This window comes from Acidobacteriota bacterium (genome assembly GCA_016196065.1).
Classification (GTDB): domain Bacteria; phylum Acidobacteriota; class Terriglobia; order Terriglobales; family Acidobacteriaceae; genus Acidiflorens.
Genome location: JACPYL010000027.1, coordinates 346,030 through 461,372, shown reverse-complemented (window position 1 = coordinate 461,372; position 115,343 = coordinate 346,030). Strand labels below are relative to the sequence as shown.

General features: G+C 57.6%; 102 protein-coding genes, 1 tRNA gene and 1 pseudogene (1 of these 104 running past the window's edge). 41 read left to right on the top strand and 63 right to left on the bottom strand.

The annotated features are described in order from the left end of the window. Window positions 1-322, top strand: the final stretch of a protein-coding gene (rfbA, locus tag HY010_23210) for a glucose-1-phosphate thymidylyltransferase RfbA (protein MBI3478647.1). 578 nt of this gene lie to the left of the window's left edge; only the last 322 of its 900 coding nucleotides appear in the window; its start codon lies off the left edge, out of view; it ends in the stop codon at window positions 320-322. A 19-nt stretch (window positions 323-341) separates the two neighbouring features. Then, complete coding sequence (gene rfbC, locus HY010_23205; GenBank protein ID MBI3478646.1) at window positions 342-884, top strand: dTDP-4-dehydrorhamnose 3,5-epimerase; 543 nt, start codon at window positions 342-344, stop codon at window positions 882-884. A 13-nt stretch (window positions 885-897) separates the two neighbouring features. Here rfbC and HY010_23200 read toward each other — a convergent pair whose 3' ends face one another. Together HY010_23200 and polA are read right to left on the bottom strand one after the other, a co-directional pair. Beyond that, on the bottom strand, window positions 898-1,761 hold the full coding sequence (locus HY010_23200; protein MBI3478645.1) for a TonB family protein: 864 nt from the start codon (window positions 1,759-1,761) through the stop codon (window positions 898-900). A 146-nt stretch (window positions 1,762-1,907) separates the two neighbouring features. Further along, window positions 1,908-4,598, bottom strand: coding sequence for a DNA polymerase I (polA, locus tag HY010_23195; protein ID MBI3478644.1), 2,691 nt, complete (start codon window positions 4,596-4,598; stop codon window positions 1,908-1,910). A 286-nt stretch (window positions 4,599-4,884) separates the two neighbouring features. On the opposite strand from polA, the gene HY010_23190 reads away from it, so the two are divergent. Both HY010_23190 and HY010_23185 read left to right on the top strand, forming a co-directional pair. Then, window positions 4,885-5,889 carry a histone deacetylase gene (locus HY010_23190; GenBank protein ID MBI3478643.1) on the top strand — a complete coding sequence of 335 codons (1,005 nt, stop codon included), beginning with the start codon at window positions 4,885-4,887 and terminating at the stop codon, window positions 5,887-5,889. 22 nt (window positions 5,890-5,911) lie between these two features. After that, window positions 5,912-6,544 (top strand): flavin reductase family protein, encoded by a 633-nt coding sequence (locus HY010_23185; protein MBI3478642.1) that lies wholly within the window; start codon window positions 5,912-5,914, stop codon window positions 6,542-6,544. Window positions 6,545-6,583: 39 nt separating this feature from the next. On the opposite strand, the gene HY010_23180 is transcribed toward HY010_23185, so the two are convergent. After that, window positions 6,584-7,291, bottom strand: a complete 708-nt coding sequence (locus HY010_23180; GenBank protein ID MBI3478641.1) for a CPBP family intramembrane metalloprotease — start codon at window positions 7,289-7,291, stop codon at window positions 6,584-6,586. A gap of 111 nt (window positions 7,292-7,402) precedes the next feature. Here HY010_23180 and ffh point away from each other — a divergent pair, with 111 nt between their 5' ends. Beyond that, window positions 7,403-8,761, top strand: coding sequence for a signal recognition particle protein (ffh, locus tag HY010_23175; protein ID MBI3478640.1), 1,359 nt, complete (start codon window positions 7,403-7,405; stop codon window positions 8,759-8,761). An 83-nt stretch (window positions 8,762-8,844) separates the two neighbouring features. Further along, window positions 8,845-9,537 (top strand): AhpC/TSA family protein, encoded by a 693-nt coding sequence (locus HY010_23170; protein MBI3478639.1) that lies wholly within the window; start codon window positions 8,845-8,847, stop codon window positions 9,535-9,537. Between the two features lie 37 nt (window positions 9,538-9,574). Here the strand turns inward: HY010_23170 and HY010_23165 are convergent, their stop codons facing one another. Further along, on the bottom strand, window positions 9,575-11,263 hold the full coding sequence (locus tag HY010_23165) for an energy transducer TonB (GenBank protein MBI3478638.1): 1,689 nt from the start codon (window positions 11,261-11,263) through the stop codon (window positions 9,575-9,577). Between the two features lie 185 nt (window positions 11,264-11,448). Here HY010_23165 and rpsP point away from each other — a divergent pair, with 185 nt between their 5' ends. The 7 genes from rpsP (at window position 11,449) to HY010_23130 (ending at window position 15,772) form a co-directional block, all read left to right on the top strand. Next, a complete protein-coding gene (rpsP, locus tag HY010_23160; GenBank protein ID MBI3478637.1) occupies window positions 11,449-11,697 on the top strand; it encodes a 30S ribosomal protein S16 in 249 nt (82 codons plus the stop codon). Window positions 11,698-11,797: 100 nt separating this feature from the next. Continuing rightward, complete coding sequence (locus tag HY010_23155; protein ID MBI3478636.1) at window positions 11,798-12,049, top strand: KH domain-containing protein; 252 nt, start codon at window positions 11,798-11,800, stop codon at window positions 12,047-12,049. Between the two features lie 41 nt (window positions 12,050-12,090). After that, window positions 12,091-12,603: a 16S rRNA processing protein RimM gene (gene rimM, locus HY010_23150; protein MBI3478635.1), complete on the top strand. Its 513-nt coding sequence runs from the start codon at window positions 12,091-12,093 to the stop codon at window positions 12,601-12,603. A gap of 90 nt (window positions 12,604-12,693) precedes the next feature. After that, the gene (trmD, locus tag HY010_23145; protein MBI3478634.1) at window positions 12,694-13,512 is read left to right on the top strand and encodes a tRNA (guanosine(37)-N1)-methyltransferase TrmD; all 819 of its coding nucleotides are present in this window, start codon (window positions 12,694-12,696) and stop codon (window positions 13,510-13,512) included. Between the two features lie 115 nt (window positions 13,513-13,627). Beyond that, complete coding sequence (rplS, locus tag HY010_23140) at window positions 13,628-13,981, top strand: 50S ribosomal protein L19 (GenBank protein MBI3478633.1); 354 nt, start codon at window positions 13,628-13,630, stop codon at window positions 13,979-13,981. Window positions 13,982-14,197: 216 nt separating this feature from the next. Further along, the gene (locus tag HY010_23135) at window positions 14,198-14,917 is read left to right on the top strand and encodes a ribonuclease HII (GenBank protein ID MBI3478632.1); all 720 of its coding nucleotides are present in this window, start codon (window positions 14,198-14,200) and stop codon (window positions 14,915-14,917) included. A 108-nt stretch (window positions 14,918-15,025) separates the two neighbouring features. Beyond that, window positions 15,026-15,772 carry a PIG-L family deacetylase gene (locus tag HY010_23130; GenBank protein MBI3478631.1) on the top strand — a complete coding sequence of 249 codons (747 nt, stop codon included), beginning with the start codon at window positions 15,026-15,028 and terminating at the stop codon, window positions 15,770-15,772. Between the two features lie 36 nt (window positions 15,773-15,808). On the opposite strand, the gene HY010_23125 is transcribed toward HY010_23130, so the two are convergent. Continuing rightward, entirely contained in the window at window positions 15,809-17,686 is a 1,878-nt protein-coding gene (locus tag HY010_23125) for a M61 family metallopeptidase (GenBank protein ID MBI3478630.1), read from the bottom strand. Window positions 17,687-17,743: 57 nt separating this feature from the next. On the opposite strand from HY010_23125, the gene HY010_23120 reads away from it, so the two are divergent. The 4 genes from HY010_23120 (at window position 17,744) to HY010_23105 (ending at window position 21,212) form a co-directional block, all read left to right on the top strand. After that, complete coding sequence (locus HY010_23120) at window positions 17,744-18,460, top strand: dTMP kinase (protein ID MBI3478629.1); 717 nt, start codon at window positions 17,744-17,746, stop codon at window positions 18,458-18,460. A gap of 43 nt (window positions 18,461-18,503) precedes the next feature. Next, a complete protein-coding gene (locus tag HY010_23115; GenBank protein ID MBI3478628.1) occupies window positions 18,504-19,604 on the top strand; it encodes a DNA polymerase III subunit delta' in 1,101 nt (366 codons plus the stop codon). Window positions 19,605-19,821: 217 nt separating this feature from the next. Further along, window positions 19,822-20,217, top strand: a complete 396-nt coding sequence (locus HY010_23110; GenBank protein MBI3478627.1) for an RNA chaperone Hfq — start codon at window positions 19,822-19,824, stop codon at window positions 20,215-20,217. 62 nt (window positions 20,218-20,279) lie between these two features. After that, window positions 20,280-21,212 carry an alpha/beta fold hydrolase gene (locus HY010_23105; protein ID MBI3478626.1) on the top strand — a complete coding sequence of 311 codons (933 nt, stop codon included), beginning with the start codon at window positions 20,280-20,282 and terminating at the stop codon, window positions 21,210-21,212. A gap of 91 nt (window positions 21,213-21,303) precedes the next feature. On the opposite strand, the gene HY010_23100 is transcribed toward HY010_23105, so the two are convergent. Further along, window positions 21,304-21,858, bottom strand: a complete 555-nt coding sequence (locus HY010_23100; GenBank protein ID MBI3478625.1) for a dCTP deaminase — start codon at window positions 21,856-21,858, stop codon at window positions 21,304-21,306. 246 nt (window positions 21,859-22,104) lie between these two features. Between HY010_23100 and HY010_23095 the strand changes: the two genes are divergently transcribed. After that, window positions 22,105-22,374, top strand: coding sequence for an integration host factor subunit beta (locus HY010_23095; GenBank protein ID MBI3478624.1), 270 nt, complete (start codon window positions 22,105-22,107; stop codon window positions 22,372-22,374). A gap of 76 nt (window positions 22,375-22,450) precedes the next feature. Further along, a complete protein-coding gene (locus tag HY010_23090) occupies window positions 22,451-23,497 on the top strand; it encodes a site-2 protease family protein (protein MBI3478623.1) in 1,047 nt (348 codons plus the stop codon). A gap of 46 nt (window positions 23,498-23,543) precedes the next feature. On the opposite strand, the gene priA is transcribed toward HY010_23090, so the two are convergent. The 10 genes from priA to HY010_23040 all read right to left on the bottom strand — a co-directional run bounded on the left by priA (window position 23,544) and on the right by HY010_23040 (window position 34,833). Continuing rightward, window positions 23,544-26,051, bottom strand: a complete 2,508-nt coding sequence (gene priA / locus HY010_23085) for a primosomal protein N' (GenBank protein MBI3478622.1) — start codon at window positions 26,049-26,051, stop codon at window positions 23,544-23,546. A 145-nt stretch (window positions 26,052-26,196) separates the two neighbouring features. Beyond that, window positions 26,197-26,997 carry a uracil-DNA glycosylase gene (locus HY010_23080; GenBank protein MBI3478621.1) on the bottom strand — a complete coding sequence of 267 codons (801 nt, stop codon included), beginning with the start codon at window positions 26,995-26,997 and terminating at the stop codon, window positions 26,197-26,199. A gap of 166 nt (window positions 26,998-27,163) precedes the next feature. Further along, window positions 27,164-27,832 (bottom strand): hypothetical protein, encoded by a 669-nt coding sequence (locus tag HY010_23075; GenBank protein ID MBI3478620.1) that lies wholly within the window; start codon window positions 27,830-27,832, stop codon window positions 27,164-27,166. Window positions 27,833-27,874: 42 nt separating this feature from the next. After that, window positions 27,875-29,089, bottom strand: coding sequence for a bifunctional phosphopantothenoylcysteine decarboxylase/phosphopantothenate--cysteine ligase CoaBC (coaBC, locus tag HY010_23070; protein MBI3478619.1), 1,215 nt, complete (start codon window positions 29,087-29,089; stop codon window positions 27,875-27,877). Window positions 29,090-29,169: 80 nt separating this feature from the next. Further along, complete coding sequence (rpoZ, locus tag HY010_23065; protein ID MBI3478618.1) at window positions 29,170-29,409, bottom strand: DNA-directed RNA polymerase subunit omega; 240 nt, start codon at window positions 29,407-29,409, stop codon at window positions 29,170-29,172. A gap of 23 nt (window positions 29,410-29,432) precedes the next feature. Beyond that, window positions 29,433-30,134 carry a guanylate kinase gene (gmk, locus tag HY010_23060; protein MBI3478617.1) on the bottom strand — a complete coding sequence of 234 codons (702 nt, stop codon included), beginning with the start codon at window positions 30,132-30,134 and terminating at the stop codon, window positions 29,433-29,435. Continuing rightward, on the bottom strand, window positions 30,131-31,018 hold the full coding sequence (locus tag HY010_23055; GenBank protein MBI3478616.1) for a YicC family protein: 888 nt from the start codon (window positions 31,016-31,018) through the stop codon (window positions 30,131-30,133). The genes gmk and HY010_23055 overlap by 4 nt, the downstream gene beginning before the upstream one ends. A gap of 71 nt (window positions 31,019-31,089) precedes the next feature. Next, window positions 31,090-32,847 (bottom strand): ABC transporter ATP-binding protein, encoded by a 1,758-nt coding sequence (locus tag HY010_23050; protein MBI3478615.1) that lies wholly within the window; start codon window positions 32,845-32,847, stop codon window positions 31,090-31,092. A gap of 169 nt (window positions 32,848-33,016) precedes the next feature. Continuing rightward, window positions 33,017-33,952, bottom strand: coding sequence for an RNase adapter RapZ (gene rapZ / locus HY010_23045; protein MBI3478614.1), 936 nt, complete (start codon window positions 33,950-33,952; stop codon window positions 33,017-33,019). A gap of 254 nt (window positions 33,953-34,206) precedes the next feature. After that, window positions 34,207-34,833, bottom strand: coding sequence for a cation transporter (locus tag HY010_23040; GenBank protein MBI3478613.1), 627 nt, complete (start codon window positions 34,831-34,833; stop codon window positions 34,207-34,209). Between the two features lie 159 nt (window positions 34,834-34,992). Here HY010_23040 and HY010_23035 point away from each other — a divergent pair. The 9 genes from HY010_23035 to HY010_22995 all read left to right on the top strand — a co-directional run bounded on the left by HY010_23035 (window position 34,993) and on the right by HY010_22995 (window position 41,529). Further along, a tRNA-Val gene (locus tag HY010_23035) sits at window positions 34,993-35,067 on the top strand. Window positions 35,068-35,206: 139 nt separating this feature from the next. Further along, window positions 35,207-35,983, top strand: coding sequence for a sigma-70 family RNA polymerase sigma factor (locus HY010_23030; protein ID MBI3478612.1), 777 nt, complete (start codon window positions 35,207-35,209; stop codon window positions 35,981-35,983). A gap of 19 nt (window positions 35,984-36,002) precedes the next feature. Then, complete coding sequence (locus HY010_23025; protein ID MBI3478611.1) at window positions 36,003-36,494, top strand: hypothetical protein; 492 nt, start codon at window positions 36,003-36,005, stop codon at window positions 36,492-36,494. A gap of 44 nt (window positions 36,495-36,538) precedes the next feature. Beyond that, entirely contained in the window at window positions 36,539-37,132 is a 594-nt protein-coding gene (locus tag HY010_23020) for a DUF3106 domain-containing protein (protein ID MBI3478610.1), read from the top strand. 109 nt (window positions 37,133-37,241) lie between these two features. Next, window positions 37,242-37,778 (top strand): sigma-70 family RNA polymerase sigma factor, encoded by a 537-nt coding sequence (locus tag HY010_23015; GenBank protein ID MBI3478609.1) that lies wholly within the window; start codon window positions 37,242-37,244, stop codon window positions 37,776-37,778. A gap of 319 nt (window positions 37,779-38,097) precedes the next feature. Next, window positions 38,098-38,865: an energy transducer TonB gene (locus tag HY010_23010; protein ID MBI3478608.1), complete on the top strand. Its 768-nt coding sequence runs from the start codon at window positions 38,098-38,100 to the stop codon at window positions 38,863-38,865. Window positions 38,866-39,407: 542 nt separating this feature from the next. Continuing rightward, window positions 39,408-40,064, top strand: coding sequence for a hypothetical protein (locus HY010_23005; GenBank protein MBI3478607.1), 657 nt, complete (start codon window positions 39,408-39,410; stop codon window positions 40,062-40,064). A 97-nt stretch (window positions 40,065-40,161) separates the two neighbouring features. After that, entirely contained in the window at window positions 40,162-40,818 is a 657-nt protein-coding gene (locus tag HY010_23000; protein ID MBI3478606.1) for a hypothetical protein, read from the top strand. 66 nt (window positions 40,819-40,884) lie between these two features. Then, window positions 40,885-41,529 (top strand): hypothetical protein, encoded by a 645-nt coding sequence (locus HY010_22995; protein MBI3478605.1) that lies wholly within the window; start codon window positions 40,885-40,887, stop codon window positions 41,527-41,529. Window positions 41,530-41,659: 130 nt separating this feature from the next. Here the strand turns inward: HY010_22995 and HY010_22990 are convergent, their stop codons facing one another. From HY010_22990 to HY010_22980, 3 genes are all read right to left on the bottom strand, one after another. Next, window positions 41,660-43,648, bottom strand: a complete 1,989-nt coding sequence (locus HY010_22990; protein ID MBI3478604.1) for a PQQ-binding-like beta-propeller repeat protein — start codon at window positions 43,646-43,648, stop codon at window positions 41,660-41,662. Window positions 43,649-43,935: 287 nt separating this feature from the next. Beyond that, complete coding sequence (locus tag HY010_22985; GenBank protein ID MBI3478603.1) at window positions 43,936-46,269, bottom strand: M28 family peptidase; 2,334 nt, start codon at window positions 46,267-46,269, stop codon at window positions 43,936-43,938. Window positions 46,270-46,562: 293 nt separating this feature from the next. Continuing rightward, window positions 46,563-47,489 (bottom strand): proline dehydrogenase family protein, encoded by a 927-nt coding sequence (locus tag HY010_22980; GenBank protein ID MBI3478602.1) that lies wholly within the window; start codon window positions 47,487-47,489, stop codon window positions 46,563-46,565. A gap of 154 nt (window positions 47,490-47,643) precedes the next feature. On the opposite strand from HY010_22980, the gene HY010_22975 reads away from it, so the two are divergent. From HY010_22975 to HY010_22960, 4 genes are all read left to right on the top strand, one after another. Next, on the top strand, window positions 47,644-48,807 hold the full coding sequence (locus HY010_22975) for an aminopeptidase P family protein (GenBank protein ID MBI3478601.1): 1,164 nt from the start codon (window positions 47,644-47,646) through the stop codon (window positions 48,805-48,807). A 58-nt stretch (window positions 48,808-48,865) separates the two neighbouring features. After that, the gene (locus HY010_22970) at window positions 48,866-49,285 is read left to right on the top strand and encodes a hypothetical protein (GenBank protein MBI3478600.1); all 420 of its coding nucleotides are present in this window, start codon (window positions 48,866-48,868) and stop codon (window positions 49,283-49,285) included. Next, entirely contained in the window at window positions 49,282-49,464 is a 183-nt protein-coding gene (locus HY010_22965; GenBank protein ID MBI3478599.1) for a hypothetical protein, read from the top strand. Before HY010_22970 ends, HY010_22965 begins: the two co-directional genes overlap by 4 nt. Window positions 49,465-49,677: 213 nt before the next feature. Then, a complete protein-coding gene (locus HY010_22960) occupies window positions 49,678-50,076 on the top strand; it encodes a DUF3224 domain-containing protein (protein MBI3478598.1) in 399 nt (132 codons plus the stop codon). A gap of 67 nt (window positions 50,077-50,143) precedes the next feature. Here the strand turns inward: HY010_22960 and HY010_22955 are convergent, their stop codons facing one another. From HY010_22955 to acnA, 29 genes are all read right to left on the bottom strand, one after another. Further along, a complete protein-coding gene (locus tag HY010_22955; GenBank protein ID MBI3478597.1) occupies window positions 50,144-51,088 on the bottom strand; it encodes a GNAT family N-acetyltransferase in 945 nt (314 codons plus the stop codon). Between the two features lie 71 nt (window positions 51,089-51,159). Continuing rightward, complete coding sequence (locus HY010_22950) at window positions 51,160-52,767, bottom strand: glycosyltransferase family 39 protein (protein MBI3478596.1); 1,608 nt, start codon at window positions 52,765-52,767, stop codon at window positions 51,160-51,162. A 7-nt stretch (window positions 52,768-52,774) separates the two neighbouring features. Then, window positions 52,775-53,020, bottom strand: a complete 246-nt coding sequence (locus HY010_22945) for a hypothetical protein (GenBank protein MBI3478595.1) — start codon at window positions 53,018-53,020, stop codon at window positions 52,775-52,777. Further along, window positions 53,017-53,970, bottom strand: a complete 954-nt coding sequence (locus tag HY010_22940; GenBank protein ID MBI3478594.1) for a bifunctional oligoribonuclease/PAP phosphatase NrnA — start codon at window positions 53,968-53,970, stop codon at window positions 53,017-53,019. The genes HY010_22945 and HY010_22940 overlap by 4 nt, the downstream gene beginning before the upstream one ends. A 59-nt stretch (window positions 53,971-54,029) precedes the next feature. Next, window positions 54,030-54,404 (bottom strand): 30S ribosome-binding factor RbfA, encoded by a 375-nt coding sequence (gene rbfA, locus HY010_22935; protein MBI3478593.1) that lies wholly within the window; start codon window positions 54,402-54,404, stop codon window positions 54,030-54,032. A 218-nt stretch (window positions 54,405-54,622) separates the two neighbouring features. Further along, on the bottom strand, window positions 54,623-54,910 hold the full coding sequence (locus HY010_22930) for a DUF503 domain-containing protein (GenBank protein ID MBI3478592.1): 288 nt from the start codon (window positions 54,908-54,910) through the stop codon (window positions 54,623-54,625). A 107-nt stretch (window positions 54,911-55,017) separates the two neighbouring features. Beyond that, the gene (locus HY010_22925) at window positions 55,018-56,127 is read right to left on the bottom strand and encodes a hypothetical protein (protein ID MBI3478591.1); all 1,110 of its coding nucleotides are present in this window, start codon (window positions 56,125-56,127) and stop codon (window positions 55,018-55,020) included. Window positions 56,128-56,401: 274 nt separating this feature from the next. Beyond that, the gene (locus HY010_22920; GenBank protein MBI3478590.1) at window positions 56,402-59,548 is read right to left on the bottom strand and encodes an FAD-binding protein; all 3,147 of its coding nucleotides are present in this window, start codon (window positions 59,546-59,548) and stop codon (window positions 56,402-56,404) included. A gap of 161 nt (window positions 59,549-59,709) precedes the next feature. After that, window positions 59,710-59,997, bottom strand: a complete 288-nt coding sequence (locus tag HY010_22915) for a cytochrome C oxidase subunit IV family protein (protein ID MBI3478589.1) — start codon at window positions 59,995-59,997, stop codon at window positions 59,710-59,712. Between the two features lie 52 nt (window positions 59,998-60,049). Continuing rightward, window positions 60,050-60,685, bottom strand: a complete 636-nt coding sequence (locus tag HY010_22910) for a cytochrome c oxidase subunit 3 family protein (protein MBI3478588.1) — start codon at window positions 60,683-60,685, stop codon at window positions 60,050-60,052. Window positions 60,686-60,753: 68 nt separating this feature from the next. Next, window positions 60,754-62,400 (bottom strand): cytochrome c oxidase subunit I, encoded by a 1,647-nt coding sequence (gene ctaD / locus HY010_22905; protein MBI3478587.1) that lies wholly within the window; start codon window positions 62,398-62,400, stop codon window positions 60,754-60,756. Between the two features lies 1 nt (window position 62,401). Next, window positions 62,402-63,394, bottom strand: a complete 993-nt coding sequence (coxB, locus tag HY010_22900; protein MBI3478586.1) for a cytochrome c oxidase subunit II — start codon at window positions 63,392-63,394, stop codon at window positions 62,402-62,404. Window positions 63,395-63,396: 2 nt separating this feature from the next. Further along, window positions 63,397-64,269: an SCO family protein gene (locus HY010_22895; protein ID MBI3478585.1), complete on the bottom strand. Its 873-nt coding sequence runs from the start codon at window positions 64,267-64,269 to the stop codon at window positions 63,397-63,399. Between the two features lie 32 nt (window positions 64,270-64,301). Beyond that, window positions 64,302-64,802 (bottom strand): hypothetical protein, encoded by a 501-nt coding sequence (locus HY010_22890; protein MBI3478584.1) that lies wholly within the window; start codon window positions 64,800-64,802, stop codon window positions 64,302-64,304. Beyond that, a complete protein-coding gene (locus HY010_22885; protein MBI3478583.1) occupies window positions 64,799-66,013 on the bottom strand; it encodes a hypothetical protein in 1,215 nt (404 codons plus the stop codon). Before HY010_22885 ends, HY010_22890 begins: the two co-directional genes overlap by 4 nt. After that, the gene (locus tag HY010_22880) at window positions 66,010-66,675 is read right to left on the bottom strand and encodes a cytochrome c (GenBank protein ID MBI3478582.1); all 666 of its coding nucleotides are present in this window, start codon (window positions 66,673-66,675) and stop codon (window positions 66,010-66,012) included. Before HY010_22880 ends, HY010_22885 begins: the two co-directional genes overlap by 4 nt. Then, window positions 66,676-67,185 (bottom strand): DUF3341 domain-containing protein, encoded by a 510-nt coding sequence (locus tag HY010_22875; protein MBI3478581.1) that lies wholly within the window; start codon window positions 67,183-67,185, stop codon window positions 66,676-66,678. Window positions 67,186-67,220: 35 nt separating this feature from the next. Beyond that, window positions 67,221-68,624 (bottom strand): polysulfide reductase NrfD, encoded by a 1,404-nt coding sequence (gene nrfD / locus HY010_22870; protein ID MBI3478580.1) that lies wholly within the window; start codon window positions 68,622-68,624, stop codon window positions 67,221-67,223. Window positions 68,625-68,627: 3 nt separating this feature from the next. Continuing rightward, the gene (locus HY010_22865; protein MBI3478579.1) at window positions 68,628-71,660 is read right to left on the bottom strand and encodes a TAT-variant-translocated molybdopterin oxidoreductase; all 3,033 of its coding nucleotides are present in this window, start codon (window positions 71,658-71,660) and stop codon (window positions 68,628-68,630) included. 50 nt (window positions 71,661-71,710) lie between these two features. Beyond that, window positions 71,711-72,418: a cytochrome c3 family protein gene (locus HY010_22860; GenBank protein MBI3478578.1), complete on the bottom strand. Its 708-nt coding sequence runs from the start codon at window positions 72,416-72,418 to the stop codon at window positions 71,711-71,713. A 259-nt stretch (window positions 72,419-72,677) separates the two neighbouring features. Next, window positions 72,678-74,123, bottom strand: a complete 1,446-nt coding sequence (locus tag HY010_22855) for an aldehyde dehydrogenase family protein (protein ID MBI3478577.1) — start codon at window positions 74,121-74,123, stop codon at window positions 72,678-72,680. 35 nt (window positions 74,124-74,158) lie between these two features. After that, window positions 74,159-74,563: a carboxymuconolactone decarboxylase family protein gene (locus HY010_22850; GenBank protein MBI3478576.1), complete on the bottom strand. Its 405-nt coding sequence runs from the start codon at window positions 74,561-74,563 to the stop codon at window positions 74,159-74,161. Between the two features lie 131 nt (window positions 74,564-74,694). Then, the gene (locus HY010_22845; protein MBI3478575.1) at window positions 74,695-76,005 is read right to left on the bottom strand and encodes an FAD-binding oxidoreductase; all 1,311 of its coding nucleotides are present in this window, start codon (window positions 76,003-76,005) and stop codon (window positions 74,695-74,697) included. Window positions 76,006-76,036: 31 nt separating this feature from the next. Next, entirely contained in the window at window positions 76,037-77,191 is a 1,155-nt protein-coding gene (locus tag HY010_22840; protein MBI3478574.1) for an FAD-binding oxidoreductase, read from the bottom strand. 63 nt (window positions 77,192-77,254) lie between these two features. Further along, complete coding sequence (locus HY010_22835; GenBank protein ID MBI3478573.1) at window positions 77,255-78,568, bottom strand: cytochrome C; 1,314 nt, start codon at window positions 78,566-78,568, stop codon at window positions 77,255-77,257. Window positions 78,569-78,641: 73 nt separating this feature from the next. Then, complete coding sequence (locus HY010_22830; GenBank protein ID MBI3478572.1) at window positions 78,642-79,394, bottom strand: YIP1 family protein; 753 nt, start codon at window positions 79,392-79,394, stop codon at window positions 78,642-78,644. Window positions 79,395-79,507: 113 nt separating this feature from the next. Next, window positions 79,508-80,317 carry an ABC transporter ATP-binding protein gene (locus HY010_22825; protein MBI3478571.1) on the bottom strand — a complete coding sequence of 270 codons (810 nt, stop codon included), beginning with the start codon at window positions 80,315-80,317 and terminating at the stop codon, window positions 79,508-79,510. A gap of 21 nt (window positions 80,318-80,338) precedes the next feature. Then, window positions 80,339-81,136 (bottom strand): DMT family transporter, encoded by a 798-nt coding sequence (locus HY010_22820; protein ID MBI3478570.1) that lies wholly within the window; start codon window positions 81,134-81,136, stop codon window positions 80,339-80,341. Window positions 81,137-81,290: 154 nt separating this feature from the next. Then, complete coding sequence (gene acnA / locus HY010_22815; GenBank protein ID MBI3478569.1) at window positions 81,291-84,062, bottom strand: aconitate hydratase AcnA; 2,772 nt, start codon at window positions 84,060-84,062, stop codon at window positions 81,291-81,293. A 101-nt stretch (window positions 84,063-84,163) separates the two neighbouring features. Between acnA and HY010_22810 the strand changes: the two are divergent. Next, window positions 84,164-84,569, top strand: a pseudogene (locus HY010_22810) (VOC family protein). A gap of 19 nt (window positions 84,570-84,588) precedes the next feature. Here HY010_22810 and HY010_22805 read toward each other — a convergent pair. Genes HY010_22805 through HY010_22795 form a run of 3 tightly spaced genes read right to left on the bottom strand, consistent with a single transcriptional unit; the run spans window position 84,589 to window position 87,215 of the window. After that, window positions 84,589-85,005, bottom strand: coding sequence for a universal stress protein (locus tag HY010_22805; GenBank protein ID MBI3478568.1), 417 nt, complete (start codon window positions 85,003-85,005; stop codon window positions 84,589-84,591). Between the two features lie 26 nt (window positions 85,006-85,031). After that, complete coding sequence (locus HY010_22800) at window positions 85,032-86,477, bottom strand: Nramp family divalent metal transporter (GenBank protein MBI3478567.1); 1,446 nt, start codon at window positions 86,475-86,477, stop codon at window positions 85,032-85,034. A gap of 60 nt (window positions 86,478-86,537) precedes the next feature. Beyond that, window positions 86,538-87,215 carry a metal-dependent transcriptional regulator gene (locus HY010_22795; GenBank protein ID MBI3478566.1) on the bottom strand — a complete coding sequence of 226 codons (678 nt, stop codon included), beginning with the start codon at window positions 87,213-87,215 and terminating at the stop codon, window positions 86,538-86,540. 233 nt (window positions 87,216-87,448) lie between these two features. On the opposite strand from HY010_22795, the gene purD reads away from it, so the two are divergent. Together purD and purE are read left to right on the top strand one after the other, a co-directional pair. Further along, window positions 87,449-88,720, top strand: coding sequence for a phosphoribosylamine--glycine ligase (gene purD, locus HY010_22790; protein MBI3478565.1), 1,272 nt, complete (start codon window positions 87,449-87,451; stop codon window positions 88,718-88,720). A 47-nt stretch (window positions 88,721-88,767) separates the two neighbouring features. Beyond that, a complete protein-coding gene (gene purE, locus HY010_22785) occupies window positions 88,768-89,274 on the top strand; it encodes a 5-(carboxyamino)imidazole ribonucleotide mutase (GenBank protein ID MBI3478564.1) in 507 nt (168 codons plus the stop codon). Window positions 89,275-89,298: 24 nt separating this feature from the next. Here purE and cax read toward each other — a convergent pair whose 3' ends face one another. From cax to HY010_22760, 5 genes are all read right to left on the bottom strand, one after another. Next, window positions 89,299-90,351 (bottom strand): calcium/proton exchanger, encoded by a 1,053-nt coding sequence (cax, locus tag HY010_22780; protein ID MBI3478563.1) that lies wholly within the window; start codon window positions 90,349-90,351, stop codon window positions 89,299-89,301. An 81-nt stretch (window positions 90,352-90,432) separates the two neighbouring features. Next, the gene (galU, locus tag HY010_22775) at window positions 90,433-91,311 is read right to left on the bottom strand and encodes a UTP--glucose-1-phosphate uridylyltransferase GalU (protein MBI3478562.1); all 879 of its coding nucleotides are present in this window, start codon (window positions 91,309-91,311) and stop codon (window positions 90,433-90,435) included. Then, window positions 91,311-91,829, bottom strand: coding sequence for a DinB family protein (locus HY010_22770; GenBank protein ID MBI3478561.1), 519 nt, complete (start codon window positions 91,827-91,829; stop codon window positions 91,311-91,313). The genes galU and HY010_22770 overlap by 1 nt, the downstream gene beginning before the upstream one ends. A gap of 72 nt (window positions 91,830-91,901) precedes the next feature. After that, a complete protein-coding gene (mfd, locus tag HY010_22765) occupies window positions 91,902-95,429 on the bottom strand; it encodes a transcription-repair coupling factor (protein ID MBI3478560.1) in 3,528 nt (1,175 codons plus the stop codon). Between the two features lie 119 nt (window positions 95,430-95,548). Further along, window positions 95,549-96,445, bottom strand: a complete 897-nt coding sequence (locus HY010_22760; protein MBI3478559.1) for a hypothetical protein — start codon at window positions 96,443-96,445, stop codon at window positions 95,549-95,551. 310 nt (window positions 96,446-96,755) lie between these two features. On the opposite strand from HY010_22760, the gene HY010_22755 reads away from it, so the two are divergent. Beyond that, window positions 96,756-100,511 (top strand): carboxypeptidase regulatory-like domain-containing protein, encoded by a 3,756-nt coding sequence (locus HY010_22755; protein ID MBI3478558.1) that lies wholly within the window; start codon window positions 96,756-96,758, stop codon window positions 100,509-100,511. 44 nt (window positions 100,512-100,555) lie between these two features. Then, window positions 100,556-100,876, top strand: a complete 321-nt coding sequence (locus tag HY010_22750; protein MBI3478557.1) for a cytochrome c — start codon at window positions 100,556-100,558, stop codon at window positions 100,874-100,876. A gap of 120 nt (window positions 100,877-100,996) precedes the next feature. Here HY010_22750 and HY010_22745 read toward each other — a convergent pair whose 3' ends face one another. Beyond that, window positions 100,997-102,721 carry a glutamine--tRNA ligase/YqeY domain fusion protein gene (locus tag HY010_22745; GenBank protein ID MBI3478556.1) on the bottom strand — a complete coding sequence of 575 codons (1,725 nt, stop codon included), beginning with the start codon at window positions 102,719-102,721 and terminating at the stop codon, window positions 100,997-100,999. Window positions 102,722-102,849: 128 nt separating this feature from the next. Here HY010_22745 and HY010_22740 point away from each other — a divergent pair, with 128 nt between their 5' ends. Then, a complete protein-coding gene (locus HY010_22740; GenBank protein ID MBI3478555.1) occupies window positions 102,850-104,220 on the top strand; it encodes a rhomboid family intramembrane serine protease in 1,371 nt (456 codons plus the stop codon). 27 nt (window positions 104,221-104,247) lie between these two features. Here the strand turns inward: HY010_22740 and HY010_22735 are convergent, their stop codons facing one another. Next, window positions 104,248-104,739: a hypothetical protein gene (locus HY010_22735; GenBank protein ID MBI3478554.1), complete on the bottom strand. Its 492-nt coding sequence runs from the start codon at window positions 104,737-104,739 to the stop codon at window positions 104,248-104,250. A gap of 105 nt (window positions 104,740-104,844) precedes the next feature. Next, window positions 104,845-106,296, bottom strand: coding sequence for a glutamate--tRNA ligase (locus tag HY010_22730; protein MBI3478553.1), 1,452 nt, complete (start codon window positions 106,294-106,296; stop codon window positions 104,845-104,847). A 304-nt stretch (window positions 106,297-106,600) separates the two neighbouring features. Between HY010_22730 and HY010_22725 the strand changes: the two genes are divergently transcribed. Further along, window positions 106,601-109,996, top strand: coding sequence for a diguanylate cyclase (locus HY010_22725; protein ID MBI3478552.1), 3,396 nt, complete (start codon window positions 106,601-106,603; stop codon window positions 109,994-109,996). Between the two features lie 6 nt (window positions 109,997-110,002). Here HY010_22725 and HY010_22720 read toward each other — a convergent pair whose 3' ends face one another. After that, window positions 110,003-110,260, bottom strand: a complete 258-nt coding sequence (locus HY010_22720; GenBank protein MBI3478551.1) for a hypothetical protein — start codon at window positions 110,258-110,260, stop codon at window positions 110,003-110,005. Between the two features lie 103 nt (window positions 110,261-110,363). On the opposite strand from HY010_22720, the gene HY010_22715 reads away from it, so the two are divergent. Continuing rightward, entirely contained in the window at window positions 110,364-110,609 is a 246-nt protein-coding gene (locus tag HY010_22715; GenBank protein MBI3478550.1) for a GlsB/YeaQ/YmgE family stress response membrane protein, read from the top strand. Between the two features lie 117 nt (window positions 110,610-110,726). On the opposite strand, the gene HY010_22710 is transcribed toward HY010_22715, so the two are convergent. Both HY010_22710 and HY010_22705 read right to left on the bottom strand, forming a co-directional pair. Continuing rightward, window positions 110,727-112,556 (bottom strand): phosphoenolpyruvate carboxykinase (GTP), encoded by a 1,830-nt coding sequence (locus HY010_22710; GenBank protein MBI3478549.1) that lies wholly within the window; start codon window positions 112,554-112,556, stop codon window positions 110,727-110,729. 298 nt (window positions 112,557-112,854) lie between these two features. Further along, a complete protein-coding gene (locus tag HY010_22705) occupies window positions 112,855-113,205 on the bottom strand; it encodes a hypothetical protein (GenBank protein MBI3478548.1) in 351 nt (116 codons plus the stop codon). Window positions 113,206-113,559: 354 nt separating this feature from the next. Between HY010_22705 and HY010_22700 the strand changes: the two genes are divergently transcribed. Beyond that, a complete protein-coding gene (locus tag HY010_22700; protein MBI3478547.1) occupies window positions 113,560-114,105 on the top strand; it encodes a YceI family protein in 546 nt (181 codons plus the stop codon). A gap of 17 nt (window positions 114,106-114,122) precedes the next feature. On the opposite strand, the gene HY010_22695 is transcribed toward HY010_22700, so the two are convergent. Further along, window positions 114,123-115,226, bottom strand: a complete 1,104-nt coding sequence (locus HY010_22695) for an aromatic ring-hydroxylating dioxygenase subunit alpha (protein MBI3478546.1) — start codon at window positions 115,224-115,226, stop codon at window positions 114,123-114,125. Window positions 115,227-115,343 lie beyond the last annotated feature (117 nt).

Below are 115,343 nucleotides of genomic sequence, written 5' to 3'. Positions count from 1 at the left end.
GAATCTGAAACCTTCAGCACGCGGCGAACTCGAAATCACCGATGTGAACCGTGAATATCTAAAGCGCGGACAACTCAACGTCTGCGTGATGGGTCGAGGCATGGCCTGGCTGGACACCGGGACCCACGAAGCCCTGATGGAAGCTTCTCTTTTTATTCAGACTCTGGAAAAACGTCAGGGCCTGATGGTTGCCTGTCCCGAGGAAATCGCGTATCGCTACGGGTACATCACGAAAGAGCAAGTCGAAGCGCAAGCCACGCCGATGCGTAACAACGGATATGGCGCTTACCTGCTGCAAATGTTAAGAGAGAGGGTTTTCTAACAGTGACCGCCACGAATCAATGAAGAAATCGGAAACAACTCTCGCCGGCGTATTGCTGCTTGAACCCACTGTATTCACAGACGTTCGCGGGTTCTTCCTGGAAAGCTATAACGAGCGCATCTTTGCCGAACTCGGCATCCCCGAACATTTCGTACAGGACAATCATTCTTACTCCACCAGGAACGTCGTTCGGGGACTGCATTATCAGGTCGAACGGCCCCAGGGAAAACTGATACGGGCCGTCACCGGCGCGATCCTCGACGTAGCGCTTGATCTTCGTCGCAGTTCCCCCACTTTCGGGAAATGGCAGACGTTTGTGCTCTCCGCAGAGAACAAGCACATGCTGTGGATCCCCGCTGGATGTGCGCACGGCTTCCGGGTCTTATCGGACAACGCGAATGTCCTATATAAAGCCACTGCGTTTTACGCCCCTGAACAGGAACGCACTGTCGCCTGGAATGATGCGCAGTTGAAAATTGATTGGCAACTCGATGGGCCACCGATCGTGTCAGCGAAAGATCAGCGCGCCACGTCTTTTGAGGAAGCCGAAAAGTTTGATTGAGTTCTTGGCGAGATCAGTGCAGCCGGAAATCGACGCTGATAGTGGTTTCGACTTCGGTGGGTTGTCCGCCGTCGCGATACGGCACATATCTCCACGATTGAACGGCATCCAAAGCGGATTGCGCGAGTAGTGCCGGCCCCGCCACTTGTCGCAACTGCTTTACTTTTCCATCGCGCCCAATCACTGCATCCAACACGACCAGCCCTTGTAAGCCCGATTGCCGCGCGGCATCCGGATACACCGGATCGACCTTATAAAGGATCTGGCGGTCCATCACTTCTGAATACACTCGTAAAGGCAGCCCCGGTTGCGCGGGAGCGGTCGAGGCGTCGACTTCCAATTCGGTCCACGCCTTCTGCCACTGCCACCATCCGAACACGGCCAGCCCGATCATGAACGCAACCAGCACCAGGAAGCGGCGACGACGCACTCGGAATGTGCGGACACGCTTTTCGGTCGGTGGTGCGACCGCGGGCCGGTCACTTTCTGGAATCGCTACATTGGCAATCGCCGCGGTGAGGGGCCGCGCAGCACTTTGTGATGACCAGTACCGGATCTTCTCACGTTGTTCGACCGACAATCCAACAAACTGCAGACCGCAACGAAGCCGATCCTGGTATCGAACCTGCGCACGGGCTCGCACTGGCAAACCTACATTCGGAAGCCGCAGCTCGATTGCGACCGACTGCCCCGCCACCAATTCTCCAGCGACCACTGCTCCCAGTCCCGACTCGTTCAGATCGCAACAACGCCCCGGCATATTGTTAGGGATCCCCGACTGCAGCGCGATCACGTCCAGCAACACATCGATTGGGTAGCGGGGGAGACTCCGGCGTGACGCCGAGTCGAATGCGGGAACTATCGAGGGAGCTGCCATACGACCGCCTCTACGAGATGCGAGTCAATTACCGGCTGATTTCAATAATGCGATGTTTCGAGAGTGAACGGATTATAGCGGAAAGCGCAGAGGAAATTGCGCTGGAAAAACACGGCGTCCCGACTGGGACTCAGCCCAACCTCAGCCTATTCCATATCGCGCCAATTCGATCCCACGCCAATTTCGACTTCGAGCGGCACTTCGAGTTTGTGCGCGTTTTCCATCTGCTCGCGCACTAACCGCTTCAAGTCATCCACCTCGTTCTCCGGAACTTCAAACACAAGTTCGTCGTGGACCTGCAATGTCATGCGCGACTTGAGTCCGCGCTCTCGAATGTCTTCGTCGATGCGAATCATCGCGATCTTAATCAAATCTGCCGCGGTTCCCTGCAGAGGAGTGTTGACTGCCGTCCGCTCGGCAAAGCCCCGCTGATTGGGATTCTTGCTATTGATATCGGGAATCGGACGAACGCGGCCAAATAGAGTTTTTACTTTCCCATCTCGCCGCGCCTGCTCAAGCGTCGCATCGATAAAAGCGCGCACGCCGGAATATTTCTCAAAGTACGCTTCGATAAATTTCTTCGCCTCGCTCGGCTCGATCCCCAACTGCTGCGATAGTCCGAAAGGTGAGAGCCCGTAGACGATTCCGAAATTTACGACTTTCGCCGCTCGCCGGTGCTCAGATGTGACCATTAGCGGGGGCACTCCGAAAACCTGCGACGCCGTCAACGTGTGGATGTCGTCTCCGCGCCGGAACGCTTCGACCAGCAATTTGTCCTTTGAGAAATGCGCGAGCAGCCGCAGTTCAATTTGCGAGTAGTCGGCGGCCAGCAGGACGTTCCCCGTCTCCGCCGTGAATGCGGCGCGAATCTCACGGCCCAACTCCGTCCGGATCGGGATGTTCTGCAGGTTAGGATTGGTCGACGACAGCCGCCCCGTCGCAGTGCCGGTTTGTCCGAAGGTCGTGTGCAGGCGTCCGCTACTGTTGCGGATCAGTGCGGGCAGCGTGTCCACATACGTGGATTTCAGCTTGGTCAGTTGTCGGTAATCCAGCACCAGCCGCGGAACTTCGTGTTCTTCCGCCAACCCTTCCAGCACATCCACTGCGGTAGAAATCTTTTTGCCTTTGCCGTATTTCACTGGCATCGGAAGGCCAAGCTTATTGAATAACACGTCGCCCAGTTGCTTCGGCGAGTTGATGTTGAACTCCTTGCCGCATCGCTGATAGATGTCCTGCGCCTTGGCGTCGATCTCGCGTTCCAGCTTCGTCGACATGCGCGACAGCGCCGCTGTATCGATCTTGACGCCTGCGTCTTCCATGCGTTCGAGAACCGGAACGAGCGGCACATCGATGTCGTCGTAAACCGACAGCAGGCCTTCGGTTTCGACCTCCTGGCGTAACGCAACGGCAAGCCGCCCTGTCATGTCAGCGGCTTCTGCAAGGTTGCCGCTCATCTTCAAATTGAATCTTCGCAACGCCGCCTCCGCCAGCGCGTGCGACGAGTACGTCGGATTCAATAGATAGGAATACAGCATCGGATCGTGCTTCACCCCGGCCAGCGCAACTCCCTGTGCGGAGAAATGGTGCAGCGATGATTTGAGATCGTGAATCGCCTTAGGCGTGGCCTCGCCCTCGAGGAGATTCTTGACTCGATCCGCCAGCCCCTTGTCCGACAGGGCGACGACTGCGCCCGATCCCGCGGCAATCGAGAATGCGATTCGCTCCAAGGGCGCAACCACCTGAGGTTCGTCGACTGGCTGTAACAGTAAAAACTCGGCTTGCGCTGGTTCGGGCTCGGCTTCCTCTTCTTCTTCCGCTTCATCCGTGTGCCCGGTGGGAATTGCAATTGCGAGAGGCGTGTCGTCCGCCAGGCCGCCAAGATATTGGTCGAGTTCGGCGATCGTTCCGATTTCACGATAGTTGCCTTCGCTCGCCTCGGCGACTGGGAGCACTTCTTTCAGTAATGAGGAAAATTCCAGTTCTGCAAACAAAGCGCGTAGTGCTTCGACATCGGGATCGCCGATCTTCATCGACGGTACATCCAGGGAAACCGCCACGTCGGTGTCGATAGTTACGAGTTGCTTGCTGGTCAGAATATTGTCGCGATTGTTCTGGAGCGACTCGCGATACGACTTCTTCTCTACTTCAGCAGCACGTTCCAGTGCCTGTTCCACAGTGCCAAAGCGCCGGATGATCTCGACTGATCCCTTGTCTCCAATTCCGGGGGCTCCCGGAATGTTGTCAACGGAGTCGCCGCGCAATGCCATCACGTCCACAACCCGGGAGGGCGGCACTCCGAGAATCTCCTCGACCTTGGCCGCATCGCAAATCAGATTGTCTTTCGGTGGATTGAGTACGCACACGTGATCGTTCACGAGCTGGAGCATGTCCTTGTCGCTCGATACGACAAAGACTTCATACGATTCCGCCGCGGCCTTGCGCGCGAGCGTTCCGATCACATCGTCAGCTTCGTATCCTTCGAGTTGCAGAATCGGAATTCGGTATCCCTCAAGCGCTCGCCGTATGTACGGAACCTGCTGCACCAGGTCAAGAGGCATTTCTTTCCGGTTGGCTTTGTAGCCGCCGTACTCCGCTTCTTTAAACGTCTGCGTTTTGATGTCGAATTTGCGGATCGTGGTGATCGCTTCCGCCTGCTGATGGCGGATCGTTGGCGCACCAATGTCAAACACAGCCGCTAAATATTCCGGGGAAAAATCGTCGCGCAGCTTCCGCAGCATGTTGACGAAGACATAGGTGGCGGCAGTCGGGACGCCCGTCCTGGTCGTCATCGGCCGCTGTCGCGACATCGCGTGGTACGCCCGGAAAATGAACGACATCGTGTCGATCAGGAAAATGCGGCCCTTACCGCTTGCGGGACGCAGCCCTGTTTTCGATGGCTGGCTCTCGCTCGCTTCGTCAGGCGCTGCCGGAGATTTCACCGCTGATGTTTTTTTCGGAGGCAACCGGCTCAGTTTAACAGGCCAGAACGTAACCCCGGCGACTCGCCGGACTCCAAAAGCCCGCTGGCTGGGGATAGAAATACGAGCACGCGAGTATCATGATGAGTTCCTGGTTATCAGCGCGTTGTTTGCCAGGTGCTGAATGCTGGGTGCTGATTTTGCCATGCTTCCCTTCAAGCTCATCTACAGCGACGACTACTATCTTCCGATCGGCACGCATGTCTTTCCCGCCGAAAAGTATCGGCGCGTACACGACCATCTTCTCGAACGCAACGTCGCGCAGCCCGAAGACTTCCTCGCTCCCCAGCCAGCCAGCGATCAGGATGTCTTGCTGGTGCACAAGCCTCAATATGTCGAGAGGCTAAAGACCGGCACTCTAACCGCCAGCGAAGAGTTGCAGCTGGAAATTCCCTACACCATGGAGTTGGTCCAAGCCTTCTGGCTGGCCGCGGGAGGATCGATCCTGGCCGCGCAGCACGCGCTCAAGGACGGCATCGCCATCAGCATTGGCGGCGGATTTCATCACGCTTTCCCCGACCACGGAGAAGGTTTTTGCGTGATCCACGACGTGGCGATTGCCATTCGCCGCATGCAGCGTGACGACAAGATTCGAACTGCGATGACCGTCGATTGCGACGTGCATCAGGGCAACGGAACTGCTGCCATATTCGCCGGAGTCCGCATCCCCAGCGATCCGCTGCCATCCACATTTCCATCGACCAGCAATCCTGCGCGTCCTGCCAAAGTTCGAAATGCCCATGCCGGAGACGTCTTCACCATCTCGCTTCACCAGGAAAATAACTATCCACCGGTGAAGCCGCCATCGTCGATCGATGTCGATTTGCCTAACGGCACTGGCGACAATGAATACCTGGGCTGGCTCGACAACGCGCTCAGCTCGGGACTGCGCCAGTTCGAGCCTGACCTACTCTGCTACATCGCCGGAGCCGATCCCTATCGCGAGGACCAACTCGGTGGCCTGAACCTGACCATGGAAGGATTGAAGAAACGCGACGAACTCGTCTTCCGCGTCGCCAAGGCCCGCAAGATTCCTGTGATGGTGACGTTCGCCGGTGGATACGCCCGCAAAGTAGAAGACACGGTGACTATCCACTCCAACACGGTCATCGCCGCCAAGGAAGTATTCACCTCCACCGCGAAGTCATAAATGCAGAAGCTATACTCGTGACATGGACGCCACTCCCGCCCAGCTCGGAGACCGCGAACTCTACAACATTCTGCTTAGCGCCGTGGGACCCAGACCGATCGCGTGGGTTTCTTCCCTGAGCGCCGCTGGCCAACCCAACCTGGCACCCTTCTCTTTTTTCAATGTGGCGTGTGCCGACCCACCGCTGCTTGCCTTCGCGCCTTCGATGCGCGCGCCGAAGGCGTCGTCATCAAATTCGGGTGTGCCGAAGGACACGCTGCGCAATATTCGCGAGACCAAGGAATTCGTAGTCAACATTGTTACGTTCGAACTTGCCGAGGCGATGAATCTCACCAGCGGGGACTACGACCCGACCATCGATGAATTCGAAATCGCAAAGCTTGCGGCAGCACCGTCAAAACTCGTGCGTCCTATCCGAGTCGCGGATTCTCCGGTCAGTTTCGAATGCAAGCTGTACCAGATTCTCGACTTCAATCCCGGCTCCGACGGCGGCAGCCTGGTAATCGGAGAGATCGTCTCGATTCACGTCGACGAGAATTACGTGAAAGAAGGCCGCCTGGATCGCAACTCGCTCGACTTGATCGGACGAATGGGCGGCATCCAGTACACAAGGACCACCCAGCGATTTGAGATCGTCAGGCCGAAGGTCGGTTAGAGGCGAACCTGCGGGACCTCCCCGCAAGGCTCTAATGGTCTACTTCAAGACGTAGCCAGCCAATAAGCCCACCAACGAATCTTGCAGAGTGTGAGCCATCATGCCTGGCCGCAGGCTACGTCGCCAATGGGCAAGCAAACCCAACAAGTATCCATAGACGGTAATCGCTAACATGGCTTTGGTGCCTTGGTAAGAGTGCGCGACACCAAAGATCACCGCCTGAATCAACGCTCCACCGAGTGCATTTTTCGTCAAGGCGGTGAATTGCCTCTGCAAATAGCCCCTACAGATGATCTCCTCGCAAATACCGGCAGTCAGCGCCAGGACAAGAAAGACCAATATCTCCGTGCGCCCTCTTGGAAGGATTAAGCGCAGACCTGGGTTCGGTATCGCGATCATGGAAAAGAGAGAGCGAAGAACGATACCCGCTCCTATCAGAAATACGACGGCAATGCCGAAATCGTTCAAGGTGCCCCTGAAGGTCGCCTTTCCGCCAACCAGGTCCCGAAGCTTGACTCCTCGAAGGCGTAGTCCATACCAAACGAAGGCCAACAAGAACCACTCGACCAACATCCCTACCAGATATCCGGGAATGTGCCCGCGGAACGGTCCAATGTGGGTGTATCGTGGCGGTCGGGTGCCCAATAGACAAAGTGTGAGCATCGCCAGAACGACGACCAGCGTATGCCAGCGAGGCGCTATCGGCTGATAAAGGACCTGACCCTGCGCTGGTGAATCGACATCCATGTATCCCCTTGTGAATGACACAGAATGTAGGCGATGGCAACGGGCGGATTGTAGAGGAGAAGAGGTCTCCTGGACCGTCTATTGACGCTGGTAGAATAGAAGTTTACGCCTATGTTCGAGAATCTCCAGGAAAAACTCCAACGCGCCTTCAAAACCCTGCGCGGACAAGCTGTCCTCACCGAAGAAAATATCGATGAGGCGCTGAAGCAGATCCGTCTGGCGCTGCTTGAGGCCGACGTCAACTTCAAGGTTGTCAAAGATCTCATCGACCGCATCCGCGCGAAGGCTGTCGGACAGCAAGTGATGACGGCGCTTTCGCCCGGCGAGCAGGTAATCAAGATCCTGCGCGACGAACTGGTCGAAACGCTCGGCAAAGATACGGCTAAGGTAAAGTTCGCCTCGCAGCCTCCGACCGTCATTCTGATGGCAGGCCTGCAAGGCTCCGGTAAGACGACCACGTCCGGTAAGCTTGCCAACTGGCTCAAGAATGGTGGACATCGTCCCCTGCTCGTTTCTGTCGACGTGTATCGTCCGGCGGCGCGCGAGCAGTTGAAAGTCGTCGCGGCAGCAATCAAAGCGAATATTTACGAAGGCCAGGTCGGCGAAGCGAACACGGCGACCGTCGAACGGCTCGCAAAAGAAGCGCGTAAGGAAGCGATCATCTCCGGATGCGACGTGCTCATCGTCGATACCGCCGGCCGTCTGCACATCGACGACCAGCTTATGGACGAGATGCAGTCGCTCAAGCGGATGCTCAATCCGCAGGAAATTCTGTTCGTCGCCGACGCGATGACTGGACAGGACGCAGTCAACTCCGCCGACGAATTCCATAAGAAGCTCACCCTGACCGGCATCGTGCTCAGCAAAATGGATGGTGACGCCCGCGGTGGCGCCGCTCTTTCCATCCGGCAGGTTACAGGACAGCCCATTAAGTTCATCGGCGTCGGCGAAAAATACGACGCGCTGGAGCCCTTCCATCCCGATCGCATCGTTTCGCGGATCCTCGGCATGGGCGACATCCTGTCCCTGATCGAAAAGGCGGAATCGCAGATCGACAAGAAGAAGGCTCAGGATCTCGCGACCAAAGCTCTCACCGGCGACGGCTTCTCGCTCGAAGATTTCCGCGACCAGCTGCGGCAAGTGAAGAAAATGGGCTCCCTGAAAAGCATTATTGGGATGCTGCCCTCGATTGGGGCTTTCTCCGGCATGCAAAAGGCCGCCGACAATGTCGACGAAAAGCAAATCAACCGCGTCGAAGCCATCATCAATTCGATGACGAGCCACGAACGCGATCACCACGAAGTGATCAACGGCAGCCGCCGCAAACGCATCGCTCGCGGCTCCGGCACCACTGTGCAGGAAGTCAACAACCTGCTCCGCCAGTACGCGCAGATGAAAAAGATGTTTAAGCAAATGGGCAAACCCAGCTTCGCGCGGAGACTCGCGGGAATGAAAATGCCGGGAATGTAGGGAGGCAGTGGTTAGTAGCTGGTAAAGCCAATTCGCCTTGTGGTTGCTAACCACTGTCCACCAACCACTATCCACTGATTTCTATGAAGTGGCGCTCTCTCCAGGAAGCCAATCCGGGATCAGACCTTCGCCCGTTGCGCGAGCAGTATGCCGAGCGCAAAGAGCTGATCGCCAAGTATGTCCCGGCCGACGTCCAAGCTGTCCATGAACGTACTGTCTCCGCTCTGAAGGCTCAGGGATTCGCTGCTAAAGCGCTCGGCGTCGGCGCGAAAACGCCAGCGTTTGAACTTTCCGATCACAACGGTAAGCGAGTTTTATACTCGGATTTACTCTCGCGAGGACGCCTTGTGATCTCATTCATCCGCGGACGCTGGTGTCCATTTTGTGTTGGTCAAATGGAGTCGATGAGCGCCATCGCCGAGCAAATTCAGGCGGCCGGAGGTTCGTTAGTCGCGATCTCTCCGCAAACCGAGAAGCAAGCTTTCTTCATGCACGACCAGCACAAACTCCGCTTTCCGATCCTGGTAGACACACACAACGCGGTCGCCCACCTGTTTGGACTCGCCTACCGCGTCCCGGACGAACAGCAGGCCATGTATCGGAGCACTTTCGTGAATCTTCCCTTTGTGAATGGCGATAACAGTTGGGAATTGCCGATTCCGGCAACCTACGTGATCACTTCCAATGGCAACATCCTCTTCGCAGCGCCAAATGAAAATTACATGGAGCGGCCTGAACCGCTCGACATTCTGGCACTCCTCGAAACGAGCGCCTAGGCCACGGACCTCGTTCGAGTTCTACAAGCAGATGCTGTTAGCGCACTTCGTCGGTGAAAGCTCGATTCCACTTGTGTCCAGACACAATAAACTCCGAATCCGGCAGTTCTGCTGCGGGAACGATTTTTTGAACTTCAATCAGCATTCCCAGATCACCTTTGCTGAGCACCTCGATCTCGCGCGGAATAGCGATGCCGTTGTAGTCTTCGAACTTTGACCGGTTCATTTCCATCCCCAGAAAATACGTTCTTACCAGTTTGCCGGACTCATCAAACCAGTAACCGCGAGCATGGTCAGGGTCCAGTTTTCCCTCGGGGCTTTCGTAACCGGTCAGAACGCGGATCGTTTTTACGCCGGTGATCGTGTCTCTTTTCATTTTCCAATCGGACTCAACAAACGTGTCTATCGCCGGAATCGGTTCCATCACTCTCAGCGCCAACCGCACGAGCCACTCATCTGGTCCCTCGACGAGTTGGTAGCGGTCATCGCCATGCCGGGATCGTATGCAGCGACTGCTGCCGATCGTCGCTTCGCGGCGCCATTCCGTCTCGCTCTTCCAACTGTCCACATACTTGCCGGTTTCTAATGTTCCTCCCTTGGTCCTTGCCTGGAACGATGCTTCCAAGACATACGGAGGCCCGGTCCCAGCCGCGGGAAAGGAAAGTTTTCGGCCACCGTCAAAGTAAAAACGCGCACTCTCAAGAACTTCGACGCCGGCCGGACGATCCACCTTGAACGGCAGGGTGATCCGCGACACCACTTGCACGGGGACACCGTTGTCCACGTATGGCTGGAAATGCATGGAGCGGATGAATTCTCTGGCTGCGTCAGCAATGGCCGGGTTGTCGGAAACGATCGTGTCTATTTCTCGTACTTTTCCCGCGCGATCAACGGTGACGGCGGTTGTCAGCACTCCTTCCCGCGGACCATCGGGAAGCGGAGGCCACGCCGGCGCGCCGGCGGGTAACAGGTTTTTTCGCAGTGTGGGTTCGTCGACTGTCAGCGTCTTCAGCAACTGCACATCATTTTCAGCTTTCGCAGCGTCGAAGAGGTCGGGCGCAGGGTCCTTGAGATCGTCGAGGACTGTGACTTGGGCTGTCACTTCAGGAGACGAACCGGAGCGAACCGTTTGCGCAACCATGCGGCCGTGGAAATTCTTGGGTTCCTTGAATTCGCCACCCCAGCCGAAACCGCCGCCATAAAGCAGCAGTCCTGTCTTGTCGTCGATGGCGAGCGCGCCGCCCATCGCCTTCTCCACGCTTCCGTTGGAACTCATCATCATCCAGCTGAAGTGGCTCATGCCCATCAGTTTTTTCTCTTCGCCGCTGTCCACCTGCGCCAGCACCGTGTCCAGCGATGGCACGGGATCGATGAGTGCAACTGCGACCTCCCGCAACCATTCCGGAAAATAGTCTCCTTCATTCTTCTGCCATTCCCTCGCGCCATCCACGATTTCAATCTGCTGGAACTCCGGCGAATGAAGCTCGCGCCGCCATCGATCTGGCGCGGCCCACCAGATTTCGACCGTGGCGGTGCGGTTCGACGCTCGCTCGGAGGCTTTCGTTGGAGCGACCACCGCCTTCATGTGGAAGGGTTTAGTCCCGGGCTGGTTAAGAGTGCTTTTTTCTACGGCCTTGCGGATTCTTGCGGCGGCGTCTTTTGCGTGGCTCACGCCCGAAATCGCCAAGATAAGTGCCAGGATCGTTGTCGTCCAAGTGCGATGCATGGCGGGCAGTATATCCATCAGGCGAAAATTAGAACAAGGATTTAGCTCACAAAGAGAAATGGCCGGAGTTGAGCCCGGTGCAAAGCGGGCAAGCCCCATTGCAAATCCCCCTAACCTCCGGCATAATAATGGTTTGTCTGCACCTCTCCGGACACTTCCGGACATAAGGATCGAAGTCTGTGTTAATGATTCGCTTGTCGCGTATTGGTAAACCGAAGCAGCCGTATTATCGCGTCGTGGTGATCGAGAAGGAACGGGCTCGCAATGGACGTCCGGTGGAAGTCGTGGGAACGTACAATCCCCGCACCAATCCGGCCACGTTTGATCTCAAGCGGGAACGCATTACCTATTGGGTTTCTAAGGGCGCTCAGCTTTCCGAGCGCGTCGGAAAATTGCTCGCAGCGCCGGTTCCGGCTGCGACCTCGGTAGCTTAGCCTTCGTGTGGTTCCGGGTCTTCAGCCCGGAATGACCAATCCCGAACCGACCGAACTCGAATGACCGGGCGCAGGCCCGGCAATACACCTGGAGACCGTCATGACCGAGCAACCCGCCAATGCGCGAGCGCTGATTGAGCACATTGCCAAAGCCCTGGTTGACGCTCCCACAGAAGTTTTCATCGACGAGTACGAAGATGGCGACGAATCCGTCATCGAACTCGAAGTGGCCGAAGCGGATCTGGGCAAGGTCATCGGACGTTCCGGCCGCGTTGCCCGCGCGTTGCGCGGTGTGTTGAGCGCGGTAGGATCCAAGCAGGATAAGCGCTACGCGCTGGAGATCATCGAATAGCGGCACCGGGACCGAGTGGCGATTTCATTACCCTGGCGCGGGTGGTTAAAACCCAAGGCCGCCGCGGCGAAGTCGCAGTCGAGTTGCACACGGATATTCCGGATCGCTTCCGCGAGAGCATGCGGCTGTCGGCACTTGGGAAAACCGGTGAGCGTCGCGAAGTTCAGATCGAAGACCTGTGGCCCCATAAGGGAATGCTGGTCCTGAAGTTTGCGGGTGTCGAAACGATTTCTGACGCCGAGTTGCTGATCGGAGCTGAACTGCAGCTGCCGAGTGGCGAGCGCGCCGAACTAGAGCCTGGCTGGACGTATCTCAGTGATCTGGTCGGGTGCGTCGTTTTCGATCGCGACCGCAAAGTAGGTCCGGTTGAAGATGTAAGTTTTGGAGCCGGAGAAGCTCCCCTGCTGGTTGTAAAAAGCGGGACGAAGCTTCCCTACGAGATTCCGTTCGCACAAGAGTTCTTGGAAAAGCTGGACCTCGAACACAAAGAGATCCGGATGCGGTTGCCGGAAGGTTTGCTGGACGTGAACGAGAGAAAAGTGGACCGCGATTAGTGGTTGGTGATTAGTTAAGGGCGGTGGCCTGATAGGTCATGGCAGTGTTTAACTGATCACCAACCACCAATCACGAACCACTGGTTCCCGATGCTTGTCGAAATTCTCACGATTTTTCCCGACTTCTTTCGCGGACCACTGGATTTTGGAATCATCCGCCGGGCCCGGGAAACGGGACTGGTTGAAGTAAACATTCACGATCTGCGGAACTTTACGAAAGACAAGCACCGCACCGTGGATGACCGCCCGTTTGGCGGCGGCGAGGGCATGGTGCTCAAGCCGGAACCGATCTTTGAATGTTTGGAATCGCAGAGTGGCTGGGCGACGCGAGATGAGCGCCTAAGTGGAACCGCGAAGCAATCGGTTATTGTGCTTTCGCCGCAAGGCCGCCAGTTGGATCAGTCGCTGGCTGCGGAATTATCGACGCTGGAGCGGATTGCGTTAATCTGCGGCCGCTACGAAGGCGTGGATGATCGAGTGAGCGAGCACTTGGCAGACCGCGAGGTTTCGATCGGCGACTATGTGCTCAGCGGAGGCGAACTGGGAGCAGCAGTGATTCTGGATACGATCACGCGGCTCATTCCGGGTGCGGTCGGCAACGAAGCGTCGACCCGGCAGGAGTCGTTTACAGAACCCGGTATAGCCCGAGCGCCATTGGCGGCGAATATTCCGAGTTCGACGTGCCTGTCGGGCGGATTGCTCGATTATCCGCACTACACGCGGCCCGCGGATTTTCGGGGCCTGGCAGTACCGGAAGTGCTGGTGAACGGGAATCACGAAGATATCCGTCGCTGGCGACGCAAGACGGCGTTGGCGAAGACATTGCGCAATCGTCCTGATCTGCTGGAACGAGTCGCGCTGACAGAAGAAGACCGGCAATTGCTGAGCGAAATCAGCGGGCGTCACTAGAATTCGATATCGCGAAGCGGCATCACAGAAACGCGGGAGGGCAGGGCTTCAACCTTGCCGGTTACGACCCAAAAGATTCGGGGCTTCGGCCCCAGGAAATTAGGAAGGAAGCATCATGACAAACCTGATTATCGAAAAATTGCTGGCCAAGAGTAAGCGGACTGACATCCCGAATTTTGGCCCGGGAGACACCGTCAAGGTTCAAGTAAAGATCAAGGAAGGCGACAAGGAACGCATTCAGGCGTTCGAAGGCGTCGTCATTTCGCGCACACGCGGGCCGCAGGCCAGCTTTACCGTCCGCAAGATCAGCTTCGGACAGGGCGTCGAGCGTATTTTCCCGATCCAGTCCAAGGTCGTCGACAAGGTCGACGTGCTCCGTTCCGCGAAAGTCCGGCGCGCGAAGCTGTATTACCTCCGCGAGTTGAAGGGCAAGGCCGCGCGCTTGAAAGAAGTAGACACCCGCGCCTAGTCGGCTTACCTGCATTCTGAGCACAGAGACGCGGCTTGCCGCGGCTCCCGCCCGAGAACGGTAACAATCGGAACCAACGGAGGCGCGTTCCCGCGCGTCTCTGCTTTCCATTTTTCCACTGCAAAGTCGTCTGCTCCCCTTGCAAGCCTCGCCGCTCTCGGCGAAGATGCTGTCAGCCACGTGCCTCCGCGATCCACTAGTTCGAAACTACCCGGGATGTCTCCCGCCGCAGCCAAATTGCGCCTGCTCAAAAGATTGAAATGCACGCTCAAGTTTGAAAAGCGGGCATGGGCTGCGGGAGGGCGACTGGTCGCCGGTGCGGACGAAGTGGGCCGTGGATCCCTGTTCGGCCCGGTTGTGGCGGCCGCCGTCATTCTCGACCCCGCGTATCGCATTCGCGGACTGCGCGATTCCAAATTGCTTCCTGTCGAACGTCGCGAAGAACTCGCGATCCGGATTCGCGAGCATTCGATTGCTATCGGGATCGCCGCCGTCGATTCCGCCCGCATTGATCAGATCAACATCTATCAGGCTTCACGACTGGCCATGCTGCACGCGATTCAGCAACTCGTACCCGCGCCGGATTATTTGCTGGCTGACGCGGTGAAGATCGATTGCGACATTCCTCAACAGCCGATCATTCACGGAGACGCACTCTCCGCCACCATCGCGGCCGCATCGATCATCGCCAAGGTGGAACGCGACCGCATGATCACCGCATGGGACCCGGTGTTTCCGATGTATGGCCTCGCGTCCAACAAGGGTTACAGCACCGCGCATCACATCGCGGCGCTCCGCGAGCACGGCCCGTCGCCGCTCCATCGTCAATCGTTTGCGCCCGTGTGGAATGCGCCCGTCCCGCAGGAGGTGCTGGGCTTTATGCTCGACGAGCCGGAGAAGGACGGCGAAGTTGTGGTCGTGTTGGCTGGGGATTAGCGCGTTACCCCTTGCAGCGGCCCTGACGGCCGTCCAAAGAAAACGAATATCAACTCGAACTGCGCCGGACAAAGTGTCCAACCCAGCCGCTTCCGATAAAATCACGCCATGCTTCGAATGCTCGCAGTCACCGCGCACCCCGACGACGAGGCCGCGTTTTTCGGCGGAAGCCTCCGCCTCTACAGCGATCGCGGAGTGGAGACGTCCGTGGTCTGCCTGACTCCGGGACAAGCCGCCAGCCATCGCAGCGGAGTGCGCGACGATCGCGAGCTATCCGGTATCCGGCGCAAGGAGTTTGCCGCCTCGTGCGCGATCCTGAACGTCAGCCGTTTCGCGGTGCTCGACTATCTGGACGGCCAGTTGCATCGCATCGAAATGCATCGGGCCGTGGCCGATCTGGTGCGGCACATTCGCGAATTTCGCCCGCATGTTGTTTTGTCGATGGGTCCAGAGGGTGCCATCACCGGCCACACGGATCACTCCATGGCTTCGGTGTTTGCGACTTTGGCCTTTCATTGGGCAGGCCGCAGCAATCGTTGCGCTGATCAACTGGACGCCGGCCTCCATCCACATCGCGCGCAGAAGCTTTACTATTCCACGTCCCCAGCTGCGTTACCGGGCCGGCAGCCGATCTCTTTCCCGCCCTGCACTGCTCGCATCGCGCTCGGTTCGTACCGGCAAGCGAAGATCGACGCCTTTCACGCTCATCAAACCCAATCGCCCGTCTTTCCGATTTTCGATGCACATGTCGCAAAGTTCGGCGACTCGGAACTGTTCAACCTGGCTGCCAGCGTCGCGCCCACCGATGGCTCGATGGAAACGGACCTCTTCGCCGGAGTTAACGACGAGGGCTAGAGGCAATCACTTCTTCCACAAAGAAATTGCACTGCGTCACTTCGCCTTGAAAATTTCCGTCAGCAAGTCCGGCTTCGATTCCTCCCGCACCAGGTGGGGATACTTTTCTCCGTCGTGATAATCGAGTTTAATCGTCCGGAAGTAATCGGCATTCTCGACGATGAGTTCGATGGGAGCAGAACTGGTTTTTGCGGCTGCGATCGCGTCGTGCCAGGCATCTGGAGAAAACTTGTGACCATTCACGGCGACGATCATCATTCCCGGCCCGATTCCGGCTTTCGCGCCACTCATTCCTTCGACTGTATCCTGCACTCCGCCGCTATCTTTGAGCGACAAGCCGACTGAATATTGCGCATCGATCGATTTGCCTTCATGTTCACCAGCGCGCGTCAAGGGAGATGGATTCTCGTCATACACCAGCTTCCATCCACTACCGTTCACGCCGCCGAGCGGTCCACGCGGTCCATGGGTCGTGAGGCGCTCCTTCCAAAAGCCACGCCAGTCATACGTTGCAACCTGGTTCAACGCATTGACGACGTCGTCAAAATTGTAAGTCTTCAACATTGGCGGACCAGTCTGGCCGCCATGAAACAGTTTGCAGAAATCATCCAGCGACTTCTTCCCCTTAGTCTGTTGCCGGATGATGACATCCGCCCACAACCAGTTCAGAACGTCCTCATCGTAGTAGTCGAGCCCGCGGCGGTAATCCGACCAGCCGCGAGACGACATTTGCATGGACGGCACTCCATCGGCCGTATCCTGAAGATCGCGCCAAACACGGCCCGAACGATGATCGATGTCCGCGGCGATCTGCGCAAGCGCGTCACGCGCCTGTTCCTGATTTCGCTCACCACTGCGCGCAGTCAGCACGTCGCCCAGATACGACGTCATTCCTTCGTAAACCCATAGCAAGTCCGTCTGCATGGGCTTCTCATAGTCAGGCGTAGACAGATCGGCCGGACGCCGGTATTTCCCATTCCAACTGTGGACATACTCGTGACCGAGCAACCCCGCTGCCGACAAGCGACCTTCGTCTTCTACCAGCGAGCGCTCTTCGATCCGGCTGTCATTCGACTCGTGATGCTCAAGTCCGAAATGGGCCACATGATCGCTGAGCGTCAACAGGAAGTGATAGTCGCGATAGTGGCGCGCGCCAAACAGAATTCCCGCCTGCTCTACCAGTTTCTTGAAGTGTTCCCATACTTCTGGAGGCGCAGCCAGAGCGCCCGGCGTGTCGGCGACGACATCAATTTCCGCCGGAGTCGTGTCGCTGCTGAGCGGCACGATTTTCAAATACTCACCGGCTATGACCGGACCATCCACCAGCATCGTCAGCGAAATTGGCACAAAGTGAATTTCGGCGCCAGCCTGATTCGCAACCGGCAACGATGTGCCAAACTTCCATCCCGGCGGCAGCTTCAGGCTTGCGTTGTAAGTGAGTTCGTCGGAAGTCCAACCCGCCGGATACAGGACCAGCGTGTTCCAATTGACCACGTACAACTTCTCCGTTGCCGCGGAACCCGAACCGTAGCCACCTTGCAACGTTGCCGGAGAAGCGTAGTCGAGGCTCGCCGTCACTTCACTTTCGCCATCCGGTACTTCCACATGGAACGTCCATCCGTCCAATAAATCGCGGCGCCACGTCAGCGGCTTGCCGCTTGCCGTAAATTTCAATCCCGTCAGATCCTGCACGGGGCCAGTCGGGCCATGCTCGCCGGGAATCCATTTCGGATAGTAGAGCGTCAGCGTTCCGGGCGATGCCGGAATCCTCAACTGCGCGTGCATCAACTTACGGGGCGCATCGGAAGCGTCCACCGACAGCGTAATCGTTGGAGCAGGAGCGGCCAACATTGACGCGGATGCTGCCAGCACCAACGCAAAACACAAGCAACGAAAAGCACGGCGTGAATCCATTCGTCCTCCCGGGATCGCTCGACAGCGCACATGAATATATCAGGCCACTGCGGCAGAATGTGTCGGCTACACGGTCGAATCCTAAAGGCGAAGCAGCCTGCTATCATTCCTCCCGTGTCCGCGCGCGGAAAATTCATCACCTTTGAAGGTCTGGACGGCAGCGGCAAGAGCACGCAAATCGCGAAACTGGCGCGCGGCCTCCGTGCGCGCGGCGTTTCGGTGACCATTACCCGGGAGCCCGGCGGAACCCATACCGGAGAAAAGATTCGCGAAGTCCTGCTGCACTCCGCAACTTCGGGATTGTCTCCGTACGCAGAGATGGCTCTGATGTTTGCGTCTCGCGCTCAGCATATTCACGAAGTAATTTTGCCGGCGGTCGCCGAAGGCCGAGTTGTCCTCTGCGACCGCTTCACCGACTCGACTGAGGCGTACCAGGGCGGCGGCCGCAGGCTGGGATCGAAACCCGTCCTTCAACTTCACGAACTACTCTGCGGGAACCTGCAACCCGATCTCACCATTCTGCTCGACAATGAAGTCAGCGCAACCGTTGACCGTGCCCGTCGCCGCAATCGCCAGGAGAAGCACCGCCGTCCAGAAAAAGATGAGAACCGGTTTGAGCAAGAAAGCCGCGCTTTTTTCGGGCGCGTGCGGCATGCCTATCTGGCCATCGCCGCCCGGGAGCCGCATCGCATGCAAATAATCGATGCCCGCGGCACCCCGCGCGAGACGCATGCCGTTATCATGGAAGTGGTAAAGAAGAAGCTCAAACTGTAGAAACGCAGCTTCTAGCTACTGGCCTCTAGCCAGCAACTGCCCTATGCCGTTCTCTGATTTTCTCGGCAACCCGGAAACGATTCATAACCTGCGGGAGATGCTGTCGCGGAAAAGATTCCCGCATGCCGTGATTCTTTCCGGCGCTCGCGGATCAGGTAAGTACACGCTCGCCCTGATGCTGGCGCGCACCCTAAATTGCCTGGAGCAGCCTCTCGCCGGCGGCCTTCCCGATTTCTGCGGACGCTGCGCCAACTGTACCCGTATCGCTCAAGCCGAAGACCTCGACGCAAGATTTGCGGAAGCCGTCGAAGCCCGAGACGGCATGCGCGAATCCGACAAGAAAGAAACGCGCCTGTTCGTGCAGACTCATCCGGACGTGCTCGTCATCCCGCCCGATCCTCCGCAGATGATGATCAAGGTCGATCAAGTCCGCCACGTCATTGCCAATATTTACTTTCGACCTGCCGAGTCGCGCGAGCGCATTTACATCTTTACGAATTCCGCCTTCATGAAAGAAGCGGCCAACTCTCTGCTGAAAGTCCTGGAAGAACCGCCAGAGTTCGCCACGATTTTTCTGCTGACAGAAAATCCCGGCGAATTGCTGCCCACGATCCGTTCTCGCTCGGTGAATTTCGCGTTGAGCGCGGTGGGTCTGGAAGAAATTGAAAACATGCTTGCCCAGCGCCGTACCCATTGGAACCCGCGAGAACAGGCACTGGTCGCGCGTTTGAGCGAGGGGGCGGTCGGTCGTGCCCTGTCCTTCGATCTGAAGACCTATGTTGCGGCCCGCGCCCAGGCCCTGGTGCTGCTGAATTCTTCTCTGCGCGGCACGGAGCATACCGATCTCTTCAAGATGACAGAAACGTTTCGTCCCGGCGCCGAAGGCCGAGAGAAGATCGACAATCTGCTCGGCACGATGTATTCGCTGCTGGAGGACCTGATGTTTCTGGAATCCGGCACGCCGCAATTGGTCCGCAACACGGACATCTTGGGCGAACTGAAAAAACTGGCCGAGGCCGCCGACTTTGAGTGGATCAACCGTGCCGCCCGCGGCCTGGGAGAAGTTGAGCGCGGCATGCGCCGCAACCTGCTGCGATCGCTCTCATTGGACTCCTTTGCGACAGCACTCGAACGGACAACCTAGGATTCTCTGTGATCCCCGCACCCTCTGCAGCGCAAGCCTTTGAGTTCTGAACCAGCGGGAACACGAAGGTCACACAGGAATTCGGCTTTGTGCCCTCCGGATCATTGTCATCGGTGAATTCGTGTGATACCGTACCGTCAAGTCACACCCGAATACCCACATTCACAGATCACGTGTTGTGGCATATTCTGCCGCCCCGCGCGCAGGTGGTTGCGAAATGAAAGATACCCTGGAAACTTTGCCAGCCGAAAAATCCGCCGATCAGGAAGGCTTTGCGAATCGTAAATTGATTCGACCGTCACTCAGCCGGACCGATCACAACAACCATGGAAATAACCATCCGCCTGCCGAGCGCAGGGACCGTGCCCCCGCGTCCGCCAAAAAAGGCGCCCCCACCGAGCAGACCAACGCCGAGAATTTCTACTATCAAAAACAGATGCAGACTAAGACCCCCATGGTCGTGGTGCTGCGCGACGGCGAAGAAGTCCACGGCTACATCGAGTGGTACGACAAGAGCTGCATCAAGCTAAACCGCAGCGGCGCACCCAATCTGATGATCTACAAGCCGGCGATCAAGTACATGTTCAAAGAGGGCGAGGGCGGGCGGAAGTAGCCGTCAGCTGTCAGCTTAGATCCGCAGGAAGCAAGTTTATCGTCAGACCTAGTCAGCGTTCGATGCTCACCCGCCTTGTTCGGATCGCGGCATACCTTTACGTTGTCGGCACTTTGCTGGGAGGAATTGGACTGGGTTGGATTGCGATGCATCCTCCCCGTCACCCAATTACTGCGGCGGAGGAGCGCAACGTCGGGGCAGCAGCCAAACAACAATCAATTGAATTTCGTGATGTCGACCTCACCACTCCAGATGGCGTGACGCTACGCGCGTGGCTCATGCGTCCTCGTGAAACAAATGGGGACGCCGTAATTCTCCTGCACGGCGTCTCGGACAATCGGATGGGGATGTACGGTTACGGCCAATGGCTCGCGGAACACCACTACACCGTGCTCCTCCCCGATGCACGAGGCCACGGCGGCAGCGGAGGCGAGCAGGCGACCTACGGCTTGCTCGAATCCAACGATATCCATCACTGGGTTGATTGGATCGAAGCCGACCAACATCCTCGATGCATGTTTGGACTGGGCGAATCCATGGGAGCAGCGCAGTTGCTGCAGTCGCTCTCCAAGGAGTCTCGGTTTTGTGCGGTCGTCGCCGAATCTCCTTTCGCAAGTTTTCGCGAGGTCGCCTACGCCCGATTTGGTCGCGAATTCCACACGGGGCCATGGCTAGGCAGAACATTTTTTCATCCAACAGTTGATGTCGGATTTCTCTATGTTCGTCTTCGCTACGGCTTCGAGATGGAAGACGTATCACCCGAAGAAGCCGTCGTTGGCACGAAGACTCCCGTTCTGCTTATTCACGGGCTCCAAGATCGGAACATCCCGCCCTACCATTCCGACTGGATCCAGGCGAAGAACCCGTCTTTTGTCAGTGTGTGGAAAGTTCCCGGCGCAGTCCACACTGGAGCGCACCAGACCGCACCGCAGGAGTTCGAGCGCCGAGTTTTGGAATGGTTTGCGTTCAAGGACGGCGAGGGCGGAAAGCGGTAGCGGTTTAACGGCACGGCTGAAGCCGTGCCCTTCCCCAAATACCCATTCTTAAACCCGATATTAGCTGAGGGCCGACCCCTAAACTCTCCTCCTACAACTTCGGCAGCACGATCCCCTTCTGCGACTGGTACTTCCCTTTGCGGTCTTTGTAGCTGACCTCGCACACTTCATCCGACTGGAAGAAGAGGATCTGACACAGCCCTTCGTTGGCGTAGATCTTCGCGGGAAGCGGTGTCGTATTCGAGATCTCCAGAGTCACAAAGCCTTCCCACTCGGGCTCGAAGGGGGTCACGTTGACGATGATCCCGCAGCGCGCGTAAGTCGACTTGCCCACGCAGATCGTCAGCACGTCGCGTGGAATCTTGAAGTATTCCACCGACCGCGCCAGCGCGAACGAATTCGGCGGTACGATCGCGACATCGGCATTCACGGTTACGAACGAACGTTCGTCGAAATTTTTCGGGTCGACAATCGTGCTGTTCACGTTGGTGAAAATCTTGAATTCGTCCGAAACGCGCAGGTCGTATCCGTAGCTGGAGACGCCGTAGGAAATCACGCCCTTGCTCACCTGTTTCTCGGAGTAGGGATTAATCATGTCGTGCTCTTGCGCCATGCGGCGGATCCAGCGGTCACTCTTGATGCTCATGGAACTCCTTGGGATTTGGTAATTGGGTAATTTTGTAATTTGGTAATTCAGAGCTACCGATGCGTTCAGTCGGGAACGCGGCGGCGAACGGGTTCAAATTGCAAAACTACCCGATTACCAAATTACAAAATCGTTTCGGCTGGTGCTGTCATCTTACGAGACAACAGGCAGAGTTGACAATCGAACCTATCTCCCATAGCATCAATCACTTGAGACACTTTTCCACTCCGAAGGCGGGAGACATCTGTGATTAAGCTCGACATCATCAACGAAGTGGTGAACCGCACCGGGATCACCAAGACCAAGGCAGAGCTTGCGGTCGAGACCGTTTTCGAAAGCATGAAGAAGGCGCTCACCACCGGAGACCGCATCGAGTTGCGCGGCTTCGGCGTGTTCAACGTGCGTCCGCGTAAAACCGGTATCGGACGCAATCCGCGCACCGGCGCCGAAGTTTCCATCCCACCCGGCAAAGCCGTGCGCTTCAAGCCTGGCAAAGAATTGCAATCGATCGACTAGAGCAGCAACGAGCTGCTGGCCTCTGGCAAGCCGGGCCCGCTAGTAGCCAGAAGCTAGGAGCTAGTAGCGGTTTTTCATGTCGGAACCCACTTCCCCTTTTTCGGGCAATTTAGAAACTACCCACCCGCATGAGGTCTGGATCATCCAGCCTTCACGGCGGCGGTTGTGGATTCACATCGTACTGCTGCTCGCTACCTTCATCACCACAATGGCGGTTGGCTCCCGCATCCAGTCAAACTTCGAGCATCGCCAGCCTACGTTCTCGATCAGCGAAGATGGCCCATTCTTTCCCGTGGACTGGATTACGCATCCTTCCGAATTGCTGTCGGGCCTCCCCTTCTCGCTGACGCTGATGTTCATCCTGCTCGCGCATGAAATGGGACACTACGTCTACTCCCGCAAATATCACGTGTACGCGACCTTGCCATACTTCGTGCCGTTTCCCAGCTTGATCGGAACGTTAGGAGCATTCATCCGCATCAAGAGTCCGATTCCATCGCGTCCCGCGTTGTTCGACATCGGTATCGCCGGGCCGATTGCTGGCTTCATCCCTGCATGCATCGCCCTGCTGCTCGGCCTTTCGCGATCGCAGCCGATTGCATCGGGCAATGTTTCGTCTCTTCAACTGGGATTCCCACTGGCATTTCAAGGCGCCGCACGACTTCTGCAAATCACAACCCCGCTGTCGTCGCTGTCCCTGCATCCGATTGCCGCCGCCGCGTGGGTTGGACTCTTTGCCACCGCTTTAAACCTGCTCCCCGGTGGGCAATTAGACGGCGGTCACATCATTTTCTCGGGCGCGCCCGGACTCCATCGCACCGTCTCATTCCTTACTGTCCTGGCACTGATTCCTTTGGGGAAGTATTTCTGGACTGGATGGCTCCTCTGGGCCGTACTACTTGCAATGACCGCCCGCCACCCTCCAGTTCCCGACAAGGCATCCATCTCCGGCGGACGCCGTTGGATCGCTCTTTTTGGAGCCATCATGCTGATGCTGTCGTTCACGCCCGCACCGTTTACGCACAGCTCCGGTCAGGAAGTCTGGCCCGAACTTCGGCGCGAAGGGCGGCAAGCTTTCCATGAAGCCATCGAGAGTATTCGGCACCGCCTGCACCGAAAATGATCTGCTATTGTTCGCTCGCAGCTCGTGGCTCGCAGCCCGCGGCTCTCTACATCAACCACACTGCATCCACATCCACAATCACCTGCGTCCGCGGAATCTTTCGCGCTGCCGCTTCCGCAAGCATTGCTCGCAGTAGCGTATTCATCTTCTGGCGGCTGGGTGACTTCAAGATGAAGTGATAGCGGAAGTCGCGTTTCAGGCGGACAATTGGCGCAGCCGCCGGTCCCAGGACGCGAACCCCTTCATGCCGTGTCTTCTCGAACCAGCGCCCCAGTTCGCCTGACCAGCGCAGCGCTTCCTCCATCTTCTCGCTGCGGATCAGCACGTTCGCAATCGCGCTGTACGGTGGGTAGTGCATCCACGCGCGGAATTGCAGCTCTTTTTCGTAGAACCCCGTGAAGTCATGGCGCGCCGCGAACTGCACCGCGTAGTGATCCGGAAAATATGTTTGCAGGACAACTTTACCCGGCGTTTGTCCGCGTCCCGCACGACCCTCCACCTGTGTTAATAGCTGAAATGTTCTTTCCGCCGCGCGAAAATCCGGCAGGCTCAGCGCCATATCTGCTCCCACCACTCCCACCAGCGTCACGCCATGGACGTCGTGGCCCTTCGCGATCATCTGCGTGCCGACGAGGATGTCGAGTTCGCCTTCGTTCAGTGCGTTCAACGCTCGCTCGAAGTCTTCCCGGCCGCGGACGGTGTCGCGATCGAGCCGTCCAATACGCGCCTGCGGAAACATGCCGTGCAGCAACTCTTCCAGCTTCTCCGACCCGGTACCGACGAAATACACATACTCACTGTCGCAATGCGCGCACTTCTCCGGGATGCGCGCCATGTGTCCGCAGTAATGGCATTCCATTTTTCGTTCGCGCTTATGATGCGTCATCGAGACCGCACAGTTTTCGCATTGCAGGGTTTTTCCGCACGCGCGACACAACACGACCGGGGAATATCCGCGCCGGTTTAGTAGAACCATTACTTGTTCTTTTTTCTCCAGCCGCTCGCGGATCTCTTCGGCCAGCTTGCGCGAAATCACTTGCTCCTGGCCGGTTTCCTGAAACTCGACTCTCATATCGAGGATTTCGACTTCCGGCAAGGGCCGATCTTCCACGCGGTCCGGCAACTCCAGCAGCGCATACTTATTCTTCTTCGCGTTGTAGTACGACTCGAGCGACGGCGTCGCCGACCCGAGCACCACCACCGCGGCCGCCATCTTTGCCCGCATTACCGCGACGTCCCGCGCGTGATAACGCGGCGTCTCTTCCTGCTTGTAGGACGAGTCCTGCTCCTCGTCGACAATGATCAACGCCAAATCACTGACCGGAGCAAACACCGCCGAGCGCGTGCCCACCACCACCCGGCATTCTCCACGCTTGATGCGATGCCATTGCTCGGCGCGTTCATCGTCAGTAAGCCCCGAATGCAGGATCGCCACTTCATCTGCAAACACCTGATGCAAATCGGCCGCCACCGCCGGCGTCAATCCAATTTCGGGGACCAAAAGAATCGAAGACCGTCCCGACTCGAGTACTTGGCGCATCGCTGCGAGATACACAGCAGTCTTACCCGAGCCGGTCACGCCGTGGAGCAACGATCCAGCAAATTTCCGTGATGCCACGCCCGCAAGGATCTGCTCCAGCGCCGCTTTCTGCGCCGCGCTGAATTCAAACTCGAACGGCGAACGCCGCGGCTTTGTCTTCGAGACCGTGAAGTCCTGCGCTTCGTCGACCAGTTCCACCAACCCGCGCCGGACCAGCGTACTTAACGTTGTGCGCGGAACGTTGAGTCCGCGCAAGGTATCGACCGGAACCTTGCCGCCAGCAGCCGCCAAAGCATCGATCAGTGCCCGCTGGTTGTCGTTGAGCTTGCCCACGTGGGGACGGGTTTCGCGGGAACGGCTCTCGTGGGGACGGGTCTCTGACCCGTCCAGCGGAGGCGAAGCCTCCGCCCCCAGCAGCACCGCAACCTTGACAGTCCGCGACGCATCGCGTGCCGCCGACACATCCTCCCGGACGATCCACTTCTTACGTACCATCCCACCCAGCAACGCTTTCGAAACTTTCGTGGCTCCGCGCAGGCTCTCTTCGCGCACACTTTCGCGTTCTGCCAGGTGATCGAGTACGCGAAATTCGACCAGCTGATCCTCGGGAGTGCGCTGCGACCGCGCTGGAGACCCCGACATCCCCGCCAGATGCAACGCCATCTGCCCGTGGTCGGTGATGCGGTACGTGATGGTCCGCTTGAATTCCGCCGACAGCGGCAGCATCGTACGAAAAACTTCGCCGATCGGCGCAAGATAGTAATCGGCAATCCACTTGCCGAGTTTCAGAAGTTGTTCATCCAGGACCGCAGCGACATCGAGAACTTCCAGAACATTCTTCGTCTTAACTTCCGGTGGACGATCATGCAGCTCAACCACAATCCCCGACATACGTTGCTGCCGGAACGGCACCAGCACCCGCCCGCCGACCACCGGCTCCAGACCGGGAGGGATGGCGTAGGTAAACGCCATGTCGAGCGGAACAGCGAGTGCGACATCGCAGTAAAGGGGCATGAAACGAGGCTGAGGTTAACTTACTAGATTTGTCATCCTGAACGAAGTGAAGGACCTGCTGTCGTCCGCGGCGAAGAAAAGCAGGTCCTTCACTTCGTTCAGGATGACAAATTCGCGAGAGAAATTTTCACAAGAAGGAAATGAGCTACTTGCTGGCCGCCGGCGCCTTCAGCCCCAACTCCCGCATCACCATCTGCAAATCCTTCCACGCCTCGCCCTTCTGCCGTGGATCGCGCAACAGAAATGCGGGGTGATACGTCACTGCCAGCTTGCATCCATCCCAATCCGAATCGCGCACACCGGGTGGCTTGAAGTCGTAGAAGCGTCCGCGCAATTGCGTCATCGGAGCGCTCATCGCCAGCAGACCCTTAGCAGCAGTCGCTCCCAGCGCTACAACGATCTTCGGCTTGATCGCCGCAATCTGTCGCATCAGGAACGGTGAGCAGGTTTCACTCTCCTCCCTTTCCGGCGCGCGATTCGCCGGGGGACGGCACTTCACAATGTTCGCAATGTAGACCTGCTCTCGCGACAACCCCATCGCCTTGATCATGTTGGTCAGCAACTGTCCCGACCGGCCCACGAACGGCTCGCCCTGTTCGTCTTCATCCGCGCCCGGGCCTTCGCCGACAAACAACAGCTCGGCGTGGGGATTTCCCACTCCAAACACAATCTGCTTTCTTCCTTGTTTATGCAGAGGACAGCGCGTGCAGTCGCCAAGATCCTCGCGAATGATCTTCAACGCTTTTACAGGATCGCTCACGCCCTGCTCCGGCCTCTGCGCTGTCTTTCCCTCGACAGCAATCGGCAGCGCGACCGCTGCAGCCTTGCGTGGACTCATCTCGTCTCCCAATTCACTTCGGTGTTCTTCGACGAACTCTTCTGCGACCGCAGTTGACGACGCGACACTCCCCGACGGAGTCCGCCGGTAGAAGTCGTAAATTCCCATTTCGTTGTAGTAGCGGATTCGCTCGGCGACTGCCCGGCGACGTTCAGGCTCAAGGCTGCGTGGCATTGCGGATAAGCATAACAAAAAGCACACTCATCACAGCGGCGCCGAGCAACCGTCTTTAGCTTTTCTCTGTGACTCTGCGTCTCTGTGGTGAAACGGGCGGCTACTTCAACTCAATCTCAACAATCTGCCCTTCGCTCGCACCGTCATTCGCCAGGCTATGCGTCACCTTGGAGTCGGTCCAGTGAAAATCTCCCGCCTTCACTTCATGTACGGACGACTTGCCATCCGGCGCAGTCATCTTCAATTGCACCGTATTGACCGCGAGGATCAGGTAAGGACGCTCATGCGTATGCATTGCCGAACTCGCACCCGGCGCCAGCACCCAGTTGTAAATTCGCGCACTCGCATTTTCCGCGGCAACGGGTGCTGCTACGGTCGTCGAAGGATGATCAGGCCGTTTCAGGAATTCCACGTCCATGACTTCAAACGTTCCAGGTCCAGTGTTGTGGACCTTGTGCGTCAGCGGGGCGCCCTGGCGCGTCGAAGCCGATATTTCTCCAACCTTGGCAGGCATCGCCTCGCCCTCAGGCTGGTCCGGCAACTGGATCGCAATCCTGTTGTTGGTCAGGTGAATTGCGGCCCGATCATACGAGTGCGTGTGATAGAGAGTAGCTTCACCCGCCGGGATCACGACATGCATCACGATCACGAAATCGTTCTTCAACACGAGGTGATGATGCGGTTCATCCTGTACCGAGACCGGAGCCTGCTGCGCCGCGGCGCACCCTGCACAAATCACCAACAGCACGCACAATGAGTAAATTTTCAATGGATTCTCCTGCGCTTTCGGCCAAGCGTAAATTGCCAGGTGCTAATTGCGGGAAGGGACTGCGTTACGCTTGCGAAGCTTTACCACCTGATCAAGCACACGCTGCGCTACTTCCCACTTCGAAGTCTCGGGCACTTCCACGACTTCATCGTGCGAAATAATCGTAACGGCGTTCCGGTCCGAGTCAAAGCCAACACCCTCGCGGGAAACATCGTTCACGACGATCGCGTCGAGCGATTTCGACGACAGCTTCTTACGCGCGTTCTCCAGCACGTTTTCAGTTTCCGCCGCGAACCCTACTACGACCTGTGAGGTCTTGTGTCGCGCCAACTCAGCCAGGATGTCTGTGGTGGGCTCGAGTTCCAGCGTCATCGGACCTTTGCGCTTGATCTTCTGTCCCGCGCTTGATTTGGGCCGGTAGTCGGCAACAGCCGCGGTCTTGATCACGACTGTGCTTTCGGGCAGCAGCTTCAAAACCGCCGTACGCATTTCTTCCGCAGTCTCGACGCGCGTTAACTCCGCCGCACTCGGAGGCATAATCGCGGCCGGACCGCTCACCAGCAGCACGCGCGCTCCTCGCCGCAATGCCGCTTCGGCGATGGCGTATCCCATTCGTCCACTCGAACGATTTGTCAGATAGCGCACCGGATCAATCTTCTCCCGTGTTGGTCCCGCCGTGACGAGCACGCATTCACCTGCCAGATCCTGCGCGGCGCCCAGCACTTCCAGCACAGCAGCGACGATCGCCGAGTTCTCGGCCAGCCGTCCCGCGCCCACCATGCCACAGGCCAGGTATCCGCTTGCAGGGTCGACGATCCGCACCCCGCGTTTGCGCAGGATCTCCAGATTCGCCTGCGTCGCGGGATGATTCCACATGTTGACGTTCATTGCTGGAGCGATGACGACCGGGGCCGTGGTCGCGAGAAACAGCGTGGTAAGAAAATCGTTGGCGATGCCCTGCGCAAAGCGTGCAATCACATCAGCCGTCGCGGGCGCGACCAGCAGCGCGTCAATGGATTGCGCAACTGCAATGTGCTCGATGGCGGAATCGACGTTCGCCTGTTGTTCTTCCGACCCGAACAAGTCAGTGATGACTTTTTCTCCGGAGAGCGCGGCGAACGTAAGCGGGCGAATGAACTCCTGGGCGGCGCGTGTCATGACGACTTGCACGCGGATGTCGCGATCCTGCAGCAGACGGACAATCTCCGCCGACTTGTACGCGGCAATTCCCCCGGAGACACCCAGAGCGATTTTCATGGCGAAAGAGAGTTATCAGTTCTTAGTTCTCAGAAAACCGGTGTCGCGTGTACTGAGAACCGGGAACTGAGAACTGGTTCCTACGCGTCCGGCAAGAACGCTTTGTCCAGATTCTCGGTTGCCGCGTCCACGGCCGACTTCGGAATTTCTGGAATGATCCACTTCACCTTACCGGCGCGGATCTCATCTTGCGCGATCCGGCACGGCTTGCGCGAAATCGTTTCGATCACCGGCGGTGCGCCACCTTGCAGTTGCCGTGCACGTCGCGCCGCGACCAGGATGTAGCGATAGTTGCTGTCGAACCCTTCGATCAACTTCATGCACTTTCCCCCAGGTGAGAAACTCAGCTCTTGCCCGAATCGTTATCCGAACCACTGGCGCCGAACGATTCCAGGATCGGCCGCACTCGCGCACGAGCCTTCTCCAGTTGAATGGACTGCGCCATCTCCAGAAGCCGCAACTCTTCCGGTGATGGTTTTGCTCCGGATCGCTTGATCCGCTCCGCCAGCACCACGGCTTTCAATTCGTCGGTTGCCCGCTCGAGCTTCTCATTAATCAGTATATAGCCGTATTTGGAGTAATTCTCAATCTCACGCCGGGCGTTGTCCAACCGGCGGCGGATCATCGCTTCTGGGTCCTGGCCCCGGCTCCGTAGCCGCCACTCCAGAGTCTTCCGGTCCGGCGGAAGAATGAAGATGCTGACTGCGTCGGGAAGTTTCTTCTTCACCTGTTGCGCGCCCTGAACATCGATGTCCAGCAGCAAATCGTTGCCGCGCGCCTCGGTTTCACGCAAGAAGCGTCTGGCCGTCCCGTAGTAATTTCCGAAGACGTTGGCGTACTCCAGGAATTCGTCAGCGGCGATCATGGACTCGAACTGATCTTTGGTAACAAAAAAATATTCTTTTCCATTCTGTTCGCTGCCCCGCGGAGGACGGGTCGTATAGGAAATGGAGAAGTCGAGGTTCTTCGCGACCTTGAACAGTTCGTTGACCAACGTGGACTTGCCCGAACCCGAAGGCGCCGACACAATGTAGACGATACTCATTCCAGGTTCTGCACCTGCTCGCGGGACTTTTCGATCTCGGCCTTCATAAGCAATCCCATCTCGGTGATCTTCAGCGCTTCGCCCGCCAGTCCGGAAGTTTTGGAAAGAAGCGTATTCGCTTCGCGATTCATTTCCTGCAACAGGAAGTCGAGTTTCTTTCCAACTTCGCCGCCCTGATCCAGCAGCCCGAGAAAATGTTTGACGTGCGTATTCAATCGGACGAGTTCTTCCTGAATGTCGCTGCGGTCCACCAGCAACGCCGTTTCCTGCAGGATGCGCTCCTTGTCGATGTGACCACCCAGCAACTCCTGCAAGCGGGCCTGCAAGCGGTCGGCATAGCTGCGTTGGATCGCGCTGCGATGGCCTTCCATGCCCGCTCCCGCTTTCGCAAGGTGCCCCATCCGATCGCGTAATTCCGTCTCGATGCCGCGCCCTTCCTCTTCGCGCATCTGGTTCAACTTGGCGAGCGATTCTTCCACTCGTGCCAGAACCGCGGCCTCGAGTTCCTCTTCAGATTTTTCAGCCGCCGACTCCATCGCGCCCGGCATCCGCAAAACCACATTCAGATCCGGCTCGCCGCTCACTCCAAACTCAGTTGCCGCTGCCCGGAACGCCTGCACGTAGCTTCCCACGAGTTGGCGATTGAGAGCGACACCGTTGCTGCCTGCGCGTTCCAGGCTGAGCGTGACTTCCACATGGCCACGCGCCATTTTTTCCTTCAACATCCGGCGCAGCTTCATCTCCAGCGAATCCGTGTCCGAAGGCAGCCGGAAATGCAGATCGAGAAACCGATGGTTCACCGACTTGAGCCCGAGCGCGAACGCCAGGCCAGCCTTCACCTGTCCCCGGACCTGCGCGTAACCCGTCATGGATCGAAGAGGCATAGGAAAAACCAGTGGCTAGTGGTTCGTGGTTCGTGGATTCTCAATTTTAACGAATCACTAATCACCAACCACTAACCACTTACTCGATCTGTTTCCGCGAACTGCAATTCGTACAACCGCCGGTACGTCCCTAACTTTTGCATGAGCTCTTCATGCGCGCCAATATCGCTGATGGTGCCATTTTCAATCACCACGATGCGATCCGCGCGACGTACAGTCGACAGCCTGTGCGCGATCACCAATACAGTACGCCCGGTCATCAGATTTTGCAGAGCCGATTGGACAAGCGCTTCCGATTCGCTATCCAGTGCCGAAGTCGCTTCGTCGAGAATCAGAATGGGAGCATTCTTCAAGATTGCCCGTGCGATCGCGATCCGCTGGCGCTCACCGCCCGAAAGCCGCACGCCGCGCTCGCCGATCACCGTCTGGTATCCCTCGGGCAGCCCAAGGATGAAGTCGTGCGCCAGCGCAGCTCTCGCGGCCGCTTCTACGTCCTTCTGAGAGACATGGGGTTGGCCGTAGGCAATATTGTTGCGCGCCGTGTCGTTGAACAGCACCGTCTCTTGCGTCACGATTCCGATCTGCGATCGCAGCGACGCCAGGGTTACATTCCGCACATCATTGCCATCGATCAGAATGCTGCCACCAGTCACGTCGAAGAACCGGGGGATCAGATGCACGAGCGTGCTTTTCCCCGCCCCGCTCGATCCGACTACTGCCAGCACTTCTCCCGCTTTTACCTGTAGGTTGATCCCATGCAAAACAACGCGCGAGTCTTCGGCGGCGTCGTACGCAAAAGAAACATCCTTGAGTTGGATCGACTGCGAGAATTTTGGCAGCCGTTTGGCATCCGGTTTCTCCTGCACTTCGTCTTCGATATCCATGAAGCGGAATATTTCCGACGATGCTCCGTTCATCTGTTGGAAACTGTTATTGAACAAAGCGAACTTCCGCACCGGGTCGTAAAGCTTGAAGACCGCAATGATGAATGCCAGAAACGTACCTGGAAGGAAGAAACCCTTCTTGATCTCGTCACGCCCCAGCAGCAGCAGCAGCGCAATCGCGACCGACCCGATGATATCCATCAGCGGAGAACTGACCGCGGCCGCGGCCACCGAGCGTAGATTGGCGCGGAAGAATCTTTGCGCCGCCTTTCTATACCGCCCCGCTTCCCAGGACTCCATCCCAAAGGCCTTCACGATCCGGTTGCCGGTGATGGTCTCATGCAGGATGTTCTGGACTTCGCCCAGTTTGTCCTGCCCGCTCCGTGTAGTGGACCGGACTTGCCGCCCGATCTTTCGCGACGAATACAGAATTACGGGAACGAACAGCAGCAGCACCCATGCCAACCGTCCCCCAATGAGAATCACCACTCCCGCCGTGAACACGAACGTAAAAAATTGCTGTAGAAATTCCGCCATCACCGTCGACATCGCCGACTGCACTTTTTCAATGTCGTTGACAATCGTCGAGATCAGCGTGCCGGTCGTGTGTTTGGAAAAGAACGCGCTCGACCGGCGCAGGATGGTGTTGTACAAATCGTCCCGCAGATCGGTGACCATGCCGAAGCCGGCGTAGTTCACCAGGTACGTTCCGACGTAATCGAAAATTCCTTTCAACACGGTCGCGGCCACCAGAGCAAACGCGACCACCGTCCAGGGATTGTGGAAATGCGAAGGCACGAGTTGCTGCAGAAAAAGTGTCCGATCGCTTCCCGGAAAGCTGAACAACTGAATCGGACTGCCCTGCGACGCTGGATTCAGCACGCGATCAAAAATCGGACCAATCAGCAACAACCGGAAGGCATCCAGCAGTCCCACCATCGCCATCAGAACAACCGCAGGCAGGAACTGCCAAAGATAGGAAACCAGGTAGCGCAGTAACCGGACGAGTTGGCCGGTTGGATGGTCCGTGCGGACGTTGGTCCCGGCGGCCGGTGAAGTGGTTGCCATGCGTGTGGACTAATTCTATATGGAAGTCTGCACGCCGGGCGCCCACCTACTTCGGCATGTCCCGGTGCGTGACTTTTACTTTGTAAGCGGCCTTGCGCAGCCGCTTGCCGACTTCCTCCGCGATCATCACCGAGCGGTGCTGTCCGCCGGTGCAGCCGAAGCTGATCGTAAGATAACTTTTGCCTTCGCGGATATAGTGCGGCAACAAATACACCAGCAGATCCGAAATACGGTTGATGAATTCCTGCGTCTGCGGAAACGATCGTATGTACTTCGCAACCCGCGGATGCCGTCCGGTCAGCGGCCGGAACTCGGGCACAAAATGTGGATTGGGAAGAAAGCGCACATCGAACACCAGATCGGCATCGTCCGGCACACCATGGCGGAATCCAAAACTCACGCACGACACAAGAATGGTCTGGTTGCTTCCCGAATGCTGTTTGAAACGATCAGTCAAATGCGAACGCAGTTCGTGCACATTGAACTTCGAAGTATCGATCACCAGGTCGGCAATCGCGCGTAAGGATCGCAAGTGCCGCCGCTCAGCAGTCAGCGAAGCCTTGACGGTAGTATCGGTGCCCAGCGGATGCGGCCGGCGAGTCTCGGAGAATCGCCGCAGCAGAGACGCGTCGCTCGCTTCGAGGAAAATCACCCGCGTTGGAATCATCCGCTTGATGGACTTCACAATCGCGGGCAAGCGCTCCAACTGCGTCCCCTCCCGCACGTCCACCACCAGCGCAGTACGCGGAATTTCGCCCGACTGCAACGCCAGTTCCGCAAAACGGGGAATCAGATCGACAGGAAGGTTATCGACGCAGTAGTAGCCCAGATCTTCGAACGCCTTCAGCGCCGAAGCCTTCCCTGAACCACTCATGCCCGTGATGATGACCAGCTCCGTCCCATCACGATGGTCAACCTTGCGCGCGCGCACAGCTTTGACGGCCGTGCCCACTAACTTTTTGGCTTTGCGGCGAATGGCCATTGATCGGAAATCTTAGCATCTCCGCGAGCCGGAATTTGCTTACTTGTCGAGCACAGCAAACGAAGGCACACTACTTCCCGGTGTCGGTTGGCCTTCTGTGGTTTCTTCCTTCCTCGCGGGATCGTTTCTTTTCATCGTTGTGGGGTTGCAGTTGGAGTGTCACTCGATCACTCTGCCGGTCCGCTCGGCTCAGTGACCTGGTGCGCTCACATCAACGTTGGTAGCATCGGCGCCGGCAGCTTAGGGGTTTGTGGCTAGTGGCAGTCTGCACAGGGTTCGCCCTTCATGGCTTCCCTACCTTCGTTGGCGATGATGGGCACCATCACCAAGGCTGCAATCGGATCGGCCCACCACCAGCCGAGTGCAGCGTTCAAAACCAGTCCACCTACCAAAATGGCTGAGAGGTACGCGCAAAGCGAGGTCTGCCGCGAGTCGGCCAGCAGGGCTGCGCTATTCAGGTTGGCGGCCGCTCTCCGCTTTGCGCGGGCTAGCCGCGGCATCACGATCAGCGAAACTATCGCCAGGACGATTCCGACAAAACTCCGCTCGGGTTCTTTTCGCTCGAATAGGGTCACAACTGAATCGTAGGCCACGTATGCGGCGAGCAAAAAGAAGCTCAGACCTACCAGCTTGAGAGCCTTGCGTTCGATGGTTTCAACGTGACTCCCACGCCGCTCGGCATGGAGCCGCCAGAGCAGCACTGAACCGGAGGCGCTTTCAATTGCTGAATCCACGCCGAAGCCAACCAGGGCAACGCTTCCCGCGGTGAAGCCAGCGATCAGAGCGACCAAACACTCCAGCAGGTTCCATCCGATGGTGAGGTATTCGAGCGCGATCCCGCGCCGGACATCCTGGAGGCGAGTAAGCGAGTCCGTTGCCATCGCTCAAGTGTAGCGGGTTGGGGAGAGCTTGATCTGCGGTGAAAGTCCGGAGGCACCAGTCTAGAACAGCGGCCACCGCGAGGGTTTCTGCAGCGGATTGGAGACCGCCGAGGACACTGTCGCGGGTGATGTTGTAGAATTTAGGAACCTTCCGCGGTCGGGCGCTTAACTCAGCGGTAGAGTGCCACCTTCACACGGTGGAAGTCATAGGTTCGAATCCTATAGCGCCCACCATCGCTTCCTGCTCATCTGCTTCGGTTGGTTTCTTTCGAACTTCTACTCGGCCACGCGATTTCGGTTTGCACGACTGGTACCCATCCCGCATCTTGACCCCGTTCCCGCCTCCAGATAGCCTTTGGAGAGCTTTCCTGCCATGCCAGCCTCCGACGCCCCGGGCGCTCGCAGTGTAACTGATTCATTAGAAGGCACTTCTACGCCTCGACAGTCTCCGGGCCAGGCGCAACTTTCTCCTCCGCCTGGGGTTCCAATTCCTGTGAGCAGCATGGCCATCGATCGAGCACTGCTGACCACGGGAGGATCCCTGCCGACCGTGATTGCTGGAGCTTCGGAACTGACGACCGATGCCGAGATCATGCTTCGCGTCAAGACGGGTGATGAGTCCGCCTTCACGTTTCTGGTTCAGAAATACCGGCGGCAGATGGTCGGCTTCATGTACCGCATGTGCCACAATCCCGCCGCCGCGGAAGAATTAGCGCAGGAAGTTTTTCTGCGCGTCTATCGCTCGCGCGAAAAGTATGAGGCCAGTGCGAAGTTCAACACCTGGCTCTACCGGATTGCGACCAACCTGGCCGTGAACCACGCGCGCGATACGCGCCACGAGCGTGCAGAAAACACGGTGCGGCTCGACGAGCCCGATCAGGAAACTGGAACGACTCCTGACCTGGCAGATGACTCTTTAACCGTTGAAGAACAGATGCTGCGGCGGGAACGTATGGCCGCGATCCGGCGAAGAGTGCAGGCGCTCCCGGAACGCCAGCGCATGGCCGTGATCATGCATAAGTATCAGCAAATGGATTATCGTGAAATCGCCGACGTATTGAAGTTGAGCGAGTCCGCGACGAAGTCGCTGTTGTATCGCGCTTACGAAACGCTGCGCGAACAGTTAAGAGAATTGGTTTTGGCGAAATAGGGGACGCAGTATGAATTGCATGCAAGTACGTGAATTGTTGCCCGACGTGGCCGCCGGCATGGACCAGGGGACGCCTGATGTCCAGACGCACCTGGCTTCCTGTTCTTCGTGTGCGGCGAAGTTGCAGGGATTCCGGCAGACGATGGCGCTGCTCGACCAATGGGGAGCGCCCGATCCCGGCCCGTATTTTGATACGCGCCTGGGCGCGCGCATCCGGGAAGAAAAGGCGCGTCCGGCAGCCGGATGGCTTCACTGGCTGCGGCAGCCGGCATTTGGTCTTTCGGCGGCAGCATTGATGATTGTGGGCGCACTCGTCATCGGCAATCGCGACATGCTATTTCCAGGCCCAGCGCAGGAGTTAGCCATTGTCATCCCCGTGCCTGGCCTTCCTGCAGCACCCGGAACAGCGGTAGGCGATTTGCAGGCGCTCGAAAAAAATGATGACCTGTATGCCGACTTTGATGTGCTCGATGAGCTGCAAGTTCAGAACGACGTCACAGCGAATCCGTAAGAATTAACAGGAGCAACCCGGTGTTATCAGGGCGGACAAAATTCGTGATCGCGGCACTGGCTGGCCTGTGTCTAGCCGCGGCTCCGGCGTTTGCCCAGAGTCCCGGCCTGCATGCTCGGCGGCAACAGAAGATACAACAGCGGCAGCAGCAGCGAGCCGAGAGGCAGAGCGAACGTGCCGCGCAGAATCACTCCGGAGACTGGCTGCGCCGCTACAAGGACCTGCCTCCCGAGAAGCAGCGCGAGGCACTGCAGAACGATCCCGAATTCCAGAAACTGCCCCCCGCGCGCCAGGCACAGCTCCTGCAACGCTTGCAACGGTTTTCCAGCCTGCCTCCGCAGCAACAGGAACGCATGTTGAGCCGGATGGAGACCTGGGAGCACCTCACGCACGAACAGAAACAACAGGCCAAAGGGCTCTTCAAGCAGATCCAGCAGCTACCGCCTCCGCGCCGGCGCCTGCTCACGTCCGCCGTCCGCGAGATGCGCGACCTGACTCCGGAACAGCGCGAGGATCGAATCAACTCCGAGCGCTACAAGAGTAGCTTCTCCGACCACGAACGCGAACTACTCAGCGGAGCAGCTCGCCTGCCCCTCGCCCCCCTCGACAACAGTCCGTCCGGCCCTCCCGAGCCATAGATCGACCGCCCATCCTAAGTCGCAGTAACAATCATTTTTCTCTGCCTGCGTAACCTTTTGCCCGCATCCCACGATTATCCAGTCAGAACGGCTCATGCGGGAGAACGTTTTGAAACTTCTTGAAACTGTAACGGATGAAGAGCGTCAAATCGCGGCAGCGCAGCGCGACCCAGCCGACTTTGGCGAACTTTATGAGAATAATTTCGACCGCATCTACGCCTTCATCGCGCGCCGCGTTCCGAGCCGCCAGGACGCCGAAGATCTGACCGCAGAAGTCTTCCACGAAGCTCTCCGCACTCTCGCGCGTTTTGAGTGGAAGGGCGTTCCGTTCGCGGCCTGGCTTCTGGGAATCGCCGGCAACCGCCTCGCCGAGCGCTGGCGACGATTTGGAAAGCAATCCGAGGTTCCGCAGAACGATTGGGACGAAACGGGAGTCGATGCCCGGACCGAAGAGAACCTGATGCTGTTTCAGTTGGTGGACGAACTGCCGTCCGACCAGCGACTTGTGATCTGCCGGCGCTTTGTCGAACAGAAAAGCCTGCGGGAAATTGCGCACGAGTTAGGCCGCAGCGAGGGCGCCATCAAGCAGTTACAGTTTCGCGCTTTGCAGAATCTTCGGACCCAAATGAGGAGTCGCTATGTCTGACCGCCAACTGGTTGATCGACTCGATGCTGAAATCGAAGCTCTGCTGACGAACAACAATTGGGAATCGCCCGCGGGTGATCCCGAAGTCGGCAAGTTGCTCAACGTCGCTGCCGGTCTGTGCACGCTTCCCAGACCTTGTTTTAAAGCTCAGCTCAAAGCCGACCTGATGATGCAAACGGTGCCTGCCGATTTGAAGAAGTCCACGCGAGTTCGCGCTATCCCCACAATTCCTCAGGACGAGCGAACGCCCCTGACTGCCATCCTGCCCACACTGACCCGCTCCGGATACGGTTTATATCCCGTTCAGCGCAGCAGTTTCATGGCATCGCTGGGAGCGCACACTCTTGTGGTTGCTCTCCTGGTCACGTCGGGTATCTGGACAGCGCAAACGCTCCACCCGAGAACCCAGGTAGATTCCGTCGTCGTTACCGACCTGCGCGCATATGTTTTTCCGGCCGCCCCTGATCATACTGGTGGCGGTGGTAGTGGCGGGGACCAGGATCAGAATCCAGCGTCGAAGGGCAATCCCCCGCGCTTTGACCGGGCGCAAATCACTCCGCCCGCAATCATCGTGCGCAATGAGCAGCCCAAGCTTTCTGCTGAGCCCACCGTGGTTGGACCACCCGAATTGTCATTCTCGCAGACGAGCCAGATCGGCGATCCTTACTCACGCATTTCAGCCGCATCTTCCAATGGCCCCGGAGCCAACGGCGGAATCGGGATCGGCGATAGCGGAGGAGTCGGACCGGGCCGAGGGCCGGGAGTGGGCAATGGCTGGGGAGGCGGATTCGGCGGCGGTCCCTACTTCGTGGGTCGCGGAGTCAGCGCGCCGCGTGTGCTCTACGATCCCGAACCCGAATACTCCGATGAGGCTCGCCAGCAGAAGTATCAGGGAGTCGTGGTCCTGAGCGTTGTCGTTGGCGAAGACGGGAGGGCTCGCGACGTTCGCGTCGTTCGCTCCCTCGGGTTGGGCCTCGATGAAAAGGCCTGGGATGCCGTCCGCCAATGGCGTTTCGAGCCAGGCAGGATGAATGGCCAAGCCGTCTCTGTCCTGGTCAACATCGAAGTCAACTTCCGGCTCTATTAGGACTCTCCCTACACTCGATGTTCGCCGATTTGAAGGAACCGCAGAGAGCCCTTCTTCTTCCTATCCTCAAGGCGCGGCAGAAGCCGCCGTAACTGTATGCGACTAATCACGTTGCCTCGTCATTCACACGTCAGAAACGCGTTACTTGCAATCCATTGACTGGATCGCCATTTCAAGAGAGAGTCCCTCAGAAGTCGCGATCGCGTTTTCCAGGCATCGGTCACAGACACTCACATCCACAATCGTTATAGACCTCGGGAGAGTGCATGAATTTGCAACCATGCAAATAAGCGGAACAAAATCTCGGGCCTCTCCTTTTTTTGACCCAACCGTCAGAGCAGAGAGTATAGAATGCCGCAGACGAGGATCCCCTACCTCGCCTTGGTAGTTCTGAGGACCTGAAGTACCTCAAGATCGGTCACAACCTCCAAAACTAAGACGACTGTGTGTGGGCATGGCCGTCCGTGTAACTCCCAGAACGTCGGCTCGAAAGAGCCGGCATGCGTTGGGTAACTGCGCCACAAATCATTCAAGGAGATTCCATGAATACCGTTCAGAAAATCGCGACCCTTACACTGATGCTGTTTGCAATCACAGTGTCCGGGTTTTCGCAGAAGTCACACACTCCGAGACCTGATGCCGAGCCCCAGAATCTGGTGCGCGGCGTATCCGGGCCGATCGGATCCGATAACAGCTGGGCGAATTTCTCACTGCTCGATGCGATTCCGGGTTCTGGCCTCTACCCCATCACCAGCACCACGACCGTTTTCTATTTCGGATTTACCGCCGGAACCGAGGCGGATATCACCAACATGGTTCTGTACACGACCGCACGCGGCAGCTTGAAGGTCACCGCAGTGACGCCGGTTAAGCTGGGTGGAGTTTCCAATCCGAGTATCATTCTGACCAATACATCGGTCTGTCCAACGCAGCCGCTTTCGACAGCCAACCCCTGCATCGTCCGTTTCGATCCGACTTCGATTACGCTCGCACCTGCGAATGATTACTACCTGATCGTGTTCTTCACGAACAACACAAACAACTCGAGTCTGGGCGCCGCCCAACCCCGCACTTTACAGAGCACTCTTGGCTCTACTTTCTTCGGAGGCCAAGACTTGACTCACCTTACAGTCGGTCAATCTCTTCCCGGCGGGGCGGATCGCGCAACCAATTTCCTGATGTACGTCATGACGAACTAGGCCGCACGCGCCAATTCGACAATTGCGCTCGAACAGGCGTAGACGGACTTACGGACTCGAAAACGAAATACAAATTTCGAATTACGGAGACACTGAAATGAAGACCCTGTACAAGTTCGCAATGCTGATGCTCATGGCGTCCGCAATCTCGCTCCCTGCTGCCGCACAGGATGCACAACAAGCCGTGGTTAAGCCGCTCAACATCGTTCGCGGTATCGTGGGACCGGCTGGATTTAACACCAACTGGGGCGGGTTTTCCTCGCTCAGCCTGATCGGCGGCGCTGGAGTCATTCCCGTCGTCAACAAAGCCGGCACCACCGTTTTCTACCTCGGCTTCACTGGCGGCACCACCGCCGACGTCAGCAATATGGTTCTTTACACGACCCCGCGAGGCCGGCTGAATATCACGGCCGTCACTCCTGTTAAGCGGGGCGGCGTTTCGAATCCGAGCATTGCTCTATCTAACGCCACGGTCTGTGCAATACAGCCATCGCAATCCAATCCCTGCATTGTCCGGCTGGACCCGGTTACCTTTCCGCTCTCCACTCTGTCGGACTATTACCTGGTCCTCTTTTTCACTGCCAACGACCCGAACAACACCGCGATCGGTGCTTCGAACCCGCCGTTCCTGCAGAGCAGCCTGAGCGGATGGTTCACGCAATCCGACCAGACCCATCTCACTGTCGGTCAGTCCGTCCCCACTGGAAACAACGGGAGCTCACCCAACTTCCTCATGTACGTCATGACGAACTAGTGGACGCGCCACGATCGGAAACCGTACTCAAAACGGAACGACAAAAATTCTAATAGGAGATTGACGATGAAAACTTTCTGCAAATTCACGGCGTCGGTGTTGCTGATGTTCCTGATGGCGACATACTCTGTGGGGCAAACCGATGCTCCCCAGGCGGCGCTCGCAAACATCAGCGAAGGCGTGGGCACCATCAACGGCGGCAGCAATAACTGGGCGGGATTCTCGGAGTTAGTCCTGATTCCCGGATCTTCCTTCCTGGGCATCAAGGCCGCCACTAACGTGTTTACGCTGGTCTTCACCGGAGGATCCACGGTGGACATCGGCAACATGGTCCTCTACAAGACTGCGCGCAGCGGCGGCGCCAATCTAGGCACCAAGAAGCTGACGCTCGGCCTGGTTTCCAATCCGAGCATCAATCTAACCAGCCCGTCGGTGTGCCCTAACCAGCCGGTGTCCACGACGAACCCGTGCTACATCAAACTCGATGCGCTCAAGGGCGCGCTCTCTCCCTTGAACGACTACTACTTCGTCGTGTTTTTCTTGAACGACACCAACAACCAGACCGTCGTTGGCGGACGTTCCCCCCTGCAGGGCGCCCTCAGTGGATTCTTCATGTCCGGAGATGAAACCCGCATTAAGAAGAATGGAGCGATCCCGAACGGAAACAGCGATGCGGCGCCGATTTTCCTGGCGTACGTTACCAACCAGTAAGTAGTGGGCAGAAGGTCGACCTTCAGCCTGCGCGGACGGAGGCCCCATTTCTCGCATCTCTTTGCGGGAGATGGGGGCCTTTTTCTTGGTGTTGATCGGGTGGCGTGAATGTCCCAGGCCACCTTTGGGTTTACCGGTCTTTTGGAGTCAACGGCGACAATGTGTGTGCCGGAGAAACCTTCACGGCATGGACCGTGCCTTTTTCATCGACGGTCACATTCATGCGAACGTTTCGTCCAGGAGTGAGCGCGACCCGTTGATGGCGCGCGAATGCATTGCTGATGTCGATCGCAATGCTCCGGCCGCTTCGCAACGAGAGCTGCACTTCAGACCCACTCGCTTTGCATACCGTTCCGTAAATCTGATGCAAGGAACTCGAAGAACCAAGTGCCGTGGCTGCAGTTGCACCTGGCGCACATGTAACCACATCCGGAGTCGAGGTCGCGATGCTCTGCGGGAGCGCGGCCCGGGCGAGACCATTTTTCGGAGGAAGGAGCCCGAAGATTTGCAATTGCTTGTTGCTGCCAATATAGACTTTGCCGTTCGCCACCGTGGGCACGGTGTTGGCGTTACTGTTGACCGCATGCGTCCATGTGCCGGCCGGCGCGGTGAACAGCGGAGTCACCAGGTTCGTGGCGTCGAAGGCCTGGAGCGTGAGGGGCGCGCCTGGATCACTGTCCGAGGAAAACTGCGGCTTCTGAATAAACCACACGATCGCCGTCCCGGCCGCCGTGCCGTTGGAAGAGACAACCGGAATGACTCCGCCAAAATCAGGGAGGCCATTGGTATAGAAAGTTCCAGTGGTCCCCTTCGCAGTGAGTTTCACGGAGGGACTGGTCTGCAATTGCCAACTGGTCACGCCGTTCCCTCCCGCGGTGAGAACGTAGCTCTTGCCATCGGCACCGACGTAGAATGCCGGTCCACACCAGCAGTTGCCCTGGTTGACGGTCTGGATCACGTTGTCCGGGCCGCTCGGGGTGTAGCCGCCGAGGTGGTCGCGATTCATCAGGAACGCGCGGCCATCCTTGCTGCCGCCCACGGCCAGATGGGGTATGGAACCGGGCTGATCAGGAAGAAGGATCATACCTGCCGAACCCAAGTCGAGATCGGACTGATCGAGCTGAAAATAATTGCTGGGCGTAAAGCTGTCGACCAGGCTGTTCAGGTCGCCAGCCATATGGACAATGCTGTCCGGATGATTGAAGCTTTGGGAATACGAAGCAAAGCCGGGATCGCTATTGCCGGTCGAGAAATACACGTCGCCGTTCGCATCCGCCGCCGGCGCATAGCCTGACTGCCAGATCGAAGACAACAAGTAAGTCGAGTGGACTGGGTCCCATGTATCGGTTACATCTCCGCCCATCGGCAGAAGTGAGGTGGCGTTGTAACGAACAATGCTGCCTCGCGACTGGTCTGGATTGATATCGCCATTGCTGCCGAAAGCCACGTAGATCGCGCCGTTCGCTTCGAGAAGACCGGGACGCTGCAGGTGGAATTTGGGATTGAACTTCCACATGGAACCATCGGCCAGGATGGCAGAAAATTTGATTACCGCGGGCTTGGTTGCCGCCTGTCCAGAAGACAGCGAGATCGCTCGCAAACGAAACGTGTCGGTTTTCCCGTTGTAGGTATCGGTGACGAAGTACAAGTTACCGAGGGTGCGATCTATGACGGGAGTACTCAGAATGCCCATCACTGGAAACACGTTGTCGTCGAAACTTTTGTAGGAATACGGCACAGGCTTTCCAAAATTCTTACGCCAGAGAGACTTTCCTGTATCCGCATCGATGGCGTAGATGCTGTTGTTCTCGGTCGCGACATAGACGACGTTGTGCACGCCCTTGTTCAGAATGGTCTGCTGCGAAACGTACAACGGCTGGGCATCCACGCGCCCGTCAAGCACAACAGTGTTGAGTAGCCCGAACTTGGTTGGGTTGACGTTACTAGCATTGAGCTGCGTTTCGGCGGAGTACCAACTGGTGCGCAGGTTGTTGTAGTGATAGGTCAACACATCCTGGGGAGAACCGGCCGGCGCATCGGCAGCCATCACGGAACTCACAAACAGGGAAGAAATCATGAAAACGAAACCGAGGAAGCGATTGCTGCCGGAGAGAATCATTGGGACCTCGTTACCTGGAAAGGCTTGCCAGGCTTGGGTTCTGGGATTTACTCAGGAGAGGGGGCGTCACCTGGGACGGCAACAGTATCACATAGTCTAGCAAGCTAGTAGGGATTATTGTGCACCCGGAGCGATGGGTGTTTTGCGCCGGTCTCGCACGGAGGCGTTGGGTGGGGCCGGTTTTTATGGGTGTTCCCTGGATCTGGGATGTTAATCGGTTTGAATCCGAATCGTTGCCACGTTCCTGTCGAATGGCTGGTGGCCACTTCTTCCCTCTCCCCAAACAATCACGGTGTCTCGGCGACAGCCTTTTCAAGGGACGCAGCAGCCTTGTCGATTCCGGTGGCAACTTGCTCGATGATTTGGGATACCTGTGGAACTTCCGCTTCTGCTTCCTTCCATTTCTTTTCGTCCATGTATTCGCGGACGGCGGCGATTGGTTTGGCTCCGTAGCCGGTGTAGGCGCCCGGTGCGTAGATTTGATTCTTGAACCAGGGACGTTCGGGGAGTCCTTTTTCATTCAGGAACAAACGGCCGACTTTGAGGAGGTCCGCATTAACTGCCGCGAGCGATTGCGAAGAGCGATCCGGCGATCCTTTCTGCTGCCAACTCGATAGTGCCTTGGAATAACGGTCGGCACTCTTTTTCAGCAGGTCAATCGCATTCTTCATGGGCGCAAAATTCATGAAAGGCGGAACGGTCTCGGCGGGCGGAGGCAGGGTTGGGCGCCGCGGGTCTGACGTCGCCGTGAAGACGCCTTCCTGTAATTGCAGGTTGGTCTCGGCGAATTCGTCCTGCTTGTCTTTCAATAACTTCTCCAACTCGGTTTCGTATTTGGCGATCGCTTCGGCCTGCGGAGCGTAGTCAAACGGGATCAAGGCGGTATCCGCCAGGCGCATCATCGCTGTGCCCGCGGTTTGCGCCAGAGCGCGCCCGTACACAAAGTCGGTGTCGACAAAGTGCGTGTACCAGTAGAAATCGTCGTAGATCGAGTGGTATTGCGTGCCATCACTTTCGCCGCCGAATTCAATGCTCAGCGTGGAAATCCCCGCCAGATCCTGAAAAGCGGTGAAATCGGAACCGTCGCCGAGCGCGTCGACTACCAGGTCCTTTCGCTTGCGAAGGTCGGCGCGTTCCTCAGCATTCTTCGCATCCGCGATCGCAGCAAGGTGGGAACGCTGGAACACGGTCATGTGCGTTTCCGGATCCTGGATGTCGCGAGCGACGCCGCTGATGAAGGACTGCAAATCCTGGGTGCCTCCCGTATCGAGAAACCCACGCTGATTGCTGTCGGAGTTGAGGTAGGCGACCGCGTGTTGCTGCAATTCCGCGAGATGGGTTTCCACCCACTCCACCGATCCCAGTAACCCCGGCTCTTCGCCGTCCCATGCGCAATAGATGATGGTGCGCGACGGCGTCCAGCCCTGCCGGTGCAACTCCCCGAGCATGCGCACTTCTTCCAACATTACAGACTGGCCGGAGATCGGATCGTCCGCGCCATTCACCCACGCATCATGATGGTTGCCACGAATTACCCATTGCGCATCATTCGCTCCGTGCAAGGTTCCAATCACGTCATAGATGGGCTTAAGGTCCCAGTTGGAGGCAACTTTGAGGTGAACCCTGGCTGGCCCAGGCCCGACGTGATAGGTGATGGGCAATGCGCCGCGCCAATTCTCCGGAGCCACCGGGCCCTTCAGCGCGGACAAGAACGGAAGTGCTTCCGAATAAGAAATTGGCAGCACGGGAACCTTGGTGATTGTCCTGGCATCCTTGATGTCGAGACGCTTCGCATCCGCGGTTGCGCCGACTCCGGGCGTCAATGGATCGCCGGGATAATCGGTGTCCATCACGCTGCCCCGCTGCACGCCGTCGCGCGGCCGCCAACCTCCGTTCGTGTAGTCATCGCCGTTGACGTATCCGTCCCCTTTAGGATCGGAATAGATGATGCAGCCAATGGCGCCATGCTCGCCTGCGACTTTCGGCTTGATGCCGCGCCAGCCATGACCATATCGGGCAATTACGATCGCACCCTTAACTGAAATCCCCAACCGGTCAAGCTGTTCGTAGTCCTCACGGTTGCCGTAGTTCACATAGACCAGAGGCGCGGTGATGTCTCCATCGGCCGAGTAGGCGTTGTAAGTGGGAAGCTGCTCCGCAGTCTGGCCCGACGTTGGATCGACAGCCAGAACAGGTTCCTGCAGCCTGGCGCGAAATTTGGTCGGCTCCAGAAGTTCGAGCACCCGCTCTTTTGGGGTCGGAAATAGGACATGAAATGTTTCGATCCGGGCATCGAAGCCGGCGTCCTTGAATTTCGACAAGATCCATTCTGCGTTGTCCTTGTCGTACGGAGATCCCACATGGTGAGGACGAGCACTGAGGCGGCGCATGTTTTCGCGAATGTTCGCGGGGACGATGCCGTCCTGAAATTTCTTCTCCCAGGCACGCTGGGCAGGCGAAATGTTCGCGGAGTCTCCGGCACTGGGGACAGTCGCCGCGGTTGAGTTTTTCTCATCTGGTTTGGATTGAGCAAAAATGACAGGAGCGATTGCCAGCAACAACGCGCACAACAAACGAGACTTGATCAACACAGTTTTCCCCCGGAGTCCGAGACTCGACATGGTACCGCATCGTTAACGGAAAATGGCGGGAGTGGAAATCAAAGCGATGATTGGGAAGGTTGGTGAGGGGGTACAAGATCCTCCGCGCCGCCCTTCCCCTTGGCGACGCGGAGGATAAACTGGAAACCCGGAGTCTTGATCAGAAACGTCGCGAGCCACTGACTCGTTGGAACCCAAACCAGAATCAAGCACTAAGCCGAGGGGGCAGGCTTTGAATCCAGTAGAGCTGGTTTCCATCTTGTAAGACGAAACCGGAGAGAAAATCCCTTCACGGAAAGCGGTTGGGATCTGGTTTATTTGCGGAGGATGTTCTTGGCGATAAACAAGACATTCGCCGGGCGCTCGGCCAAACGCCGCATCAGGTAGGGATACCACTCGGTACCGAAGGGAATATAGACGCGCACCCCCCAGCCGTCCTTTACGAGACCCTGCTGAAGGTCACGGCGGATTCCGTGTAACATTTGGAATTCAAAGGCGTTACGTGGAATGTTGGCGGCAGACGAATAGGCCTTGGCTTCCCTGATGATGGCTTCGTCGTGCGTGGCCAGACCATGATAGATCCCACTCTTCATCAGGATCTTCATCAGCTTGATATAGTTGCCGTCCACTTCTGACTTCTGCTGGAAAGCGATCTCGGTCGGCTCCTTGTAGGCACCCTTGCAGAGCCGGATACGAATACCGTCGCCCAAAAGCTTCTCGATGTCCGCCTCGGCCCGGCGCATATAAGACTGAATGACCGCGCCCACGCATCCTTTGTTTTCGGGCACGCGATGGAGTTGATGAACAAAGTCGAGGGTACGCTGCGTGTAAGGGGAGCCTTCCATATCCACGCGCACAAAATTTTTAGGGGACATGCTGGCGGCGCGGGCTACGAGTCCGCTGACCAGATCGTGCGCCAGAGTCTCGTCGACGTCGAGACCCATGTGGGTCAGTTTGAGGCTGATGTTGGCTTTGAGCTTGCGGGCAGCGATTTCATCGAGCAGGTGGTGATAGAGTTGCGCGCTCGCTTTCGCCTCTTCTGCGTTGGTGACATTCTCTCCGAGGTTGTCGATGGAGACGCCCGCTCCGAATTGATTCACGGCATCCGCGGCGCGGACGGCATCCTGAACCGTGTTACCGGCGACAAAGCGGCTGGAGGTGCGCTGTCCAAACTTGGACTGCTCGGCGACATGTCGGAGCCAGCGGCTCTCCGAGAGAGCGATGAAAGTAGCCCTCAGCATGCCACTCCGAGTTGCAACGGGATCGGACTGCCAGAGACGTGCGGTGGCATTACAGTATTTTTTATCACAAAACCAGTGGGGGCGGGTCCATGAGCGTAAGCCAAGGGCAAAATCCCCGGTCCCATGCAAGATCATGTAGAATTAGCGTTTGTCCATGGACCTTACAGCCATTCAGAAAGCCTTGCGCGAGCGGAATATCGACGCTTGGCTATTTTGCGACCATCATCATCGCGACCCGATCGCCTATCGCGTGCTCGGGCTACCTGATGGACTCATGGTGACACGCCGCTGGTTCTACCTGATCCCTGCCAATGGCCAGCCGACCAAACTTGTCCACAAGATTGAGGCGGGCCACCTGGACACGCTGCCGGGCACCAAGCTCCAGTATTCGGGATGGCAGGAACTCTTCGACAACATGAAGGGTCTGCTGGCGGCACATCGTGACATTGCGATGCAGTATTCGCCGAACAACCTGGTGTTCACGATTTCCCTGGTGGACGCAGGGACTGTGGATCTGATTCGCGGGCTGGGCAAGAACGTAGTGAGTTCGCAGGATCTGATTGCGCAGTTCGAAGCGACCCTGACCGAAGATCAGATTGCCACGCATTTTGCGGCGCGAGACATCATCGACCGGTTGACTGCGGAAGCGTTTCAGGAAATCGGACGCCGCGTGCGCAAGGGCGACACTTACGAACACGAAATCCAACAATGGTTCATGGATGCCTTCGCGCGGGAGAACATGGTCACCGACGATCCGCCGATCGTTGCGGTGAATGCCAACAGCGGCAACCCGCACTACGAGCCGAGCGCGAAACATCCTGTACCGATTCGCGAAGGTGATTTCGTGTTGCTTGATGTCTGGGCAAAAATGAATACACCCGGCGCGGTGTTTTACGACATTACATGGACCGGCGTTCTCGGCAAACCTACTGAGCGTCATCGCGAGATTTTTAAGATCGTCAGCGAGGCGCGCGACCTCGGAGCCAAGACTGCGATCGATGCAGTGGCTGCGGGGCGATCCATTGCGGGATGGGAAGTGGATCGCGCGGTGCGCGCGCATATCAAGAGGGCTGGATACGGAGATTATTTCATTCATCGAACTGGTCATTCCATCGGCACGCTGGTACATGCGAACGGCGCCAACATGGACGACCTGGAAATTCACGACGAGCGCCGCATCCTGCCCAACTCCTGCTTCTCGATTGAGCCCGGTATTTATCTGCCTGAGTTCGGAGTACGCAGCGAGGTGAACGTGCTGGTGCGTACCGGCAGCGCTGAGGTCACAGGTAAAGCTCAACACGAACTGGTAACGATCTGAACGAATCACAGTCTTAATTAATAGCAATCCAACAAAGACCGGACTGGCAATCATCGGAATGGCGAAAACCTCGACAGACAAAGCAGCGAACGCAGCACCGGAGTATCCCCTAACGACCCAAGCGATTGTCGCGCCGATCGTGGGCTGGCTGATTCCGGGCGCGGGACACATCATGCAGAAACGCTATGTGCGCGGACTGCTGCTGATGGTGTCGGTGGTCGCGATGTTCCTGCTTGGGTTGGGCATGAACGGCCGGGTGTACGGGCCGAATGGCGGCGACATTCTTGAGATGCTCGGCTTTGTGGGCGACCTGGGATCAGGCGCACTGTACTTTCTAGCCATGATCATGGGCTGGGGACAGGCTGCAGCCGCACATGCTACCGCCGATTACGGGAAGACGTTTGTGATCGTGGCAGGCCTGCTGAACTTTATCGCCGCCGCGGATGCTCACCACATCGCGCTGGGGAAGAAACCGTGACCATCAATCTCTCGCACTTCAGCGCCGCAGTTTTGTTTGCCGTTTTTGCATCGGTCGTATTCGGCATCACGCAGCGCAACACCACTATGGAGCAGGTCAAGTACGGCTTGTACTGCTTTGCCCTTTTCGTCGGCGGAGTCTTCCTGGCGGGATGGGCGATGTGGCTGCTGCGGCGATAAGTCGATTTCAGTAGTCAGTAGTCAGTTCCCAGTTCTCAGTTCTCAGTCGACCCAGTACACATGAGGGTGGAAACTGAAAGCTAGTCTCCCATGAAGTATCCATTGCGATTTCGAAGAAATTTAATGGCAGGCATTTTTGTGTGCCTGGTGATTGAATGTGGGGCATCGGCGCAGGCGCGCCCTGATGCAGCCGCGGCACCGAAGGACCCAACCATGACGATGCATGCCAGCGGAACGTTCGAAGTCAAACTCACACCGCAAGCCACCGACGATAAGGACGCACCGGTCGGCAGGATGTCGATCGACAAACAATTTCATGGCGATATTGAAGGCACCAGCAAAGGCGAGATGCTGACCGGCATGACGAGCGTGAAGGGGTCTGCGGGATATGTCGCGATGGAAAAGGTGACTGGGACTCTGAAGGGCCGGCATGGGACATTCCTCCTTCAGCACACGGGAACGATGGATCGCGGCGCGCCGCAGTTATCGGTGACGGTGGTTCCGGACTCGGGAACCGAAGAACTGGCGGGGCTCATCGGCAAGCTGACGATCAGAATTGCGGATGGGAAGCACTTCTACGAGTTTGAGTACACGCTCGGGGATTCGCACTAGTCCTGGGATTTTGTCGGGCGCGGGGATCTCTTTTGCCCCGTTGGGGCTTCCAACGAATGCAACTGCCCTAACCCTCCCACACAAAAGCATCAAACACGCGGCTGGATGCGAAGCCGATGCGTTTGTATAACGCGATGGCGCGAGAGTTTGCTTCGGTCACGGTCAGCGATATGGATCGGAAACGCCGATCGCGAAGGTTCTTCGTGGTTGCTGCCAGCAAGGCTTCGCCGAGTCCGCTGGAGCGATATTCGGGAAGCACACACACCTGCGTGACGTGTCCAACATCGGGACGGACCAGCGAGCACAGGATCAATCCGATCAAGGTGCGCGTGGTTTTCTGAAATACGAGATACGACGACGGCGGATCAAACACGCCGCATCCCGGAAAGCGAACGATGTTATTCAGGAAGCGCAACGAGCCGCTCAGGGTACGGTACTGGTCGTTGATGTCGGCATCGACGTGTCCGCGATAGGCAGCCGTGATGACAGCCGCCGCGGATTGATACTCGTGCTCGGACCACGGGCGTATTTCAAATTCCGGCTTGAATGACGGGACGGTTGCGGCGCGCGCGGGAATTTCCATGGTCATGAAGACCCGGGGATGTCGACTGAATCCCTGCTGCAGGAAGGGCCGCACGACTTCGCCGGTTTCGTGCGCCAGCAATTGCGCCTCGACGCGATGGATTCCCGGAGATTGCTGCAGCGTTTCGATGACGTGGGTGAGGAGCCGTTCCTCCACTTCCTTGCGATTGGCGGTTCGCCCACCGTCGCGAACATACAAGTCGCCAATCACACCCTTGCTTTGTTCGTACACAAAAAAGGAATATCCGAATACGTTGCCGCGTTCGATAGCCGCATATCCGGGCAGAATTTTTGAGTCGAGATAGCGCAGGATCATCTCGGCGGAGCCGGAATAGTCCCAGGAGAGGGACTGGGCCCAGACGGCAATCTCATCTTCCAGCAAAGGCCGTAAATCTGCCGAAGAGAAGTGCCTGAGATCGAGAATTTCCACGGGGAATGGAGGCTCCAGCAAAAGTTTAGCAGGTTGAAAGTGCGAGAAAGGTAGCGAACCAGTGCCCTCAGTTAGTTCGCGGGGCCTACCCAGAACAAGTCCAGTTTTTGCGCAGGTACGCTCGTCAAGAAAGACACTTTGCGTCCAGGTAGCAGGTCGCTGAAGTAGTCGGAGGCATTCTGGTTCGAGACCAAGACGTGGCCTTCGCGGGGAACCTCTCCATTCTCGTATCGTCCTGCGGGGCGGTTCAGATAAAACTCAAGACCATACTCGAGTTGACGGTTGGTGTGAAAGAGCGCGACCGGAAATGCTTCATGCGAAAAACCCTGGAGAACTTGCGCCACCGGACGCGCGGACTGCGTGGCGTCGACTGCGGGCGCGGCCAGTTTCAATAGGGCGGCAACACCGATCACGATCGGGAGCATGGTGGCAGGGCGCAATATTGCGATACCCATACGAACGATGGCAGCGGCGATTCCGATCATGACGAGAACTGCTACGACCGCGGCCACGTATGTTCCCATCCCCGCCGTCAGGCGATGGTGAAGTTGAATACCCGGCGCGGCCAAGGCGGCGAACACCAGTAATCCACACAAGATCGAGTGCAGTGAGACCAGCGAGATAGGCAGTCTCTTGTTCTCGCTTTGCAGGTTGCGCAGATATTCCGTTACCAGCAGCGCACCGGCTGGGATGGCGGGCAGGATGTATCCCGGCAACTTAGATTGGGAAGCGCTGAAAAAGAGGACGGGCAGGAGCAGCCAGATCAACAGAAAGAGTTGCCAGGACCCGGCGTGCGTCGCCAGAGACAGCTTTCGCTCGGTGGCGGACATGGTGACGCGCAGTCTCTCGGCGACGGCCAAGATCAGCCACAGCGTCCAGGGCATGAGCGCGAGGAGTAATACGGGCAAGTAGAACCAGAAGGGCTGGCGATGGTGATAGAGGTCTTGCCCGAAGCGGCCAAGGTTGTGTTCGAGGATGAAGACTCGAAAGAACTCAGGATTGCGGGATTGTACGGCGGCGTACCACGGCGATGCGACGGCGAGGAATATGAGTATGCCGGGGACCCACAGCGATCCGAGGATTGCTTTCCAATCGCGCTTGATCGCAATGAAGATGAACAAAATAGCGCCTGCAAAGAAGATTGCGACTGGTCCTTTGGCGAGCGTGGCGAGGGCAAGAAAGAAATAAAAGACGATGAGGCCGTTGCGCTTGCGGCCTTCGTACCACGCAAACCATCCGAGGAGCGCGATCGCAAACATCGCGGACAAAGGCATGTCGGTAGAAGCGCCGCGGGCAAACCCAATGATGCCGGCGCAGGCTGCCGTGATCAGGGCGCCATCGGTTTCGGAACCGGGGCGAAATCGGCGCAGGAAGAAAAATATGGCGGCGATCATTAATGCCGTGTCGAATGCAGCGGGCATGCGTGCGGCGCAGTCGCTGACTCCGAAGATAGAATACGAAATGATCGCCTGCCAGTAATAGAGGACGGGCTTTTCCAACCAGGGCTTGCCTTGGAGTGTGGGAGTGATCCAGTCGTGGCGGTCGAGCATTTCACGCGCGACCTGCGCGTAGCGGGGCTCGTCGGCGCCGAGGAGTCCAAAGGCGCCAAGTCCATAGAAAAACAAGAATCCGCAAAACGCCACCAGCAACAACACGTCGGTGCGCGTTCGCGTGTTCATGAGAAGGTCACGCAGTTTTCGGGCGAAGCAGAGCCCAGATGCTGACGATGGTCCAGACGCCTTCAAGTACTACGAAGCCGACTTGAAAGGGATGAAAGGCAATCCAGGCAAGAATCGCCGATCCCGCCGCGTTAAAGATATTGTAGGCGGCGCCGCGTGCGTTGACCCATCCCAGTTGGTGGCCGACGTAGGCGACCAGGATGAGGAGCGCGCCGAGAAAAGAAATCAGTTGCCGTGCGAGGTCCATACTCATGTTGCATTCACCGCTGCTTTCTCTGTGCGTAGTCGATCAATAATTTTGGAAATCGCAACGCCCATGGGACCGTCGACGGAACAGCCGCTGGCGCACTTGTGACCGCCACCGCCGAAATTTTCGGCAACGGTCGAGACATCCACTTCACCTTTGCTCCGCAAACTGACACGCCAGCGTCCATCGGTTTGTTCGCGAAAGAAGACAGCAACCTGTACGTCGCCGATCGACAAGGCATAATTCGCCAGGCCCTCGCAGTCTTCTTCGCGCGCGCCGAAGCGCTCCATCTGTTCCTGGGTTACCCAGATCCAGGCGAGAGCGCTCTCGCGATGCAGGTTCGCGAGCGCGGCGCCGAGTAGACGCAACTTTGCGGTGGAGTGTCCGAAATAGATATTGCGTGCGCAGTGCGCGGGATCGGCTCCAGCAAGCACCAGTTCACGGGCAATCGCGAAGGTGTGCTCGTTTGTGCCTTCAAACATGAACGATCCGGTGTCGGTCATGAGAGCGGTGTAGAGGCACGTGGCAATCGCGGCGTCGAGGGGAACGCCGGCAAACCGGGCCATGCGGTAGATCAGTTCCGCAGTGGCCATGGCCGAGGGATCGATCCAGTTGACGTCTGCAAAATCACGCCCGGTTGCGTGGTGGTCGATATTGATCAGGAAACAGTCTTCCAGTCCCTTGAGCTGCGTTCGCTTGACGCTGTCGCACTCTAGGATGATGACCGCATCGTTCGGCGGCACACATTCAGCGTGCAGCACACGATCGGCGAGAGGCAGGTTCTGATAAATCCGGGGGACACCGTCGTGCATGACGACTTCGGCCTGCTTGCCCATGTGGCGCAGGATCTGGGCACAAGCTAGCGCCGACCCAATCCCGTCACCGTCGGGCCGGGCGTGCGACGTAACGACCAGGCGGCGGCGCTCGCGAATTTCCTTTAGAACCTGGTCCAGCATAAAGTTGCTCGAACGGCTACCGCACCTGCATTCGCGGGGCGACGGGGCAAGCCCCGTCTCTACTCGGGTTTCTTCCTGGCACGCTTTTTGGCGCGATCCAGCAACTCTTCCACCCGGCCTTCTGCTTTATGGGTACGATCAACCTGGAAGAAGAGTTCCGGAGGACGCCGTAAACGCAGACGTTCGGCGATTTCGTGGCGAACGAAATTCTTGGCGGCGTTCAATCCTTCGAGGCTGCGCTCGGCTTCGTCGTCGTCGCCTTCGACGTTGACCATGACGCGGGCGGAACGGGAATCGTCCGCCATAAGGACGGTCGAGACGCTGACCAGTCCAATGCGAGGGTCTCCTAGCTCGCCTTCGAGGATGGTTTCAATCTCCTCGCGGATAGCCTCGCCCAAACGGTCCCGATGATACTTCTGGCCACGACGTTCCATAGTTTGCAGGGGAAAACCGATCAGGATAGCAGAAATGGCGATCGCGGGTGTTGGAGGGTACTGGCTCCAGTTTCTGGTTTCCCGTTGCCTGTTTCCAGTTGGTGGTACAGCAGGTCCTTCGCATCGCTCAGGATGACAATTTTGAAATATGCTCGTGTTTCGCTCGGGATGACGGTTCTCAAATGGGCCCATGCTTTACGCAAAGACTGGTGCAGAGATCAGTAATATTCAACGAACGAATCTGCGATTTCGGCGCCTAGGTTGTTGGTGATGCGGGTGGCAGCGCGTTCGACATTCTTCATCAAGCCGTCGAGATAGTCGCGGGAATGGGAGATCGCAACCACTCCGATCGTGGCCTGATTCCACAGCGGGCCGGGATCGAGTTCCGCAACCGACACGTTGAACGAGGCGCGCAGCCTGTCTTTCAGGCTGCGAGTGACTTGGCGCTTGTCCTTGAGGGATTGCGCAGCTTCGATGCGGAGGTCGAGGGTGAGGAAGGCAATCATTAGGACCAGTGGTTAGTGGTTAGTGGTTAGTGGTTAGTGGTTAGTGGTTAGTTTCAAGCTGCATTCGGTTGTGGTGGAACTAGTCACTAATCACCAATCACTAATCACTATATTGGCATTCTGCCCCGGAACAGCCAGATCAGGTCGATGATCAGGATAATCACCACCATCAATTCCAGGACGAAGGCGCGGCTCTGATGGAACTGGTCAACCATGAAGCGGTAAAGTTCTTCGGCGGTGTGGACTTTCTGGTTGACGAGGTTCTTGTAGTCGGTGACTCCGATTTTCGACGCGGCAACTTTGTACAAGCGGGCGGAGAACATGTCGCTCAGGAATTTAATGGCGTTGTCAGCGCGCTCGGTGAGCTCGTCCACGTCGAGCAGGACCGTATGCAGGCGGTTGGCGCGTTTCGCGGTACGCCAGCGCGCACGAATTCCAGTGGAACCGTTTTCCATGAAATCGTAGACGCTCTTCAACTCACGCGTGAGTAACTCGTCATAGTGGCGGAACTCCAGAAGCTGCGAATTCGCATATTCGAGCAACTGGATGATTGTTTCCGCGCCGGCGGCGTTGTCATAAAGGAACGCGCCGTTCCAACTGATCACGGTTAGATCATTCGGATAATACGAGATTTTCGATTGCAGAACTTCCTGGCGCTCGCCATCGGACAGGTCACAGTTCTCACCACGCACGATCTGGGCAATGCGTCCACCTTCTTTGGCAAGCAATTCGGATGCAGACGGATTTCCTGCAATGTCGCGCACATGAAAGATGAAGTAGTCTTCGTTGAGCCATTCTTCGTAGGGCTTCACGAGCGCGGGGCGAGCGCGCTCTAACTTCTGCCGGGCAATCTTCTGGGCAAGGCTGGTGAAGTCGGTGTCCCACACCCAACGGCTGGCGAGGCCGGTCAAGGTTTCCCAGTTGCCCGAGAATGGCAACTCAAACACCACGCTCACCACACCGTAGTCGTAATACTTGATCTGCGCGTCGAGGCGCTCGCCCGTTTCGAGGACCAGCGGCTCGATTCGCTCGACGACCGGAGGACGCTCGTAGCGGACGTATCCCGGAGCGGCGTGTTTGAAACTAGCTTCCTGGCGACGGGCTCCGAAGATATCTCGGAGGTCATCGAGGCGGATCTCCTCGCAGACGTCGAACTGGATCAAGACGAGGACCGACCCCTGCAATGTCTTGTCTACCGGCTGGACCGGGGATGTGATCGTGACGTGGTCGAGAAGAATGCTTTTTTCCGTTTCCATAGAAACTCAGCTTTCGTGGAAGGCACGGGGCCAAAGCCCAAGCGTGGCCGAAGCGGGCGGCTGAGGAGCGTCCCTCAGCCATGTGTCTATTGTTTCAGAAAAGGGGAGGGAGAGGGAGAGGGACTATAAACACTTTATTTACAATTACTTCGTCTGTTTCTGGTGGTTCGGATACCCATGTCTGCGTCCTTGCTGACTGGCGGCACGCGGGCGAGGGCGCCCGCGCCACATGGGCTTATCTTCTTCTGGCTAGAGTCCACAGTAGCGCTGCGGCCGCCGCAATCCCCGCCAGACCCAGTCCTGCGCGCTTCATCGACTTCTGGATCGCCGCCTCGCGCGGACGGACCCAGGCGTCTTCCGGATAGTGTTGCGGCGCAGTTTCAAACAGAGGGATACCTTCGGGGCTTTCGGTGGATTCTCGCAGGGCCATTTGCAGAACTTCGGCCAAGTGCAGGGCCTGGCGATCAGTTTCCTGGGCAATTTGTTCGCGGCAACTGAATCCGTCGGCGACGATGAGCCAGTCGGTCGGAGCCTTGCGGACCGCGGGGAGAAGTTCGAGTTCGCCGATGGATTTGGAAACTTCGTAAGTGGATTCTTCGAAGCCGAAGGCTCCGGCCATGCCGCAGCATCCGGGAGCGGGGGCGGTGAAGTCGATCCCCATGCGATGCAGCACGGCTTCTTCGGCGGTCATCTTCATGATCGCCTTGTGATGGCAGTGACCGTGGATCAGGGCCTTGCGGGGCAGTGGAGGCAGCGGGAAATCGGGAGCGCGCTGTTCGAGGAACTCGCTGAGCAGCATTACCTGCTGCGAGAGTGCACGGGCGCGGGCGTCGTTCGGGAACAGGTTCACGAGTTCGTCGCGGAAGACGGCGGCGCAACTTGGTTCGAGGACGACGATAGGGATTTTGGCTTCGATCTCGGGGAGGAGTTCGTCCATGATTTCAAGGAGGAGACTCTTGGCGCGATCGAGCATACCGATATCGTAGAGGGGGCGTCCGCAGCACAGGTGAGCGCGGGGTACAGATACTTCGAATCCTGCGGCTTCGAGAACTTCTACGGCAGCTTTGGCAGTGTCGGGGAGGAAATGATTGTTGAAGGTGTCGGCCCAAAGCATTACTTTCCCCTCAACTGTCGAATGGGTGTCGAGCTTCGCTCGACTTGAACGGGGCGAAGACCCGTTCCCACCCAACCGCTGCTCCCACCAGGCTTTGAATGTCTGCGGGGCAAAGGGTGGGATGCGGCGCTGGGCGGGGATTCTAGCGGCTTTCTTGGCCAGATCGCGCAGGATCGGCAACTGCGTGGTCAGGTTGACGAGTCCGGGGACGTGCGATGCGGCGCGTGCCCACAGATCGATGTTGCCGAAGGCTAAGGCGTTCAGTGGACGGTTATTGGTTTCGTAGTAGTGCGACAAGAATTCGGATTTGTAGGTCGCGACGTCGACTCCGGTGGGGCAATCGCTCTTGCAACCCTTGCACGCGAGGCATAGGTCGAGCGATTCTTTGACGGCTTCGTTCTGCCAGCGGTCTTTGATGACTTCGCCTTGCGTCATTTCCCAGAGGAGGTGAGCGCGCCCCCGCGTGGAGTGTTCTTCTTCGCGGGTCACACGAAAACTCGGACACATGACTCCGCCTTCGTAGCGACGGCACTTCCCTACTCCGACGCAGCGCAGCGTGGCGCTGGCAAGGCTACCGTGATCGTCCGGAAATTTGAAATGAGTTGCGGGCTTCCAAGGGTCGTAGGTTGGGCCCAAGCGCAAATTTTCATCGAGCTTGTACGGTTCGATCAGCTTGCCGGGATTCATCTTCCAGCCGGGATCCCAAAGCGTTTTGAATTCGCGGAAGGCCTGCATCAATTCCGGGCCGAACATCTTGGGGAGAAGTTCGGCGCGGGCCTGTCCGTCTCCATGCTCGCCGGAGAGGGAGCCGCCATAGCTGACGACAAGGTCAGCGGCCTCTTCCATGAACTGCCGGAATTTTCTTACGCCTTCGGCGGATTCGAGATCGTAGTCCATGCGGGTGTGCACGCAGGCGTGACCGAAGTGACCATAGAACGCACCGCCATATTGGTAGGCGTTCATCACCTTGCGGAGATCGCGGAGATAGGCGCCCAATTTTTCTGGAGCAACGGCGGAGTCTTCGAAGCCTTCCCATCGCGGAGCCTCACCGGGAACATGCGAGGTTGCGCCGAGACTTGATTCGCGAATCTCCCAGATACGCCGCGCCTGACGCGGGTCGGCGAGGAGCCGCATTGCAGGCGGAGATTGCTCGCGATCGAGCGACGCCATCAGGCGTTGCGCTTGCGCTTCGGCTTCAGCGGGAGTGTCCGCGCCGAATTCGATCAGCAACCAGCCGCTGCCCTCGGGGAGCAGCGCGATACCTTCAGGGCTAAGACCCTTGCGGCGGCAGGCGTTGACGATGATGTCGTCGAAGCCTTCGAGGCCGATGGGCCTGTGTTCCATGACTTGCGGGACGTGGTCGGCACACTGGTAGATATCGGGCCATCCAATGACGAGCAAGACTCGCGCGGGCGGACTCTCTACGAGGCGGCAGCTTGCTTCGAGAATCGTGGCGCAGGTGCCCTCGGTCCCGACCAATGCGCGGGCGACATGGAATCCGCTTTCGGGCAGCAACTGGTTCAGGTTGTATCCGGAAACACGGCGCGGGATGTTGGGGAACTGGCGGCGGACGTGGTCGCCGTAGCGGTCGGCAATCGACTTAAGGCCAGAATAAATTCCGGCGCGGCGGCCGCCTTCGTTCACGATACGGTGAAAGTCGTCGTCGCTGGTAGCGCCGACGTACATGCGGTGGCCGTCGTAAGTCAGGACTTCCAGCGACTCGATGTTGTCGTCGGTCTTTCCGGCCATGATCGAGTGGACGCCACAGGAGTTGTTGCCGATCATTCCGCCGAGCGTGCAGCGGTCATGGGTGGCGGGATCGGGCGCGAAAGTCAGCTGATGCTTTTCGGCTTCGGCGCGGAGGTGGTCGAGGATCACTCCGGGCTGTACGCGGGCGATGTGGCGGACGGGGTCGATCTCGAGAATCTCCGCCATGTATTTCGAGAAGTCGAGGATGATGGCGGTATTGCAGCATTGTCCGGCAAGCGATGTGCCTCCGCCACGAGCCAGCAACGGCGCGTGATGTTCGCGGCAAAGTGCGACCACGGCAAGAACGTCTTCAGTATCGCGAGGGGCGACTACGCCGATCGGAACCTGGCGATAGTTGGAGCCGTCGGTGGCATAGAGAGCGCGGCTGCCGGCGTCGAAGCGGACTTCTCCGCGAAGATGGCGGCGCAGGGCGGCTTCGAGAGATGCGGCGTCGACGGACTCGGTGCGGGCGGTGAGGGCTCGGGCGGAGACGTCGTAGGTTGAGGCGGAATCGGGCATTGGCTACAGACATCTTCGGGGATGTGGGCAGCGGGCGCAAGTGGGATTGCATGAGCCCTTGCGCGCTCGTCACTCTTTGTGACTGTCATCCCGATGAGAGCGGTGACTTCTTGGATCTGTCATCCTGAGCGAAGCGAAGGATGGCAGTATTTGGGTTGTTGTTAGCGCCAGCTGCGCGTGCCGTAGTCAGCGAGCGACAAGGCCAGCAAGATGCAGAGAAAGAAGAAGCCGGAGACAACCACGGCGGCGGTCAGTTTCTCACTGGCGCCCTTCACGTGCATGAAGAAGAGTATGACCAGCGTGGCCTTGATGGTGGCGATCAGGAGCGCGACGACGGGATTAAAGGCACCCAGATTCACGAAAGCGGCGGCTACCGTGACGCCCGTCAACACGATCAGGCCTGCACCTAGAACAATCGAAAAAGCACGGGATGTAACGTGTTCCGACATAAGCAGTTCTCAGTTCTCAGTTCCCGGTTCTTAGCAAATCTCTATGCCACCGTCACGAGTGGCGGCTGATCAGGTACAACAGCGGGAACAGATAAATCCAGATAATATCCACCAAGTGCCAGTACAGCCCCGCGTTTTCTATGGGAGTGTAGTATCCCGGTGAGTAGTGTCCCTTCCACGCAAGTATGGCTAGGACGCTGAACAGACCGCACCCGATGATCATGTGCAGGGCGTGCATGCCGGTCATAGCGAAGTAGAGCGAGAAGAACAGCTCTGCTTCTTTTGGATTAACCGGGATCTCCTTGCCGTTGTCATCGAACTTGTCGGTAAAGGCGAAGGTCGGACCGGGAACGTGGTGCTTCTCGAACTTCTCCTTGTACTCAATCCCCTTAACGCCCAGAAAGGTCAGTCCAAGTAAGACAGTTACGACCAGATAGCCGACTAGCTGCTTGCGGCTGCCCACTTGTGCAGCGCGTACTGCGAGAACGACGGTGACGCTGCTGACCAGCAGGACGGCGGTGTTGAAGGCTCCCCACTTGATGTCGAGTTGCTGGCTGGCAGCGGCGAAGGCGTTAAAGTGCATCAGCCGGTAGATCAGGTAGGCGCAGAATAAGCCGCCGAAAAACATGATTTCCGTTACCAGAAACAGCCACATGCCGAGCGAGGCAGTATTCTTCTGCTGCTCCATGTCGGCAAAGTGATGCCGCAACTGGGGGTGCTGCTCGGCGCTGTCGACGGCGGTAGCGTGGCTATCGCTCAACGGGAACCTCCATCATGATCTTTCGGTTCAAGTTCGTCGTAGTTGTAGGCTTCCCAGGTTACGACGGGAGTTTCGTCGAAGTTAAACGTTGGCGGCGGCGAGGTGGTCTTCCACTCGAGTCCAGCAGCGCCCCACGGATTCGCGGACGCGATCGGGCCGTAACGCAGCGACCATGCGAAGTAGATCATGGGAAGCAGGTAGCCTACGGCCAATACGCTCGCTCCCGCGGTGGAAAGGATGTTCAGCACCTGGAACTCCGGCGGATACTGCCAGTAGCGACGCGGCATGCCGACATAGCCAAGAATGAATTGCGGGAAGAAGGTCAGGTTAAATCCGACGAATACGAACAGCGCAGACAGTTTTGCCCAGCCTTCGGGATACATGCGTCCCGTGATTTTTGGCCACCAGAAATGCATACCACCCAGGTATCCCATGACGACACCGCCGACCATCACGTAATGGAAGTGGGATACCACGAAATACGTATCGGTGACGTGCACGTCGATGCCGAGTGAGGCCAGGAACAATCCGGTCAAGCCGCCGATGGTGAACAGCCCGATAAATCCGAATGCGTACAGCATCGGAGTCGCGAACGAGATCGACCCGCGATACAGAGTGGCCGTCCAGTTGAAGACTTTGATGGCGGACGGGACGCCGACGAAGAAGGTGATGAAGGAAAAGATCAGTGCTGCGTACAGCGAAATTCCGGTCACGAACATGTGGTGCGCCCAGACCAGGAATCCGATGACAGCGATCGCGATACTCGACAGCGCGACGATCTTGTAGCCGAAAATGCGCTTATGCGAGAAGCAGGCGATCAGTTCGCTGATCACGCCCATCGACGGCAAAATCATGATGTAGACGGCCGGATGGGAGTAGAACCAGAACAAATGCTGGAACAGCAGCGGGTCTCCCCCGAGCTTTGGATCGAAGATGCCGAGGTGGAAGAGTCGTTCAACGGCGACCATCACGATGGTGATCGCGACCACCGGCGTGCCGAGGATCATGATCAAGCTGGTCGCATAATTGGCCCAGACAAATAACGGCAGACGATCCCAGGTCAAGCCGGGAGCGCGCATCCGATGGACGGTGACGATGAAATTCAGTCCCGTAAAGATCGACGAGAATCCGGCAATGAAGATTGCCAGTCCGGCTTCGATGACATTGGTGTTACTGAACTGCGTGCTGAAGGGGCTGTAGAGCGTCCAGCCGGTATCGATACCGCCGGTCAGCAGGACGTGAATCATCATCAGGCCGCCGATGATGTACAGGTACCAGCTCAGCAGGTTGATGCGCGGGAAGGCCAGATCTTTCGCGCCCACCATGAGCGGCACAAGGAAGTTTCCGAGGACGGCCGGCACGACCGGGATCAGGAAGAAGAACACCATGATCATGCCGTGCGCGGTGAAGACTTTGTTGTAGCTATCGGCGTGCATCAGGTCGCCCTGCGGAGTAAGCAGTTCGAGCCGGATAAGCATTGCGAAAAATCCGCCCAGGAAAAAGAACGCGGTGACCGAGATCAAATAAAGGAGCGAGATCCTCTTATGGTCCGTGGTCAGCAGCCAACTCCGGAGAGTGAAGCCGTTGGTTAAATAGTTGACCGGCTTGGATGCGGGCTGTACCGGAATTACTGTGGTCGCCATGCTATTGCACCTGCTTCTGAGGTTGTCCGGCCGGGGTCGCTGCCGCCTGGCTCGGGGCTCCCGTCGCGGCCTGGCCGCCCAGCGATTTGACGTAGGCCACCAGCGCGTTCAATTGTTCGTCGCTCACCAGGCCCTGAAAAGTCGGCATGACGGGCTTGAAGCCGTTCACGATCTTGGCGGTCGGATTGAGAATCGATTCGCGCACGTAGTTGTCGTCCACCATCACGGTACGCCCATCTTCGAGGAGCACCGGCTTACCAAAGGCGCCTTGCAGATTCGGACCGCGCCCCTGGATGTCGAAGCGATGGCAGGTCGCGCAACCGAGCGAAGCGAACAGTTGCTTGCCGGCCTCGGGCAGCGGAACACTGGGACCGCCAGCCATCCATTGCGAGTAGTCCTGGGGTTCCATGACGACCACGTTTCCGATCATGCCGGAATGCGAGGTCCCGCAATATTCGGCGCAGAACAGGTGATAGACGCCCGGTCCGGTCGCCTTAAACCATAGCGTAGTATAGCGGCCGGGAATTACGTCCTGCTTCAAGCGGAACGCGGGGACGAAGAAACTGTGGATCACGTCCTGCGACGTCATGATGAGCTTGACGTTCTGGCCGACGGGAACATGCAGTTCGTTGATCTCGCGCTGCCCTTCCATGTGCTCGATCTTCCACATCCACTGCTTGGCGACGACGTAAACTTCGGTCGAGTTCGTGGGAGGCGTGCGTTCTTTGAAGTAAATGACCGCACCCCAGATGAAGAAGGTAAGCATGACGCCGAAAGGAATCACGGACCAGGCGGTTTCGAGAATCGGCGAACCTTCGATCGGATGCGCGGCGACGCCCGGACGGCGGCGATACTTGATGGCCAGCACTGCGACCGCGATGAAGATCAGCAGCGTCATCACAGTCGACACCAGCACCAGGTAGATGTAGAGTCCGTCCACCTGGCCTGCCAAGGTCGAGGCCCGATCGGGCCACAATGGGAAATATTTCGACATGATTACGTGGCTCGCCTTAGTGCTTTATGCTGCGCGCTGGCATCGGCGCGGTACAGAACGAACACAAACGTTCCGAGAAGCAAAATCGTTGCCGCCCCTGCGATGCTCATGATCCGGCTGATGATGGCACCATATTTGCCGGTCCTGGGATCGTAGTGATAGCAGTACAAAAGCATCTGGTCCGTGACGCCGCCAATCTGGTTGTGAGAGGCCTGCACCAGTCCGAGACGCAGATCTTTCGGCGCGAATTCCACGCCGTAAAAATATTGGGCGACGCGGCGGTCGGGCGTCAGCACCACGATGGTGGTGGCGTGCGCGTATTGCCCCGTCTTTTCGTCCCACTGAAACTGAAATCCAACCGCCTTGGTCAGCGCGTTGATGGATTCCGCGGGACCGGTCAAGAAATGCCAGCCTTTTTCTGACCCGGCGCGTCCATAGCGGCGCATGATCTCGCGCTTCTTGGTTGCAGCCATGTCCGGCGTTTCATGCGGATCAAAACTTACGGTGACGACGTCGAAATCCTTGCCCAAGTCGAAGCTCAGAGTCTTGAGCGAGCCGGTCAGTCCCTGCAAGACTTCGCCGCACAGCATTGGGCACTGGTAGTAGCCCAGATTCAGAATCACTGGACGTCCCTTACCGAAGTAGTCGCCCAGTTTGACGGGATTGCCGAGTTCGTCACGGAATGCCAGATCGGCTGGGACTTCGGCATTCATGTGTTGCTCGATGCCGACAAATTCCAGCCCCGGAAGTTTCTGGCCGGTGGGCATTCCCATCGATTCGCCATTCATCATGGGGCCGCGCATTCCCTGCCCCAACAACGGGAGCGTGGAAAGCATCAGCAAACAGGTGGCGGCGATGATTAATTTACTGCGCACAGCGTGTTCCTCTTCTCTCGTCCTGTAGAACTCTATTTCTTTGCTTTAGCCGGAGCCTTTTGGGCGGCGGATGATGCACTGGCATTGCTTTGCTGCGGCAATCCGTGCTGCACGAGCATGTCCATCGCGCGATCGATGGGAATGTGCGCCACGCCTGCCTTTTCATCCACCCAGCCAAAGCTGTTCAAATGTTTTTCCTGGTCCAGAACAAATTTCAGAAGCTGTCCGGTTTCGTCCACTTCCAGCAGCGGCGCACCGTTGTCCTTGAACCGGTTTTCAACGTAGTCCTGCGTGACGCGCCGTGCGCCGATCATGGCGGAATCTTCCGGCTTCATCAGCGGACTGGATGCGGTCATCTGCGACTGCTCGTACTTGTCGAGAAACGTGTACATCGCCGTAATGATGAAGTAGATGATGGCGCCGGTAATCGCCAGTCCGACAAAGAAGCCGAACACGCCACGAGTATTGAGATCCTCGTGTTCGTACTCCACTCCGTGCCCGGCTTGTCCGTGATTCAGGTGCTCATCACTCATGCGTGCGGCTCCAGTAATCTCAACGTCTGCGGCGCATACACAGCCAGCAGCGGACGTTTTCTCAAGTTGTAAAAGAAGTAGGCCATCCAGAGTCCGCCAATCCCGAACAGCGCTGCGAACAGAGTCCAACTGATATGGAACGTGTCGTGGTGCAGGGACTGCGCGGGTTCAATGTGCCAGAAGGTGTCTGCCACGCGCATCAGGATCAACCATGAAGCCATCACGACCAGCGTGCTGGTCTGCTTCTTCAGGCGCTGCGAAAGCAGGAATGCGAACGGTACGGCGAAGTGGAAGATGACCAGGAACATGGCCACATAGCCCCATCCGCCATTGATGCGGCGGAAGAACCATGGAATTTCTTCCGGCAGGTTGCCCGCCCAAATGATGAGCCACTGCGAAAAATTGAAGTAGGCCCACACCATCACGAAGGCGAGCATGAACTTGCCATGATCGTGAACTTCGGTGGACTTGAGAAATCCGGACATCGGCTTGCTCTTGCTGAGGATGTTCTCGACCAGCACGACAAAGCAGAAGGTAGAGAGCGCGGCGCCGGCGATGAAGATCAATCCATAGATGGTTGAGATCCAGCGCGCCTGCAGCGACATGACCCAGTCGATGATGGCGAACGAGAAGGTCAATGAGTAGATGACCAGTCCAGGTGCGCTCAGGGCGCGGAAGCGGAGCGTGCTCTGGTTGCGCGATGACTCGCTATCCTGCGCGGTTGACCAGCGGTTGAGCAGGAACGCCATCAGAAGCCACAAGACAAAATAAATTGCGTAACGTACGCCGATCGCGTTGGCGTTGAGGTACGACTGCGCGATCTCCGCCAACTTGGCGTTCTTCGGCAGGTCCTTCAGCACTTCCGGCCGCGCCCAGTCATACAGCCACGGCAGGTGGAACAGGATGGGAAGGAAGAGTACGGCCATCAGCGGCAGCGTCATCATGCCCGCTTCCAGAATGCGGCGGGCCACCGTGCCCCAGCCTCCACCCACCAGGTGGTAGAGCATTAGGATCGACATGCAGCCGAGCGACAGGCTCAGTCCGACGATGAAAATCGTGAGGTAGGCCGAGTAGAACTCCTTCGGAGCCATGATTGCACCCGCGACCGAGGCGGCAGCGCCCACCAGGCCAATGAACAGGGAGCGCGTCTGGAGGCTTTCAGCCACGGGCGGGGCCATGAGGTCCGCTTTGTTTAGGGTCGCCGTGGTCATTGTTGGTGCTCCTCTTTTGATTCGCCCGACTCACTCGCCTTTGGCTGCACGACTGGCAGCGTCGCGCCCGTGCCGATGTCGCGATAGTTCGGAGCTTCAGACGGAACTTTAGTTCCCGCAGGAAGTTCCGCGGAATTTACATTCTGACTCAACTGCAACGCGCGAACATACGCCGCGATGGCCCAGCGATCGCGTGGCGAGATTTGGGCAGAATAGTCCAGCATGACGCCGAAGCCGTTGGTCATCACGTCAAAGAAGTAGGCGAGGGGAACTTTGCGCAGCCGGTCGATGTGGTACGACGGCGGGTGACGCAATCCGCGAGTTGGAATGAATCCATTGCCGTCTCCGACGCGTCCGTGACAAGGCGTGCAGTACACGTTAAAGCGATCGCGCCCGCGCTCCAGAACTTCTCTCGTCAGCGGATACGGCATGGTGTCGCCGAGGTTGCCGTTCACTTTGCCGGTATAGAAATAGGTGTCGTCGCGGAGATCGCCACGCGCGACCGTACCATCTACGGGAAGGCGGGCGGAGCGACCGTCGGCAAAGAAGTCGTTCTTCGTCAGCGGACGATAGTAAGGCTGGACGTGCATATCGATGCGACATCCGGCGGTAACGAAAATCAGCGCCAACAGCGCGGGCAGAATTTTGCGCACGGGCTTCATTTAGCTCGGGACCTCCGAGACAGAGCGCGGAGCAAGTCCTTTAAGGAACTCGCGGGTGCGAACAGCGTCATACCTGGGATCAGTGGCCGACACAACCAGGAAAAACTTGTTTTCGGTAGCCTTCGAAAATGCAGGCACGTTGAAAACCGGGTGATAAGGCAACGGCAATCCATTCAGCACCAGCATGCCGATGGCGGCAGAAACGCCGCCGAACAAAATTGTCAGTTCGAAAGTCACAATGATGAATGACGGCCAGGAATGATAGGGACGGCCACCGATGTTAGTCGGATAGCTGATCACTGAAACGTAATACTGGAGCAAGTAGCCCGACAACCCGCCGATGATCCCGCAAATCAGAACGACCAGCGACACATAGTTCTTGTGAAAGCCGATCGCGTCCGCCAGCCCTTCGATGGGGAAAGGACTGAAAGCGTCGATGTCCTTGTAGCCGGCGCCATGCGTTTTGTGGGCGGCGTCAACAAGTTCCTGCGGCGAGTCGAATTCTGCCATCAGGCCAAAGGTCGAATTTTCGACAACGGCGGTGCTCATCGCTCAACCTCCTCCGCCTCGTGCACGTGAGCCTCGGGCAGCAAGGTGCGCAACTCAGCAATCGAAACCATCGGCAGGATGCGTACGAACAACCACATCGCGGTCAGGAACATGCCGATCGTTCCGATGTAAGTCATCCAATCCCATTTGGTGGGGTAGAACATGCCCCACGAAGAATTCAAGAAGTCGCGGTGCAGGCTGACCACGATAATGATGAAGCGCTCCAGCCACATGCCGGCGAGCACGATCAGTGAAATAATCCACAGCCAGAAGGTGCTGGTGCGGAATTTCTTCAGCCAGAGCAATTGCGGGATCACGATGTTGGTCGCGATCAAACTCCAATACCAGAGCGCGTACGGACCATGCAGACGGTTCCACAGCAGGAATGAATCGAACGTGTTTCCGCTGTACCAGCCCATGAACGCTTCAATAAAGTAGCCGTAGCCAACGATCAGACCGGTCGCGAGCATCACCTTGCCGGAGTTTTCGAGGTGGCGCATGGTGATGAAATCTTCCATGCCGTAAATCGCGCGGATCGGGATGGCCAGGCAGAGCACCATCGCGAATCCGGAGTAGATGGCGCCCGCCACGAAGTACGGCGGGAAGATCGTGGTGTGCCATCCAGGAACGATGCTGACCGCGAAATCGAAGCTGACGACGGTGTGGACCGACAGAACCAGAGGCGTTGCAAGTCCTGCGAGAAGCAGGTAGGCCGTCTCATAACGATGCCAGTGGCGGGCGGAACCGCGCCATCCCATCGCCAGGATTCCGAAGATGCCGCGCGTCAGAGGATGCTCGGCGCGATCGCGCATCGAGGCCAAATCCGGAATCAATCCGACGAACCAGAACACCAGCGAAATCGTGAAGTAGGTCGAAACCGCGAACACGTCCCAGATGAGCGGGCTGCGGAATTGCGGCCAGTAATTCATCGTGTTCGGGTATGGGAACATCCAGTAGGCGAGCCATGGACGTCCAGTGTGGACAAGCGGGAAAACGCCCGCGCAAGCAACCGCGAAGAGCGTCATCGCTTCGGCAAAACGATTAATTGAATTGCGCCAGCTCTGCCGCAACAAACAAAGAATTGCAGAAATCAAAGTTCCGGCGTGACCGATACCGATCCACCAGACGAAATTGATGATCGCGAAGCCCCAACCGATGGGGATCGTGATGCCCCAGATTCCGGTGCCCTTGAGGAACAGGACGCCGAGAGCAAACAGCATCATGTTCATCAGCGAGAACATCACCAGGAATCCGAAGATCCATCCCAGAGACACGGGACGCCTCAGGACGATGTTGCTGACCTTCTCGCCGATGGTGGAAAAAGTATGGCCCGGCTCAATGACCGGCGCGCGCTGATCTTCCACCGGAACTTCAACCGGGATTTGCTGTTGAGTTGCCATCCTCTAACCTGCGCTCCGCTCTGTTTTCAACTCGGGATTCGGATTGCGCACTTCCGCGAGATACGTGGTGCGCGGACGCGTATTCAATTCGCCCAGCAGGGAATAATTCCTCGGCTGCGCCTTCCACTTATTCACTGCACTGTTCGGATCGTTGATGTTGCCGAACACGATCGCGTTCGCCGGACACGACTGCTGGCAGGCGGTTTGCAGTTCGCCGTCTTTAATCGTTGTGTCTGCGCGTTCGGCATCGATGCGTTTCTCATTGATACGCTGCACGCAGTATGTGCACTTTTCCATGACACCGCGGCTGCGGATCGTCACGTCTGGATTGCGCATCATCTTGTACTGCGGAGTCTCCCAGTCCTGGAACAGGAGGAAGTTAAAGCGCCGCACCTTGTAGGGACAGTTGTTCGAGCAATAGCGCGTCCCGATGCAGCGGTTATAGACCATGTCGTTCAGGCCTTCGCTGCTGTGGACGGTTGCTCCTACCGGGCAAACCAGCTCGCAAGGCGCGTTCTCGCACTGCATGCATGGCACAGGCTGGAAATAGCCCTTGGGATTGTTGCGGTCGCCGCCATAGTAAGCGTCGACGCGAATCCAGTGCATGTGGCGACCTTTGAGCGTCTGCTCCTGGCCGACCACAGCGATATTGTTTTCCGACTGGCAGGCAACGATGCAGTTGTTGCAGCCCACGCAGGAGTTCAGATCAATCGCCATGCCCCAGTTGTAAGTTTCTTTCGAGTAATCAACTGGCGGGTATAGAGAAAGTTCCTTCGGGACTTCGCCTTCCTTCGCGAACGCGGGGTCTTTCTTGTATTCCTCGAGATCCCGCTCCATCACCAGAGGACGTTCGCTGCCGTCGGGCGTTTCCATCGCCTGGTAGCCCTGCGTGCTGGCGAGGTTGTAAACCGCTCCCGTTGGCGTGATCTTTACACCACTAGCGAACCACGGAGCCTGACTGGCGCGCATCGGATAGACATCGAAACCAGCGCCTGTGCCTGCTCGTCCGGCACGAGTGCGTCCATAGCCGAGAAACACGGTGATCATGTTGTCGGGATGGCCGGCTTGAATCCAGATCGGACCTTTGACCTTCTTGCCGTTGAATTCCAGTTCGACAACGTCCTTCGAATTCAGGTGCTCGCGCGCGGCCATCGCGGGGCCAATCATGACCGGGTTGTCCCAGGTCAACTTGGTCAGCGGCTTGGGAAGTTCCTGCATCCAGCCGTTGTTGGCGAAGCGTCCGTCGTAGATGGAGGGATCGCGGCGGAAATTCAGTTCGATGGTATTGGCCGGCGAAGCTACCGATGTCGGAGAACTCGCGGCTTTGGCCGAGACGTTTTTGAGGGCGTACGTTGTACCGGCCACCCATCCATCGTGCAGCGATTTGCGCCAGAACGATTCGAAGTCGCCGCCGTGCTGTTTCTGCCAGTAACTCTGCACTAGATCATGTCCACTAATGCCGGGTTGTCCAGCGAGAATCGCGACGAGTTCGTGCGCGCTCTTACCGCCATAGAGCGGATCAATGAGCGGTTGCACAATGCTGGCGGTGCCGTCATAGGCGCGCGCGTCGCTCCAAGCCTCGAGGTAATGCGCTTCGGGGACGTGCCACTGGCACAAATCGGCAGTCTCATTGCTGTGCGTACCGAGATAAACCTTGATGGCGACTGCATTGGACTTCATCGCCGAGGCAAATTCCAATTCAGCGGGCGCGTCATACACCGGATTGCCGCCGAGGATCAGGAGCAGGTCAACTTTTCCGCCGCGAATATCCTGCACCAGTTCGTGCAGAGATTCGTTGCGGTTCACCGGGTTGGCATCGACGGAGTCGGTATAGAGAACCGTCTTGCCGACATTGCCTAACGCTTGATTCATCGCATGCGCCAGGGCATGAACGGCCGCTGGTTGGTGATCTCCCGCGATGACGATGCTCGAACCTTTGTGAGCCTGAAGATCTTTTGCGATCGCGGAGGCTTGCGATTGCTGAGCCTGATTGGTAATCCCGCTGGAACTCAGGCCGATAGCGCCAGCCAGCGTCCAGGCAAAACCCTCAATCTCCGCCGCTCGCAAGGGGACACGGTGATCGGCCTTCATGCCCGTTGAACTCGGCGTGCTCTCGACCACGTACAACCGGTTCATGTTTCCATCAGGATTGCGGCGCGAAGCAAAGTCGCGGATGTAGCGCGTCGAGCCCGGGAATCCGGCGTACAGGAAATCGGCGTCGAGCGAAACGATGACATCGGCTTTCGACAAGTCGTAACGCGTTTCAACCGGCTCGCCAAAGGCCATCCTGGCGCCTTCATTCACGTTGTCGCGGTTGATGGGCTCGTAGACATGCCACTTGGCCTGCGAATTCGCTTTCAGGTAGTCGCGAATCTGTCCTGCCAGTGCCGGAGAAGAAACCGTCTGCGTGAGAATGCGGACGCCGCCACCTTGGACGCCCTTCTGCGCAGCCATCGGGCCACGGACGGCTTCAAGGAAGGCCGTCCACGAACGCGTGTCGCCCATATAAGTAATGTTCTGGGCGCGGTCGGGATCGTACAAGTCGAGCAGAGAAGCTTGCGCGTACACATCCGTACCACCGAGGCTTGCCGGATGTTCCGGATTGCCTTCCACTTTGGTCGGACGGTACATGTGGCTTTCGACGAGAATCGGGGACGCGTATCCACCCAGCGTATAGGCGGTCGCGTAATACATCGGCTTGCCGGGGATCAGATTCTCCGGCTGCTTTACGTATGGAACAATGACCGAGTCGGGCAGCTTGGTGCAACCGGTCAGGCCGGCGAGCGCGAGCGACGCTCCCATCGTTTTAAGGAAGCCGCGACGCGAGAACGACTCCATCCATTCGGATGCGCCCTTGGGAAACTCGCGGTGCATCATCTCCTGAAATTCGTCGCTGCCTGCGAGTTCTTCCAGGCTGCGCCAATATTCGGGACCGGTCGTCTCCTCGATCTGCTCGCGCACCGCCTGCAGATCAAGCTGATTGCGCTTTCCCGGACAAACGTCCGGTCCGCCCTGGTGTTTGATGTTCTCGTCCATTTTCGTTTCGTCGTTAATCGTGTCGCGAAATCCGTCTTATTTATCTGCCGCTAGCGGTGGCAGGTGCTGCAACTTGTGATGGCCTTGACCGAGCGCACCTTGTACAGATCTTTCAGCGCGTTGCCGAGTTCGATCTGATCCGTGTAGGTGTGCCCATTCACTTCCACATCGTTCTCATGCAACGGGTTCTTGGCCGGCGGCTCGTATCGCATATTGAAGACCTGCTCGCGCGGACGCAGATACTTCTGCGGTGCACGATGGCAATCCAGGCAGAATTCCATTTGCAGGGACGCGTACTGATAGACATACGGCATCTTGTCGACGGGGCCATGGCAGGTGTTGCAGCCTACGCCCTTGTTGATGTGGATGCTGTGATTGAAATAAACGAAATTCGGAACCTGATTGACGCGCGACCACTCAATCGACTTGCCGTTGCGATAACTCTCGCGCACCGGCTCCAGATAAGCGGCGTTGGTCCAGATCTGGGAGTGGCAATTCATGCAAGTCTTGGTCGGAGGAATGCCGGCAAAACTGGACACCTCCACCGAAGTATGGCAATAACGGCAGTCAATACCGAGTCCGGTGACATGGTGTTGATGGCTGAACGGCACCGGTTGCGGTTTCCGGACGCCTGCATTGGTCACGTAGGGCGTGCGCTCGAGTTCCCACAGAACCCAGCCTAATCCGGCGACGACAACGGCAACGATTACCAACGAAGCGCGGGCAATGTTGTTGCTGCTGCGTGGAAAAATCTGCATGTCGATCGAGTCTTCCGCCTGGTGGGAACGGTCACGCCGCTCCCGAGTCTTCGCTTCGCTGTGAATTAGGTCACACTCAGCTGTGACCGTGGACACTAAAACGGGTGATTATAGCAGTTGAATGGTTTTGTTCAACACTTTGCTTGCAGCTTTTCTTTTTTAATTCACGAAAAATGAAATCAAATCACTGAAGGCGTTGAAATTCACAACGGAAACGGCTCCGATGAGGCGTTCAAATCGTTTTCCCGTTTTGAAACCCTTAGCGCAGGTTCATGACCAAAAGTTTCGGTTCGGTCATCTCCTGAATCGAATCGCGCAAGCCTTCGCGCCCTAATCCTGAATCTTTCACTCCACCATAGGGCATGTGTTCGACTCGGAATGTCGGCACATCGCCGGCAATCAGTCCGCCGACTTCCAACTCCTCATACGCCTGGAAGATAAGTTTGGCATCGCGCGTGAAGAGGCCAGCCTGTAGTCCGTACGGGGAGTTGTTGATTTCCTTCAATGCGGAAGAGAAGTCGTGGTAGGGCTCAACCGTCACCACCGGCGCAAAAATTTCCTGACAATTCACTTTCATGTCGGAGCGCGTGCCGGAAAGAACGGTGGGCTCGAGGAGAGAACCTTTTCTCTTGCCGCCGCAAAGCAGGCGCGCCCCACCGCGCACCGCCTCTTGAATCCAATCCGCGGCACGGATGGCGTCACTTTCGCGGATCATCGGGCCCAGGTCGCTGGCTTCGTCGAGCGGGTCGCCGACTTTCAGCTTCTTTGTCTCTTCGAGCAACAATTCGGTGAATTTGCCGTAGACGGAATGTTCGACCAGGATGCGCTGTACGGAAATGCAGGACTGACCGGCGTAGGCGAAGCCTCCGGTAACGCAACGTTCGGCAGCGTATTGCAGATCGCAGTCGCTGTGCACGATGACCCCGGAGTTACCGCCGAGTTCGAGGACGACTTTCTTTCTTCCGGCTTTATCTTTGATGGCCCATCCGACGGCGGCGCTGCCGGTAAAACTGATGAGCTTGATTCGATCATCGGTTACCAGCAATTCGGAATCTTCGTTGGAGAGCAGCAGCACATTGAGTCCACCATCAGGCCAGCCTGCCTGCTGAACCACTTCCGCCAACAGCAACGCGCTCAGCGGAGTCTGCGGAGCGGGCTTGAGGATCATGGAACATCCGGCAGCCATGGCGGGAGCGACTTTGTGAGCAACCAGGTTCAGCGGGAAATTAAACGGCGAGATTCCGGCAATGGGGCCGAGAGGAAAGCGTTTGACGATCCCCCAGCGTCCGACGGTCGATTGCTGCCAGTCGAGTGGGAGATATTCTCCGTAGCCGCGCACGGTTTCTTCGGCAGCGATGCCGAAGGTGATCATGGCGCGGTCCACTTCAAGACGCGCGGTCTTGATGGGCTTGCCCGCTTCCTGCGCAAGCGTACGGGCGAATTCTTCGCGCCGCGCCTGGATTCCTTCGGCAATCTGGCGAAGAACGCGCTGGCGCTCAAAGGCGGGCAGACGGCGTGTGGTACCGAACGCTTTGACGGCAGCGGCAATGGCTAGCTCGGCATGTTCGCGACGGCCGCGAAACACTCGGCCAACGATCGATCCGTCGTAGGGAGCGCGAACATCGACGAGGTCGCCTTCCTCCAGCCACTTCCCGTCTAGAAAAAATCCGTGGGTCGCAACTGGAGCGATCGTCAGTTCGGCCATTCCCTCACCCCCGCGACGATTATAGAACTTCACCGCTATTTTGCAGGCCGCTTGAATGCTTCGTCGACCTCGACTTGATACCCGGCGACGAGACGGTTGGTTTCATTCGCCATCCCCACGACTGACATCAATTCTTTGAACTGCGCGTCAGTCATGCCTTTCTTTTGGGCGGAAGCGGTGTGCGAGGCGATGCAGTACTCGCACTGATTCGTCACCGATACGGCAACGTAGATCATCTCTTTTGTGAGCGGATCAAGAGCGCCGGGAGCCATGATCTGCTTGATGTCTTCCCATGTGCGCTTGAGCATCACGGGATCATGGGCGATCGCTTTCCAGAAATTGTTGATCCAGTCGGTCTTGCGCGTCGCCATGATGTCGTCATAAATCGCGCGCACTTCGGGGCTGGCTTGATCGTATTCAATGAGGCCGAATAGGGACATAAGGTTCTCCAGAAAATGCAGGTGTCAGGTCTTAGGTGTCAGGTACTAGGTATTAGGCAAAACTACAACGTCACCGGCGGCTGCGGTTTTAAAGACCTGAGACCTAACACCTAGGACCTGAAACCTGTTTCTTACGATACCCAGTCGAGCACCTTATAGTAAGCGCCCGCGAACGGCAGGAACCAGGGTTTACCGTTGTAGAGTCCGAGGGGAGCGCCGGGGAACGGAATCTCGGCAAACGGATTGTCGGTCTTCCCTTCTGCGATCCACTCCGCCATTTTCTGCCCTTGCCAGGTCGCCATTGCAACACCGTGCCCCGCGTATCCAAGAGCGAAGTAGATTCCGTCGGTCTGTCCGGCGTGGGGCATGATGTCGAAACAAAAATCAAGTGTGCCGCCCCAAACGTATTCGACTTTCGTATCGCGCAGCTGCGGATACACCGAGATCATCCCCTGGCGCAAAATCTCGGCGCTCTTGCGGATGGTCTGATCGGTCTCGGGGAAAAAGGCGGCGCGTCCTCCGAAAAGCATGCGGTTATCCGGCGTCAGGCGGAAATAGTAGAGATAATTTTTGGAGTCGTAGATCTGCCGGTTGCGGGGACTGACTTCGCGGGCCAGTGCATCCGGCAAGATTTCGGTCGTAATAATGAACGAGCCGATGGGGATGATCTTATTCTTTAATTTCGGAGTCGCCACGCCGGTATAACCGCTGGTGCCGACGAGCACGTTGCGCGCACGAAAAGTTCCGCGGGATGTTTTGAGCCGGAATCCCGGCGCGCCGTTTTGCGAATCGCGATCTATGCCCTGCAGTTCGGTGCGCTCGTGAATGGTCGCCCCGGCCCGCATCGCAGCAGCGCCGAGGCCGGCGACGTATCGTGCGGGATTCACGCCCACGCTGATCTCGTCCACCATGCCACCGTAATGAATGTCGGAGCCAATTTCACTGCGGAGATCCGCGCGCGGCACAATCTTCAATTGATGATTGAATTCGCGCGCGATGACTTCGACCTGCCGGGCGTAGTCGTCGAAGTGGCTCTGCTTACAGGCAACTTCAAGGTGACCGCTGCGTGCAAAGTCGCAAGCGATGTTTTCCTCTCGGACAATGCGTTCGACGGACGCGATGGTGTCGAGCGATGCCGCGTACATGCGACGCGTGAGTTCGCGTCCATACTTGGAGATCAACTGGTTGACGCCAAGTTTCAGTCCGGAAAGCACCATGCCGCCATTGCGCGAACTGGCGCCCCATCCGATGGTTTCGGACTCGAGTACCACGACCTTTGCACCTCGTTTCGCGAGCGCGAGGGCGGCCGAGAGACCGGTAAAGCCTGCACCCACTACGGCGACGTCGACGATCTCAGGCAAAGGCTGCGGCGGAGAAGCCGGCATCTCGACCGTGGTCAACCAGTAGTTGAGTTCCTGGGGCATGAGCTTTGCGGCGACCATAGTAAATGATCGCGGGGCGTTCGATCCGTGACTACAGCACCGCCGTCTCGTGAATCGTTCGCCCTTCGGCGAAACGAGAAAAGTTCAACAGAGATGCGTCGATCAATCCCGTCTTGCCAGTCAAGATCAAGTCACTGAGGATTTTACCGGTGGCCGGAGAATGCATCACGCCGTGTCCGCTGAAACCATTGGCAAAGAAAAATCCCGGCACATCGGGCGACTCCCCAAGGATGGGATGATGGTCCGGCGTCATTTCATACAGGCCTGCCCATGCACGTTTTGGATTCACGGCGACATTCTCAAATATGGGAACGCGGTCGGCGGCACGGGTCAGAATTTTCTCGATGAACGAAGGCTCGAAGTCCATCTTGTAGCCCGGAGTTTCTTCGGGATCGTTCCATGCCAATAAAAAGCCGCGGCTCTCCGGACGGAAATGGAATCCGTTCGACATGTCGATGATCATGGGCGCAGTGTGCGGGAATGCATCGAAGGGTTCGGTAGGGACGAGCATGCGGCGTAACGGCTCCACCGGCAAATCGATGCCAAGCATCTTGGCAATGCCGGCGGACCAGGCTCCGGCACAGTTGACAACCGATGCCGCGGAAATCGAATCGCGCGTGGTCGTGATCTCGAAGGCATGGCCCTGCTTCGAAATTCCCGTCACGGTTGCGTTCTTCCAAAGCGCGGCTCCGTGGTCAGAGGCCCACGTCATAAAGCCGATCATCACGCTATAGGGATCAACGAACCCGTCGGTCGAACAGAAACTGCCGCCGATAATGTCGTCGCCGCGCAACTGCGGAAACTGGCTGCGAATTTCGTCTCCCGAGATAAGACGCACGTTCTTCAAACCCATCGCCACTTGTTTTTCACAGTTCGCGCGCAGGTACGCGATGTGTTTTTCGCTGGTCGCACAGAAGAGATATCCCTGCGCGCGATAGTCACAGGGGTAGCCAAGGCGCTCCTCGAAACTCCCGTAGAAAGGAATCGAGTAGAGCGACATCTGGATGTTGACGGGCGTGGAGAATTGAGCACGAACGCCACCCATGCTCTTGCCGGTGGATCCCTTGCCCTGCGCGGTTTCGCGCTCGATCACGAGCACATTCTTACAACCGGCAGAGACCAGATGGTAGGCAATGCTCGATCCGACAATGCCTCCACCGATGATGGCGACGTCCGCGGTGTGCATGCGGGAGCAATTGTAAATGCGGTCAGGTTAGTGCGGAGGCGAGTTTCCAGTTCGCCTCCCACTTCATTTTTTCGGGGCTGGCTTGTGCGCCACCGGCTTGACTGCCTCTGGCTTCGCAGCCGCGACTGTCTTTGCCTTCCGCATCTGTTCGGCGAGTTCCTTGATCTCAGTCAAGTCGCGTTGCATCTCGCTCCAGCCATACCAGAGCGCGTAGTCGGGGCTGCCGTGGAACGTGCCCTGAAACGTGCGCATGCGATGCTCGAGATACATCACGAACAATTTTTGCTCGACCACAGTTGGAGCATCGTGGAAGGTAAGCAGGTTCGGGAACGGATACGCATAGTTCTTGGGTTGGGGCAGAACGCCGTCCTTATACAAGTCGGCAACAATGTGAATTGCCTGGGCCATCAAGTGGTCGGCATTCTTGATCATGTCATCGCCGGCCTGCAGTTGCTGCCTGGCGAAATTACCGGAGTGACACTGATTACAAACTTTGAGCATCTTGTCGCGCTCGCCCTGCCAGTCTTCTTGGGTCAAGCGGGCAACATCCGCAGCTTGAACGGTGGCAACCAACGCGGTCGGCTTGCCATCGGGATCGAGCACGCCGAGGGCTTGCAGAATTGCCGCGCGATCCGCCGCCCATTGTTTGTCTTCAGGCAAAGGAAGGCGAACCGCAAGAAATCCCCATGCCGTACGCACACCGTGATCGCCGTTCTGCATGTGGCAGGTCTGGCAAGTGGGCGCCGCCGCTCCAGCAGGCAAGATCCCGCGCTGCTTCAGGTCCGTACGGACTCCGTGCTTGGATGAGGAATACATTTCCCACTGGGGATGGTCAAAGCCCATGTGACAGGTTTCACAGGCCTGCGGAGCCTTCGCTTCCTCAACTGAAAATGTGTGCCGCGTGTGACAGGAATCGCATGAAGCCGCGCCAAACTCACTGCCGTTCTTGCTCAGCTTCGCGATTTCGTCCGGCGACTTCACGCCGATCTTGTGGCACCCGCCGCAGCCTTTTTCTCCCTCGATCATCGGCATCGGCTGCCAATGGATCGTGGGCATAGCCAGCATGGCCGCCCAAGCCTTGGAATGCTTCCCGTGCATGTACTGCTCAACTTGAGTCTTGTGACACTGCGCGCAGGTTTCGGGTGTCGGGATCTTCACCTTCGCAACGTCGGAGGCTGATTGATGCTGGTCGCCGTGGCAAGTGGCGCAGGTGACTTCCATCTGGCTGTGCTTGCTCAACTTCCAATCGGCCACGATGCTCGGCGTCTGCTTGCTGTGACATTCAACGCAGGACGCACTACTGTTTGCCGCTGGTTGGGCAAATGCTGCAAGAGCCAGGCCAAAGCACACGGCTACAGGCAAAATAAAATGGCGCATGACACCTCCGAAAAAAGGAAGGAAGGATCATACGCCAGACTGTTCTGCGATGGCTGTGATTCTTGTCACGCCATCAGGAAGTGGCAGCGGCCAACCCGACTTTGACTACCACCCAAAATGCGAACCAACCAAACACAATTGCAAACGCAGTTCCTCGCTTCACTTTGCTGATGCAGGTTGCGCCGATGGCCATCAAGGCAAGACTCCAGAAGGTAAAGACATCGATTGAACTCAGTAGGGCGAACAGTGCAGGTGAAGACGATGGGTCGACAAATGCTCCCAGATTCGTCGTCGCAGGACTCTGGATCATGAACCCATCGGCACTCACACCGGCGACCAGGGCAAGAATCGCCAGCAAGGAAACAAATATCTGGGGCAACCACGCAAACACGGTTAGACCGTACATGGTCCAGAATTTCATGTCGGCGTTGGCAGCGAGCTTGAAGGTGCCGAAAAGAACGGCGGCGATGATGAGGTAGAAGACCAGACCGATTACCGGCCCGATGTAGGAGAATACTTTCCAAAACCCGGTCTGTTGCTGCATGGCAGCTTCGCGCTGATCGGCCGGCAATTGTTCCAGGCGTGCCTCCTGCTTGGGCTGAATGCGGAGCTGATTCTCCACTACTTTTCTAAAACCAACTTTTTGGTCGACCACGTAGATGAACATGACGTAGACGATGCCACCGATCAGAAACGGCAGCCACCAACTGGCGCTCCGGCGCAGATCGGTGAAAGTCTTGCTGGGCGCGATGAAAGTGTTGATCACACGTTGTACCTGGGACTGCGGCGCGGTTTCTTGTGGTGGAATCGTGGAAGCGGTAGCCATAGTTGTCTCCTCCAATTTCTCGGGGATTGTAGTTTTTTTTCTCCACGGACATCAAGATCAAGTCGGCGAATAGCGAAGGTTTCGGCGAATGCCGTTTGCGCGCCGGTGAACAGCTACTGTACGGCAATCTCTGGCGTAGCCGCCAGCAGGCTACTGGTATAGGCGTGCTGCGGGCGTCCGGTGACTTGGGCAGTCGATCCGATTTCGACGATCTTGCCGCGATACATCACCGCAATCCGGGTGGAAAGATAGCGCACCACCGGCATGGAATGAGAGATAAAGAGGTAGGTCAGGCCGAACTCGCGCTGCAACTGGCGCAGGAGGTTCACGATCTGAGCGCCCACGCTGACATCGAGCGCGGAAACGGGCTCGTCGGCCACAATGAATTTCGGGCGCAGGGCAAGCGCGCGAGCAATACCGATACGCTGCCGCTGTCCACCGGAAAATTCGTGGCAATAGCGGGACATGGCGGACTCGTCGAGTCCGACGGCCCGCAACAATTCCTTAACACGCTGCCGCCGCGCATCACCGCTGATCTTTTCGTGGATGATGATCGGTTCGGCAATCACCTCTTCGACACGAAATCGCGGATCGAGCGAGCCAAATGGATCCTGAAAAATGATCTGCATGTCGCGGCGAAGAAGGCGCAACTCCGCACCGTTGGCCGCGAGCAAGTCTTTGCCACCGAACGCCACGGCGCCACTCGTCGGCTCAATCAACCGCAGAATCAGCCGCCCGAGCGTGCTCTTGCCAGAGCCCGATTCGCCCACCAGGCCAAGAGTCTCGCCCGGTTGAATGTCGAACGAGACATCGTCCACCGCGCGCACTTGGCCGGAGCGGCCGCCAAAAGCGGACTCACTGACATCGAATACTTTGGTTAGATTGCGGACTTCGACAAGAGCCACGGATCTATCGTATTCCATCCTCTGCAATATGGAATAGCCTCACCCCGCCACCAGCGGCACTGCCGCGAGCGCCGCCAGCATTCCAACGGTCTTGCTTCGACTGAAATGCTCATGCAGGAAGAAGCGAGCCAGCAGCACCGTGATCGCAGGGTAAAGAGAGCTGAGTACGACAGCAGTATCCAGGCGTCCGGTTTGGGCTGCGCGGACGAATAGGGCGCTGCCCGTGATATCCAGAAAGCCGGTGAAAATGGCGAGAGCCAAAATCGGACCGGGGACTGCCCGCACTTGTCGCGTGGCCAAAACGAAAATGCTGGTCACGAAGAGCGATGCGCAACGGGAACTGCCGGCGATCCAGATAGCCGAAGCATTGCGAGTCTGATTCACGCACAGATAGAAGACGGCAAAGCCGACGCCCGCGAGCACCGCCATCCCCAGGCCTTCCGGACGACCGAGGCTGCCCTCCGTGCGCGAGATAAGCCAGACTCCAACACCGGCAAGGACAAACCCAATCAACTGACGGTATCCCGGAAACCCTTCACGGAAAGCGGTGACGATCGTCGGGATCGCGGCCCCAAGAACAGCTGATACCGGCGCCGTCAAACCCATTTTGCCGCTGGCCAGCGCCCGGTAGAAGACAGCCAGGGAAATGCCGCCCACCGAACCCGCCGCCAGCGCCCACAGCAGGCTTGCCCGGTCTGGGAACGGAGCATGTGTGATCCGGGCAACGGAATACATCAGGAAGATCCCACTCAGATGAACGATCGCTGTGAAGAGAAACGCGTTCACGCGGCGCGCACCGACTCCGCCGGAAAAATCGCTGGCTCCCCAGATCAGCATTGCAGTCAGACTGCAAGCGGCAGACACGTACGGTGCGGGGATAAACATGGGGATTGAGATTAGCACGCTCGGGTTGGAGTTTTGCCGGACGGGAAGAGGCGCGGCAAGCCGCGTCTCTACATTTGAATGCCCTTCAGGCGCAGACGGATTCGGGTCAGGACTTGTTCGACAGCAGTTGCCGCAAGACGTATTGCAGAATGCCACCGTTCGCGTAATACAACGCTTCCTGCGGAGTGTCGATGCGGACGATCGCCTTGAACTCGGATTTCGTTTCACCCTTCACGCGCACGGTAATCTGCCGGCCCGCGGAAAACTTCTCCACCACCTGGGCGATGCCGGTAATTTCGAACACCTCGTGGCCGGAGAGTTTCAGCGATTCGGCATTTTCTGCGGGTAGAAACTGCAGCGGCAGGATTCCCATCCCAACCAGATTGGAGCGGTGAATGCGCTCGTAGCTTTCCGCGATGACCGCTCGCACGCCCAGCAGGCGCGGTCCCTTGGCTGCCCAGTCACGGGATGATCCGGATCCATATTCCTTGCCGGCGAGGATCACGAGCGGCACTTTCTCCGCATGATATTTCTCGGACGCTTCGAAGATGGACATCTCGGCGCCGTCGGGCAGATGACGAGTAAATCCGCCTTCGGTCGTGACCATCTTGTTGCGCAACCGCGTATTCGCAAAAGTTCCGCGTACCATGACTTCGTGATTGCCGCGGCGTGATCCGTAAGAATTGAAATCGGCGGGTTGCACACCGTGGGCGACCAGGTATTTTCCAGCCGGACCATCCTTCTTGATCGACCCAGCGGGCGAGATGTGATCGGTCGTCACGCTGTCGCCCAGAACTGCGAGCACGCGGGCGCTGCGAATGTCCTCAATGGCCGCAGGCTTCACTTTCATACCGTCGAAATAAGGAGCCTGACGAATGTAGGTTGAGTCCTTTTCCCATGCGTATGTCTCGCCAGTTGGCACGGGCAAAGTGCGCCAGCGCTCATCGCCTGAATACACTTCGCCATAGCTTTTACGGAACATGTCGGACGTGATCGACTTTTCCATGGTCTGCTCAACTTCACGTTGCGATGGCCAGAGGTCGGCAAGGTAAACGGGCTGGCCTTCTCGATCCTTACCAATGGGATCCTTGCGAAGGTCGATGTCGATGCGTCCGGCCAACGCGAAGGCGACGACGAGCGGCGGCGACATGAGATAGTTCGCGCGCACTTCGGAGTTGATGCGTCCCTCGAAGTTGCGATTACCAGAAAGGACGGATGCGACCACCAGTTCTTTGTCTTCGATCGCCTGGGAAACTTCTGTGGGCAGAGGTCCGGAATTTCCAATGCAGGTCGTGCAGCCGTAGCCGACAATATTGAACTTCAATTTTTCGAGATAAGGCGTCAGACCGGCGGCTTCGAGATAATCGCGGACCACTTTCGATCCGGGCGCGAGCGACGTCTTGACCCATGCCGGCATCGACAAACCTTTTTCGACGGCCTTCTTGGCAAGCAGCCCAGCGGCAATCATCACCGACGGATTCGAAGTGTTCGTGCAGCTCGTGATCGCGGCGATCACTACGCTGCCGTGTTGCAGCGCAGATTTCACGCTGGCAGAAACGTGCTCGTGCACGTTGGGATCTTCAACACCGACAGCAGCCGGGTTGCCCCCCTCCTGCTCCCATTTCTTTTCCGCACCCATCGCCGGAGCGGCAGCCGCGGCCTTCGCCTTGGGTTTGATCAGGGATGGCAAAGCCTGGTTGAATGACTCTCCGGCCTTCGAAAGCACGACTCGATCCTGCGGACGTTTTGGCCCGGCGAGACTCGGCTCCACGGTGGCCAGGTCGAGGCTCAGCAACTCGGAGTATTCCGCTTCCGGAGTTCGCGCATCGTGGAAGAGCCCTTGCTCGCGAGCGTACGCTTCGACCAGTGCGATCTGTTCTTCACTGCGTCCCGTGAGTTTCAGGTAGCGAAGGCTCTCTTTGTCGATAGGGAAAATGCCGCAGGTCGCGCCGTACTCCGGCGACATGTTCGCGATGGTGGCACGATCGGCGAGTGGGAGATCCTGCAGGCCGGGGCCAAAATATTCAACGAACTTTCCGACCACGCCGTGCTTGCGCAGCATTTCTGTGATCGTGAGAACAAGATCGGTTGCGGTCGCTCCTTCGCGCAGGCGTCCGGTGAGCTTCACGCCGACCACCAGCGGAATCAGCATGGAGACGGGCTGTCCGAGCATGGCAGCTTCGGCTTCAATTCCGCCGACACCCCATCCCAACACGCCAAGACCGTTGACCATGGTGGTGTGCGAGTCGGTGCCGACCAGTGTGTCCGGGTAAGCAGTACGTTTGCCGCCTTGTTCGTGAACAAATACGACGCGAGCGAGATATTCCAGGTTCACTTGGTGAACGATGCCGGTGTCCGGCGGCACGATCGCCAGATTGCGGAATCCGGTCTGTCCCCAGCGCAGGAAAGCATACCGTTCTTTGTTGCGCTGAAATTCCAGGAGCGCATTGACGTCAAAAGCGTTGGTCGTCCCGAATTCGTCGACCTGCACGGAGTGATCGATCACAAGTTCCGCAGGCTGTAACGGATTGATCAGCTTCGGATCGCCTCCGAGGCGCTTCATCGCGTCGCGCATGGCCGCAAGATCGACGACTGCTGGAACGCCGGTGAAATCCTGCAGCAGGACGCGGCTAGGCGTAAAAGCAATTTCTTTCTCGGGCTTCGAATTCTTGTTCCAGGCAGCGAGCGCGCGCACTTCGTCCTTGGTGACGTTGCCGCCGTCTTCTGTGCGAAGCAGGTTCTCGAGAAGGATGCGCAGCGAAAATGGCAGGTGCGTGGTTGCAATGCCCTGCTTGTCGAGAGCGTCAATCCGGTAGAGTTCGTATTCCTTTTCGCCGACTTTGAGAGTTGCGCGTGCGCCGAAACTATTCAATGACATGAGTGCCTTCCTGACAATAAAACCGGAAAATAATAGTGTAATTCGTTTCGCACAGCCCGTGTGAAAACGAGGCCTGCAAATGCGCTAAAGTAGTGTGCATCTTGATGCAAACACTGGGTCATGTCGCGCTGGTGGTCAGGGACTACGACGAAGCACTCGCCTTTTACACGCGCACGCTCAACTTCCGCGTGGTTGAAGATACTCGGCTCAGCGAGGACAAGCGCTGGGTCGTGATCGCTCCGCCCGGTTCCCAGGGAACAACCTTGCTGCTCGCGCAAAGCTGCCAATCCCGAGCAGTCAAGCCGGGTCGGGAACCAGACGGGCGGACGGGTTTTTCTCTTTCTGAACACGGACGATTTTTGGCGGGACTACCGTGAGATGACCGAACGGAACGTGAAATTCGTACGCGAGCCCAAAGAAGAACCGTACGGAATCGTCGCAGTGTTTGCAGACCTCTACGGGAACTTGTGGGACTTGCTGCAACTGAAGATGAAGAAGGAAGCCTAGTTTTCTACGTTGCGGGACTTCACTTTGCCCGAAGCAGGAGTACCGGAGCACTGATGTTGTGCTGGACCCGCGTGGCAGTGGTTCCTAGAAACACATCGGCCAGGAAGCGATGTCCGTGAGTGCTCATGGCCACGAGGTCGCAGCCTTTTTGCTTCACCCATTTGATAATTTCGCTGGCAGGGTCGCCATAAGCCAGTTCGGCCTCGGTCGCAATATCGGCAGATAAAAATTCCGCGCGGATTTTTTCGAGGTATGCAGTGTCCTCCGCGATTTCCGCACTGACTGCATCGCGCCCGTAAGTGCGGGCGGCCCATCCGTCGGCAACATGCAGCAGCACGAGGCGGCTGTGCGCCAGCTTCGCCAGTTGCTTGACGTGCTCAATGATCGCGCGATCACTGGGCGTGCCGTCGAGCGTTACCAGGATGGTTTCGTACATGAGATTCCGTGTCTTTCGTGTTAGCGCTATCCGCCGTGAATCACTTGCCATGCGGCTTTCAGCGTGTCGGGCAGCCCGTACAGGTCCATGGCGGTGATCAGCATAGCACTGGCCCCGCCAGCGACCAGCAACAGGCCGCCATTTTTCCATTTGCCCATGCGCTTGCCTGAACTTGTGAAATGCAAGAGTGGAAACATCGCAAACGGCAGCTGCAAGGCCAGCACTACTTGACTGAGTGTCAGCAAATCGGTGACGCTACCTTCGCCCCGGATTCCAATCACCAAGACCGCCGGAAGAATCGCCAAGCTGCGGGTAATCAGTCGTCGCACCCATGGCCGGATTCGCCAACGCATGAAGCCTTCCATCACAACTTGCCCGGCGAGCGTGCCTGTGATCGTGCTGCTCTGTCCGCTGGCGAGGAGTGCCACGGCAAACAGGGTGCTCGCAGCGGCTGTACCGAGTAACGGAGCCAGCGTCAGGTAAGCGACGCGGATCCAATCGCTCTGTCCGCTGAACGTGACCAGTTGCCCACCTGAGACAGTGACGCTTTCCTTGCCGAAGAAAACTGTGGCTGCCAAAACGAGAATCGCGGCGTTTACAAAAAAGGCGACGGTCAGGGCAGCGATGGAGTCGATGGTGTTGAAGCGGATCGCGCTGCGGATCGACGGTTCGTCTTTCTGCAGCTTGCGGCTCTGCACCAATGCCGAGTGCAGATACAGGTTGTGAGGCATGACGGTGGCGCCGATGATGCCGATCGCGACGTAGATCATCCCGGCCTTGCCGAAATGCGGCGAGATGAGTGCTCTCCCCATTTCCAGAAATGCTGGCTGGGTTTGCGGGAGAATGAAAATCTCGATGAAATAACACACCGCGATCGTCACGATCAGCAACAGCACTACCGCCTCAATCGCGCGCATGCCGAACGATTGCAGAGCGAGCAGGAGCAGCACATCCACGCCGGTGATGATCACTGCCCAGAACAGCGGGATGTGAAAGAGCAGGTTCAGCGCCACCGCGCTGCCGAGAACTTCCGCCAGATCGCAGGCTCCAATCGCGATCTCGCTCATGAGCCAGTTGGGCCAGCGCGTCCACGATGGATACCAGTCGCGACAACATTGGGCGAGATCTTTACCCGTAACCACACCCAGGCGGGCGGACATCACCTGCATGAAGATCGCCATCAAGCTTGCCAGGCCGACCACCCAGAGCAGTCCGTACTTGAATTGAGCTCCCGCCTGAAGATCGGTGCCCCAGTTGCCGGGATCCATGTAACCCACGCTGACCAGAATTGCAGGACCGACAAATGCTCTCCACTGTTCCCAGAATCCAGCTTCGTGATGCGGCACTGCGACCGAGCTATGCACTCCTTCCAGCGAAACGTGGCCACGATCGAAATCGCCAGTGCGGCCGGGGACCGGAGTGCCGGATTTCGGCTGAGGATTGGCGGCGGGGTCTCTGTCCAGCTTGCTCATGGCGTGGGTGGTTTGGGGGCAGTCGGTAAACTGAGGTACATACTACCACATTAACTATAGTTAATTAACTTGGCGGGGCGAGAGATGGGAAACCCAGATTCTTTCGGCGGCAGGACGCCCGACCACCATGGCTTCGGCGGCAGTGCGGATGGAGAGGGTCTTGTCGTAGTTACGGTCGATCAGGCCGAGTCTCGCGCCCGGGCGAATGCCGCGCGCTTCCAGAAACTCCAGCAGATGGCGGTCGCGTTCGTAGATTCCGCTGACCACGTAGTTCTTCCCTGGTTCCGCTTCCGACAACAGCACCAATCCTCGACGGCGCCGGCTTGCCGGACTTTCCAATTCGCTGAGATTTCCATGCGGACAGGCGCCGCCGCGGCCCAGCTTCGACAAAAGCTTCGCTTCAAAGTCTGGAGAAACGGCGTGCTCCAGGCGTTCGGCCTCGTCGTGCACCTTGAACCACTCCATGCCAAACACTTCGGTCAGCATTCGTTCAATCAGGTGGTGGCGAAGGGTCAACTTCCGGGCAATCTTGCGCCCGGAAGCAGTGAGTCTGACTTCCCCTCCCTGCACTCGCACCAGTCCGTCCTTCTTCAACCGCCGCACTGCCATGGTGACCGCTGGCGGCGACACTTTGAGCCAATGTGCGAGCGTCGCCGAAATCACTGTTTCACCCTCGCTCTCAGCTTCGAGGATGGCCTTCAGGTAGTCCTCTTTGGAAACGGTAATCACAGAGCGGATTATACGGCGGGATTAAGCATGGTTAATAGAGGTCAGAGGTGTGAGGTTCAGATTGCAGAGGTGAAACAAAGCCGCGAGCTACGAGCGTCGAGCCAGAATTCTTCGATTCGCTCGAAGCCCGTAGCGCGAAGCTCGAAGCCTTGACCTCTGCAATCTGACTTCTTACCTCTAACCTGGCTTCATCTCGGTTTGACATCATCTTCCTTTCGCCCCTAACCTTGGAGGTCACGAATATGAAAGTTCTCGTTATCGGTAGCGGAGGGCGCGAGCACGCGCTAGCCTGGAAGCTGCGGCAATCGCCGCGCGTCAGCAAAGTATATTGTGCCCCTGGAAACGGTGGCATCGCCGAGGAAGCGGAATGTATCGCCGCGGATGTGAAGAGCCTGGATTCGTTGATCGCCGTGGCCAACCAAGTCAAGCCCGACTTGACCGTGGTGGGACCAGAATTGCCTCTGATGCTGGGCGTGGTGGACGAGTTCACACGCCGCGGTTGGCGGACTTTCGGTCCAACGCGGGCTGCGGCTCAGCTTGAAACCAGCAAGAGCTTCGCTAAAGAATTTCTACTTCGGCACCACATCCCGACCGCTCACTACGCGATCTGCAATTCGATTGAAGAAGTGCGCGACAACCTCCACCATTTTCATCCACCGGTGGTTGTAAAAGCGGATGGCTTGGCGGCAGGCAAGGGCGTGGTGATCGCAAAGAGTAAGGACGAGGCCTTCACCGTTGCCAGCGAGATGCTGAGCGGAAAAATGGTCGGCGAAGCAGGCGCGCGCGTGGTGCTGGAAGAATTTCTCAAGGGCGACGAACTCTCGTTCCTGGTCGTCAGCGATGGGGAACGGGTTGCGCCGCTGGTCGCCGCACAGGATCACAAGCGTGTGGGTGATGGCGATACCGGCCCGAACACCGGCGGGATGGGCGCGTACACCACTCCAACCATCATCGACAATCAGATGCGGGACTGGCTCGTGAACCACGTGGCCCGTCCGGTGGTTGCCGGCATGAAAGCAGAGGGCACGGAGTATCGTGGCGTCCTGTACTGCGGATTGATGATGACGGCGCGCGGTCCGATGGTATTGGAATTCAATTGCCGGTTCGGCGATCCGGAAACGCAACCGATTCTGATGCGGCTGGAGAGCGACCTGGTGGAAGCACTGGAAGCGTCGATTGATGGTCGCACCAGCGACGGCGATTTCAGATGGTCGTCGGATTCTACCGTCTGCGTAGTCGTGGCTTCGGGCGGATATCCTGGCGCTTTCGAGGCAGGCAAGAAAATTATGGGACTGGAAGAAGCCGCGAAGATGGAAGGCGTAAAAGTTTTTCACGCGGCGACATCGAAGCGCGAGGGGAGCTTTTATACTTCCGGAGGACGTGTGCTCGGCGTGACCACCCGGGCATCGCAATTGGCGGAGGCGGTGCAGCGCGCATATCGGGCGACGTCGACAATTGGATTTGATGGTGCGCACTATCGCACCGACATTGCGGCACGGGCACTGAAGAAATAGTGGCCGATGGCCACGAAATTCCAATCTCGAAAACAATCAGGAGAGCAATGAACACCAAACCACAAGTGTCAATCGTAATGGGCAGCGACTCAGACCTGGAGATCATGCGCGAGGCAGGGAAGGCGCTGGATGAATTTGGCATTGGATATGAAATGGATGTCACCTCCGCGCACCGCTCTCCCGACCGCACCGCAGACTATGCGCGCAAAGCCGCCGGACGCGGCATTCGCGTGATCATCGCCGGCGCGGGCGGGGCAGCCCATCTCGCGGGAGTCATTGCGGCACATTCCACTTTGCCGGTGATCGGAGTGCCGATCCCGTCGACTTCCCTGCAAGGCATGGATTCGCTGCTTGCGATCGTGCAGATGCCGGCGGGCATTCCAGTAGCGACGGTTGCCATTGGCAAGCCGGGTGCAACCAATGCCGGGATCCTGGCGGCGCAGATGATCGCACTGGCCGATTCCTCGATTGCGAAGAAACTGGAAGATCACAAAGAAAAGCTGGCCAAGGGCGTGGAAGAGAAATCCAAGAAGTTGCAAGCGACGCTGAAGTAGTAGATAGCCGGGAAGCGCCTGCAATTACCGTGCGGCGGTGGGCACAAAATAGAACGCCACTGCAAGAATCAAATAAACGGCCAGTAGTTGCACGCCCTCAAACCACGTCGTTTCCCCATCGGACGAGATCATTTCAACAATCAGCACGGACACGGCAATACCGGCAATCTCCAGGGGAACGAAAAGCAGCGACATGGGCTTGTGGATCAGCCAGGAATAGAAGACCAGTAGAGGCGCCACCAGCAGGGCGATCTGGGCGCTGGAGCCGATCGCAATTCCCAGCGCGAGATCCATTTTGTTTTCCATCGCCATAAAAACAGCGGAAGCATGTTCGGCGGCGTTGCCGATGATCGCCACCACGACTACGCCCAGGAACAATTCAGAAAAACCTAGCGCCTGTTTCGTGGCGTCGATCTGCGCGACCAGAATCTCGCTCAGTACGCCAATCAGAATTGTGGCTAGCACCAGGGCAAACAGAGCCGATCGTACCGGGCGTCCGGAATGATGCGTCTCTTCTGATTTTGCAGCGTGCGTTCCAAAAGCAAAGAGCAGACTGAGCAAGTACACCACGATGAGCACAAGGCTGGTCCAGAGGCTCATGTTCTCGATGGTGGGAGCGTGCTCGCGGAGTTCTCCAAAAACGCTGAGCGAAAACACGGCCGGCATTACCAGACCGACGACCGCGATGAACAACATGGTGGAGCTAACTGCAGCGGTCTGCCGGGAAAAAACTTGTCGTTCTCGCTTCCATCCTCCTACCAGCACGCTGAGTCCAAGAACGAGCAAAATATTTCCGATGATGCTTCCCGATAGTGAGGCTTTGACGACTTCCACGTGTCCAGCGCGCAATGCGACGATCGCGATGATGAGCTCGGTGGCATTGCCCATGGTCGCGTTGAGCAAGGCGCCTAAACCTTGTCCCAGATGAGACGCCAGATCTTCGGTAGCCTCGCCGAGAACGCCGGCCAAGGGAATGATTGCGAGCCCTGCGAGGGCAAACAGGACAAGAGGCGAAACGCCGCCGATGTATCCCAATACGATTGCTACCGGCACGAAGACGAGCAGGCAGTTCAGCAGAACGTGGCTCGTCTTGAGCGGAAAATTCTGCCACCACGAACCGGTGTTGCGGGATTTTGATTTTCCGGGCAAGGTGTGCGGTTAGAGCTTCAAGCCTTTCAAGTATTCGCGGAACGGCCCGCCGAGGTCATCGCGTTTGAGAGCGAATTCCACGGTCGCTTTGAGGAACCCAAGTTTGTCGCCGGTGTCATGGCGACGACCTTCATACACGTACGCGTATAGTTTTTCGCGCTTCAACAGGGCGCGCAGACCATCGGTCAGTTGCAGTTCTCCGCCGGCGCCTGGAGTGATATCAGAGAGCGTTTCGAAAACGGTCGGCGTCAGAATGTAACGACCGATCACTGCCAGATTCGACGGAGCTTCTTCGCGCTTCGGCTTTTCCACGAGGTCGAGAACTTCGTAGAGCTTCCCACCGGACCCCGGAACTTCCTTTGCCTTGAGAACGCCGTACGACGAAATCGCTGCGCCCTCGACAATCTGAGTGGCAATCACGGAACACTGCTTCTCGTCGAACACGTTCATGAGTTGTTTGAGACACGGCACCTTCGAATCGATGACGTCATCCGCAAGCAGGACGGCGAAAGGTTCGTTGCCGACTAGCTCGCGCGACGTCAGGACGGCATGGCCTAATCCAAGCGCTTCTTTTTGGCGCACGTAGGCGACGTGAATCATGTCCGAGATCTGGCGCACGATGGCGAGAAGCTCAGTCTTGCCTTTCTCTTCCAGCATTTTCTCGAGTTCGTAGCTGACGTCGAAATGGTCTTCGATCGAACTCTTGCCGCGTCCAGTGATGATGACAATCTGGTCGCAACCCGCGGCCAGAGCTTCTTCCACGCCGTACTGGATGATGGGCTTATCGACCAGCGGGAGCATCTCCTTCGGCTGGGCCTTGGTGGCGGGCAAGAAACGAGTACCCAATCCGGCGGCGGGGAAAATTGCTTTACGGACTTTCATAGGCATCAGGCTGTCTTTTTCTTTGGAGCAAGAATACGTTCGATCTGGTTCAGATGGTTCAAGTCGTGGCCGGCGATCATGCGAACGATGTGTTCGACCGATTCCTGCCCGCGCTCGGAGTGCATACCCCACAACTTCCACTGTTCAGGAGTGAGTGACTTGTAGAGCACGAGGTTCGCTTCGCGCGCCGCAAGCAATTGCGCGAGACTGGCATGTGGACTCCGCTTCTCGTAGTGACCCGCGTTCGCCCATACATCCTGATCGAAGGCCTGGATCGGGACACCGGGCGCCCCTAGAATCAAGCGCACTCGAAAGCCGAGGACGATTTCTGCGTCCGCCAGATGCGCGATAATTTCGGCGACTGACCACTTGTCCGGAGCCGGGCGTTTACGGAGTTTCGCGGATGGCACGTCCTTCACGAGGCGTTCGATTTTCTTGGGCGTCGCCGCCTGCGTCTTCAGCGGATCCTGACCGGTGAGGTTGCTCATGATTCGTGCAGTGTATTGTTGAGGTGTTTCTGTCATGACGTGATTCCCTCCGCCCGATTAGACGATGAGGATTGTAATTGAGTCGCACAATATGGCGCAGGCTCCCGACTAGGTGACAGCCGGAACCTCTCGCACAGCCAGTTCTTCCAGTAAATCCCGCAGCGTTTGCAAGACTGCGTCGGCGGCCGCGGCCTTGATGGAAAATTTCAATGTCCCATCAGGCGTAAATTGCGAGCCACGCTGCGAAGCCACAAAGCGTGCCAGTTTTCCCGGATCGATGGCCGCATTCTGCCGGAACTTGATATTCACGAGGTCGCGCTTGCGTTCGATTACGGTGGCTCCGGCCTGAATCGCAGCCAGCTTCAGAGTCGCGTAGTCGAGCAAATTTCTCACCGCAGCGGGGGGCTTGCCGTAGCGATCCGTCAGTTCGTTGCTCACGTCGCGTAACTGAGAATCTGTTTCCACTCCAGCCACTCTCTTATACATCCGCAGACGCTGGTTTTCTTCAGCGATGTATTCGGACGGGATGCGGATGTTCAAACCAAGATTGAGTTGGATGCCGGCTTCGTCCGGGCTGGCTTCGCCCTTCATCTCGCGAACAGCACGTTCCAACATTTGCGTATAGAGTTCGAATCCGATGGCTTCAATGTGCCCACTCTGCTCGCCACCCAGCATGTTGCCGGCGCCGCGCAGTTCGAGATCGAGCGCGGCAATCTTGAAACCGGCGCCGAGATCGGAAAATTCCTTCAACGCCGCCAGACGGCGACGCGCAATGGGAGTCAACTCGATGTCCGCCGGCAGCAGCAGATAGGCGTACGCGCGGCGGCTGGAGCGCCCGACGCGGCCGCGCAACTGGTATAGCTCCGACAGTCCCATCCGGTCGGCGCGATTAATCAGGATGGTGTTGCAGAGCGGAATGTCGAGACCGTTCTCGATAATCGTCGTAGAAACGAGAATATCGGCTTCGTGATTCATGAACTTGAACATCACTTTCTCAAGTTCGCCCTCGCCCATCTGCCCGTGGCCGACGGTAATGCGGGCGCGTGGCACCAGTTCCTGAATTTTCGCAGCGATCTCCCAAATCGTTTCGATGCGATTGTGGACGAAATAAACTTGCCCTTCGCGATCGAGTTCCTGTTCGATGGCCGACTGAATCAACTTGTAGTCCCAGTTTGCGACCACGGTCTGGATCGCCATGCGATCTTTGGGCGGAGTCTCGATCACGCTCATATCGCGCAGGCCAACCAATGACATGTGCAGCGTGCGCGGAATCGGAGTCGCCGACATGGTGAGGACGTCCACCTGCGTGCGCATCTGCTTGATGCGTTCTTTGTGGCGCACGCCAAAACGCTGTTCTTCGTCGACGACCAACAGGCCGAGATCAGAAAATTTCACATCTTTTGACAGCAGGCGATGCGTGCCGATGAGGATATCGACCTTGCCGACGGCAACGCGCTCCAGAATTTCCTTGATCTGCTTCGGCGAACGGAAGCGGCTGATCATTTCAACTTTCACCGGAAACGACGCGAAGCGCTGCTTGAAAGTCTCAAAATGCTGGAAGGCGAGTACGGTGGTCGGGGCCAGCACGGCGACTTGTTTGTTGTCGCTGATCGCCTTGAAGGCCGCGCGCATGGCGACTTCTGTCTTGCCGTAGCCAACATCGCCGCACAAGAGGCGGTCCATGGGAAGTTGTGATTCCATGTCGCGCTTCACATCGATGATCGCTTCCGCCTGGTCTTCGGTCTCGCTGTATTCAAACGCGTCTTCGAATTCCTTCATCCACTCGGTGTCCGCCGGGAACGCATGACCCTGGGCTGCCTGACGCTGCGCATAGAGCTTGAGCAGTTCGTCAGTCATGTCCTTCATGGCCTTGCGGACGCGGGCTTTGGTCTTCGCCCACTGCTGCGTACCCAGATGATTCAGGATGGGCTTCGCGCCTTCTGCCGAACGATATTTCTGGATCAGATCCAAACGCGTCAGCGGCACATATAAACGCGCCGCTTCGGCGTATTCGAGCAGCATGAACTCAGCGGTGCCGTCACCCTGATTAATTTCCTTCAGTCCCTGGTATTGCCCGATGCCATGTTCGACGTGGACGACGTAATCTCCAACCTGCAGATCGCGGAAGTCGGACAGGAACGCCGAGACTTTCGATTTTTGCCGCTGCGGCCGCAATGCAACCAGGTCCGACTCATCGAACAGATCGCGCGCACCAAATATGGCAAGATGGGCGTCCGGCAGGACGAAGCCGTCCGGTAGGTAGGCTTTCAACAACGTTGCGGCGATCACATCGCCGGAGAAGTACGAAGTCTCGTCCGCGTAACTCTCGCCGCCGCGAGTCCGTGTGCCGAGTCGATACGAAGCGTTGTACTCGGTGAACATGTCCGCGAGCCGCTCGACTTCGCCCGTATTCGGCGCAGCGAGAACTACCTGGATGCCAGTGCCCACAAGTTTCTGGACTTCCTCAATCATCGCCGGGACCTGGCCGTGGAAACGACTGGCGGGCTGGGACAGGAATGCGGCTTCGACAGTTCCTTCGCGAGCGACCCCGAGATATTCGAAGTCTGCTCCTGCGATGGACGCTGTTTTAGCTGCCCATGCTGCCGGATCAAGATAGAGATCAACAGGTCGCACCAGACCACCGACTTCACTGCGTTCGTGCGCTTCTTCAATTCGCGTCCAGACCTTGTCGAGTTCCTGTTTCAGAATCTCGGGCTCATCCAAAAGCACGCGGGCGTCGGGGAGCAGGTCGAAGATCGTACGATCGGCGCCAGCGACCGGGGCGTAGAACTCCCACCCGGGGAAAACACCTGCGCCTGAGTCACGGGCGGCTTGCTCGATCACCTCCTGCGAACCGGTGATGCGCTTGCCCGACAGGCGTGCGTTGATGGACGCGAGCAAGTCTTCCGTGACGGGAGTCTCGGTCAGCGGCAGTAACACCACTTCGTCCACTGGATTCGAGGAGCGCTGGCTGGCGGGATCGAACTTGCGCATCGATTCGACTTCGTCCCCAAAGAATTCGACGCGCACGGGACGATCTGATTCCGGAGAATACACATCGAGTATCCCGCCGCGCACGGCATACTGGCCGGGCATTTCGACGACATCGGCCGCGGTGTATCCGATGGTATTCAGGTGCTGCAGCAGGCGCTCGAGATCAAAGCTTTCGCCCCGTCGCAGGAGGCGTGCCAGGTCGGCGTAGTAATCCGGCGAACGCAGCAATATGGTCGTGGCCGCAACGGGAGCGATCACGATCGAGGCGCGGCCGGTGGAAATCTTCCACAGAGCAGTTGCCCGCTCTTCCTGAATTTCAGGATGCGGCGAGAGATTTTGAAAGGGCAGCACATCTCGGGCCGGGAGGCTGACGATCGCGTCCGGATCTGCCGCCTGGGTCAATTCACAAAAGGCCCGCAGTACTGGAAGAAGGTCTTCGGCAGCTCGATTGTCGGCTACCACCAACACGAACGGCCGCTCGACAGCCCGGCGCAACAGAACAGTGATCAGGGTCTTGGCGGCGGGAGAGAGTCCAGTGACACGTATCCGCCCCGCGCTCTCCCGTAGATGGGAGGCCGCACGTGTGAAGGCAGGAAGAAGTTCCACATCCGCAAAAAGATCGCGGACGAAGGGTAAGAGCATTACTGGATGATTCTATCAAGACGCGTGGTGTCGGTAGTGAATGGGGACTGGATTCGAGATCTCTGTGCCATTGGCCTCGAGGCCGGCGAAATCAAACCGGAACCACAGAGTAATTTGCCCTACGCTCGCAGTAGGGGCCGCGTCAGGCACGTAGGACCACCGGACCCGTTAATGCAAAGCTCGGAGCCTGGAAGAGTGCGCACGTCGAATCCGGCTTCGCGCATGCGGCGATTGGTGCCGGCGTTTTCCTCCAAGGCGATCAGCCGTTTGTCGCCGAGAGAGAGGACGTTGCACGCCAGCGAATCGCGCTCCGCGTAATCAATTTCGATGAAGCGCAGGCCGCGCGCCTTCAGCAGTTCGACAGTCTCCACGGCCAGCCAGGGCAAATCGACCAGCATGGTGCGCTCATCAAGCATGCTCATGAGCGACATCAGATGCAGACAGGCCGACGGGCCCGGCCCGTACGGCAACGGGGCCGGCAGGACGTCGATACCGTGGGGCGCCAGGAGTTCCCGCATCTGCAGTATCCCGGCATGATTGGTTCGATATCCGTGGCCGATGAGGAGCGTTTGAGAATCGAGCCACACCATGTCACCGGCCTCGGTGGTCGCTGGAGTGCGAATCTCTCCTCGAATCGACATTCCCGAGTGGACATAAAATTTCGCGTGCGCCTGAGATTCCGGCACACGATTCGTCTTGCCGGGATTCATCAGGATCACTCCATGATCGGTCGGCAGAGACGAGTCGTGGGTATAGACGGCATCCAACGTGAGCGAATCTCCGGGCAACAGGCATACGACCTCAGCACCAGCCTCTTTGAGCAATCCGCACAACTTATCGTGTTGGGCTTGCGCCCCGGAAAACTCGGGGGCATGGTGGAAGCCGAGGGTTTGCGCCTCGCGCACTCTGTCGGGGCGGTCCCATCCGGCGTTGCTGGGCGGACACACCAGTACCTTGAGCAGACTGCCGGTCATAGAGTGGCCATTGGAGTGGCCTTGGTTCGTTTCAACGCTCATACCTTCACGCTACACCGCAATGGAATCTAAGGAAACAGCATCAAGAACGCAATGCTGCCAGGATGACTCTTTCGGTATCCGTGTGACACCCATAATCAAACCTGTGCAGTCTTGTCTGTGACGCATAACCCAAGGCCTGTGACGTCATCTCGGGAACCCCTCTTAGTGCTTGCTTTACCACCCTACTCTGATGTAAAAACCAGCGGTAATCGAATCTTCTCACGTGCTTGAAGTACAAGTAGTTGGCAAGAGTTCGCGCACCCTCGCTTCCCGCCTGCGCCCATTCCGCGGGAGACCCAGGAGACCCTCTATGAACGCAACCAAGATGATGCGTTTGCTCTGCATCGCCGCCCTGTTCGCACTCGTCCACCAATTGGCATTCGCTCAAGGCGTGGCCACGGGTGACCTCCATGTCACTATCAAGGATCCAAAAGGCGGCCTGGTGAACGGAGCGACTGTCACCGTGCGCGATGTGGCGAAAGGCCTCGAACGCACTGGAACCGGCGACGGCCAAGGCGGCTATAGCGTGCGACTGCTGCCGCCAGGCGTGTATTCCGTCACCGTAGAAGCCGCCGGGTTTACAAAAACCGAGGCCACCGGCGTCAACATCACCGTCGGACAGATGGCCGACTTGCCGATCGCGGTCTCGATTGCTTCTGACAAGGAAGTGATTGAAGTGAGTTCCGAAGCGTCACTGGTCGAAACTTCCCGCAGTTCGTCGACAGACACGATCGGAGAGCGTCGCATCGACAATCTTCCGATCAACGGGCGCAACTACATCAATTTCACGCTGACTGACTCCCGCGTGGTCCGCGACAACGCTCCCAACACCGGAGCCGCGCCGACATCCGGCCTGAACATGAGCGGCCAGCGCGCGCGTTCCAACCTGGTGAACGTGGACGGCGCCGACGCCACCGACAACTCCGTGAATGGCGTGCGCTCGACCGTTTCGCAGGAAGCAGTACAGGAATTCCAGATCATCACTAACAACTATGAACCGGAGTATGGCCGCGCCTCCGGCGGCGTCGTCAACATCATCACCCGATCGGGGTCGAACGATTTCCACGGCGACGTGTTTGGATATTTGCGCAATCGCAAGTTTCAGGCGGTGAATCCGTTCAGCACGGTTTCGGACCCGGCGTATACCCGCGGACAATACGGCGCTGCCTTCGGCGGCCCGATCAAGAAAGACAAGACCTATTTCTACTTCTCGCTTGAATTTAACCGCCGGCATGAGACGGGGTTCTCCAGCATCGGGCAAGACAATTTTGGGTTGACCGGATTCGACACCACGCAGGTTGGCCTGCCCTTCGGCACCTTGCAACTCACTCCCGACCAGATTGCCTATCTCACCAACCCCGCAGTTCTTCAACTTGAGCAGGGGAGTCCGCTCTTCGCGCAGGAAGTGGGAAAGTATGCCGTGCTTGCCGGTGCTTCGTCCGGACAAGGCGTCAACGGCGTCTGGCCAACGGCACTCGTCCAGGGACTGACTGGGGGACTACTCTCCACCTGGGCAGGATTCCCGACTACCTGTGCTCCTCCCGGACCATGCGTGGCAATGCCCTCTACGTATCAGACTCTGGCATCGCAAACCGGAAACTTCCCGGTCTTTGAAGGAACGAGTGTTTACTCCCTCCGTCTGGATCACAACATCACCAATAACAACCGGCTTATGTTTCGCATCAATGTCAGTCCGAGCACGGTGACGGGAATCGAAGTCGGAGGACAAGACCAGCCGTTTGGCCAGAATGCTTATTCACGCACGTCTCGTCAGACGTTCCGTGACGTGGCCGGCACGATGCAAGATACTTGGGCTCTGGGCAACAGCAAGGTGAACGAGTTCCGCTTCCAGTATGCCCGCCGCGGCCTTTCTTACTTTTACAACACCGACACTCCAAGTGGATCGGCTCCAGCTGTGAACATCCCCGGCTTCGCCTATTTCGGTCGCGAGCCCTATTCGTACATTCAGCGAACGGAGCAGCGCTATCAGTTCACAGACAATTTCTCCTGGACAATGGGCCGGCATGACACCAAGTTCGGAGGTGACTTCAACTACTTGCCGCTCGATGCAACCTTCACCGTCAATTACGGCGGTGTTTATGATTTCGGCAGCTTCGCCTCAGAGAATTTGGGCTTTGAGAATCCTTTGCCCCCCGGCTCTGGTTTCCCGGACTTCCCGGCTCTCTCGGCGGTTCAGGCTTACGGGGCAGGTTTACCGGCCACATTCGTCCAAGGTCTTGGCAGTCCGCACGATTCCTTCAAAAACATGCCTTTGGGGCTGTTCTGGCAGGACTCCTGGCATATGCGGCACAACGTCACGGTGAATTTCGGAGTGCGCTATGACGTCGAATTCCCGCCGACATTCAAGAAACCCACGGGCCTAGCGCAAGTAGGCTATGAGACGCTGGGATTGCAGAAGGGGATTGAGACCGACAAGAACAATTTCCAACCCCGCATCGGCATCGCTTGGGATCCCAAGGGCGATGGCAAGACCGTCGTTCGCGCATCCTATGGAATCTTCTACGATCACCCATTACTCGGCCTGTATTTCCTCGGCGATGCTTCGGACGGGTCGACCAGCGGACAGCTGGCCTTCGGGGGCACAGGGCTCTGCAGCAACGAGTCGGGATTCGGTAACCCGGCCAATCTGAACGCAATTCCGATTTTTCAGGGACTACCCATTGACGCCACCAGCGGCCCCTGCGCGGTTTCCGCCAATCCCGCTACTGCGGCGTCTCTCGGGTACTTGCCGGACCAACAGCAATTCCAATCGCTCAATTTCCCCGAGTCAGCATTTCTCAATCAGAACTACTTGAATCCTTCCACTTTCTTGCCGCTGGGATTCCAGCCTTTCGGCTACCCACAAGGCAAGAATTTCGTTTACGCCTACTCGCAGCAGGCGAACCTCAGCATCGAGCGCGACCTGGGAAAAGGGTTCGCTTTGAACGTGGCATACAACTTCAACGGTGGACGCCATCTTAATCGTCCCATTAACGCCAACACCGTACGCGGCGACTTGATGGTCACGAACTTTCTCACCGCCAGGCAGTACGCCATCGACAACGACCTGACTCCTCCTTCGAGCCCATTCACCGTCCCGTGCACGTTCACTCCACTCGGTCAGCCAGTCGCAGTGGACTCATCGTTGATGAACTTTTTCCGCCCGTCGGGATTGAATCCGTCGATAGCGGGCGCCATGTTGGCTTTTGGCGGCGTGGGCGGGGCTGCGTGCGTCGGTTACGGAGAACAGATTTTACAAAGCCTTGCCACCCAGGGATTCAATACCAACTGCGACCCCGCTACTGGCGCGGGCTGCGTTCCCTTCGGCGACATGGATGCAAATTTCTCGAATGGAAGCTCCGTTTATCACGGACTCAGCGCCAATCTGCGCAAGCGCTTTAGCGGCCACTACGAATTTCTGGCTTCCTACACCTGGTCTCATGCGATCGACGACTCGGTTGACTTGCAATCCACGACGACGCCGCAGAATAGCTACTTCCCCAGCCACGATCGCTCAACTTCCCTGTTCGACCAGCGGCACCGGTTCGTTTTCAGCGGCGTGTATCAGACTGGCAAGTTGTCCGGGGATGGCTTCGCCAGCAAGTTCTTCAGCAACTGGACTTTTGCTCCGTTGATTGAGTTCAGTTCAGGACGGCCGTTCAACATCATCACCGGCAATGGTAACAACTTGCAGTTGTCCTCCCTCACAGGCCGGCCGAATACGACTGTGAATCCAGCGTGCGGCACGGTCTATAACTCCAAGTTCTCGCCGACGGGAACACTGCAAGAACCTTGCATCTTCAATTTCGACGGCACACTGGCATCGCTCGACGGCAACCTCGGACGCAATCGCGGCCTCACTCCGTGGAATGCCTTCAACGATTTGCGGGTGGCGAAGCGGATTTATTTCGGCGAGCGGTTCAATATGGACCTGATGGCCGACATGTTTAACCTCGCAAACCGCTACAATGTATCCGCGGTAAGTCCTTTGTTCACCAATGCTGGGCAGGCGACGGCAGCTTACGATCCACGGCAGTTCCAGTTTGCAGTGAAGTTGAATTGGTAGGGTTAGACCAAATTAAGCATCTAAATCAGGAGAGGATTGAATCGATGAAACCTATTCTTAAGGCATCTTGCATGATGTTCGCACTGGCGATGGCGTTCTCCACCTACATGTTCGCGGACGGCGGCGGTGACACCTTCAAAGCAAAGTGCGCGGCCTGCCATGGCGCCAGCGGCGCTGGCGATACCACCATGGGCAAGAACCTCAAACTGCGCGACATGAGTTCCGCCGACGTGCAGAAACAGTCCGACGACGAAATCACCACAATCATCACCGCGGGCAAGAACAAGATGCCAGCTTACGGCACCAAGCTCAGCAAAGAGCAGATTGCCGATGTCGTGAAGTTTATCCGCACACTGAAGAAGTAAGAGTAGCGGTCGCGCGTCAGCAAGAAAATCAACGTAGAGACGCGGCTTGCCGCGTCTCCGGCCGCAGCAGAATATCCGTCCGCGAGGGAGACGGGGCAAGCCCCGTCTCTACGCTGAGACTTACGATCCCGCCCGCTTTTCAATTTTCGCCCAGGTATCTTTGAGCGCCATGGTGCGGTTGAACACCAGGCGGCCGGGTTTCGAATCCGGATCCACACAGAAATATCCCAGCCGCTCGAATTGATACCGGCTCTCTGCGGGCGCACCAGCCAGTGAGGGTTCCACTTTCGCATCGGCAATCACTTCCAGCGACTGCGGGTTCAGATTGGCAGTAAACTCCTGGCCTTCTTCCACCTGATTCGGATCTTCCTTGGTGAACAATTTGTCATAGACGCGCACTTCGGAATCGAGCGCGTGTGCAGCCGATACCCAGTGAATCGTAGACTTCACCTTGCGTCCATCGGGAGCGTTGCCGCCGCGCGTTGCCGGATCGTACGTGCAATGCACCTCGACCACTTCACCCTTTTCATTCTTCACCACGCTAGTTGCGGTGATGAAGTATCCGTAGCGCAGGCGCACTTCGCGGCCGGGCGAAAGCCGGTAGTACTGCTTGGGAGGATCTTCGCGGAAGTCGTCCTGCTCGATGTAGAGCACCTTGGAGAACGGCACTTTGCGTTTGCCCGCGCTCTCGTCTTCCGGATTGTTCACCGCATCGACTTCCTCGGACTGCCCTTCCGGATAGTTGTCGATGACAATTTTTAGCGGACGCAACACGGCCATCACCCGAGGCGCGCGCTTGTTCAAGTCCTCGCGGACGAAGTGCTCGAGCATCGCGAGTTCCAGCGTGCCGTTCGTTTTCGAGACGCCGGTCGCGCCCACGAAATTGCGAATCGCCTCGGGAGTGAAGCCCCGCCGTCTGATACCCGAGAGCGTCGGCATGCGCGGATCGTCCCATCCGTTGACGAGCTTTTCCTGCACGAGTTTCAGCAGTTTGCGCTTGCTCAAGAGCGTGTAGGTGAGGCTCAGGCGGTCGAATTCAATCTGCTGCGATGGAAAAATTCCCAGTTGCTGGATGAACCAGTTGTAAAGCGGACGATGATCTTCGAACTCCAGCGTGCACATGGAGTGCGTGACCTTCTCGGTCGAATCCGACTGGCCATGCGCGTAGTCGTACATCGGATAGATACACCACTTGTCGCCTGTCCGGTGATGTTCAGCATGCAGGATGCGATACATGACCGGATCGCGCATGTTCAGGTTCGGCGACGCCATATCGATCTTGGCTCTGAGCACACGTGAGCCATCGGGAAACTCACCGCTCTTCATGCGCTCGAACAGAGCAAGATTTTCTTCGGCGGAGCGATTCCGGAATGGACTGTCTTTGCCGGGCTCGGTAAGGGTGCCGCGATGTTGACGAATCTGATCAGCCGTCAGATCGTCGACATATGCTTTCCCATCTTGTATGAGTTTGACCGCCCACGCGTAAAGTTGGTCGAAATAATCTGAAGCGTAATACAGGCCATCCCATTCGAAGCCGAGCCAGCGGACGTCCTTCATGATCGAATCGACGTACTCCTGCTCTTCCTTTTCAGGATTGGTATCGTCGAAGCGCAGGTTGGTCTTACCGCCAAACTCGTCGGCGAGCCCGAAGTCGAGGCAGATCGCTTTCGCGTGCCCGATATGCAGGTAGCCGTTCGGCTCGGGAGGAAAACGCGTCTGGATGACGGCGTCGCCGTATTTCCTGGTTCGAATGTCTTCCAGGAAAATGTCGCGGACGAAATTCGATGGCGCCGGCGATGGCTCAGGGGTAGGGTTCACTTCGACCTCAGGTTTTGCTGGGTTCATGTTTGTTACATTTTATAGTGAAAGGTTCCACGAAAGCCTGGTGAACTCCTAACTGTATGGCGAATTGCGTGCGATGTGGTCGGAACCTCCCGGCTTTCTCCTTTGGGAAAAAGATCTGTTCCTGGTGCGTGCAGCACGAGGCGGCACAACAAGGCCTGGAGCCGGAAGATGCCGTCCAGCGCGTGGAAGCGCCGCCCTGGCTCCGCCGGCAAGACACGTCAGCAATCGTCACAAAAGCATTCTTCGGAATCAACGTGGCGGTTTTCCTTGGGATGTTGTTCGCCGGAGTCTCAATCCTCGACAATCCCGCCGGTCAGGATCTTGTGCATTGGGGCGCGAATTTCGGACCACTCACGCTTGGGGGTGAGTGGTGGAGGCTTCTGACCTGCGCTTTCCTCCATGGAGGCTTGTTGCATATCGCTTCCAACATGTTGGGCCTGTGGGTTCTTGGAGATCTTGCCGAATCACTGTACGGCCATTGGACATTTGCAGTCATCTATCTTCTAACAGCCATCGGCGGAAGCCTCGGCAGCGTGATCTGGAATCCGAAGGTGTTGAGCGTCGGCGCTTCGGGTGCAATCTTCGGCATAGCCGGAGCGCTTGTCGCTTCTTTCTATCTCGGCGAATTTTCCATGCCTCGAGCGGCCATTATCGGAACGTTATCCAGAATGGTTGTATTTCTCGGATACAGCCTGGTGTCCGGAGCCATGATGAGCCGGGTCGACAACGCCGCGCACGTCGGAGGCCTTGTTACCGGCCTCATCCTCGGTGCGCTGATCGCCAAGGCAGCACCGGATCAAGACAACGTCGCGCGACGCCTTGGAGTGATCGTGCTCGGGATTGCCTTAATCGGCGGCGGCACCGCCTGGTGGCTGCATTCGCGGGACTATATGCGGCACATGCAGCGCGGCGCAGGAGCCTTGCGCGAGGGAAAAACCGATGAAGCGATCATGGAATTCAAGGCGGTCTTGCGGCAGCGACCGGACTATCCCGCCGGGCATGATGCTCTGGGACGCGCCTACTGGCTAAAAAAAGATTTCGGCAACGCGGCAACGGAATTCAAACGCGCGATCGAACTCAATCCGAAGAACGAAGGCTATTACTACTACCTGGGTTTCGTCTATCTGGAAGGCAAGAACCTGCCACAGGCGCGAGATGTCTTCCAACGCCTGCTGACCTTGAATTCGCAAAGTGCCGACGCCCACTACGGACTTGCCTCCGTGGCCATGACTGAGGAGAAGTATCAGGACGCGATCCGGGAATATCAAACCGCTGCGCGACTTGACCCCGATCTGCAGGGCGTCTACTACCGCCAAGGCCAAGCGCACGCCAAACTGGGCCAGTGGGACGACGCGATCGCCTCATTCAAGACGGAACGCGAAAAAGCTGGCGATGACTACGACACCGAAATTGCCCTTGCAGATGCTTACGATGGCAAAGGATTGAAACAAGAAGCTGCCGACGCACGAAAGAAAGCGGCAGAGCTGACGGGACACTAATCCCGCCAGCGATCTGCTTCACCTTATCTAGAGAGGCTTCGCTTCCGTGTTCTCAGCTTTGGTGACGTTATCTGGTTGGTCGGTGAAGCTTTTGCCCGCAGCGAAGGCAGCCTTTTCATAGCGGGTTCCATTCTTGCGGATCGCGTCGTGCCAGCCGTCATCCCAGGTAATGCGAGCCTCGTTTTCGACCGTCGTCCAGGTGCCATGGTTGGCTCCGATAGACTTGCGGGCAACGCCGTCTGCCTCCAACGTAATGTAAAAAGTGCTGCCTTGGCCGTCGCCGACTTTCCATTTTCCCAGGAAACGGTTTTGTCCCTTGCCGGCGACGATCGACGAGGCGGTATTCAGTTCAATGCGAGCAATGTCCGCCATCAAATAACTTTTCTGATGACCGTCCTTGAACGTGATGATCAGAGAGTTCTGATCCTCTTTCGGCGCGGAAACCACTTTCTGCGCGAACGTCGACAAAGGAAAAGCAAAGGCCACTAGGGCCAGAACCAGGCTGATACGATGTCGCATGGATTTATCTCCTGAAGAAAATCCCTATGGGCGGACAATCGCCCGGATACAAGACAAGATACGCTTGTTGCGCAGTTTTGGTTCCATCACTGTTAAAACCTTGGGCTACTTGAGCTTCTGAACGGCCTGCTGGATCCTCGCCAAAGTCACGTCCCGGCCCAGCACTTCTAGAGTTTCAAACAGTGGGGGAGCATTCTTCCGCCCACAGACCGCAACGCGGAGCGGCTGAAACATCTGTCCCGCCTTGAGCCCCATCTCCTGAGCCGCAGCGCGCAGTGCCTGATCCAGCGGATCGTGCTTGAACTCGGTATGCGCCAGGACCTCCGGCGCGCGCGTCAGGACTTTCATCGCCATCGCGGCATCGCCTTTTTGAGGGACGAGCTCCGCAGGATCGTAGGGAGGGAGCTGGTCGACGAAGAAGAAGTCAGCGGCCGTCAGCACATCGCGCAGCAGCTTGATGCGCTCGCGAATCAAGGGCGTGATACGGGACATTCTCTCCGGCGTCACATCGAATCCTGCTTCGCGCACAATCGGCAACAGCCGTGCGCTTAGTTCTTCTACCGATAGCCCGCGGATATGTTCGGCATTTAGCCAGACGGCTTTGGGATCGAAGGTCTCTTCCGGCGTGGCCGCCGGTTCTTTGAAGTTCACGACTGCGTTCGCGCGGTTGATGCCTTCAAGCGAGAACACGTCAATCAACTCCTGGCGGGACAATTTTTCGCGGTCATCCTTCGGAGACCATCCCAGCAGGCACAGGAAGTTAATGAATGCTTCCGGCATGAACCCGGCATCGCGATAGGTGGTCACGCTGACGACTGGGCCGTGCCGCCGCTTGGAAAGTTTCGAACCATCGGGCGCAACTAGCAGCGGCAGATGCGCGAACTGCGGCGCCTTCCCGCCCGCGCCCTCGAAAATCAGCACATGCTTGTAAGTATTCGACAGATGATCCTGGCCACGAATGACATGGCTGATGCGCAGGTCTACATCGTCCGCGCACGAGGCGAGGTGATACGTCGGCATTCCATCCGAGCGGAGTAAGGCGAAATCTTCGATATCGTCGGCGGCTTTCACTTGTTCGCCGTAGACCGCGTCGGCGAAACTAACTGACTCACCTTTCCCGCGCGGCACCCGAAAACGCAACGCAAAGGTTTCCCCGGCCGCAGCCCGACGGTCGCTTTCTTCCCGGGAGAGTTCACGCATTCCGGGATTGAATAGCCAGGTTTGCGAGGCGCCCGACCTCTCGCTGTCGCCGGTGTGTGCGGGAGTGAAGTCTCGGTATGCCAGTCCCTTTTGAAAAATGGCTTCGGCGATGTTGCGGTGCAGCGTCAGCCGTTCGGATTGCTTGTATTCTTCGTCCCAGCCCAAGCCAAGCCAACGTAGTCCTTCAAAAATCGAATTGACCGACGCGTCGGTATTGCGTTCGACATCGGTGTCGTCGAGCCGCAAAACCATGGTTCCGCCATTCCGGCGGGCGTACAACCAGTTAAAAATAAAGGTGCGAGCGCTCCCCACATGGAGGAAACCCGTCGGCGAGGGCGCGAATCGGACACGTAGCATAACTCGCGAGTATAGCAAGGTAGCGTTTGCGCCCGGAAACAGCGAGTCGCCTACTAGCTGATCTCGCAGCCAGGAGTGGCAAGGCTTGGAAAAGCGGGTTCGATGATTACTTTGGTAACCACGTAGTCAGTTACCATCCACACCCAAAAGAGCGTCCAAACCGCCGCAAATCGCGTCTTAATTATGTAGGGGAAAGGACGCAGGAAGGGGACACGAAGCGCCTCCAGCATTCTGTCTATTGTTTTGTCTGGGTGAGGTGTGCCACGATGTTCGGTTACGACGCCCGCAGAGTTGAAACAGTGCCATGAATAATGTTGCAACAGGTTTGGTCTTGATTCCCGGGGTCGTCGCCCTGCTGGTGTTTCTCGTCTTCTCGTATTTGTACGAACAAAGTCGGCAAAGCTATTTTCGGGCCTGGCAATTTGCCTGGGCAGCGTACACCGCTCACTACGCCCTCGAAGCGATCGGCCATTTCCGCGGACCTTCGGGTACGCTGTTTTTTCTGAGTTCGCTCTTGCTCGTCATCATGGCGATCTGTATCTTCGCCTCGACCCGCCTGATTCGCGGCACCTTCCATTTGCAGTGGTATGACGCTGCCCTGGCGTTGGGCGGAGTGTTGGTCGCCACCCTGAATTTGCGCGCACACATGGTCCGCGGAGTCTTCGACGACAAGGCTGTCCTGCCCGTCTACTTCCGTCTGGAACTCGGATTAGCCGCCGTGTTGTTGTACTGCTCCTGCCGTTTCTACCTTTACGCTTACCGTAAGAATTCGGCGGCGTTTTGGATGTTGGCAATTTCGCTGGCGTTCTGGGCCGCACTGATGGGAGTCGGGCAGGTTCGATATCCCTTCATGGATGTCTTCGGACAGACGGCCGACTTCCTGGGCCCGATTCCCCAGATGCTCCTGGCGATCGCCATGGTGATGGTGCTGGCCGAGAACCAGCGCAACGCGGTGCAGGAGAATGCTCTCGCATTTTCGACGCTCGGAGTGGATCCGCGGCGCCTGCTGTCTGCTCACGATCTCATCCCCAGCATGCAAGGATTCCTCGACCGCTTGGCTGCGCCTTTGCCGTCGCACCGCGCCGCTGTTTTGATCTCAGAACCCTGGCGTGCCACGTTGCCATCGGTGCAGAACGGGTACTCGGCCGACTTCCTGGAGAAATTGCAAAAATCCGGCGCCGGAAACTATCTCGCTGAACTCGCGTACCGGCGCGGCGGCGTGGTGACATTCCATCGCTTGGCCGAGATGGAAGAGCCTCTACCCGCTCTGCCGGGAGGGCGCTTTGAGGCCTTCAAGCAGACGCTGCTTTCGGAAGGTATCCGCGACCTGATGGCGGTGAGCCTGCAAACACGCGAACACAATTTTGGCGTCATTCTGTTCCCGCACTCGGAGCGCCGCATGTTCGGTTCCTCCAACTTGCGGTTGCTGATCGGCCTGACCCTGCAGATCGCGCTGACGCTCGAAAACTATGTGGTAATGCACGACGCGCAGCGGCGCACGAAAGAGTACGAACTGCTCAACGAAATTGGACAGGCAATCAGTTCGCATCTGAACCAGGATGAAGTGTTGCGCACCGTCCACGTCGAACTCGGACAGATTTTCGATACCAGCACGTTCTATATCGCCTTCCAGGAAGACGATGAAATTCGTTTTGAACTGGAGAGCGAGGCCGGGCAAGTTCTGCCCAAGCGTTCGCGCGCGGCCACCAATGGCTTGAGCGAACACATCATTCGAACGGGTCAGCCGCTGCTGATCCAAGCCAACCTGGAGGAGTATCGCGCCAAGATTGGAGCAGACTTTGTTCCACCGCGGCCTGCCAAGTCTTTTTGTGCGGTTCCGATTCTGCTGGGAGGCAAGCCAGCGGGCGTGATGGGCGCTCTCAGTACGACCCGCGAATACGTATTCCAGGCCCGTGACCTGGAGGTCATGAAGACGGCGGCCGGACAACTCGGCGTTGCGATTGAAAACGCCCGTCTTTTTACCGAAGAACAGCGCCGCGCCAAACATCTCGCGTTTCTCAACACCATCTCGAAGACCGCAATTTCCAGTCAGGATGCGGAACAGATGATGGGCGACATCGTGCGTGAAATCCAGAAGAACTTCCATTACGACCACATCGGCATCGGCATCATGGACTACGCCACCAAGGATATCGAGATCAAAGCCGAGGCGGGAACCACGTCCCAGGCTTTGGGCCGACGGATTGCGGTCGGGACAGGCATCCTGGGCCGGGTTGCGCGAACAGGCGTGAGCGCGCTCGTACAGAATGCCGGGACTGGCCATCTTTCAGGAGTCTTACCCGAATCGCGCGCTGTGCTCTGCCTGCCCATTACGTACGGCGAAACTCTGTTGGGCGTGCTGAACATCGAGAGCCGCAACGAAAATGTTTTTGCGCCGCAGGATGTGCTGATCCTGAATACGCTGGCTGACTTGCTGGCGACGGCTCTGCACAATTCGTTCGTGTTCCAGAAACTGCAGCAGCAATCGATCACCGACGGCCTGACTGGTATCAAGACGCGCCGTTTCTTCTGGGAGGCGCTCAGTTCGGAATGGAAGCGCGCTTCGCGCTCCGGGCGTGCGTTTTCGGTTGTCCTAATCGATCTCGACAAATTCAAAGAAGTCAACGACAGCCTCGGACATCTGGAGGGCGACCTGGTGCTCGCTCGTGTCGGTCGTCTGCTGGAACAGAAGTGCCGGCAGTCCAACGTGGTTGCCCGCTATGGCGGCGATGAATTCATCATCCTGATGCCGGAAACAAGTATCGATCAGGCGCAAGTACTAGCAGAGAGGCTGCGCTTGTGGCTGGCTACCGATCCGATGCTGGAAGAGCACCAGATTACGGGCAGCTTCGGCGTTGCGAGTTTCCCCGTGCACGGATTCTCGCCGGAAGACATCATTCGAGTGGCGGACGCGGGCATGTACATCTCGAAACATGCCGGCGGAAATCAGGTGCGGTCCGCGGAGTTACTCGGCGACGCGGAAGGTTCGGGCATCCAGCGGCAACTGGTCTCGGGCTACATTGAAGGATTCTTGCAGCGTGAAAATAGCGGTCCCGAGGATCTGGAAGAGTTGGTCGCTACATTGCGGAAGCTATGCGGAGGCCGCGAGGATTTGGACCGGGCAGCTTTGCGGGAAGGGATCGAGACCCTGAACCGCGCTTCGGAAATGCGCGAACTGCACGCGGCAGGTCACGGAGAGCAGTGCGGCCACTACGCCGGGATCATTGCCCGCGGACTGAATTTGTTGCCGCAAGAAGTGCAAAACGTGATCTTTGCTGCGCGGGTTCATGACGTGGGAAAGCTTTTTATCTCCGAGCACATCCTGAACAAGCCCGGCCCGCTTACCGACGCCGAATACGATGTGATCAAAACGCACTCGCGTCTAGGTGCGCAGGTGCTGCGTGCACTTCCAGACGGCAAAGAGATCGAGCAGGCGGTCCAATCCCACCATGAAGCGTTGGATGGTAGCGGCTATCCCGCCGGGCTCAGCGGAGAGAACATTCCGCTCTGGGCGAGAATTATCGCGGTCAGTGACGCCTACGTAAATATGACCAGTGACCGCTCTTTCGCTCCTGCCAAATCGCACGATCAGGCGATGGCGGAACTGGAGAAATCGAGCGGGACCCGTTTCGACGGAATGATTGTCCGATTGTTTGCGCGCCAGCTGAAACTGGAGATTTCATCCACGTTCGGCGCCTAGTTGTTTCTAGTTCTCACTCACCTGTAGGGCCGCATCCTTGGGCAAATAACTCTTGCGGCGGAACCAGTCTTCCATTGCTTCGCGAAGTTGGTCGAGCGGGACGTGCGTGCCGATTTCGATCGTTCCATCGGCAACCGGCAAAGTATCGTCGAACACGCTCGCGTTGGTGAAATTGCGCATGCTGAAACTGTCCAGCCACTTCAATGGACATGGCTGCGCGGTGCCATCCTGCAAATATTCCACGCGAATTTTTCGAGCGAACATGACTTCGATTTAAGCACAGGATTGCGACCTCGTGCTGGCCGCGAAGATTCGTTTCAGGTACACTCCCCGTCACGCACGAATCCCGTTGTGAGGAGAATCCGATATGGGCTTGATCATTTGGATCGTGGTGGGTCTGATTGCAGGCTGGGCAGCGGGCAAGATCATGAAGGGCTCCGGTTATGGAGTCCTGGGAGACATCGTCCTCGGCATCCTGGGTGGAATTGTAGGAGGCTGGGTGCTGGGAGTGCTGGGTCTATATTCCGGCGGTGGACTGATCCCCAGCATCATCACCGCCATCATCGGAGCGGTGCTTCTCGTTGCGCTCGTGCGCATGATCAAGAAGGCTTGAATAATTCTCAACGTAGAGACGCGGCTTGCCGCGTCTTTTCCGCGCCATTCGGGAAACAGGCGAGACGAGGCAAGCCTCGTCTCTACGGGTAAGCTGTTCGCACTCGCCAAATTGCTTCTACTTCTTGACTTTTTGCAGGCGCGCTTCGAGATCGTTCACTTCGCTCTTCATTCCCTCGGGCAATCGATCTCCGAATTTGGCAAAGTGCTCGCGGATGCGCGGCACTTCTGCCAGCCATCCATCGATATCGACGTTAAGCAGTTTCGCGACATTGGACGCCGGCAAATCCAAACCTTTGGTATCCAGATCGGCAGGTTCGGGTAGACGTCCGATGGGCGTATCGACTGCATGAACTTTTCCTTCGCAGCGCTCGAAGATCCATTTCAGCACGCGGCTGTTCTCGCCATACCCTGGCCACAGGAACTTGCCGTTTTCATCGGTCCGGAACCAGTTCACGTAATAAATCTTTGGAAGCTTCGCCCCCGGACGTTCCCCTATCTTCAGATAGTGTCCGAAGTAGTCGCCCATGTTGTAACCACAGAAGGGCAACATCGCCATCGGATCGCGACGGAGTTGTCCGACTTTGCCGGCTGCGGCCGCAGTCGTTTCGCTGCTGACCGTAGCGCCGAGAAATGTTCCGTGCTGCCAGCTGAGAGCCTCCGTGACCAGAGGAACGATTCCGGCACGGCGGCCGCCAAAAAGAATGGCGTCGATCGGCACACCTTTAGGATCTTCCCACTCGGGCGCGATCACGGGGCACTGGCTGGCGGGCGTCGTAAAGCGCGAATTCGGATGAGCCGCTCTCCGTCCTGAAGTTGGCGTCCATGGGCGCCGCAGCCAATCGACCAATGTCGGAGGTTTGTCGTCGGTCATCGATTCCCACCAGATGTCGCCATCGGGTGTCATCGCGCAATTCGTGAATATGGAATTCCGCGTCGCGGTGAGCATCGCGTTTTTGTTCGACTTCATGCTCGTGCCCGGAGCGACACCAAAGAATCCGTGCTCGGGATTGATGGCATAGAGGCGGCCATCGGCGCCAAACTTCATCCAGGCAATGTCGTCGCCGACCGTTTCCACTTTCCATCCCGGGATCGTCGGAATCAGCATGGCCAGATTCGTCTTGCCGCATGCCGAGGGGAATGCGCCAGTCAGATATTTCACCTGTCCCGCCGGGCTGGTCATCTTCAGGATGAGCATGTGCTCCGCCATCCAGCCTTCATCGCGAGCTTGCACGGATGCGATTCGCAGGGCATGACATTTTTTTCCCAACAACGCGTTGCCGCCGTAGCCCGAACCGTAGGACCAGATCTCGCGCGTCTCGGGGAAATGGCATATGTACTTGTCCTGCGCGTTGTTCGGCCAGGGAGAATCCTGATCGTTCGGTCCAAGCGGTGCACCTACCGAATGCATCCCGCGCACAAACTCGCCGTCTTCGCCGAGCACCTCAAGCACGCGTGTCCCGACTCGCGCCATGATGTGCATATTCGCAACCACGTAGGGCGAATCCGTGATCTCAACTCCAATATTGGCGATCGGCGATCCGATCGGTCCCATGCTGTAGGGGATGACAAACATCGTGCGTCCCGCCATCGCGCCGCTGTAGAGGCCCTTCAGCTTGTCCTTCATCTTGGCGGGATCTTCCCAGTTGTTGGTGGGACCGGCTTCGTCCTTGGTCCGCGCACAGATGAATGTCCGGTCTTCCACCCGAGCCACGTCGGCCGGGCTGGAACGGACCAGGATGCTGTTGGGGCGCTTCTCGTCCGCTAAAGGAATTGCCGTGCCTGAGAGCACCATGGCTCGCAACATGGCCTGATATTCCGCGTCGGAGCCGTCGCACCAGTGCACCCGGTCTGGCTTACAGAGCTGCGCAGACTCCTCGACCCACTGCGCCAATCGCTTGTGTCTCATGGTGCTGCTGGTTTCGACATCCAAGATGAGGCTGGACATAATGGCAACTCCTTAAATGAAGCACGCTCCGAGCACCCGCGCCTTCCCAATAAAACTCAGGAAGGGATGGCTATGGCTGCAAAACTGAGTCCCCGGCAAGTAAGGCAAACAGATAATTGTCCCTCATTGGGCGGCTCTTTCCAAGTCGAACCCGGTGCCGGGGTGGATGCCCATGGCACGGCACCTGCATCGCTATTAATTATGGTTGGCGCTCAGGACTGCCGATGTGTTGGATATCACAGGGAGGTGTGACAGTGCTGCTGGAGCTGGAACCGCCGGAGAGTCGACTGAACCGCAGCTACGCCCGAGAACCGGACTCCGTGACCACTGCATCGAGGTGCTTGAGCGTCTCGTCGATGGTCAGGGAGTACATTTCCTTGCCTACGCCCTCGCCCGACTCCAAGCCAGTCTTGATGTAGTGGCCGGCAATCTCCTTGGCCAGAGCGTCCGTGATCAACTTCCCGGTCCGCTTCTTGTATTCGACCCAGGCCGGATGAGGCAGAGCCACCCAGACCGTGCGGCCATCCACCAGGAACTTGATGTCGACGGCGTCGGCATGACGCGTGGCGATAGCCACGATCAGGCAGTTATACAGGCAATGGACCGGCTTCTTGGTCCAGCGGTCAGTCGCAGTGAAATCAGTAAACATGGCCGGGTAAAACTATAGCGCTCCGCCGGGGTAAGCCGCAAACCGACCAAACCGCAAACCCTTCAACCACGAAGGCCACGGAGGAAACCACGAAGGTCCACCAAGTCGAGAGAATGAAACCAAAATCCTTCGTGATACTTCGTGTGTACCTTCGTGGCCTTCGTGGTTAAGGCTTTTGAAGCTGGCGGAAACCGGCGCGCTACCAACCGGGCGTCAGGATAATTTGCGACTTTCGATTGCTGCCGATAGTCTTTAGAGAATCAGAAATCACTTTTGCCAGACTAAAGAAAGGTCTCTATCTTGAAAGTTTTCAATCGGTTATTCGCACTCTTGGTTTTAGGACTATTCACAGTCATGCCGGCGTTCGCACAGACGCTGACCTGGACAATCGACCCAAATCATTCCTCCGCGCAATTCACAGTGCGACACATGGCCATCTCCAACGTGACGGGCACCTTCACCAAAGTGAGCGGCAACGTTGATTTCAACGAGAAGGACATCGTCCAGTCCCAGGTTTCTGCGAGCATCGATGTCAACTCCGTCGATACGCGCGTCGCACCGCGCGACGCCGATTTGCGAAGTGCCCACTTTTTTGAAGTGGAAAAATTTCCCACCATCGATTTCAAATCCAAGAAGATCGTGAATAGCGGCGGCAAACTTCAAATGATTGGCGATCTTACGATGCACGGAGTGACCCGCGAGATCACGCTGGACGTCGATGGCCCCACGCCAGAAATCACGGATACATGGGGAAATGCGCGCCGTGGACTCTCCGCCACCGGCAGCCTTAAGCGGCAGGATTACGGATTGGTCTGGAACAACATGCTCAAGACCGGCGAAGCCGTCGTGGGCGATATCGTGAAGCTTCAAATCGACGTTGAGATGTTCCACAAGAAGTAGATCGACGGAGTGGTTTGCTACCTTTTACTTTCTCTCTCGCGCTCGAGCACCATCTTGTCAAACGCGTGGGGTAGCGACTCGCAGCGCGAGTAGGGGCCCGGTTTGTAGGCACGCGACTTGATTCCGGCGTGCGAAAGTTCGGAGATGGCCCAGTCTTCGCGGTTCGTCGCGTCCCAGAACTCGACCGCGTCGGCGGCTTCAAAGTCGGGCTTGGCCATCTCGGCGGGATGGAAGTGCCATTCGCAGATCACATCCGTGCGATCGACCGCGCGCGGCCAGAGCGTGTGGGTCATCACGTAATCGGGATGCAGGCTGATCAGCAGATTGGGAAACACCGCGTAGTAATAAACCTTGCTGCGTTCTTCGGCGGATAAGCCCGGAAGGTAGTCGCGTCGCAACTTGCCGTCTTTCGACATGGTCAGGGCGCCGCCCTGAAAATCCATCGTGCCGCCAATGTATCCGCGACGCGGCTCGTCGTTCTCCCCCGAAAGGTAATCAGTAATCGCGCTCAGCGACGGATGCAGGATCGGACAGTGCAGGCACTCGTTGTAGTTCACCATGATCAGCTTCCAGTTGGCTTTCACTTCATACTGGATGCGTCGATGCATGCGTAGATCAGCCATCTGCCAATGCGCGAACTTTTGTGGCAAGTCTTCCAGTTGAGCAGCAAGCGTGTCGCGTTGCGAGCCTTCGTTCGCCGAGGCGAGGTTGATGAATATGTGCCCGTCCCACACGTCCAGCGCCACGTGGTTGAGTGGATAGTCTTCGCGGCAAAAACCGTCCTGCATGTGGGGAGCGCCGATCAGGCTGCCGTCGAGTCCGTAGGTCCACCCGTGATAACCGCACCGGATGCGTCCGTCAAATTGCCCTTCCGCCGCGGAACAGAGCCGAGTGCCGCGATGCCGGCAGACGTTGAAGAATGCCTGCAACTTGTGGTCGCGATCGCGCGTGATGATCACGCTCTCGCCCGCCACTTCGCGCAGGAAGTAGTCGCCGGGCGCAGGAAGTTGTTCCGTTCGGCCGGCGCAGATCCAGGTCTGGCAGTAGAAGCGTTCCAGTTCCTCGCGGAAATAGTCAGGGTCGTTGTAGTAGCGGGCGGGAAGGGTGGTCGGAGTCGGCATTCAGCACTCAGCAGTCAGCACACAGTTCTCTTTTCACAACGCTGGGATTCTATCGCAGGAATGGAACTCGTTCAGGCGCAAGCCTCCCCTCGATACACGGCAGATGCGGTTTTGCCC

Coding starts and splice junctions, on each gene's coding strand:
- rfbC (MBI3478646.1), top strand. CDS start 342: ATGAAGAAATCGGAAACAACTCTCGCCGGCGTATTGCTGCTTGAACCC.
- HY010_23200 (MBI3478645.1), bottom strand. CDS start 1,761: ATGGCAGCTCCCTCGATAGTTCCCGCATTCGACTCGGCGTCACGCCGG.
- polA (MBI3478644.1), bottom strand. CDS start 4,598: ATGTCGTTCATTTTCCGGGCGTACCACGCGATGTCGCGACAGCGGCCG.
- HY010_23190 (MBI3478643.1), top strand. CDS start 4,885: ATGCTTCCCTTCAAGCTCATCTACAGCGACGACTACTATCTTCCGATC.
- HY010_23185 (MBI3478642.1), top strand. CDS start 5,912: ATGGACGCCACTCCCGCCCAGCTCGGAGACCGCGAACTCTACAACATT.
- HY010_23180 (MBI3478641.1), bottom strand. CDS start 7,291: ATGGATGTCGATTCACCAGCGCAGGGTCAGGTCCTTTATCAGCCGATA.
- ffh (MBI3478640.1), top strand. CDS start 7,403: ATGTTCGAGAATCTCCAGGAAAAACTCCAACGCGCCTTCAAAACCCTG.
- HY010_23170 (MBI3478639.1), top strand. CDS start 8,845: ATGAAGTGGCGCTCTCTCCAGGAAGCCAATCCGGGATCAGACCTTCGC.
- HY010_23165 (MBI3478638.1), bottom strand. CDS start 11,263: ATGCATCGCACTTGGACGACAACGATCCTGGCACTTATCTTGGCGATT.
- rpsP (MBI3478637.1), top strand. CDS start 11,449: ATGATTCGCTTGTCGCGTATTGGTAAACCGAAGCAGCCGTATTATCGC.
- HY010_23155 (MBI3478636.1), top strand. CDS start 11,798: ATGACCGAGCAACCCGCCAATGCGCGAGCGCTGATTGAGCACATTGCC.
- trmD (MBI3478634.1), top strand. CDS start 12,694: ATGCTTGTCGAAATTCTCACGATTTTTCCCGACTTCTTTCGCGGACCA.
- rplS (MBI3478633.1), top strand. CDS start 13,628: ATGACAAACCTGATTATCGAAAAATTGCTGGCCAAGAGTAAGCGGACT.
- HY010_23135 (MBI3478632.1), top strand. CDS start 14,198: ATGTCTCCCGCCGCAGCCAAATTGCGCCTGCTCAAAAGATTGAAATGC.
- HY010_23130 (MBI3478631.1), top strand. CDS start 15,026: ATGCTTCGAATGCTCGCAGTCACCGCGCACCCCGACGACGAGGCCGCG.
- HY010_23125 (MBI3478630.1), bottom strand. CDS start 17,686: ATGGATTCACGCCGTGCTTTTCGTTGCTTGTGTTTTGCGTTGGTGCTG.
- HY010_23120 (MBI3478629.1), top strand. CDS start 17,744: ATGTGTCGGCTACACGGTCGAATCCTAAAGGCGAAGCAGCCTGCTATC.
- HY010_23115 (MBI3478628.1), top strand. CDS start 18,504: ATGCCGTTCTCTGATTTTCTCGGCAACCCGGAAACGATTCATAACCTG.
- HY010_23110 (MBI3478627.1), top strand. CDS start 19,822: ATGAAAGATACCCTGGAAACTTTGCCAGCCGAAAAATCCGCCGATCAG.
- HY010_23105 (MBI3478626.1), top strand. CDS start 20,280: ATGCTCACCCGCCTTGTTCGGATCGCGGCATACCTTTACGTTGTCGGC.
- HY010_23100 (MBI3478625.1), bottom strand. CDS start 21,858: ATGAGCATCAAGAGTGACCGCTGGATCCGCCGCATGGCGCAAGAGCAC.
- HY010_23090 (MBI3478623.1), top strand. CDS start 22,451: ATGTCGGAACCCACTTCCCCTTTTTCGGGCAATTTAGAAACTACCCAC.
- priA (MBI3478622.1), bottom strand. CDS start 26,051: ATGCCCCTTTACTGCGATGTCGCACTCGCTGTTCCGCTCGACATGGCG.
- HY010_23080 (MBI3478621.1), bottom strand. CDS start 26,997: ATGGGAATTTACGACTTCTACCGGCGGACTCCGTCGGGGAGTGTCGCG.
- coaBC (MBI3478619.1), bottom strand. CDS start 29,089: ATGAAAATCGCTCTGGGTGTCTCCGGGGGAATTGCCGCGTACAAGTCG.
- rpoZ (MBI3478618.1), bottom strand. CDS start 29,409: ATGAAGTTGATCGAAGGGTTCGACAGCAACTATCGCTACATCCTGGTC.
- gmk (MBI3478617.1), bottom strand. CDS start 30,134: ATGAGTATCGTCTACATTGTGTCGGCGCCTTCGGGTTCGGGCAAGTCC.
- HY010_23055 (MBI3478616.1), bottom strand. CDS start 31,018: ATGCCTCTTCGATCCATGACGGGTTACGCGCAGGTCCGGGGACAGGTG.
- HY010_23050 (MBI3478615.1), bottom strand. CDS start 32,847: ATGGCGATGGTGGGACTGCTGGATGCCTTCCGGTTGTTGCTGATTGGT.
- rapZ (MBI3478614.1), bottom strand. CDS start 33,952: ATGGCCATTCGCCGCAAAGCCAAAAAGTTAGTGGGCACGGCCGTCAAA.
- HY010_23040 (MBI3478613.1), bottom strand. CDS start 34,833: ATGGCAACGGACTCGCTTACTCGCCTCCAGGATGTCCGGCGCGGGATC.
- HY010_23030 (MBI3478612.1), top strand. CDS start 35,207: ATGCCAGCCTCCGACGCCCCGGGCGCTCGCAGTGTAACTGATTCATTA.
- HY010_23025 (MBI3478611.1), top strand. CDS start 36,003: ATGCAAGTACGTGAATTGTTGCCCGACGTGGCCGCCGGCATGGACCAG.
- HY010_23010 (MBI3478608.1), top strand. CDS start 38,098: ATGGCATCGCTGGGAGCGCACACTCTTGTGGTTGCTCTCCTGGTCACG.
- HY010_23005 (MBI3478607.1), top strand. CDS start 39,408: ATGAATACCGTTCAGAAAATCGCGACCCTTACACTGATGCTGTTTGCA.
- HY010_23000 (MBI3478606.1), top strand. CDS start 40,162: ATGAAGACCCTGTACAAGTTCGCAATGCTGATGCTCATGGCGTCCGCA.
- HY010_22995 (MBI3478605.1), top strand. CDS start 40,885: ATGAAAACTTTCTGCAAATTCACGGCGTCGGTGTTGCTGATGTTCCTG.
- HY010_22990 (MBI3478604.1), bottom strand. CDS start 43,648: ATGATTCTCTCCGGCAGCAATCGCTTCCTCGGTTTCGTTTTCATGATT.
- HY010_22985 (MBI3478603.1), bottom strand. CDS start 46,269: ATGTCGAGTCTCGGACTCCGGGGGAAAACTGTGTTGATCAAGTCTCGT.
- HY010_22980 (MBI3478602.1), bottom strand. CDS start 47,489: ATGCTGAGGGCTACTTTCATCGCTCTCTCGGAGAGCCGCTGGCTCCGA.
- HY010_22975 (MBI3478601.1), top strand. CDS start 47,644: ATGGACCTTACAGCCATTCAGAAAGCCTTGCGCGAGCGGAATATCGAC.
- HY010_22970 (MBI3478600.1), top strand. CDS start 48,866: ATGGCGAAAACCTCGACAGACAAAGCAGCGAACGCAGCACCGGAGTAT.
- HY010_22960 (MBI3478598.1), top strand. CDS start 49,678: ATGACGATGCATGCCAGCGGAACGTTCGAAGTCAAACTCACACCGCAA.
- HY010_22950 (MBI3478596.1), bottom strand. CDS start 52,767: ATGAACACGCGAACGCGCACCGACGTGTTGTTGCTGGTGGCGTTTTGC.
- HY010_22945 (MBI3478595.1), bottom strand. CDS start 53,020: ATGAGTATGGACCTCGCACGGCAACTGATTTCTTTTCTCGGCGCGCTC.
- HY010_22940 (MBI3478594.1), bottom strand. CDS start 53,970: ATGCTGGACCAGGTTCTAAAGGAAATTCGCGAGCGCCGCCGCCTGGTC.
- rbfA (MBI3478593.1), bottom strand. CDS start 54,404: ATGGAACGTCGTGGCCAGAAGTATCATCGGGACCGTTTGGGCGAGGCT.
- HY010_22930 (MBI3478592.1), bottom strand. CDS start 54,910: ATGATTGCCTTCCTCACCCTCGACCTCCGCATCGAAGCTGCGCAATCC.
- HY010_22920 (MBI3478590.1), bottom strand. CDS start 59,548: ATGCCCGATTCCGCCTCAACCTACGACGTCTCCGCCCGAGCCCTCACC.
- HY010_22915 (MBI3478589.1), bottom strand. CDS start 59,997: ATGTCGGAACACGTTACATCCCGTGCTTTTTCGATTGTTCTAGGTGCA.
- HY010_22910 (MBI3478588.1), bottom strand. CDS start 60,685: ATGGAGCAGCAGAAGAATACTGCCTCGCTCGGCATGTGGCTGTTTCTG.
- ctaD (MBI3478587.1), bottom strand. CDS start 62,400: ATGGCGACCACAGTAATTCCGGTACAGCCCGCATCCAAGCCGGTCAAC.
- coxB (MBI3478586.1), bottom strand. CDS start 63,394: ATGTCGAAATATTTCCCATTGTGGCCCGATCGGGCCTCGACCTTGGCA.
- HY010_22890 (MBI3478584.1), bottom strand. CDS start 64,802: ATGAGTGATGAGCACCTGAATCACGGACAAGCCGGGCACGGAGTGGAG.
- HY010_22885 (MBI3478583.1), bottom strand. CDS start 66,013: ATGACCACGGCGACCCTAAACAAAGCGGACCTCATGGCCCCGCCCGTG.
- HY010_22880 (MBI3478582.1), bottom strand. CDS start 66,675: ATGAAGCCCGTGCGCAAAATTCTGCCCGCGCTGTTGGCGCTGATTTTC.
- HY010_22875 (MBI3478581.1), bottom strand. CDS start 67,185: ATGGCAGAATTCGACTCGCCGCAGGAACTTGTTGACGCCGCCCACAAA.
- nrfD (MBI3478580.1), bottom strand. CDS start 68,624: ATGGCAACTCAACAGCAAATCCCGGTTGAAGTTCCGGTGGAAGATCAG.
- HY010_22865 (MBI3478579.1), bottom strand. CDS start 71,660: ATGGACGAGAACATCAAACACCAGGGCGGACCGGACGTTTGTCCGGGA.
- HY010_22860 (MBI3478578.1), bottom strand. CDS start 72,418: ATGCAGATTTTTCCACGCAGCAGCAACAACATTGCCCGCGCTTCGTTG.
- HY010_22855 (MBI3478577.1), bottom strand. CDS start 74,123: ATGGCCGAACTGACGATCGCTCCAGTTGCGACCCACGGATTTTTTCTA.
- HY010_22850 (MBI3478576.1), bottom strand. CDS start 74,563: ATGTCCCTATTCGGCCTCATTGAATACGATCAAGCCAGCCCCGAAGTG.
- HY010_22845 (MBI3478575.1), bottom strand. CDS start 76,005: ATGGTCGCCGCAAAGCTCATGCCCCAGGAACTCAACTACTGGTTGACC.
- HY010_22840 (MBI3478574.1), bottom strand. CDS start 77,191: ATGCACACCGCGGACGTCGCCATCATCGGTGGAGGCATTGTCGGATCG.
- HY010_22835 (MBI3478573.1), bottom strand. CDS start 78,568: ATGCGCCATTTTATTTTGCCTGTAGCCGTGTGCTTTGGCCTGGCTCTT.
- HY010_22830 (MBI3478572.1), bottom strand. CDS start 79,394: ATGGCTACCGCTTCCACGATTCCACCACAAGAAACCGCGCCGCAGTCC.
- HY010_22825 (MBI3478571.1), bottom strand. CDS start 80,317: ATGGAATACGATAGATCCGTGGCTCTTGTCGAAGTCCGCAATCTAACC.
- HY010_22820 (MBI3478570.1), bottom strand. CDS start 81,136: ATGCTGATCTGGGGAGCCAGCGATTTTTCCGGCGGAGTCGGTGCGCGC.
- acnA (MBI3478569.1), bottom strand. CDS start 84,062: ATGTCATTGAATAGTTTCGGCGCACGCGCAACTCTCAAAGTCGGCGAA.
- HY010_22805 (MBI3478568.1), bottom strand. CDS start 85,005: ATGTACGAAACCATCCTGGTAACGCTCGACGGCACGCCCAGTGATCGC.
- HY010_22800 (MBI3478567.1), bottom strand. CDS start 86,477: ATGAGCAAGCTGGACAGAGACCCCGCCGCCAATCCTCAGCCGAAATCC.
- purD (MBI3478565.1), top strand. CDS start 87,449: ATGAAAGTTCTCGTTATCGGTAGCGGAGGGCGCGAGCACGCGCTAGCC.
- purE (MBI3478564.1), top strand. CDS start 88,768: ATGAACACCAAACCACAAGTGTCAATCGTAATGGGCAGCGACTCAGAC.
- galU (MBI3478562.1), bottom strand. CDS start 91,311: ATGCCTATGAAAGTCCGTAAAGCAATTTTCCCCGCCGCCGGATTGGGT.
- HY010_22770 (MBI3478561.1), bottom strand. CDS start 91,829: ATGACAGAAACACCTCAACAATACACTGCACGAATCATGAGCAACCTC.
- mfd (MBI3478560.1), bottom strand. CDS start 95,429: ATGCTCTTACCCTTCGTCCGCGATCTTTTTGCGGATGTGGAACTTCTT.
- HY010_22760 (MBI3478559.1), bottom strand. CDS start 96,445: ATGAGCGTTGAAACGAACCAAGGCCACTCCAATGGCCACTCTATGACC.
- HY010_22755 (MBI3478558.1), top strand. CDS start 96,756: ATGAACGCAACCAAGATGATGCGTTTGCTCTGCATCGCCGCCCTGTTC.
- HY010_22750 (MBI3478557.1), top strand. CDS start 100,556: ATGAAACCTATTCTTAAGGCATCTTGCATGATGTTCGCACTGGCGATG.
- HY010_22745 (MBI3478556.1), bottom strand. CDS start 102,721: ATGAACCCAGCAAAACCTGAGGTCGAAGTGAACCCTACCCCTGAGCCA.
- HY010_22735 (MBI3478554.1), bottom strand. CDS start 104,739: ATGCGACATCGTATCAGCCTGGTTCTGGCCCTAGTGGCCTTTGCTTTT.
- HY010_22730 (MBI3478553.1), bottom strand. CDS start 106,296: ATGCTACGTGTCCGATTCGCGCCCTCGCCGACGGGTTTCCTCCATGTG.
- HY010_22725 (MBI3478552.1), top strand. CDS start 106,601: ATGAATAATGTTGCAACAGGTTTGGTCTTGATTCCCGGGGTCGTCGCC.
- HY010_22720 (MBI3478551.1), bottom strand. CDS start 110,260: ATGTTCGCTCGAAAAATTCGCGTGGAATATTTGCAGGATGGCACCGCG.
- HY010_22715 (MBI3478550.1), top strand. CDS start 110,364: ATGGGCTTGATCATTTGGATCGTGGTGGGTCTGATTGCAGGCTGGGCA.
- HY010_22710 (MBI3478549.1), bottom strand. CDS start 112,556: ATGTCCAGCCTCATCTTGGATGTCGAAACCAGCAGCACCATGAGACAC.
- HY010_22705 (MBI3478548.1), bottom strand. CDS start 113,205: ATGTTTACTGATTTCACTGCGACTGACCGCTGGACCAAGAAGCCGGTC.
- HY010_22700 (MBI3478547.1), top strand. CDS start 113,560: ATGCCGGCGTTCGCACAGACGCTGACCTGGACAATCGACCCAAATCAT.
- HY010_22695 (MBI3478546.1), bottom strand. CDS start 115,226: ATGCCGACTCCGACCACCCTTCCCGCCCGCTACTACAACGACCCTGAC.